Genomic DNA, 115,343 nt, shown 5'->3' on the forward strand with positions numbered 1-115,343 from the left:
ATGGATTGAGGCGAAGGGCCTCGCGCGGCCATCGACCAGGCGCTCGCCGGCCCCTTTCACGACAACAGGACCTCTCAGATTTACAGGGTGACTGAAGCGCTCCAGTCCGATGTGCGCCCAGACCACGTCGGCAGCCGCGCCTGGCTGCCCGATCCGGACGCCGAGAACGGCCGCAAGTCGCGAAGCGTGCCGATCGAAGGCCTTCGTGTCGTTTGTCGCCTTTTGAGAGAAGGTTCGCGCGTCCAGTCCTTGAGCCTCCTGCCGCGAGATGGACGCCAGCAGTGTGAAGAACTCCTTCGAAGCATCGGCTTGGCCGGCCGTCAGGCGATAGGCTGCCTCGCTGCGGGCCCACCTGGCCGTCATCTCGTCCAACAGGGTGGCAACCCATGGCTCTCCGGTCGCCGCGACCTGGAGCAATTCCTCCCTGACGCGCTGCGCGATCGCCGGCGCCGTCGGACGTCCGAGATGTCTGGCGAGCAATTCCGGGTCTCGAACGCGGACCCTCTCAATCAGATGTCCCCGGTCTCTCTTGCCCCGCTGCACCTCGACCGCGCCGAACCGTTCCGCCGCCGCCATCTGGTCATGAAAGCGGCCCATCTGCTGCGCGGTCGAAAGTCTGTCGTACTCCGGAGCCGCGGACGCCGGCCGGGTGCGATCCGGATTGCGTTCGCTCCGCTCTAGCAGGCGCTCGAGGAATTGGACCCCCGCATCCGTCGTACGAACGTCGGTCATTCCGCGGCCTGGTCCTGCGGGACGGCGCCGGCCTTCTCGGCAGCAATCAACTCGGCTTTGAAGACGTCAAAGCCCTTGCGATACGGATCCGCGTCAGCAATCGCCTGGCGAGCCATCTCCGTCGGGTATTCGGTGTCGATCATGACCTGGTTGCCCAAGCGGTTCACGTTGACGACCGTTTCGACGACCTCCATGAACACGTGCCGCTTCTCGTCCGGCGTGGCCAGCATGACCTGGAGACCCAAGTCCCGCATGAATTCAGAGCACTGGCCAATTGCCTTGGTATCCAAGCGATTGAAGGCCTCGTCGAAGATGGCGAGCGACAGTCCGCTCTCGCCGGTGCGCCGGTTCTGGTACGTCGCGGCCAATGAGGCGCCGATGGCGATATAGAACGGCAACTGGCCCTCGCCGCCGGATCCCGTGCCGGCGCGGCTCGTCAACGACGAGCGGATCTTACCATCGGCATCCTGGATGTAGAGCTCGAAGTTGAAATACTTGCGCGGATCCTCGATTTCCTCGGTCCGCGCGTCCGGCTTCGACAGGATCTCCTCGATCTGACGCACGGCGCGCATCATCGGAGAACTCGCATCCTCGCTACGATCCCCGAAAAGCGGCAGATTGAATTCAGGCTTTCTTGATTCCTCGACGAGCTCGATCATGTCGACGTGGGTCGGGGCCTCGAGCGCCTTGAACGAGTAGTAGTCGCGCCCGTGGAACTGGCGGTCCTTCAGGTGGCGGTTGAGCTCGTTCAGGGTGGACTTGATGCCGGTGAAGGCATCGTCGAGCCGATGGAGAAGGTCGTCCCGGAATGCCGAGGTCATCTCCGTCTCAGCGTTCCGACACTGCTCCGCGTACTGGACCAATTCATGCCCATCCAATCGGTCCTTTTCGGCGACCGCCCACTGCTCGACGGCCGACGGCGTCGCCTCCTCGGCGGTGAACGGCGGCACGAGATAGAAGTCCTGCCCGTGCTTGTTCACGGCGCCCGTCATTTCCCTCATCAGGGTGGAGCGCCGGTTGGTAGAACGGTTTTCACGGTCCGCCGTCAGCCCAGCGATGCGGTCCGACAAGGACTGAGCCGCCATTTCGGCCACCTTCGACCGGTAGTCGCTCATCTCCCTCGATTGCGGGAATCCGTCCAGCAGCTGGCGCGCGCGGGCGCGACGTGCCACCGCCAGGACTTCACGATTGTTCTTCATGTAGTCTTCATACGCGCCCTCGGCCCTGTCTTTCGCGCTGTGTGCCCGGGTCGACGCATCCTGTGTCTCGGTCTTGAGCCGGTTTGCCGTCTTGACCTCCGCGGCTAGGCGCTCCAGATCGGCAACGAGCTTGGGATCGCGATTCCGCTTGGCGTCTTCGATATTTTTGCCGATTTCCGCCAGCTTGCGATCGAAAGCAGCCAATTCCTCGCCGCATCCAAAGCAGGTCAGGCCAGAGTCGCGGATGGCCTGGAATTGCGCGAACATGGCTTCGAACAGCCGTGCCTCATCCTCCGCGCGCCGGACATCTCCCGCCGATCCAGCAAGTTGCTGGAGCAATTGCTGCCGTTCGGCCTGAAGCTGTTGGCGCATCTGCTCCTTCCGACCGTCGACTTGCGCGATTTCGAGCAATCTCTCGTCGAGATTCCCGACGAAGAAGCCTTCGACTTCGTGGTTGGTCTCGTTCACCCTGACCCTAGCCGTAAGCAGGCTGCGCGCAAGCTTCTCCCCGCGGAGTACCATGACCTCTCGAATTCCGCGCTGTTCGACGCCATCGTCGCAATGGCGTTCTGCCTTGCAGATCGCGACGCGCGGTTCAGGGTCAGCGTGAAGTACCTCGCAGGGCTAACACCGGACATGCTCAGCACGACAGGCAGGGCGATCATAGGCGGACAAGCCGGCTTCGATACACTGTGCGAACGGTTGAGACATGTAAACGGCACCCGAGCCGGCCATCACGGCCGCATCAAAGAGCTGGGACATTTGGCTGGGCTTTCGACGTCGGAGTCGCCCCTCGATCCTCAGATCAGGTCGATCTTGCTAGAGAAGATCGAAACGAACATCGCAAATGCCGTCGAGGCGGAGTCTCTTGAAACTCGCTGCCCGTGTGGTCGAGACCACGAGCCGCATTCGCCTTGCGTTCGCCGCGGCATGTCCCGAAGCCGACCTGATCCGCGGCTTGCCCGGCGCGCTGCTGCCGCTCAGTCCTTGACCGGCGGGGCGTCCGCCCCCCGTTCGCCCAACTTATCCCTCAAGCGCGTTGCAAAGTACGGGTCGTCAGGCGGTGAAAAGCCGAAGGCAATCCTGTGCGCCTCGTCAGAGCAGATGTGCGGCCACATCAATCGGACTAGAAAAACGCACTCTCACGAATAGGACGGGCTAAACTGTCACATGTTGTGTCACTCAGCACTCGATTCACGCCCCTTGCTTGACTCGGTTATGAGGGGCCTTCAGTCTGGTTATCGGTAGCGCCGAAAGGCGTATCAAGGGAATACGGTGCGTCCTCACGGACAAGGCCGAAGCTGCCCCCGCAACTGTAAGCGGCGAGCCGACGACAGTTGGGCCATTGGGTTCGTTCGTTCGAACCTGGGAAGGTGGTCGGAGGCGTCAACCCGCGAGCCAGGAAACCTTGCTGCCGGTCGTGGTCATGGACTGACGCAGGGGCGGGGTGCTCCAAGACGTTGCAAAGCCGATCGAGATCTGCCGCATTCGGGGCGAACGGCTGCCGCTCACGGCGAATGTGCGTGACGGCTTTTTGTTTCGCCCGTGGTCATCACCGTTTTCATTTCAAACGTAGTAGCCGTGCCGGCGCGAGTTTCGGCGTCAACTTCAATCCTGCTCAAACAGCGCTGGCTGTCCGGGTCAGCATTGACGCTAGGAATCGTGCTGGCCTCGATCGCCGCAGCGGGATCGGCGTCCGCACAGCCTCCGCAACTGCTCAATCCGTGATTGTCTCCTCGGCCAATCCGTGGGGCAACACCGTCACCGCGGCAGCAGCAGCGGCGCGAGCGCGTACGCCTCTGGTACGTGGCCGCGACCCGGGCGCGCGACCTGCTGATCCTGCCTAGGCACTCCGCCGACCTGTCGGACAAGTGCTGGGCAAAGCTCGTCGATTTGGGCCTGGCTGGTCTCCCGGCGATCAACCCGAACGACGTCGGCACCGCGAAGGAAAGGAACGTCACGCCGCTAGAGAACGGGCAGACCCGCGAGACCTTCGCCGCCGAGGCGACCGCTATCTTCGATGTGCGCAAGACCGTGATCTGGCGTCGCCCGAGCCGGAGCGAACTTGATCAGGTGGACGAGCCAGAAGCGAAGATCGAAAGCGGGGAAATTCCGGAAACCGGCGCTGCGGAGCCTGCTGCCGTTCTCAGAAGTTCGACGCGTGGCACCATCCTTCACAAGCTAATCGAGGAGGTGCTGACCGGAGAAGCCTGCGACGCCAGGGCGGACTTGAAACGCGGGCTGCGGAACTGATCCGGCAGATGGGGCACGAACCGGCGGAGGATCCGAAGATGGGCATCAGCGCCGTCGAACTGACCGCCACGGTGCTGCGGACGCTCGCTCTTCCGGACGTCGTGACGCCGCGACCGCGTCTCGCCCCCGAGCTCCCGTTGTTCGGAAGCCAGACTCACGAAGGCGGCAAGGTCCTGCTCTCCGGACAGGTTGACGCGATCGCGTTCGACGAGGCCGGCGCCATCGACGCGGTCGTCGATTGGAAGAGCGACGTGGCTCCGGATGCGCCGAGCATCGGCCACTACAGACAGCAGATCGCCGACTATCGGAAGCAGACGAACCTAAGCGGGACAGGTCGTCGATGTGACTTGAGCCCCCGCGGCTGCTGCTCAGGATCCAAGCGCCGTCTCTGCCGGCCTGGTCTACCTTGCCGAGCTGCGGTTGCTCACGCTTGGCTGAGATCGAATCTGAAAGTTCTCCGCAGTCACGGATTTCGAAATTGATCGGTCCAGGTCGCCCGTCCGGAGTTCGGGCCCACAGGTATGCGGAGCCTTCATCCAGCACGATCGACTCGACCGAGAAGCCTGCACGCTTAACCAATCCGGCGAGATCGTCCGGCGGGATGAGGCCGTAGAAGGAATGGCCCCTAAGCGAGTCCATGAGGAAGCCGTTGCCGTATGGTTGACAATTCGGGAGATTCTGCATCCTTGTAAAATCAGAATTGCGATAGAGCGTCACAAACAAGCAAGTGCCGTTTGGCTTTAGCTTAGCTCTCATCAGTTGAACGATGCCAAGTCTCACGCTTGCCGATGGGATCACAGAAAGAACGTTTATGCAGAAGCCGCGGTCGTATCTCCGGTCATGGGAGGCAAACTGACCCACGGTGAGGGCGTGGACGTGATTTGATTTGCCGACGTAATCGCGGATGGTGGTCGAACGACCGCGGATCATTTGACCCCTTGAAAGCTGCACTTCCGAATCCACCAACGCAAGTTCGCCGGTGGTTTTGGCTATTGCCCGTTCGTAACGCAGTTTGCCGCAGCCAAAGTCGAAGCTGGAATGAATTGGCTCGAGACGCGAGATCAGCTTCTTAAGATAGGCCCAACTCTGTGTTTCCGGCTTGGCTGCGTTTTCGCTCCGGACGATGATATCCTTCCCGATCTTGTACCACATCAGATGGCCGCCTCTGTGAATGCTTGGCGGTTGCCTGCACTTGCCTCGGCATTCCCGGCTATCTGTTGGATCTGGGGATCCGCCCTTCGTTCCAGCAATCCATACCGAAGATGCATAAATAGAAGCGCGGCCATCGAGGCGGTCCAAAAAATGATCAGAAACCAAGCTGCCCTGGCGAAGGCGGATAAGACCGCGAAGCCTGTGAGTATGAAGAGCCACTCCAAGGCAACCCAATATGTGCCAAGCCTCCAATGCGCTTTCGATGTCGTGCTTGTCGACGAGCGGATGTTCGCTTCGGCTGGACGCGTATTTGTAGAACGTCGCTCTCACGAGGGGATGGCGGTCGCGTTTGAGATTTGCCACCTGACGGGCCGACATCTGCGCACCCGACATGACAGCCAGAGGGAGAAGGATGTTAGCGCGGTCGAACCTCGCCCTGATCTTAAATATGTCCGAAATCCGATCATGGAATCGGGTGACCCTGCTGAAGATGAGCACCAGCAAAGCAAGCGCGAAGCCGCCCACGTTCACCTCAGGAGCTTTAATAGCCGTGGCGAATTCCTTGACGCCGGGCAGATGCTCAACTCGCAAGAAAAGACCGTTAATCCAAGGATCGTACCTCACCAGGAACGAGCAGGCTAAGGTCAGCCAGAAATCCGCCAAAGCGTTCTTCTAGAGCATCTCAGAATAGTTCTTCGGCCCGAAGAAGGGCATCAGAACGCGAAGGATCGAATCCATGCAGCCCCCGAGGTTGTTAAGACCGGTCCATAAACGGCTTGATTGAGTCAGAAAAGTAGCCGACGGTCAACGGATAAGGTGATGGCCGAAGGGAGGAAACACCCTCCCTCGGACGCTTCCCGAGTCGAGTAGCGATCCCATATTCAAGGCAAAAAGCGCGCATCTGATTTATGAGGCACGTCCGTTGCGAAATCATCCTATCGCGAACACGATGCAGCGCTTGCAGGTCAATGTGTTCGGGCGACCGTATTTCGACGAAGCGCATTGTTGGTCGCGTCACTGCTTCCGCGATCGCTGCGGCATCGATGATGTCACTTTTGTTGGACTTTACATAAGGCTTGACGAATTGAGCCGGAATAATGCGGACGGTATGCCCCATCGCGGCGATCTTGCGTGCCAACCATTGCGAGCTGGCCTTCCAATTGTAGATCGTCGCTTCGGAGACCCCGTGCTTGCGAGCTAGGTCGGCCGTCTTCGCCCCGGCCTCATGCGCCTTCGACACTGCGATAATCTGCTCTTCCGTGAACCTTGCTCGCTTCATCTGTCCGTCCTTCTTCGGGGCGGACTCTGAATCCTTCTGGAGGAAATGCTCAGTGGCAGGTCACGCCAACGAAAAGAAGCGTTGGTTGCGCAGCCGCGCCAAAATCCATCGCTGCGCGACTTGCACCGCAACTTCGACCTTTGCCTTATCTTTTGGGCGCCGCGGCCGGGCTGCGAGATGGCCGTGCCGTAATGGCTTGCCATCTCGGCATAGGTTCGGTTGAGGCCGGGATCGTGGCGGTCGGGATGTGAGCGGCAAGCCAAGGCCGTCAGTCAGCGTGGCTCATTGGCATAGCGCAGCTCACCTTACCGCCCGCGCGGACTTCACTTCGAAGTCACGGACCAGTTGTTGAAATTGAAGTTCTTTCCCCCCGGGGACGAGGTAATCTCGACGCCGTATTGGACGCTACCGACGTTTATGTCGCCAAAGTACCCCTTCGACTTGATCCACTGCAGGATACTCTTGATGTCCACTGTCCCGCTGTTGGTCTTCGAAGTGCGCAGCAATGAGATGACCTTGTGACCATCGGAGCCTTCGCCTTCAAACACGTTCCAAGTCGCCCCGCCTACATTGACATTGCTGTAGACCGGAATCGCCGCACCGGAAGGGGCATAATGATATGAAATGGGCTTAACGTTGCCGCTCCCGTCCGAGTTTCCGGTGTAGTTTGTCCAGAGCATTATCTCATGTCGGTCTGAGCTGTCCCAGATATCGTAGGCGACATCCCAGGCGCCGCCAGTGGGAACTTCCTGATTGAAGCTCGAGCTCAGAGTGTTGATTGAGCTGAGCGGTTTCCCGATATTGAAAGCCACGTGCGGATAGCTCTTGATGCCAGGAGTATTGGGCTGGTTCGACCACACGCTCCACCGGTTGGCTGCACTCACCGAAATCGTCTGAGGCCCAGGGTGCGGGCCCCATACGTCGTTGTTCCAAGAGTAGCCATCGCGTGAAAAGCTTCCGTATGGAGCGCTCGAACGCCAAATCGGCGTCTGTGCCGACACAGGCCCGGCAGATGATAATGACCGGGCTTCATTCGCGGCCTGCCTAAATAGATCATGATCCTCCTGTGTCCGGACGTAACCCGTTGGAGACCCTTGCGCGCCGGCACCGCTTATCCGATTGGAATCCATAAAGCTCTCCTTTCTGATAACAAAATCTCCTGCAGATCCACTAGCGGGCCCCCTAGTTCAGCATGGGCGGCATCGGCATCTAGAGACCGGGCTTGAATGCTAGGAAGGTTGGCTTTCGAGAAGCTGACGAGCTCGGGAAGAAGGGTGGACCCGCGCCCGGATTTGCCGTCTTTCGGATGACAGCAGCCTGGCTGAGACAGTGGCAACGATTGTCCGTCGTCAGACAATTTGAGACTGATCAGGCTTTTCGAGAAGGGAGGCTCTGGCTCATCAGGGGGCATCGTCAACTTAATCGACCGCCGAGCCGAAGGAGGCGATTCTCAGAGGTCGAGAGTCGGCGATAGCGCTTGTCATGGAGATCTCGCGCCAAGTCGCAAAGGCTCGCTCGCGCGAAGCACGACGGAAGTCGGCGGTGGCGGCGCCGGGATAGGGGATGTGGAAAAGGTTCGCGACCTGATCGTGAACGGACAGAAACCGTTGAGCCTGACGGGACGATTTGAAGCGCGTCATGATCCGCTCGCGTCGCCGCGTCGGCTGATGAGAATTCTCGGCCCGATTGTTGAGAGCTTTGTGCTGGCGATGTTCGACGTGTAAGCCCATCTTCGCCCTCGCAGCGCCGTACGAACGCAGCTTATCCGTGATCATAACGCGCGGCGGCGTGCCGGCGGATTTCAAGAGCTTCTTCATGAGCCGCTGCGCAACGCGCGAGTTTCTTCGGCGCTGGATCAAGACGTCAGGAACGAAGCCATTCTGGTCGACAGCGCGCCAGAGCCAATGTTGTTCGCCCGCGATCGAGATAACGACTTCGTCCAGATGCCATTTGTCACCGCGAGGGGGAGTGCGCTGGCGGATCCGATCGGAGAACGGCTTGCCGAATTTCCGTCCCCACTGGCGCACGGTTTCATAGGTCACGCCAATGCCACGCGCCGCCAGCATTTCCTCGACCATCCGCAAGCTTAAGGGAAGCCGGAAATATAACCAAACGGGATAACTGATCACTTCCGGTGCGATGGCGGCGATAAAGAGGGTCCCGGGCGGTCTGCCGGTCGTCTACCCCTCCGCCGCTCCAATTCGTTAATTTGACGGTACCATTCAATGGACTGTCCCTGTCGAAGGTTGCGGCCGATCTTGCGGCGCACGCCGTCAACGGCTGGCCGCCGGAGGTCATCAACGATTTCGGCAATCTCGGCTTTGTCCGACCTGCTGGCATCGTGTTTCTCAGCAACTTATTCGCATGGATGAGCGCTCATCAAACCAAAATCACGCTCACCAACCTCAGGGGCAAACGCCGTCAGGTTTCTGGACGACTCCCTGTTCTTCGAGCAGCATTGCGGCGCAAAGTTTCGCCCGGATGCCTCACCACGGTCGACAACGCGACCACTGATGAGGATCGCTCATCAGCGATTGCCATGGCTGGCTGGAACACAACCTTGCTCCTTGGCTGGCTGCGCGCCTGTCGATCTCTCCCGCGAGCGGCGTGTACAACCGGCCGGTAGCCGCCATGCCCATCTGATCGCGGGCATCTGGACCGGGTTCAAGGGCGACCGGGGCACCAAGTCCAAGCCGGCCCCCGGCCCTCACCTCGTTTATGGCTTCCTGACGACCGATGAGGAGCGCGACGTATGGATGCGCGCGCCGCGGGATGAAGCAAAGGCATTGCAGCGGCCGTTGCCGGATGATGCGCTGAAGATCGTGATGCGCGGCGCGGATAAGGAAGATCAGCCAACAGCAGGGTAGCGATGCTTTAGCGCCGCAATCGGTATGGTGTTATGGGGACAAGAGGTCTGATGTTGTTCAAATCGCCAACAACGGCCGTGCTCATCATCAGCGCACGCCGATGGCCGAAGCGTTGCATTTCTGCAGGGCGCGGCGTTCGGCATTGCTGCGAACTGCCCGAAACTTCATCTGTATACGAAAGCAATCGCTCAATCGAAAAACGGTATCCGAGGAGTTCGCCAAGGCAACGCAAAGGAATTTGCAGAGGGCGCGTTTCTGTTCCACGAATTGCTAACTGGCGGAAAAGGAGACGAATGTGATGGCGGCTCGTGCACCTGCGATAACGTATGCGGCCTTCGCCCCGGTACATGCTACTTCGTGATTGAACCGTCGGAGGTAAAGCCCTGAGTCCGCAATGCTTTAAGGCAGCACCTTGACGAGATTGGCCCGCTTGCGTGCAGCCAGCTCGACAGCAGCATCGCGCGCCGCTTTGAATGTCATCACTTCCGCTGGCGCGTGCTCATGATCCTTCTCGATCATGGATGAAGCCGCCAAGGAAGCTCGATCTTAGTCAGCTTTTCGCAAGCTGCTCCTGCTAGCATGAAGAGGATAGGTCATCTAGGCGACGCCGCTATCCGGGTGTTACGACATGAACGCAGACGCAGCCGATATCAATGCAACAGCGTCGCAGGTTGGCGCCCCCTCCGACACCGCCGAGAACGGCGGCGATGACACGCGTGCAGCGCTACTGCGCCGAGCATTCGAAAAGGCTCTCGTTTCCGTCGCGACGCAAGTCATAAGCGATTCGCAGTCGGATATGGATGAGGCCATGAGCGAGCTTGATGATGGATGAGCCGATGGTCGGCGCCAGATAGCGATACGGCCGCCTGGTGATTGAATCGAAGACGTGCCAAGTGAGACTTGGCACACGCCAGCAGTTAGATGCGCATTCTATGATCTTTCAGGTCCGCTGCGAACTGCTCCGCGAATCCGAATGCACCTGGATCTTTTTGGCAGCGGGCTGCTGCGACGTCCCTTTGGCGTCCCCAACAGCAGACTTTGACGGAAATGGTGATGCTCAAAGCCATGGCGCCTCCGGCTTCGTGAGAGGATGATGGATGTTCTGGGAGCGCAAGGGTTCACGCCCGGCTTGGTAGGCTAAAGACAGGCAGGGCTCAACGCGAAACAGTGGCTTATGCTTTTGAGCCGAGGGTAGATCGCGCCGCCGAGGCCGTCCCCAATCCAATCTACGATCTTGGCCGGGATTTTCGCTGCGACGCCTGCATCTGCAGGACGTTGACGTGCAGACAGACCTGAGAGCACCGTTCCCGTGCAGCGCCTCCATCGCCGGCAACGCGCCGCAGCAATTCTAGCCGGGTAGCCGGGTCTGGAGGCCCTCCGCCCGTTTGTCGGCGCCAAGGCTGCGATTGCCAAGACAATCTGGCTGTTACCGTCGATCCTAAATCGATAGATCGCCAAGCTGCCCTTCTCGCGGCCGTTTGGCGAAAATGAAAGGCGGGCGCTAGCGCCCGCTTCCACGAGTTTCCGACATCCCCGGGATCAGGCCTCATGCCGGCTGTGCATCGCGACCGAAAATGCGCCGGAACATGGCCTCGCGCATCATCGTCTTGAAATCCGGCGGCGCATCCGGGTTCTCATTGTGGTTGATCACCGACTGCGTCACCTTGCGTCCGGAGTTGTCAACCCACCCCTGATTTGTCTCATGGATTGTCTGAGCTCCATCGGACGTCAGCTGATCAAGCGTTCGCCCAGCATTAGACTGCGTGACCTTCAGATTGTTTTTCCCATCCTTGTCGTCGCCGAGTCCCTCCACAACCATGGCATTGTCGCCGTTGGTGATGGTGAGCTTCGAGGAGATGGTTTTTCCCTTGCCATAATCGACCGTGTCCACCGTAATCTTCGTGCCGTCGTCGAGCTGGAAGGTCATACCTTTCTTGAAGTCGAAATCGTCCTTGCCGTCGCCATTAGCATCGACGTGAGGATCGCCGTGGATCCTCGAGACATGGCCGGTCTGGTTGTTCCTAACGGTCCAGGTGCCGTCCTTCTCATCGGCTGTGATCGTATACTTATCACCAAGGTTGATCGTCGCCTTGCCGTCCTTGACCTCGTGCGACCACACTGGCGCTGGCTGAGATGACGGCGCTGGCGTCTGAGCGACGGCAAACGGAACCATCGCAAGAGGCGGCGGTGGAGGAGGAACGAAGAACACGGGTGTTGCACTGGCAGGCGTTGCGCTTGCAGACTGGTAGTTGCCCGGCGCGCGACCCTGTTCGCCGGCATCGATACTCGCCTGATTCACCACGCCGCCGGCGCCATCGACCCAGCCTTGGCCGCTCTCATGGATCGTCTGGGCACCATCGGGTGTCAGCTCATCAAGAGTCATGCCAGCGTTGGACTGAGTCACCCTCAGATTGTTTTTGCCATCCTTGTCGTCGCCGAGCCCCTCCACAACCATCGCGTTGTGGCCGTTCGTAATGGTCAGCCTTGAGGAGATGGTCTCACCATTACCGTAGTCGACATTATTGACGGTAATCTTGGTCCCATCGTCGAGCTGGAAGGTCATATCTTTCTTGAAGTCGAAGTCATCCTTGCCGTCCCCGTTAGCGTCAACATGGGGATCGCCATGGATCTTCGTGACATGGCCGGTCTGGTTGTTGCGGACGGTCCAGGTGCCATCCTTCTCATTGGCTGTGATCGTATATTTGTCGCCGAGGTTGATCGTGGCCTTGCCATCCTTGACCTCATGCGTCCATACCGGATCGACGGAAGGCTCCGAACCCGAACTTTGCTGGCTCAACAGCATGAAAGGAGGAGGCGGAGCCATCATGTACACGGGAGCAGCCACGACTGGAGTGACGACCGCCGGAGCCACGACAGCGGTTGTGACGCCACCTGCAGGAACGACCACCGGAGCGACAACGACGGCAGCGCCTGCCGGCAGGTACTGGTAGGCACCCGGCGTGACATACTGTCCCAACAGTGTGCTGAAAGCTGGGCTGGCAACCACCCCCTCTGACCCCACCCCATTCACCGTCGAATCGAGTGCGCCGACCACGGGGAGACCGGCCACGGGAAGATACGCCATTTAGTTCACTCCTGATTGCATCGAAGAAAGCGGTAAAACTGCGAGCGTTATGCGCACATCAACAGGAAGCATTTCAGGCCGCACCCTTGGCCCGATGGTGAGCGAATGAATGCCTCTCGCCACCAGCCCCGGCAGCCTCGATGAGCCCCCTCTCTCATCACCTTCGCAGCGGCTCGGCGCGAGCATATCGCGCCCATCGAACTCGCAGGGACTCTACCTGCAGCACCTGTCGAAAAGCTGACGACAATGAACCACCGACTGAGCATCGCAACCCTCGTAGCATCCGAGGGGTGCGGATCGCATGGTTGCTCGCGGCGGCCGGCCGTCACGACGGACCATCTCAGGCAACTATCGACGCCCGCCGATCACATGTGATACGTCGCTTCGTTAACATCGATCGACTGTCCGATGTCGGCTGCGCCGATCGGTCCTGTTGCATGCGAGATTCACGCCGCTTGCTCTTGATGCAACAATCATCGGGACCGAGAGGCATATCATTCTGTCGATAAGTGACGCGGTCGCCGCAATTCCGCCAGTCACTCCAGCGGATCTGGGAAGCAGCATTCCAACCGCTCCGGCCACGCCGCTATTGCCGCCAGCGGCGATCCGAAGATTCCGGACGCGATCTGTGGGGATACCGGCGATCACACCAACAGCCTCTACAGCATCAGCGCGCGGCCCTAACCAGGCTACCGCCCCACGCCATGAGTCTCCAAAGACTTCAGATTGGATGACTCAGCGCTGATCGACAAACGCCACAGCCAACCTGTTGGCCGATCGATCCAAGTGCGCGCCTGACCGCGCACGTAGGTCAGAATTTCGCTGCTAGCCTCACTAGCACTACTTTGGCAGATTGTTGATTTTGCCGCGTTTTATAGGATTCCCGAATCAATTTTTCAATGATTCATGGGTGGTCGGCTCTTGGAGGGCTGACCATGCCGGGATGGGAAGACGAACTCGAACGCTGGCTGATGCCGTTCTTGGACCGGCTGGGTCATAAGACCCGGCAGCGGATGTGTCCTCTGTATGTTGCGGGATTGATCGGTCCTGGCGATCGCAAGAGCGTTCAGCCGATGGCGGAACGCCTTGTCACGAGCAACTACGACCAGTTGCACCATTTCATTGCCGACGGTGTCTGGGACGCGACGCCGCTGGAGACAGAGCTGCTCAACCAGGCGGACCGACTCGTCGGCGGCAGGGATGCGGTGCTGGTTATTGATGACACCTCACTGCCGAAGAAGGGTGAGCGATCGGTCGGTGTTGCGGCGCAATACGCATCGGCTCTCGGTAAAACTGCAAATTGCCAAACGCTGGTGTCTTTAACGCTTGCGCGCGGCGAAGTGCCAGTGATGGTCGCGTTACGTCTCTTTCTGCCTGACAGCTGGACAAGCGACATGCCCCGTTTGAAGCGCGCTCGCGTGCCAATCGAACACCGAACGCCACGGTCCAAGCCGGAGATCGCTTTGGCCGAGATTGACCGCGCGATGGCAGCCAACATGCGCTTTGGATGTGTGCTGGCGGATGCAGGATACGGCCTCAGCGCACCGTTTCGACAAGGGCTAACAGAGCGCGGGCTGGCCTGGGCGGTCGGTATCCCTCGGCACCAGAAAGTGTATCCCGTCGATGTGAAGCTCATTTGGCCGATCACCAAAGTCCGTGGCAAACCACGAAAGCACCACGTGCCCGATATCTTATCGATTGCGGCAGAACAAATGCTGGCCAGCGCCAAATGGAAAACCGTGAGTTGGCGTAGCGGGACGAAAGGTCGGCTCAAAGCCCGATTTGCTGCCCTCCGTGTCCGCACCGCCGACGGCCCTCCGCAGCGGATATGGGATAAAGGTCAGCAGCATCTCCCAGGCGACGAAGTCTGGCTCATTGGCGAGCAACGTGCCTCCGGGGAGAGCAAATACTATCTCGCCAATCTTCCGGCGACGACGGATCTGCGCACGCTGGCCGCCACCATCAAGGCACGGTGGATTTGTGAGCAGGCGCATCAACAGTTGAAGGAGGAGCTTGGACTTGATCACTTCGAAGGGCGATCATGGCAAGGTCTTCATCGCCACGCCCTTATGACAATGATTGCCTACGCCTTCCTGCAACATCGTCGCCTCGCATACGCGGGGCGGAAAAAAAGAATCAACGGGCCTCCGCCTCAACCAACCATGCCCGCCGTACGCCATGCCATCGTCGATCTCATCCTTCGGCCGCCGCCTCAGCAATGCCCATATTGCCGAAAGCAAATCCTTGAAAAACAGCGGCCAAAACACATTCTGCCAAAGTAGTGCTAGGGTCCAGACTCAATTGAGCCAATATGCGACGAGAGCGGCGAGATGAACAGCGGCCAAAAAATTACGGGCGAGCTTGTCATATCGCGTGGCGATGCGCCGGAAGTCCTTGAGCCTGCCAAAGCAGCGTTCGATGACATTTCGTCCTTTGTAGGCGCGTTTGTTGAAGCGATGGATGACGACACGGTTAGATTTATTGGGGATTACGGGCTTGGCGCCACGACGAATGATTTCGCCGCGAAGCTTGTCGCCATCATACCCTTTGTCGGCGAGGAGCACGCTCATGGGTGGCGCGAGCGCCAGGACATCGGGAGCCGCAGCGATATCGGCATCCTGGCCTGGAGTCAGATGCAGGACGACCGGCCGGCAGAGCGGATCGCTCAGCGCATGGATTTTTGTCGTGCGGCCTCCGCGCGAGCGGCCGATTGCTTGATTGTGCTCCCCCCTTTTCCGCCGGAGGCACACCGGTGAGCTTTAATCGAGGTCGAGTCGAGCGACAGTACGACGCCGTCTTCGCCAGGCTTGGCCAGCGCTTCGAAGATTGCGCACCATCGTCCTCGCTTGGCCCAGCGATTGAAGCGATTGTAGATCGTCGTGTAAGGGCCGTATTCACGTGGACAATCACGCCATCGTGCACCCGATTGCAGCATGTGAATGATGCCGCTGACGATGCGTCGGTCGTCGTCCCGATCCGGCCCCGTCAGTCCCCTCGGCAGATGCGGTTCGATACGCGCCCATTGCCTGTCGTTCAGCCAAAACAAACCAGCGCGCATTCTCTCGCCCCCGAATCAACACGTAGGCAAGAGAATCACGTGGCGCTATTTAGGTACAGACCCTAGGTGAGGTTGCAGCTGCCGGCAGGTGATGGGCTGCTGCAAAGGATCGACCTAATCACCCCGACCGAGACTCGTCAGCTTCTCGAAAGGTAGCGCGCCTAGCGTGAGGCTGCTGAACTCTAGGCGAGCACGTCTATTGAGACGTAACAAGACGAGCATAGGAGAAAGCGATGGCCGCCGAAAACAAGAACGCCGGCAAAACGGACAACGTACAGCCCAAGACCGTTGGTCTCGGCAAGAGCGCCGAACTGAGCCTGAGAAGTCTGGGGGGCGAGCACCGTCTTTCTTTCTATTCCTGCCCCTCGTATCGTCGGCCCGCCCGACGTAGCAGGCCACAACTAACGACTATCATAAAGAAAGGTGAATAGACATGGCGGTTAATAGTGTTGGCGGTAACGGCGCCGCTCCTGCTACCCAGCAGACCCAGGATGCCGGTTTCCAGAACCAGATGGCTGAGTTCGAGCGTGTTAGCCAAAAAGTTCAGGCCCAGGCCGTGGCAATGCGCAGAATTACGACCGAGCTCTCTTCTGAGAAGAAGGTCGCCGACGAGCGCGTCCAATAAGTCTGCCAAGACGGCGGCTCAGCGCGTCGCTACCGGATCCGCGCAGTGAATGACGAACTCCGGAAGAGCCGTGCGGCAACTGCCGTACGGCTTATCTCGTTATTCAGGACATTATCCTGAACGAATCGATCTCTCGAGTTTGAAGTGCATAGCAAAGCCGAGGGGAAGACGACCGCCGTCAGCATGTGAGTTGGCGCGGGGCCCGGCGCCGATCGGCACGTTAAGCCGTTGACATCATTAATCTGGGCAGGGTCATTCCATCCGCCGATTCACACAAAGCGCCTGATCGCCCGCGGCGAAGCGCTGCGCGCGATCGATGGCGACACTCGCGCCTGACTAGGCGCCATGCGTCAGGACGATCGGCTCTTTCTCCGAGAAGTGCGTGCGCGAGCGGGCGAACTTCTTGACGCCCATCGGCTTGCCGAACAGGTAACCCTGGACCTGATCGAAATCCATCTCATGTGCGGCAAGAAAGTCCGCGCGCGTCTCGCCCCCCTGCGCAATAACCTGCGCGCCGGAGTCGTGTGCGAGCTCGACGATACGCCGGCACACCGTCTGCTTGAGGCGCTGATCCGCGCAACCGGTGACGTATTGATGGTCGACCTTCAGCTGGACGAACGGAAAGTTCGGCAATCCCAGCAAGGATGGCCACTTCGCGCCGACATTGTCGATCGAGATGCCGATATTGTGCAGGCGAACGCGCCGGGCGACATCGATCGCCAGGTCGAGATTGTCGATCACCTCGGCGCTGTCGATCTCGATCAGCAGGCCGGCGAACGCCGCATGATCCGGAATCCGGTAGCAAAGCTCGCGCACCGCAGCATCGTCGGCCAGAAACGAGATCGGCAGGTTGATCGAGAGATCGACCGGTCCGATCTGCCCGAGCAGATAGCGCCAGTCCTCGATCGCGCGCGCGATCACGAACTCGGACAGCGCATGAAAATGCGGATCGCTTTCGTCGGGGATGAAGTAGGCAGGCGGCACGACGCCCCATGCGGGATGGCGCATCCGGATCAGCGCCTCGGCGCCGCTCGGAACCAATGTCCGGAGATGAAGTTTCTGCTGATACCACAGCTCGAGCGAGCTGGCTTTCAGCGCTTCGGGCACATCCACTGCCGGGCTCGGTGCGGGCTCGAGCGGCATCAATGACGCAAGAATCGTCGACAATTTGTGGAAGGGCTCGCAACCGGAGACGGTTGAGATGTATTTGGCGAGCGACTTTGAACACGGCGCCTTGCCGTCTCCTCAATCCCAGCGATGCCGCCCTTCACCTTCTCGAAGGCGGCCGTGAAACAATCACCCCACTGGTGACGAGCGCCTTCATCGCGGTCGATACTGCGGTGAGCGCGGTCCCCAGGAAGCCGCGGCTGCATCGACGGACAAGGCATCGAAGACTCAGAAGGATTTCAACTTTTCGGTGATGGGCGGAAAAAACGTGGTCGATCAGTTCATTGCATCGCAAAGCAAGTCGCCGGAGGGAATGAAGGCCGAGGTGGCAACCTATGGACTGCTTCCCGGCGCAATGGAGGCGATGAAGCTGCAATTGCAAACGGAGTCGATCGCGCGGGCGAACAACACCGCGATCACCGCCGCGCAGCAGGTGCAGCTCGACCTGCTGAAGCAGAAGACTTCGGAATACGCCATGACGCTGGCCGGGCTCCAGACGATCCAAGCGAACTTGACTCCCTCTGAGAGTTACCTACAGGAGCCTAAGATCCAAGCGCAATTCAACGCCAATACGATCAGTGCGCAGCAATTCCTGGATGCGCAACAAAGGCTAGCGGAGAACGCCCAATCGACGTGGAACACCGCCGGCGCCTCCATGGCGGGCGAATTTGCACAACTCTCGCAGGAATTCGGCAAGCACAGCATGGCTATGGCGACGGCGGCTAAAGCGTTCGGCATTGTCGAGGCAAGGATCAACACTTACACCGCCTTCACGAAGGCGTTGGCATCGGCCGTGCCGCCATTCAATGATGCGTTGGCTGCGGGCGTGCTCGCTGCCGGTATGGCCAAGGTCGCCGCGATCAGCTCTATGTCGATACCTAGCTTTAGCACCGGCGGCTTCGTCTCCGGCGCTGGGACAAGCGTCTCGGACAGCATTCCCGCAATGCTTTCCAATGGCGAATTCGTTGTGAATGCCGAAGCTACGCAACGCAACAGGCGGGAAATCGCCCAGCAAAGCGGTTCTCGTCAGTTTCATGCGCGTTTCGCGGGATCGTGAGCGCGGATTTCAGGGGATCGTGAGCAACGATTTCGCAGGATCGTGAGCAAGGCTTTCGGAGCCTTGCAGCGCTTCGGCCGACAACTCAACCGGCTTAGGGATGACCTCGTGGTTAACGAGGAAGTCCAATGCCTACCCAGAGATTGTCGATGCGCCGGATCAAGGAAGTCCTTCGGTTAAAACATTTTCAAGGCCTGCCAGAGCGGGCCATCGCGCGGAGCGTGGGCGTCAGCAACGGCGTTGTGCACAGCTACCTGAGCCGCGCCCGCTCTGCTGGGTTGAGCTGGCCGCTTCCGGAGGGAATGACCGATGAAGACCTGGAGCTTTTGCTTTTCCCGGCCCCACGACCAGCGTCTCAGAGCCCGCAGCGGCCGGTGCCCGACTGGAGCTACATCGATAAAGAGCTCCGCCGGCGCAACGTAACCCGTCGCCTGCTCTGGGAGGAGTATCGCGCCGTTAATCCCGACGGTTTCGGGTACACGTGGTTCTGCACTACCTACGAGGCCTGGAAGGGGCGGGTCCGACCTTCGATGCGGCAGATTCATCTGGGCGGCGAGAAGGTGTTCGTGGATTTCGCCGGCGACACCATCGACATCGTCGATCCCCTGACCGGGGAAGTGCAGCCGATGAAGCTGTTCGTCGCGGCGATGGGCGCTTCGAACTACACCTACGCCGAGGCCTGCCCCAGCGAGAGCTTGGCCGACTGGATCCGGGCCCACGTCAACTTGTTCACGTTTTTGAGCGGAACGCCGACGTTCGTGGTCTGCGACAACCTCAAAGCCGCCGTCAGCAACCCCGACCGCTACGATCCCGGCCTCAATCGCACTTATGCCGAGATGGCGAGCCATTACGGCACGGCCATTCTCGCCGCACGGCCGCGGCGCCCAAAAGACAAGGCGAAGGTCGAGGTCGCGGTGCAAATCGCCCAGCGCTGGATTCTGGCCCGGCTGCGCAATCAGCGCTTCTTTTCCCGGGCCGAGCTCAACGCCGCCATCAAGACACTCGTCGACGAACTCAATGCTCGTCAAATGCGTGGCTTCGGCTCAAGCCGCGCCGAACTGTTTGCCGAACTCGACAAACCCAAGCTAACCCCGCTGCCAGATCAGCCTTATGCCTTCGCACGCTGGAAGCGCTGCCGCCTCGCTCCCGATTATCATGTCGAGGTCGACGGCCATTGGTACTCCGCGCCGTATCGTCTGATTGGCGAGCTGGTCGATGCCCGTATCGACGATCGGACGGTCGAGATCTTCCACAAGGGCCAGCGGATCGCCAGCCATGCCCGCGCGCCCAACCGACGCGGACACACCACCATCGCCGACCACATGCCCAGCGCCCATCGCCGCTACGGCAAATGGACCCCCGCCGCGGTGATCGCCGCCGGCGAGCGGATCGGTCCTTCGACAGCAGCGTTTTTCCAGGCCGTGATCGACGCCCGGCCCCATCCAGAACAAGGCTTTCGAACCTGCCTTGGCATTCTGGCGCTCGTCAAAAGCTACGGCGCCGACTGACCGGAATGGCCAAGGCCTTCGAGGAGCAGCGCCGATCGCCCGATCTCGAAGCCCTGCCGTTCGAAGATCGCATCGGCCTGTTGGTCGACCGCGAAGCCGCCGAACGCGACACCAGGCGGCTCACCACGCGCCTCAAGATCGCCGCACTGCGCCAGACTGCTTGCGTCGAGGACGTCGATCTGCGCACCCCGCGGGGCATCGACCGCGCCGTTTTCGCCAAACTCGTCGAAGGTCGCTGGATCGATCGCCACGAGAATTTGCTCGTCACCGGGGCAACCGGCCTGGGCAAAAGTTGGTTAGCCTGCGCGCTCGGCCACAAGGCCTGCCGCGACAACCGATCAGTCCTCTATCATCGCGTTCCAAGGCTGTTCGAGGCGCTCGCGCTCGCGCGCGGAGACGGACGCTACGCCCGGCTCCTCAAAAGCCTCGGCCGCGCTCAGCTTCTGATTTTGGATGATTGGGGACTATCGGTGCTCACCGCCGCGGAACGCCGCGATCTGCTCGAAATCCTCGAGGACCGACATGGCCGCGCATCCACCATCGTCACAAGTCAGCTCCCCGTGGACACCTGGCATGGAGCCATTGGGGACCCCACGGTCGCCGACGCCATTCTCGATCGCCTCGTCCACAACGCCCACCGCCTCCAGCTCACCGGAGAAAGCATGCGAAAACGCAGCGCCAAAACCATCACCCTTGACGGCCAACCAGAACACTGACTCTATCTCCCATCGGCCGTAGCGGGCTGCTCACGATCGTCTGAATTCAGTGCTCACGATCGCGCGAAATCGATGCTCACGATCCGTGAAATCCGCAGTCTGCAGCAGTGTTGCGATGGTCGCCCAGGTTCGTCCGCCGCCGTCGCTGCCCGCGAACAGGCTATTCTTTCTTGTAATTGTCTGCGGTCTGATGGCGCGCTCGACGATGTTGGAGTCGAGCTCGATGCGGCCGTCGAGCAGGAAGCGTTCGAAGATGGCACGGCGCGAGACAGCATAGCGGATCGCCTCGGCCAGTTTGATTTGCCGGAGATCCGCCGCAAGGTCTGCTGCCAGAGATCGAAGAGATCTGCGACGACAGCCGCGGAGGCTTGCTGGCGCGCGGCAACGCGGGCGTCGGGGCTTTGACCGCGCACGGTCTTCTCGACCTGCCAGAGCTTCGCCATCCGCTCGAGCGTCGCCGTTGCCACTTCCGAGCTCCCTGCAACATGCAGCTCATAGAACTTGCGCCGGCTGTGTGACCAGCAGCCGGCCAACGTGATGCCATCATCGCCGCGATCGGATCGCGCGAGCTTGTTATAGGCGGCGTAGCCATCCACTTGGAGGATGCCGCGATAGCCATTGAGATGCCGGACGGCGCATTCGCCGGCGCGGCTAGGTGAACTCGCCTTGCTGGTCCTAGGCGCTACAGCGAAATCTGGCCATCTTAGCGCTCCTGCTGCGGCGAGGGCGGCGGCACCTCGGTCAAAGTGTCGGCGTCGCGGTCGTAAGCGCGTAGTAAACGCTGGCCTGGCCTCGCCGGCGGCGCAGCCGGCGGACGTTGTCGAAGCCCTGCCCCAAGTGGGGCGGCACTGGATCGCCGGCCGCGTGCTCTGCGCAGCGGGTTTCGAGCCACCCTTTGTTGGCATGCAGCCGGCCTTCCGCGCCGCAAATCTCGCAGGTGCAGGCGGAGCGGGCGACGGCCAGGTCAACTGGATGGCCGATCGCGGACTCGGTGGACTTCGAGGCTTCGGTGTCCCAGTCGACGAGCAGGATGCCCATCTTCTGCTTGATGCGGACGAATTCGAAGGTCTCGCCGTCGCGGAGCGCGACTTCGATCCTGCGACAGAGCCGGACCAGGATATCCTGCCACCCTCGCTCGCAGTGCGGGTAGCCGAACGAGCGACTAGGCTCCTCGGCCGTCGTGAGGAACAGACGCGGGTGCCACAGCATGAGGTCGCGGCGCCAATCCATGTCATTACTTCCCCATCTCATTACTCCCGACCTCCAGGCTGGAGGGGCGATATCGACAAGAACATCGTTCGCGCGATCGTACCGCCTGCAGGTGACCTTATGACCGACGACGCGCTGCAGAATGCAGATGTTCTCCAGCCCCGGACACCTCTCGACGGCCGTGCCCTGGGCATGAGTCTCGCAGCGGATGCCATCCCCCTCCGAGCTCGATCTCGATGGTGAGGTCCGCAGCAGGTGAGCGCGCGCGGAGAATCGCGATGCACATGGCGCAGATGGGCGCGGGCCGCGCCGATACGCCGGTGGAGGGGGCGCCGCTCGATCGAGTTCGACCCGCGTGACCTCGGGATACTCGAGCCCATCACGGAGGCGGCCGCCAGCTACTAACTCGAGCTCTCGGCTCTGGAATAACATCGGCCTGCCCGCACTTCGTGCTCCCGGTGCCGCTGTCCCGATGGTCGCACCATACTCCACGATGTAGAACACCGCAGCGGGAACGTTGGCACCGAGACATCTCACCAATTTGCTCGATCGCCTCAACGAGGAGATCAGGCGGCGAACCTATGTCGTGCGAATCCTCCCCAATGCCGAGAGCTGTTTAAGGCTGGTACGGGCGCTGACCGTCGAGCGCCATGAGGCCTGGCTCGAGGACCATCGCCATCTAAACATGGATCTGCCGAAGGAGCACAAGGAGGCGCTACGCCGGCGGCCTGACGATGCTCAGGCCCACCAAGGGGGTGCACGCCCCCCTCTCCGCCGCCGTCGCTCGCCAGGGCTACGCTTTTGCGCAAGCGAGCGACGGCGGCTCCGAGGGGATGGCTCGGCCGGATCCCATAATCGATTTTGCTGAACTTGACGCACAGAACTGCCGATCCGGGCCGTCGTCGTGGTGCGGCTGCCGCTGATCGTAAGCGAGCCGAACGCCTTTCGTCTGCGGCCTGAACGTCTTTATTGTCTCCACGGCAAGCGGCCCCGTGGGCCGCTTTTCGTTTTGTGAATGGGCGCGCAGTCTCGTCAGCTTTCAGTAAGCTAGTCCCAATAATTGGTTGTTGGGTTTAGCGGGGGTGGCACGGACATTGCTGGGGTTTCCAGAGCAGTGGGGTGGAGTGTCACCTTCCGCTAAACTCACCAGCAGTGCGGATGCGGCAGGTGCTTCAACTCAGCCCCCCTGGTCGGTCGGCACCGTGTCGCGCCCACTGCTTCTAAATCACGGGCCATTCCCGGTTCTGTAAGTTACGCTCGTTCTGCGAGCGATGACCTCCCGGTCAGCTTCTTCCGCTGCTTTGAGGCTGGCCGTGTGGGGGTTAGCGGCGCGTGGCAGGGACAGCGCTTCCCCTGTGTATGCGTGGGGGTTACTTGAGCGCCGAGTCACGTGACCGCTAACTATCGGCAGTGCGGGCGGGGCAGGGACAGCGTCCGCTCCGGCGCAACCGAACGGCGCCGAGTCTCACCCGCACTGCCTGCGATCTGAGGCTGATCCCCGAGCCCCGCGAGGCTGCAACCCCGGTTCTGGTAGTTGTGCCACGGCTTTTTGCGATGAATGTATCCCACCGTCAGCTTCTTCCGCTGTTTGAGGCTGGCGCGTGGTAGGGAGAGCGCTTTTTCTCCAAGCGGGCGCCGAGCCACGTGGCCGCTAACGTTCCCGCTGTTTAGGTCGCGGCTACCACCTTGTGCGGCCTGTCGACCCGGGACCGGTATGATCCTTTAGGCCATCGATCACCTTGAGCGCCACTTCGAGTTCATCTCGAAGATGCTTCGTAATCCGCAGTCCGCTCGCAAGCTCCTCGCGGCTGATTTCCGCGCCGTGGGCGACTTTTTGTTCTAGGTCGCGTATAGCGTGGTCGATCTTGTGCAGCGAGAACGTGCCAAGCATCATTTGGCTCCGTCCACGATTAAGGGTCGGTCATCCGGCCGCGCGGGTAGGACCCACAACGTAAAAATGCGTCCACTACATGGTTGAGTAAAGCGGGTGGCGTTGGGGGAAAATCTTTTCCCATCTCGCGTCTGAGCGCCTCGAATTCGGCTAAGGTCGAAAGAGGGCACTCCGCCACCGCGTCCATTTTTGAGCAGATAACTTCAACCCGGAATCGCCGAGCGGCCAGCTGCTCTTCAGTTCGCTGTGGCCCGTAGGTGTCTTCTGCCGGGGTATGGCTTGGCCTACGGGCGTAGTCCGTGGTGCTTGGATTGCCGCCCCCACATCGGTCCTAGGCACGGCGGTTACTCCTATGAGCGGAGCCAGCTCGAACAGTTGCGGGCCGAGCGCTTCAATATGACATGCACGCGGGGCGCGGCACCCCACCGGTACTGGTAGGTGCTCTCCAGTTCTTCTCCACCATACAATGGTAGCACCTTGGGGAATTTGAACCTCTCGGGCGTAAAGGTGGCCAGCCCCTGTCTTCGAGGACGGGCTGGCTACCATCGCTTGCGACACCGTTTGGGCGACCCCGCACCCGGACTCGTCGCCCTAAGCCGGTTCCAGCATCTTGATCTCGCTGACATCAACTTCGCGTCGGCGTGCCACGCATCGGGGGCTGCCTGCAAACGAAGCTAGATGGCCGGGCCGTTGCCGACCGGCTTTCCAATCCGGGCGGCCACGTTCGGACTGACCGGCTTCTTCTCCGCGAGGATGTCGTGCAGATGCTGCCTGGAATCCCAGCGCTTCTGCAATCTCGGTCTTAGACTTCCTGATGTACTGTAGAATTTCATCAAGGACGGCGCCCGGATGAGACGGGCAGCGGTTAGGATCGCGCTTAGCCTTCTGCTCTGCCATTGATGCTCTCCAGCATGTCGGAGCCCTCATGGCTTATTCGGTATTCTGCGTTCAGTGGTACTGTTCAAAGTCAACCTTGAATGCATCGCCTCCTTCAAACTCGAATGTGATGCACCACGGGCCATTGATGTGAATCGTGTAGCGCACGGACTTTCCGGCCAGCTTGTGGAAATCGTTGCCTGTCAGCTTCAGTTCGGAACTGTTGACGGCTTCGTTGAGCGTATCGAGACGAACTCCTATAGCGCGACAATCAGGATGAGAGCGCGATGCGCTTGTGCATTCTCTTGTCGACGCAGCCGGTTCGCCGCTAGTGGCGCGGCCATACTGCCTAAGATCACAACTGATCGCCAAGCGCTGGCTACGACCAATCCTGGTAGTTGTGATAGGGGCGTTCGCCGAATATGCATCCCGGTTAGCTTCTTCCGCTGCTTGGGCTGACCATGGTGAAGTTAGCGGTGAGTGGTAGGGACAGCGCTTCCTCGGTCCACGTCAAAGCGCCGAGTCACGTGCAGCTATCTACTGTGGGTCCGAATGGGCGGTGACAATCAACACTCGAAATCTTCGGCAGATCACAGCCCTGCGGTCGCAAGCGCTTGAGTTGCTTGCAGCCAATCAGGCCCGGGCCGCCGATCAGTCTTTGAGCCCGGCAGATCGCCAAGTCGCGACGTTTGATGCCGAGGAGGCTCAGGCAGTGTTGGGCATACTCGATAGCGTGAAACTCAACCTGGGCCGAAGGAGGCAGGCAAGATCGCTGCACGCATACGCGCTCTTCTAGAGGGCGTCTCGTGGGCGCTGGCGTGTTTGGTGCCTGATCATGATTCGGTTCCCCGTCAAACCAAAACTCAGATACTACAGTGGCGTGAACCGAAAGTTGCAGCGCAAAAAAAGCGGGTTTATAACGCGGTTGCGCATCGCGCCGCCAATCACCTTAATACCCAGATCGCGAACAATGAGAGCGACACCCAGCAATATATGTTCGCTAACATCGCTTACGATATCGGCGCTTCGACGGATGACGTGCGATCTGCCCTTTCAAACGGCGGGTACAACGGCGTAACATTCATGGGCATTAGCGCAGAGGAGCGGACAGCACTGGCTCGATACAGACGAGAGGGGAGCTGAAGTGTCGCAGAAGTTTGCTAACCGGTGATTGTGATTAAATGCTTTTCAATCCGCTGGAATCGCTTCTCGCTTCTCTTCGAACATATGCCATCGCGCATAGACGCATGAACGATGGTCGCGGCTGTACGCCTGAGGTCATGGGGCGTAAAGGCTACCAGCTCATTGTCTTCCAACAAGCGCCGCACAGCCTGGCTCATACAGTGGCTCGCAAGCACCCCAACGCTTTCGAAGCGACTGGCAACGACGGGTCTGTTGCCTTGGTCCTCTCCCTTCTCTGGCTTGCCGATCTCCAAGGCCGCCTCGATCAACTTGACGGCAGTCGGGAAGAGCGGGACTGTGTGCTCCGCCTTCTTGTTCTTCGTCCGTACAGCGGGAATGATCCAGTGGGGCTTTTCCCCGTGTAGGCCGTGAAGCTCGGAACGCATCATGCTCGCGACTTCGCCCCGGCGCTGGGCTGTCAGCAATACGGACTTTCAGCGCCAAGCGCGTTCCATCCGTGATGCCCGCTTCCTCATCGTTGAGGATCGCAAAGAAGGCTTCAGTTCGTCGAGTGTTAGAACGCGGTCCTTCTCGACTTCCTTGCCACCAACTTTCTTCATGCCGTGCAGGAAATTCTCAGTCAAATCTCGCGGTCGTTCGCATACCCCGCAAATGGTGCGGATATCCGCTTAAGCAATCCCGATGAGCAAGTGCTACCAAATGAGATAGGTTCGACATGTTGCCGGTTGTGGTACTTTCCGAAGCTCTTGGTCGGATCTAGACCACGCAGCGAGCTGCGATCCTGTTTAGACGGAGAGACGTTGAATGACCGCGAGAGGTCCCGAATACGAGAAACGCGAACGGAAGACCCATCCAGAGCCCGAACGGGCCGCCCAGGCTTCAGCCTCTGAAGCGGGAGGCACCACGCACGATGTTGGAGAATCAGCGAGGGCTGCATCAAGCCATTCATTTGCGTCTCCGGAATGGAAAAAATCCCTCGAAGAGACAACAGACCTGTTCGCTGCGGCGTTGAAGGACGGGTCAAAGCTGGCTGCTTCCTCTCTGCACGCTCAGGTCAATCTTCTGAAGAATCTTGCCAATTCCAAAACTCCCTCGGACGTGATGAAGTGCCATCTGGATTTCGCGGAGCAGTTCTGGTCGAAATCGTTCAGCAAAGGCTGAGAGATAAGATCATTTAGAGCGGGCCGTCATCTGCGGCTAGCTGAGCAATTCGCCAAGCGTGAAATAGGGTCGATGGCGCTCTATTACCTCCGAGGTGAACGCACCTTTGGCAAGCCTGACAATCACCCCAGTCCAGCTTCGCTACTTGCTCGACTACCCATGCGAATGCTCCTCCTCGTGAGGCTCAGTGATTCTGAGATGGAGATGGTCGAGCTCGTGATTGCGTAGTTTTCGAGCCTCAATCGCGCACAGCGTGTTGGAGAACGGGTGCGCGTCCGAAGGGAGACGATCGATTAAAAGGCCCGCTTGCCTGCTGTTCAATACGCCAGCGAAATTTCTGTGTGCTTAGCAGGTCGGATGAATGCCGCCATCGCGTACAGGCCGGGCGTGCAAGAGAATGCGCTGGGCCGTGATGGGCAGCACGTTGTCGGGGCAATTTGGCGGCGCGAGCGTGAGCCTGCAGTCCGAAGTTCGGCGGGACCAACTGGGACGGACAGTGCCCCCGTCGGCCATCAGTTTTCAGACCAAAGCGAACACCTTGACCCTGTAGCCCGCCACGAAGCGCCTGCAGAATCTCCGATTCTCGATTCGGCACGACCCTTGCTCGGTCCTGGGCAGCATCACCGAGTCTCCAGATGCGGTAATGTTAGGGGCGGGCTCGTCGCTTCTAGCGCCTGGTCCGCCCCGCCGGTTTGCTGTGAGGCGAGGTGAGTCAGGATGTTCAAGTGGTGGCGCTCATCTTCGCTCGCGCTCGTCGCCGCCGAGTTAGGAACGGAAAGTGCACCCGCAGCTCCGGAGTAGTAGGCGGCGATATCGAGCCGCAAGACCGTGGAACAAACATGCGCACCGGAACAGTAGTGTCGTACAGCGTTGAAAAGGGCTGGGGGTTCATTCGGCCTGACTATGGCGACGGCAAGGATTTGTTCGTGCACATATCGGACCTTCGCGGCTGCGCAGGGGCTGATCTGGTGTCCGGCACGCGCGTGACTTTCGGTATTCGTTTCAATAAACAGCGCTCGAAGTACAGAGCCGTCGAAGTCAGGCTGCGCGCTCCGGGGCACGGCGACCAGTGAATCCGATTGATGGCGACCACCATTTCCGATCGATGACGACCACCTGTTCCGGTCGATGGCGACCAGGGCAACAGGGCTGTGGACGGGCGTGATGAACGCCGTCCCAGTCGTGCAACATCCCGGATCGCCCCTAGGCTAGTCGATTCTGCTATACGAGGCTGATGGCAGCATCAGCTAAGTTCACCAAAACCGCACGACAGCTACGAGCGACCCGGATTGGGAACTTGTCGGATTCCGTCCCCGCAGAACCTAGGCCACCAAACCCGCGCCGAATGGCTCGAGGCCGAGACCTCAATGCTTTGATACTAACTTCTCCAGCCTCATTCCACCGTGACCGATTTTGCAAGATTACGCGGCTGATCCACGTCCGCCCCCCTTGCGACCGCGGTATGGTAAGCCAAGAGCTGGACCGGAATGGCATAGACCAGCGGCGTAAAGCTTGCGACCATTGCCGGCAGCACGATGGTCAGGAGCGTGTCTACCATCGCTTCAGACGCACCCTTCGCATCGGTGATCAGGATGATCTTGCCGCCCCGAGCGGCCACCTCTTGCATGTTAGAGACGGTCTTCTCGAAGACCTCGTCGTAAGGCGCGATCACCACCACAGGCACAGCCTCATCGATCAGTGCGATCGGGCCGTGCTTGAGCTCGCCGGCGGCGTAGCCCTCTGAGTGGATATAGGAAATTTCCTTCAACTTGAGCGCGCCCTCCAAGGCCAAGGGGGCCGATGTGCCACGACCGAGATAGAGTACTGTCCTCGCGCCGGCGATATAACGCGCGAGCTTCTCAATCTGGGGCTCGACCAACAGGGCCGCAGCAATCAATCGCGGCACCTCAATGAGCTCGCGCACGAGCTGCGATTCATCGATTTCAGACAGCTTACCCCGCTCCTTAGCTGCTCTGACGGCAAGCACCCCCAATACCATCAGCTGGCAGATAAATGCCTTGGTGGAAGCGACGCCGATTTCTGGCCCTGCCAGGGTAGGCAAAACGGATTCGCTCTCGCGCGCAATCGTCGACGTCGGTACATTAACCACAGATATCGTATGCAAGCCCTTGCCCTTGGCGTATCGCAAGGCAGCTAATGTGTCAGCGGTTTCGCCCGATTGCGAGATGACTATTGCGAGATCGCCTCGGCGCAAAGGCGCCTCCCTGTAGCGGAATTCAGAGGCTACATCGACGTCGCAAGGCAAACGCGCGAGCCTCTCGAACCAGTATTTGGCGATGTGCCCAGCGTAGCTAGCCGTGCCGCACGCAGTAATTGAAATGCGCTGAATGCAATTAAAGTCGAAGGGCAACGCGAGCGGCAGGGCGACGCGTTTGGCCGCAACATCGAGATAATGCGCCAATGTCTTGCCGGCCACTGTCGGCTGCTCGTGAATTTCTTTGGCCATGAAGTGGCGGTAATTCGCTTTGTCCACAAGGAGCGCTGATACGCCAGATTTTGATGTTTCCCGCTGGACGATAGAGCCGTCTGCACCATAAATCACGCACGTTGCGCGCGTAAGCACGGCCCAGTCGCCGTCTTCAAGGTAGGTGACGGTGTCGGTCAAAGGTGCGAGCGCAATTGCGTCCGAGCCTAGATACACTTCGCCGCGACCATGTCCGATCGCGAGCGGCGAGCCCTTGCAAGCACCGATCAAAAGATCGTCGTTCGCTTTGAAAAGGAATGCCAACGCGAAGGCACCACGCAGTCGCGGCAGTGACGCCTGTACCGCATCCTGCGGCGAGTAGCCATTCTTGAGATAGGAATCGACGAGATGCGCCACTACCTCGGTGTCCGTCTCCGAGTTAAAGCCGGCTCCATTCCGCTCCAACTCGGCTCGCAGCTCGCGGAAATTCTCAATGATCCCGTTATGAACGACCGCGACATTCTCCGTCGCATGCGGATGAGCATTGCTTTCGGTCGGCTTTCCATGAGTCGCCCAGCGGGTGTGACCGATGCCAGCATGCCCCGACGGCGGACAATAGCGCAGCTGCTCCTCAAGGTTCCTCAGCTTACCTTCGGCGCGGCGGCGCTCGATCCGGACTCCTTCGAGAGTTGCGAGGCCCGCGGAATCGTAGCCACGATATTCCAATCGCCTGAGCGACGCGACCAACTTATCAACGACCGGACCACGGCCCAAAATGCCAACAATTCCACACATATCAATCCATGCAGCCCAGCTTCAAGAAGTCTGACGTTCCTCCAACAGGAGCACCGTCGCAAACTTCGTTTGCCCAAAGGTAACAGGTTTAGGTTCGGGATTTTCAGCGGGCGCCTTTATCACCGCCGCATTCTCTGGCCTCATTTAGATCTCCCGGCCATCATCGCTTCGCCCAGCTAGATTCCGCTTTTGGCTGGCCGATCGAAGAAACACTGCGATGCCATCGCCATTGGCGTGACTGCCTGAAGCAGAATCAGATGCGCTAGTGCGCCTGCACGGCGCATCCAAGTCCGCCCAAACAGGCTCGCTCGACGGCCTCACTAACTGTCGCCGGCGCAACAAGCCGCTGCCAAGATGTATCAACTAGTCTCGCTCCATAGATTGAGGGCATTCGAACAGAACGGAAAGCCAATTATCCTACGGTGAAGCAGGTTATCTTGCTTGGCTCACTCTCACCGAGGAGCCATTTCAGGACGCAGTTTGTGTTCTCAGAAGAAGCGAGAAGCGATGCCAGCTTGCCGGGCACGGTCAATATGGCAACAACTGAGTCCTCGCGTCTCACTAATCATTCTCCCGGGCGAGTGACGCTTCGTCTGGGCTTCGCTCCATTTCAGACAGAAAGATGAGATCTGCCCACGTTCCGCATAGTCCCTGCTCATCTCTTTGCGCAGCTGCTCCCGACTTGCTGGAAACACACTTGCGATGAGGGTTTAAGAGACTTTTCATGATTGGACAGAGGCAACTTATTGCCCGGTCAAGTTAGAGGACTGGCATCAAAGCTCCATTGTACGAACGTAAGATTTCGATATCGAAACGTTACAAAGTCTATACCAACGTTTGCCTTTCTTTCTCATTCTGTTTTGCATCAGGCCGTCCATTGCCTACCCGCAATTAGCAAAGCGGCGCTGATTATGAGCCGCGAAGGCTACGTCTTCTAGTCGGAAGTCTCACCACGTCACTCTTCCGCGCCATGAGGGACCAAACGGAAAACATACCTGCGCGCGTGGAAAGATAAGGACCCCAGAAATATCGCGAGGAGGCAAAGCGCCCCCGAGCGCGTCTAACAGGGCCTACCATCCATCCCGCCTGCTTGGGATCGTCGCCGTTGCGAGGGTTCGCTCGACTTTCATCTTTGAAGCTCATGCGCCGGCATCATTCAGTCCACCTAAATCAATGTATATGGTGTGTTTTCCTGAGTCCGGTGTATGACTTGGCTTGCCGAGCGTATCCTTTAATTGCGATGGAGCGCGCATCCGCATATCGATCTTTTCGAGAAGCGGCTTCGCAATGATTTCTCAGAGTGCAGCTCTTTCCGGTGCAACTAAGGAAGACCATGACGGTTCGCAACTCAAAGGGGCGTGTCGCTCTCATCACCGGCGTGACCGGTCAGGACGGCGCCTATCTCGCCGAATATTTGCTGTCGCTCGGCTATGTCGTGCACGGCATCAAGCGGCGCTCGTCCTCGTTCAACACCGCGCGCGTCGATCACCTCTATCAGGACCCGCATGTCGGCAACGTTCCGTTCCTGATGCACTATGGCGACATGACGGATTCGACCAATCTGATCCGCCTGGTGCAGCAGATCCGGCCGACCGAGATCTACAATCTCGCAGCTCAAAGCCACGTCGCCGTCAGCTTCGAGAGCCCGGAATACACCGCCAATGCCGACGCCATCGGCGTGCTGCGCCTGTTGGAAGCGATCCGCATCCTCGGCATGGAGAAGGAGACGCGGTTCTACCAGGCCTCGACCTCCGAGCTCTACGGCCTGGTGCAGGAGATCCCGCAGAAGGAGACGACGCCGTTCTATCCGCGCTCGCCCTACGGCGTTGCCAAGCTCTACGGCTACTGGATCACGGTGAACTACCGCGAAGCCTACGGCATGTTCGCGTCGAACGGCATCCTGTTCAACCATGAGAGCCCGATCCGCGGCGAGACCTTCGTGACCCGCAAGATCACCCGCGGCGTCGCGCGTATCGAGGTCGGGCTGGAACAGACGCTCTATCTCGGCAATCTCGAAGCCAAGCGCGACTGGGGCCATGCCAGGGACTATGTCGAGGGCATGCACAAGATCCTGCAGGCCGACAAACCCGACGACTTCGTGCTCGCCACCGGCGAGATGCGCTCGGTGCGCGAGATGGTCGAGCTGTCCTTTGCCCATGTCGGCCGTCGCATCGCCTGGCGCGGCAAGGGCGTCGAGGAGACCGGCGTCGACGAGACGAGCGGCAAGATTGTGGTGAAGATCGATCCGACCTATTTCCGTCCGACCGAGGTCGATCTTCTCGTCGGCGACGCCAGCAAGGCGCGCGAGGTGCTCGGCTGGACGCCGAAGCGCAGCTTTGCCCAGCTCGTCGAGGAGATGATGACGAGCGATCTGGCGGAGACAAAACGGGATGCGGCCAGTGGCAAACGCACCGTTTGAGCTGAGGGGCAAGAGCGTCTACGTCGCCGGCCATCGCGGCATGGTCGGAGCCGCGCTGGTGCGCCGGCTGGCACGGGAGGAGGTGCGGCTCGTCACGGTCGACCGGCGCGAGGTCGATCTCTGCAACCAGGCCGCCGTGTTCGACTGGTTCGCCAGGACGCGGCCGCAAGTGATCTTCCTCGCCGCGGCCAAGGTCGGCGGCATCGTCGCCAACAACACGCTGCGCGCCGAGTTCATCTACGACAACATCGCGATTGCGGCGAACGTGATCCAGGCCGCGCATCAGAACGGCGCCGAGAAGCTAATGTTTCTGGGCTCGTCCTGCATCTATCCGAAGCTGGCGCCGCAGCCGCTGCGCGAGGATTCCGTGCTCACCGGTCCGCTGGAGCCGACCAACGAGCCCTATGCGATCGCCAAGATCGCCGGCATCAAGATGGCGGAGGCCTATCGCAGCCAGTATGGCAGCGACTTCATCAGCGTGATGCCGACCAATCTGTACGGCCCCGGCGACAATTATCACCCCGAGCTGAGCCACGTCGTCGCCGCGCTGATCCGCCGCTTCCACGAGGCGAAGGTTTCGGGAGCGAAGCGCGTCATCGTGTGGGGCACCGGCACGCCCCGGCGCGAGTTCCTCTATGTCGACGACATGGCGGATGCCTGCGTGCACCTGATGAAGACCTATTCGTCGCCGGAACCGGTCAATATCGGCACCGGCGAGGACATCACCATCGCCGATTTAGCACTGATGGTCGCGGCCGCCGTCGGCTTTCGCGGTGAAATCAGCTTGGATACGTCGCGCCCGGACGGAACGCCGCGCAAGCTGCTGGATGTTAGTCGGCTGTCCAGACTCGGCTGGCGAGCCACCACCTCGCTCACGGAAGGCATTCAGCTGGCATACCGGGTGTTTTGCGCTGAGAGAGACGGACGGCTCCAGAGTGATCTGCTCGTTCTCGACAAGGCAGCCTGCATCACCGGCTAGATCATATCGAGCAATGTTCCGAAGGGGCTGAGCCTTGCGATGATCTGTCAGCCCTCCTTTTTGATCAAGAGAGCACCGATTCTCCTTTGGTCGAGCTTGGGCGTCAGGTCTCCGTGAATACCCGGCGCCGCTTAAACCTGGGGCGGCAGCAGCGGATCTCCGACTGTTAACCGCCGAAAAGATGCGCCCAGTTTGGCACCAAGCACGCGAAGTTCTCGATGTGTAAAGAACCGTGAAGTGGTCCTAAGCTCCTTCGCGCGTCACACTAGCAAACCTAGATGATTTGATGGTCATGCTTTGTTACCTCGGCATCAGCAGCGCTGGTGAAGTCGCGCTCGGCGAGGTTCGCGCGGACGACACCCCCATTACCACGGTGATCGGACGCGATCGCGACATAGACCGCCGGGAGCACGAATAGCGTGATCAGCGTGCCCGCAGACATGCCAGCGGCGAGAACGAGTCCGATCGAGAACCGGCTCGCGGCGCCAGCTCCGGTTGCCGTCAACAAGGGTATGAAGCCCGTGACCATTGCCGCCGTGGTCATCAAGATTGGGCGCAGTCGGACACGCGCCGCCATCTCTATAGCCGAGCGACGGTCAAATCTCTCCTTGAACTGCAGCTCATTGGCGAACTCAACCATTAGGATGCCGTGCTTTGAAATCAACCCGACCAGTGTCAACAGTCCAACCTGGGTGTAGATGTTCATGGTCGCCCAGCCGAGGAACGGCGGAATCAAGGCGCCGACCATTGCCATCGGCACGCTGATCATGATGATGAGCGGATCGCGCAGACTTTCGAACTGCGCCGAAAGCACTAAGAATATGATGATGAGGGCAAATGCGAAGGTAATCGCCAATTGATTACCCTCGTGCACGTACTGGCGGGCGTCGGCCAGGAAGTCGTAACTGAAGCCCGGGGGCAGTTTCTTCGCCTCGGCTTCTAGGAAATCCACGGCCTGTTCGATCGTGACGCCGGGCATCGGCACGGCCTGAAAGGTCGCGCAGTTGAGCTGGTTGTAGTGGGTGAGCGCATTCGGATCGGTCGCAGTCTCGGTGGAGACTACGGTAGACAGCGGAAGCATCGATCCCGTCGCAGTCTTCACATAATAGCTTCCGATTGATTGCGGCACTAGCCGTTCCTCTCGCGGCACCTGCGGGATCACCTCGTAGGAGCGGCCCTGCAGATTGAAGCGGTTGACGTAATTTCCCCCAAGTAAGGTGGCGAGCGCGTTACCGACGATCTGCATGGTGATGCCAAGCTCGTTAGCCTTCGATCGATCAACCTTGATTCGTACCACCGGCTGGTTGAACTCGAGGTCGGAGTCGCTCACCATGAAGAGGCCGCTCTTCTGCGCGGCATCCTTCAACGTTGACATCTGCTCGTGGATGGATTGAAAGCCTAGAGTCGAATTGATCACCATCTGGACTGGTAGGCCACCAGAACCGCCCGGCAGCGGAGGCAAGCTAAAGGCAAACGCGTTGATGCCTTCGATTTTGGATAGCTCGGCCTGAACAAGCGACTTTAGTACAATCGATGATCGCTTGCGTTCGTCCCAAGGCTTGAGCAACATGCCGGCCATGCCACTCTGCTGGCCGCCAATGCCATTGAACACGAAGCTCAAGTCAGTCTCTGGAACTTTTTTCAACGCGCTTTCAAGCTTGGTGCCATAATAGTCGAGGTAGTCGATATTGGCGTATTTCGGCGCCTTAGTTAGCGCGAATATGATACCTTGATCCTCCTCCGGCGCTAGTTCCTTGGAAATATGCATATAGAGAAAGCCGACAAGTCCCAACATGGTCAGCGCAAATAGGCCGGTAATTGGGCGATAGTCGAGCGAACGGTCGAGCTTGCGGCCGTACCATCGTGTTACGGCACTGAACCCGCGGTTCACAAGCCTTGCAAATCGTCCCCCCTTGGCGCGCCTCAGGAAGAGAGAGCACATCATGGGCGACAGCGTCAAAGCGACCACACCGGACACGATCACCGCTCCTGCCAGCGTGAACGCGAATTCGCGGAACAGGCCACCGGTGAGGCCGCCAAGGAATCCGATCGGGGCATATACCGCAGCCAAGGTAATCGTCATGGAGATAACCGGACCGACGATCTCGCGCGCGCCCCTTGTAGCAGCCTGTAGCGGAGCCGCTCCTTCTTCTAAATGGCGATGAATATTCTCCACCACCACGATTGCGTCGTCGACCACGAGGCCGATCGCGAGAACCATCGCAAGGAGCGTCAGGAGGTTGAATGAGAACCCCAGCGCCAGCATCATGCTGCAGACACCAACGAGAGACAACGGAATAGTAACCACAGGAATGATGACGGACCGCAGCGAGGCCAGGAAAAGAAAGATCACGACGACCACAACCACGACGGCCTCAATGAGCGTCTTCTTCACTTCGTCGATCGATGATTGAATAAACTTGGATGAGTCGTAGGCCACTTTCATCTTCAGCGGCGGCGGCAGGTTACGCTCCATTTCAGGAAACAGCGCCCGAACGCCTCGCACTATGTTTAGCGGATTGCCTTCCGGGCTCGCTTGCACGCCGACAAAGACCGCGTGGTCGCCGTTCATCGTGACGGTAGTGTCCGTCATCTGCGCGGCAAGTTCGACTACCGCAATGTCTTCCATGCGCACAAAGCCACCGTCATTCGCCTTGACAATCATACGCTTGAAATCGTCAACACTCCGCAAATCCGTATTTGCTGTGACATCGGAGATAGTGAAATAGCCCTTGGTCTGGCCTGCCGCAGCCTGGAAGTTGTTAGCTGCGATTGCAGCCGAAACTTCAGCCGGCGATATGCCATGCCCAGCCATTTTCGCAGGGTCTAGCCATAGCCGCATCGCAAAACTCTGGCCGCCTAGGATGTCAGCCGCTGAAACGCCGTCGACGGTTGAGATAACCGGTTGCACGACGCGCGCGAGGTAGTCGGTGATCGCACTGGCCGCTAGCTCATCGCTGGAGAAAGCGATATACATGACAGCATTCGTCTGACCGCTCGACTTCGTGACGACTGGATCGTTTGATTCCTTCGGGATCAGGTATTTGACTGAGTTGACCTTGGAGAGCACCTCCGTGAGCGCTTCGTTTGGATTGAAGTTCAGCTTGATGTAAACTAGAATAGTCGAGACACCAAGCATAGACGAGGAACTGATGTAGTCGACGCCTTCGGCGGACGCGACTGCTTGCTCCAGGGGAGTGGTGATGAACCCCTGGATCATGTCGGCCGAGGCGCCAGGATAGGCAGTCGTGATATTGATGACCGTATTGGTTAGCTTCGGATATTGCCGGATCGGCAGTAGGACCGCGGCGCGCAAGCCGATCAGCAAGATCAGGAAACTCACGACGATTGACAATACCGGACGTTTGATGAAAAGCGCGGTAAATGTCATGTCAACTCGTATTCGGGATTGGGATGTAAATCTGCCACCAACTTTAAGGCAATGGTCAGCAATGCGGCGACTGTGCTAGAGCCCCCGCTGTAGAGCTCGTGCCCTTTTTGCGTTTATCGGCGAAAGGCCCGACAAGAATAGTTGATTAGAACGCAACGACTTCTAGCCGGGCATTAGTTCAGGCTTCGCACTTCGACATCGGAATTACAAACGACCTGACCGGTACTCAACTCTACAAAGGTAAGTGAGTGATATAGCATCGGCTGCAAAGCACTATACCAAGGTTTATCGAGTTCGCCGCTGATCACCGTCGCAAGACTTGCGGAGTTGCTAAACACAAATTTTTAGCCCCGCATATTCAGTGCGCGCCCGCTATCGCTTCGCTAACTCGCCGAACAAAGCCGTCTCGGGGCTTGCCCTCTGCTGCCAGTTCGATATGCCTCTCGGAACAGTGCTTTGAGCGTTTCTGTCAGCTCAATAAGCTGCGCTCTGGCTTGTCCACGCCTTGCGCTACCGAGTTGGCAACGCCAATACCACTTTGTCGATCCGACGCGTTGAGCCAACGTAGGCGGCCGTACATAGCGCCGCGGGGAGTCGCAGTGGACTATCGGCGGTTTTGGGCGTGTCACCGTCGATAAGTCAAGATACTGCAATGTGTCAACCGCCTCCAAATGCCTTGGCAGCCGCAATCAGCTTTTGTACGTTGCACTCTCCAGACCGAAAATCATCGAGCGCCGCGGGCAGCCCCTGGTTGATTGCAAGGGCCTGCTGCGCGCTTCCTAGCTGAGATAGCGATTGCGACTACTCATGGCGGGCCCATCCTTTTCACGAACCGTCGGTACGGTGACGATCTCGATCGGGACATTGAGATCAACCACCATGCGACGCACGACTACGCATTGCTGAACATCCTTCTGGCCAAAAAAGCGACGTGGGGCTGCACCATGTTGAACAACTTGCAGACGACAGTCGCCACACCGCGAAAATGTCCGGGCCTGAAAGCGCCGCATAGAGGTTTCGCGAGGTCGCCAGGTCCAACAAAGGTTTCGAAATTGCTCGGATAGACTTCCTGTGCATCGGGCGCGAAGAGGATCGCAACACCAGATCCCGGCACAGTTCTTCATCGCGCAAGAAGTCGCGCAGATAGGTGCTGAGATCTTCATTTGCTCCGAACTGAGTGGGGTTAACGAAGATGCTGACGACGGTCACATCGCATTTTGCTTGGCTCGCTGCGATCAGCGCCAGGTGGCCATCGTGGAGATAGCCCACCGTCGGCACAATCCGGCCCTTTGATTGGCACTGCGGGATTTTGCGAGAGTGCGGCGAAGTTCAGCGACGCTCGTGATAATTTGAGGTGGATGGCGCCCAGTTGGCAATTGCCTCCCCAACGCCTTCGGGAAGCCGATAGGACTCTTGCGGGCCGGGGAACGCGCCACGGCGGACATCCGCTGCCCCGCGCGAAAGCGCATCATGGAACTGCTGAAAGCCTTCCGTATAGGCGGGAACGAATTTGGGGCGATGACCTTCGGTTTGGCCCAGCACGTCATGAAACAGAGCACCTGCTCTGAACAGTCTGGGCCCGAGCCGATTCCGATCGTCGGTATTGTCAAGGAATCGCTTACTCGAGCAGTAAGCTCAGCCGGAGTGCCCTCCAATACCAAAGCGAAACAGCTGGCCTCCTGCAGACGATGAGCATCATCGAGCAAACGCAGCGCTTCATCCACTTTGCGGCCCTGCACTTTGAAGCCGCCCATGACATTAACGCTCTGCGGAACAAGACCGAGATGACCCATCACGGGAATCTCGCAATCGACAATGGCACGCACCATCTCGATTCTTTTGCCACCGCCCTCGAGTCTCGCCGCAGCTGCTCCTCGCTGCAGAAATCCGCCAGCATTTCGTATGGTCTCCTCAACGCTGACGTGGAAGCTAAGAAAGGACATATCGGCGACGAGCAAGGCACGCGGTTTGCTGCGTACGGCGGCTTCGAGGTGATGGTTCATCATCGCAACACTTACTGGAGGCGTGTTTTCGAATCCAAGGCAGACGTTACCCCCGCTGTCACCGACGAGACTGATATCGATGGAAGGATCCGGGATAGGCGCCGCAACCGCGTCGTAGGCAGTCGTCATGACTAGACGCCGGCCGTCCTGCTTCCACCGCTGCAGGAGGGGAATTGTGATGCGGTCGACCGGTTGCTCCGAAACGCGACTCATTTGAACTCAGTTCGATTTTTAGCTGCGAACTGACAAAGCTTTGAACTTCAACCAACTCGCCGCCTATTGCAAAGTTATAGCGATCCCCAGCGCTCGAGTTGATCGAGTATCCCACGCGATCAGCAGTCTGGTTGCTACAATTCTTCAGCGTCAATCCGCTCTTCGTCGCTGTCCAAGAAGGACAAAGGGCAAAAAGTGAGTTGCGTATGGGCTTGGTGGATCCGCGCACCAGCGCCGTTGAGAACACACCATCGCGAGGCACGTGCGCGAGAATGACATAGGTCGAAGTCGCCCATAGGAGTTCTTGTTCCATATCTCCACAAGCCCATCGGTGGAATGGCCACTTCGAAATAAGGATGTGGATCGAGGGTGGCGGAACCGCGACAATGAAGATTGGCCTCCAGCACATCCTTCGCAGCGACTACTTTTCTCGCCAAGTGTTTTGCGCACCCGCGACTTCCCTGTGAGAGCGGAAGAAATCTGTCGACCCGCCAAGAAGAAAGGAAAGACCCTCTCGGAAATCACCCGCAGATGGTGAAAATTCCTTTTGGTTGCGTCATCAACGCCAGAAGGCTTCCTTCGCTTGCTGTAGGTCTTGCGGGCGTGTTCGGCTTCGGCCGATTCGCGGGCCGGCTGTCGCGTCGGACCGATCGGGTTTACTTCTACAGCGCACTTTTGATGCATCGATTTTTCCAGTGTTAAATCCACCGAGGTGAGCATAAGGCGGCATGCAACAGATTGTATTTCTGAGCCGATTGATCGGTAAAGAGCTCCTATAGAGTTTTGTACCGATGTGCTTGAGACCGAGGCGTCCGTCTCGGCAGTCCTCCCCGCAGGCTGCTCTGTCCTGTCCGGTCCATTAACCGCTGGCCTATATGGTCACCTTGCCGAGCTTTTTGATACCGACCCGGATCGGGTCCGCCGGAATGCTCACGTTCATAGCGTCGCTCCGGCTCAGCCGGGCCCAGGTTGCGCAATCGGTTTAATCCCAGCCGGCGCCGGATAGGGCTGAAGGTCGCCGGCGACACTACCGGCCTCGATTGAGATCTGTTTGACCTGTGGCGCTGTCGTCCCAACGTTCCGGCTTCTGCGCATGGGAAGGCAGGATTTGGCTTGGATAAAAGAGGTCTTGTGGAGCGATCACGGTCCATCCACTCCTTCCTCGCCGAACGCTTAAACTTGGCGACCGTCCTCGCCGAAAACGGCGAGTTGCAGCGCACTGCAGCCTTCGTTAGGCCAGCCTCGATCAAGATTGGCGCCATGGCCTTTCGGCGTCAATGGCGCATTCTTGGGGGCGTTCATCCGATCCTTAAGGGGTAGGCTAAAGCTTCGGCAGGTTGCTTCCTCGTTCAGGACCGGATGGACAACCTACTGAAAGCTCACACCTCATGGTCTCACAGACATCCTACCCGAACTGGTTGCCCCCCCATGCGGCCCCTCTAGAGGCGCGCGTATGCGCGCAGCGATCTGTCGCGCTTTTCGGCCGCAGGTTGGGTTCCACGCAATCGAGTATGGCCAGCATCGCCAGAACTTCGTCGACGTTAAATGTGGCCGCCCTGCGATCTGATAGTCCCAGAGACCGATGGGGGGCGCGGACCCGATTGGCTGCAAGCACCGCAAGCGCTTGCGGCCGCAAGGACGTAATATGCCGCTCGAATATATGCATTCGTTGGCCTGTAGCTGCCCTGTGGGCATGATGTCGCGAGCGCTGGTGGCCAACCCGGTCGCAAAGCCTGGGGCTGGCCACCTTTGCTCCCAAGAGGCTCCAATTCTAAAGGGCTACAAAGTTGTATCTTCGAGAAGTACCAAGGGGCACCTACCAAAATCGGTGGCTCCCCTCCTCGTCGGCGACTCTCTAAGCTAGTTTTTGCCTTGAATTGGAGACACCAGCACGACCAGACACATGCACGTTGCATGAACAAGAAAACATGCCAATCGCACATGAGCGACGCAAGTATGTGGGCAGAGTCAATCGAGGCGGAGCACGATAGAAAGCCGCTGGAAAGTTATCCGAGACCCTCGTAGACCGCGATGAGGAGTACCTCGTTGAAAAATGGGCGACGCTGCCGGCGTCGCTCGTCGGCACGCCTGGCGGAGAGAATGGCACGAAGATAAGGGTGGAGGGGATTCAGCCACGCAGTCTTCTTCCCTTCCAAAGTATTGCTGATGATTGATCGGAAGCAGTGCGGGCGCGACCCGGTGCCGTTTGGTTGCGCTGGAGCAGGCGCTGTCCCTACCCGCCCGCCAGTTGAACTTAGCAGAACTTGGCTCGGCGCTTATCTCCCCGCGGACACACAGGGGCAGCGCTCTGTCCCTGCAGCTAACCTGCTCCAAACTCAGCTTCAAGCGGCGGCAAGAAGCTGATCGGGAGCTTATCGCCAGCGGACCGAGTGAAACCGCCAAAAAACGAGAACTAACTCGTGAGTTGGAAGCAGTGCGAACGCGGTTCGGCGCCTGACGGCCTGGGGCATCATGAGGCACTAACCCTGCCGCATCCGCACTGCAATGAGCTTAACGGAAGCGTAACTCAGCACATGGTGGTCCTTCAGCTCATGCGCTGTCCCTGCCACGCTCCCGTTAAACCCAACGATTCTTTATCGAGCCTGGCTTACCGAAAGCTGACAGACCTGCGCAGCAATTTACAACGAAAGGCGGCCTATGTGGCCGCTGGCAGTTGAGAGCAATTACGACGTTTACGCCTCAGACAATAGCCATTCGGCGCGCTTGCGATCAGCGGCAACCGCTCCGCGCTAAACGCCCGTGGCGTTCAGTTGGTCAAGCTCCACGTTGGTTTGTCGTATTGAAGACGATTGTGCCCGTTTCTCAAAATGCGTTACCAAGCTCCATCAGGCCCATCAGCGAGGCGCAAAGCGAACGGAAAGCAGCGGATGCGGCTCGGCGCCCATATCCATCCGGGGAGGGTGGACAAATGCGCTATCTCTGCCGCATCCGCTTCGCCGGCGAGCCAGGAGCGACATGACTCGGCACCTCCCATGGAGGAAGGAAGGCGCTGTCCCTATCAAGCGCCGCTGGCACAGTAGTCAGCCTCGGGGAGCACAAGGCTAGCCACCCGGCTTTCCCGTGAGGCCCGTCGCCTCAGGGTACAGCGGGACTTTAGCGACAAGGCGGCCTCGGGAGACCTACCAGCATTGGTGGTCATACACACTTAATCGAGAAACTGTTGGTCAAACTTGAAGACCAAGCGAGTTCAGTGCCTAGTGCTCCAGAACGATCAGGCGGCGCCAGGGGCGCCGCTTTCTCCCCATATTTCTGTTTCAGCTGCCGCAAGGAAAAAAGACCGAGCGCACCCTACAGCGTTGGCCAGCCGCAGCATTTCGTCACAACGCGGATGGCGAGCAGGGATGTCCTGCCGTCATGAAGCCGCCCGAGTTAAGAACGGCAACAAGACTTTGGGCAGCTCGCCGATCAAGCGGAGGGCGTTAGCCGCAAGGCTGACTCTTGGATCATCGCTGAACGGTGCGATTGTTTCCAGCGTCGTGAAACGGGCGTGCTGGACGGCGCATTCCTCGTTCTGTTCGAGCATGATCCGCAGTTGAGGTGCACGATGGCGTCTTCATTGGGAAAGATGGCGTCCCCCCTCGGTCCGACGAAGTGCATCTCTACCCCTTCGCGGGTCTCGAACTTCTTGCAGCGGCGGGTCCTTCCGGGCCCCCCTACGCGGGTGACCCGCGACCACTCGACTTTGCTAGATATAAAATTTCAAAAGGCACTTTCTGTTCTCGGATCGGCGTGGAACCCAGGGGTGGGCCTGCTCAGGAAAAAAATCCGGTCGGCTATTTTTGAGCCTGAAATTGATGTCTTCGTCCGTTCGTCATCGGGCGGCGCCAAGTGCGACCGAAACACGCTCGAAAGCATCTATACCAATTGAGACCGTATGGCTCCCAATCGGAGCCTCTATCCATGATCGTTATCGGCCTCAAGGGCCTTATCGGGGCGGCAAGACCACCGTGACCCGCATCGAAAGCCACGGGTTTGTACGCGGCCGGTTCGCTGGCGCGCTGAAGCGACATGCTGCGCGCCTACCCACATTACCGGCGCTGCGACGAAGCCACCATCGAACGCATGATCGACGGCGACCTGAAGGAACAGCCGTTGCCCTAGCTCAGCGGCAAGTCGCCCCGGCCGGCTGCCCGCTGACGGCCCAAGAGCTGCGAAGCTACGCAAATACGCCAACGCACGTCGTCGAGATAGCGCTGGCAAAAAAGCTGACTGAGGCGCCGTGGGCAACGCAGTCGACGAGGATGTCGGCGAGACGCTCCAATCGCTTATCGACTTCGTCGGCGCCGATGCGCCGTACCAGACCTTGTTGCGGGTGGCCAGTCTAAGATCCGAGCTGTTACAGCGGCGTTGGCGATTAAGCTACGCGTTTCGTCTTTCATCTGATCCAACGAATATGACCGTTTTTGTGCCATGAATGATAGAGCCGCGACGAAGAGGGCCCGACTACCGCCAGTCGCCTGAAGCTCATTTTTCAACACTGGCCATACGATGATGCGACCGGGACCATGACGTCATCTAGCGAAGCTCTATCCGTTCTCTACGAGCCGCCGAGTCTGCCGCCGCGACTTCAGGAAGCCGCGGTCGGTTGCCATGAACTTGAAGAGCATGGGCGAGATAAGCTTCGCTGGGTCAACCATCTGTCCACTTTGGGCGGATAGTAAATCCGCATAAGCAAGCAGATCGCGATGTACGCTTGCGGGTAGCTCCGCAGTGATCTTTACCGGTTTGTCATCTGGAACGGCAGCAATTTTCAACTTCGACACAACATCTACCTCGCGTAAGGCTGAAGGATCAGATCGCGATTCACGATCACGCGGATCGGGAAGCCAGGACGTACCGTCAGCGTGGGCTGGATATTGAGACCGCGCCGAACTACCTGCTGTCCAGTTTGGTTTAGAGAGTCCGAGGCGCCGTGACGCAACGCCTGGATAATTGCGCTGTCGTTGCTGTTAGTGTCCGAGCCGGCACCCAGTTCCGTTCCGACGGCGAGAAACGTCGATAGTGCCGCAGCCTTGAAGAGTTCGCCCCAGTGATTGTCCACCTGGTCTTCTAGGCCAGCATAGCCAGCGGTGTCAGCGCCAGGCTGCCGCTCGAGAACTATAGAACGTCCATTCGGCATGATTAGCCGGGTCCAGACGAGCAGAACGCGAGACTGGCCGAAAGTGACCTGGCTGTCGTAGATGCCGATTAGACGCGCTCCCTGAGGCACGAGCAGAAAGCGACCGGTCGGCGTGTCAAAAACATTCTCGGTTACCTGCGCGGTAATTTGGCCTGGCAGGTCCGATCGGATCCCGGTGATCAGCGCCCCTGGAATCACCGTCCCGGCCTGCACGATGTATGGTGAAGCGGGCCTGATGACACGGTCAGGGCTTACCATGCGACGGTCCACGGAGGCATTCACGAAGGCAAGCTTGCGGTCCTGGCCGTTTTGCGCAGATCTATCCTCGCCAGTGCTCGTTGCGCTTGGTGATGCGAGGCGGTCGCCTCCAACCGCCGCAGCGGTGGGCGGACGCGCTCCTTCATTGGTCGCAGCGAACAAATGGCTGATGCGGGCTGCCTCAGTCTCTTGATCCCGGCGCTGCTGGTCTGGATCAGTGCCGATCGTCGGCGACTGGCCTTGAGCAGCAAGTATTGGTCGACCGAGGTCGCCGGGAAGCGGCGGACCAAGCTGCGGGATTGGCTGGCGCGGAACGCCAGCATAGTCCTTCGGCAGCGTCGTAATACCGTCGGCAACATTGTGGTGGTCGGTACTGTAAAGCTCATCGGCCGCTTGATTGCGGGAGCGATTGTTCTGCAGCGACCACAGCACCGCTCCGCCGATGACAAGCAGGGCAACCGCGCTCCCGCCGGCCAAGACCTTCCGCGACAACCGCGTCACGCGCGTGTGCTCTGCTCTCAAGCGGAAGCTCTCGGATGGCTCCACTTGTGTCTCCGGCGGAATAGCTTGCTCGTTTACATTCCGAGAGTTCATGACGACGGCCTCCCGCCGGTTCTGACAATCCTGACCTTCTTCTGGTGCTCACCACCAAGCCGCAGTTCGGCGGCAGCAAACAGCCGATCGACGATCAATACATTGCCGTCAGCGCGATAGTTGACGAGTTCGGTCTTGCCGTCTGGACCGATGACAAAGAGCGGAGGCATCTCGCCCTGCACGATGCCTTGCGGGAATTCGACATAGACCTTGCGGCCATCGTCATATGCGGCGAGCGGTCGCCAGGGAGGACTGTCCCCTTCGATGGCATAGCGGGAGATGCGCTGCGCCGGGTTCGGAAGAGCGGGTTTCAGAGCGACCGAACGCCATCGTTCCCGTGCGGTTTCAGGATAGTACCAGGCAACAGACGGCATGTATGGCCGTTCGCGGGATCGGAGTTCGATCAGGTAGGTGCGCCGGTCAGTGTTGACCACTAGGTTGGTTTCGATCGAAGCTCGGGTCGGCTTGACCAAGACATGGACGCGCCGTGTATCGCCGCTGCCGCTCTCGGTATCGCCCACGACCCAGCGTACAGTATCTCCGGCCGCGATCGGCCCTGATCCCGTCAACTGTTCTCCCTCCTCGAGCGCGATATCTGTGATCTGCCCCGGCGCGGCGTAAATCTGATAGAGAGCCCCGGGACTGTAGGCGTAGATTTGCGCCGCATTGAAATACCCCCGCTTGCGCGGTTCGACCCTGGCCGCATTGTTTGCCGTCTCAACCCGGCTCACCGGTTCGACCTCTTCCTTCCCGGCCGACTTGCCTCCGAGAGCCGGCTTCCAGAGCGGCGGAACGTGAAGCGGTCGCAATCTGTCGTCGAGAGCCACGGGCGTCGCCGGCAGCGGAGGAACTTCAGTGTCATAGCTGATCTCCGGCGGAATGTATGTCGCGCACCCACCGAGCACGGACGAGCAAAGCATAAGAGCGGACAGAAGTGCACGCTTCGCGCTCACGAACCCGCGCCAAGTCGAATTGAGTCCGTTTTGCTGAATGGAACATTTCGAATGAACGTCAGACGGCGTCTTGGTCACTGACCCAACTCCTTTGACCAGTTGATGGCGCGGACATAGACGCCAAGAGGATTCTTGCGTAGGCGCTCGGCTTCGCGCGGCGTCTCGATCACGATTGTAAGAATTGCAGTCCAGCGCTCGGTCGAGTTCAAGGCGCCATTGTCGTAGATGCGCTGGGTCCATGCGACCCGAAAGCTTTCCGACGACGCACGAATGACGCTCGAGACCTCGACAGAGATTTGCGCCTTACCCAGCTTGGCAAAGGGGTCGTTGCTGCGCGCGTAGTCGTTGAGCGCAGCGGCGCCGCGATCAGTCGTAAAATCATAGGCCCGCAGCCAGTTTTGGCGCAGAACGATCCCGTCGGCCGGTAGGCCTCTGACATCCTCGATAAAGCGTGCCAGATGATAAGCGATCTGCGCATCAGTGGGCTGATATTCAATGTTAGCCGGCGCAATCCGCTGAGCCTGACCGAGATGATCGACTTCGACCACCCACGGCGTGATCGAGCCCTGACTCGATTGCCAGACAAGGCCACCTGCGAGACCGGCTGACAGCATCAGGCAGCCAAAAGCCATCAGGCGCCAGCTCTTGGCTTGCACGCGCGCTGATCCAATGCGTTCGTCCCAAACCTGCGCGGCCTTTTGATAAGGCGTAATCGGCTCGGGCATGCGCCCGTAGTGAACTGATGGCCGTTTGAACATCGATGGTTGCCCCTGATATCGAGTGATCGGTTTCAAGTCGTGCGATGGAAGGGTTTGAGGCGCTGGTGTGCGGCAGAGATGCGGGGTGCGTCTCAACGTTCTCCCTCGGACAAATCGACGGAGGAACCGCTACCACCATGATCGCCCGAGCGGACGGCGTGGCCAGCGGCCGAGGCACCATGCCGGATGGTCTGAGCACGCTTCATGCGGCGAGCCCAATCGGGCTGCCCTTCGGCCGGTGCGCTCGCGCCCTGCTCGCCCGCTTGACTACCTCCGAAGGCGGCCGCTGCTCGACGCAAAGGACTCGTCGCAGCCGAAGCGCCAGCCTCCGCGACGCCGGCAAGGCCGCCGCTTCGATAGGCGGCTGTTGCTCCGCTGATGACAGCGCCGCCACCGCGCGCGCCGCCAGCAATCGCACCACCAGCGAGACCGGCACCGCCAGCGGCAAGTCCCGCGCCAGCCGCAACAATGCCGCCAGCAGCAAGGCCTGTTCCAATCGTGGCGCCGGCGCCGAGTTGGGGGCCGCCCGACACCAGGCCGTTTGCGATACCCGGACCGAAGATACCGAGGCCCAGCAAGGAAAGCGCCGCGAGCACCAGCGTCATCGCGTTTTCGATGGTTGGCTGTGCACCGCCGAAACCTGCGGTGAACTGCGAGAACAGGGTGGAGCCGATGCCGACGATGACGGCCAGGACCAGGATCTTAATGCCGGAAGATATGACGTTGCCCAGAACGCGCTCCGCCGCGAAGGTGGTCTTGCCAAACAAGCCAAAGGGAATGAGCACGAACCCGGCCAGTGTCGTGAGCTTGAACTCGATCAGGGTGACGAAGAGCTGGATCGCCAAAATGAAGAAGGCGAGCAGCACCACGACCCACGCGAACAGAAGAACCACGATCTGGACGAAATTTTCGAAAAAGCTGATGTAGCCCATCAGGTTGGAGATCGAATCGAGGAGCGGTCGGCCGGCATCAAGTCCGACTTGAGCGATCTTTCCAGGTCTCAGGAAATCCGATGCGGAGAGGCTTGCGCCTGATGCTTTCAGGCCAAGACCGGCAAAGCTCTCGAAGACGATGCGCGCCAGACTGTTCCAGTTACCGATGAGGTCGCCATCGCCGCCGACTGCACGAGCTTGGTCGGATGTGCACACGATCCGGGAATACGGATCGACTGCAATCCGAACTCCTCATAGAGCGCATCGGTGAGGCGGGCGCTTTCCGGCGGCGACCATTCGACGATCTTGTACGCAAGCTCCACACCTTCTGGCGCGCTCCCCGAAGTGGATGAGGGGCTGGGTGCAATGGCGCCGGCCGATCGGGAGATTGCAGGGCGCCTAATGACGTCGGCTACGACCGGCGCAGTGACGGGCAACCTCGGGGGCGCATGCTGGGTGACCCACTCGAGCAAGGCGGGGACATCGCCGGCCATGCCTTGCGAGGTGGGAAATGCCTTCGGATCGGCAGCGGGTAACTTGTCGATGACGAGCAGCCTCGTGTCCGTCTGAGTGCCGTGCTTGGCGTAGACGGCGCCGTCGATCGCGGCAGAAAACACGACCCGTCCGCGCTCCTGGAGGCGAACAAAGGCCTCTAGCCACGCCGGGTTATCCGGCGCAAGGCCCGCGCCAGCGATGGCGACGAGGCGTCCGCCATCGCGAAGACGCGCGAGCGCCGAAGCGATGTGCCGGAAGGCGGCGTCCGCCATTCGTCGATCGACATTCGCCACCGCGGAGAACGGCGGGTTCATCAGAACGACGCTCGGCACAACGCTCGCGTCGAGGTGGTCATCGATCTGAGCAGCATCGAACCGCGTGACGTTAACATCCGCGAATAGATGCTCGAGCAATCCCGCCCGGCTCTCGGCCAACTCGTTCAACACCAAGTCGCCGCCGGCGAGCTCGGCAAAGATGGCGAGCAAACCGGTCCCGGCAGAAGGCTCCAGAACGCGATCGGCGGATGTAATGGCGGCTGCGGTGCATGCAATCAGCCCAAGCGGGATCGGCGTCGAGAATTGCTGAAGCGCCTGACTGTCCTCGGAACGCCGCGTGTGGGTCGGCAGACGGTTCGCGACTTTCGCCAGCATCGGCAGCATGGCGGCCGTCGAGCCAGCCCTGGCCCGTATGGCCGGTCCGAACTTACGAAGGAACAGAACGGTTGCCGCCTCGCAGACGTCATAGGCGGTCTTCCAGTTCCAGGCGCCGGCCGCGTCGGAGGCGCCGAACGCAGCCTCCATGGCGCTACGCAGAACAGCGGCATCGATGCCCCTACCGCGTTCGAACTCGGTCAGGAGCTGTCGCGCTGCCCTGACGGCGGCGGAGGTGAAAGTTGCAGCGGCGCGCAACGAAAGCGGCGCGGCGGCAGCGCCGCCGACGAGAGATTCGGTCATGGCAGGAATTCTTTCGGAGAGCAGGAAGGGGTCGAACCGCCAGGCGCTCTCCTCTGACCTGGACGGCTCAAACCCTTCCCGGCCCGCTCTCCCTCTCAGACCTCGGGCATAAAAATAGGGACCGGCGCCGCACGCCGGTCCCCCGCGCTACTGCGGGACGGCCGTGCCATCCCGCTCCTTAATTTCATTCAGCCGCGTCGAGCTGTGCGGATCATCGTCGCTGGCGTTTTCCTGATCCTCATCGTCGGCGAGGAATTCGGGCAGCCGGCCCGCTTCGCCCTCCTGCCCCACTGGCGCTGCATCGGGATCGACGAGACGCAGCGGCTCCGGCAACCAGCCTGAGCCATCCAGAAGGCGCTCGGCCTCCTTGGCCATGTCGGCCTTCTTAAGATGGTCGATCAGTTGAGCCGACGACTCGCCCTTAGCCTCCCGTACGGCCTCCAGAATGCGCGGCTTGGTGACCCGGCCGAGATAGTTGTCGACGGAGGGCTTCCACCCTGCCTGCACCATGTCTAGCCCGACCGCCCGCGCCAGCACATCAGCGCGGTCGAGACGCGTGCGGACGCCGTGTGCTGAGACGCGAGCCTGATTGTAGCGATTGGCCGGCTCATAGACGGCATTGACCGCAAAAGATGCACAGTGGGCGAACAGCGATGCTTGTGCACCACCATCGAGAGCCGTTAGCGCATCCCAAAGATCGTTCTCCCTCTTCGGCAACCGCGCCTTCCAGGCCTCGTGCCGCGCCTCGACAGCCTTGGCGGAGGCGCTTTCCCTCAGCCCCGGAGCTTGGGCAGGAAAGTTCGGCGTGCGAAGGCCGATCTCTAGACAGCTTCCGGATGACGCGAACCGGTAAAAGGCCGTCAGCACGAAGTTGTGCAGCACCGCTGGAACGCGATCGCAGGATTTTCTGCCAGCGCGTCGCGCAATGCCAACGTGCGATGCGCCGTCAGCTCGGTGATCAACCGATCCGGCAGAGGCCTGGCCGCGTCGTCATCTTCTTCTTCGGCATCAGGCGCACTACCCGCGACTGCGATGACCGTGCGCTGGACTGAAGTGCTGGGCTCCTTCCCTTCGTTCGACGACGGATCGGCGGCCTGCGCGATATCAGGATCGGTTGCCGGCACTTCGTCCTCAGGCCGGACGTAACCACGATACACGCAGAGCCGTCCTTCGGAATCGATGCTGATGAAGACACCAGCCCGGGCGATCTCCGCCGGATCGTAAAGCATCGGCCGGTTCTCGAACGCCGCCAGCGCCGACTCGATTTCGCCGAGGCGCTGATCGACTTCTTCGGGCAATTCGTCGGCATCCTGGTATTCGGTTTCAAGCTTGGCTTGCTCGGTGTTCAGGGCATCGATGGTGGCCCGCTCCCCAGGCGAGAGATCGACAGATTTTCCTTCGATTTTCCGGAGGCCTTGTGTGTGACCGTAGGAGAACTCTACGGCGACTGAGATCCACTTCCAGCCCTCGGCAGCAATCGTCTCAGCTTCGGCTTTGAGTTTTCGATCACGAGGCGGTCGAGCAACACGATATCCTGAAGCCAACCGCCGTCGTCGTGCTCGAACAGATCCCGCAGAACGCCGCCACCCGCCTGCTGATAGGCGTCGAGGCCCACGAATTGCGCCCGGCGATCGGACCCGCGCACTGTGTTCTCGGTGAGCATGCGGCGGATCTGGTATGGCTCGTCATAACCGGAACGGCTGAGGTTCTCCCAGACTTGCTCCTGGCGGGCGTGATCCGCAGTAACTGAGAACGCCATGAGCTGCTCGAGCGTCATGCCGTCTTCGGCATAGACGTCATGCAACTTCGGCGAGACCGACGCCAGGCGCAGGCGCTGCTTGACGATCGCAGGGTTCACGAAATGGCGCGCGGCAATGTCTTCCTCGCTCATGCCGAGATCGCGGAGCGTCTGGAAGGCCCGAAACTGATCAAGCGGATGCAGGCCGACCCGCTCATCGTTCTCCGCCATCGAATCGTCCTCGGCAAGGCCCCCTTCGCGAACGACGCACGGCACCGCCTGCGTCCTCGACATCCGCTTTTGTTTCACCAGGAGCTCGAGAGCGCGATAGCGCCTGCCTCCCGCTGGTACCTCGAACATGCCGGTCTCGTTGCCATCAGGATCAACGACGGCCCGGACACTTAGACTTTGCAGAAGCGTACGCTGCGCGATGCTCTCGGCTAGCTGCTCGATCGAAACGCCGGCCTTGACGCGGCGAACGTTCGATTGGCTGAGCACGAGCTTGTTGAAGGGGATGTCCCTTGAAGGCGACAGCGTGATCTTTTGTACGGCTTTCGTCATTTTGGCTCTCCACGACGGGCGGCCGTGAGACTCTCTCTCGGCTTCCAACCCGTCGCGAATAGCGCCCCCTCCTCTCACTCTTGCGCGGCGACAGGAGGCCAAGCATCAAGCCGTCTCGTGATCGGCAACAGCCGAATCCAGCGACGCGTGCTCAATGGGCTCGGGAATGAAGCCGAGCAAATAGTCCGCGGCCTTGCTCGCCTGTGAGGCGGCACGCACGATAGCCCGATTGTCTTCGCGCAGGACTTCGAGCCAGGAGCCAATATAGTCGGCATGGCGCACGGTCGGGACGATCCCGAGCGACGCGCAGCTGAACGCGGAGCTCAACTCGGCGACCAGTTCTTCGAAGGCATATTTCTTGGTGCCATAGGATCCGCTAAGATCGCGGTTGAGGCGCGAGCGATGTCCGGTCGCGTGGCCGAGTTCATGCAGCGCGGTGCGGTGCCAATTGATCGGCTCGAAATAGGCCTGCGGCGGCGGGACCTGCACGAAGTCTTCGGCCGGCGCGTAGAATGCGCGATCGCCACCAATCCGAAATGTGATCCCGGTGGCCCTGATCAAAGTTTCCACGGTAGGCTCGATCAGACCTGGCGGCGGTGGCGGAGCCGCGGTCGCGATCTCGCCGGGGAGTCCGTCGCATTGGTCCGTGTTGAAAACGGTAAATCGCTTGAGAAATGGAATGGCCTGCGCTTCGTCGCCGGTCTCGGCGGCGCGCTGTTTCTCATCGCGCGGCACGAAACGGTCGGCGTAGACCACCGCGGTGCCACGCTCCCCCTTGCGCACATAGCCTCCAAGCGACAGCGCCTGCCGAAACGTGAGCCAGCTTTGACCGCTGTAACCATGCTCGATCGTGCTTCCCCAGAGCAGAAGGACGTTGATCCCGCTGTAGGACCGATCGGTCGAAGCATTTTTCGGGATGGCCAACGGCGCTTTCGCCGCGGCCGTACCCCACGGCTGAACCCAGGGGACGCGTCCGGCCTCAAGCTCGACAATGATCTTGTCGGTAATTTCGTTATAGAGGTTCGCCCGGTCCTGGCCGGCGCGCGCGCGAACAGTAGGATTTGACATCGCGGTTCTCCGCGACGGGCGCCGCGAGCCTCTCTCGCAGCTTCTAACCCGTCACGAAAACCCAGCCTGCACTCTTACTCTCAGACTCTTCGCAATCTGCCAGGCTGCAGGCCTGATCAGGCGTGCGCCAGGGGCGCATCGCCTTCGAGAGATGGCACCCGCAGGAGCGTGAGCATAGCGACGCCGAAGGCGGCACGCGAGACCGAGTGCGGCGACGAGACCGGTTCAATAGCGGCACCCGGGAACGGGGCAGTGATAGCGATCGCCGCAGGCGAGCCCCTTTCCCGAGTGCCCCCGGCGAGGAGCTCCAAAGCCTAGCGCGAGATGCTCGGTCAGCTCAACCACACAATGCAGGGCTGCATCGTTTATCCGAAGAAACGCAGGCATGAGCCGGAGCCCCTGCAACTCTCGCATCGCTGATGGACTTTAGTCGTTCATTTCGGAAGTCCACCGCAGCTTCCTGCAGTTAAGCAACTGGTTGCTGTGTGCATGGCACGCAATGCGCTCCGTTCGGGCTTGTCTCGCATTCTGCAGGAGCCGCCAACAGCCGGCGCAGCCACTTCTGGTCTGCCTCCCGCCGGGCGTTGAAGCGATCGACGCATTTCCTGGAGCAAAGGGCCGTTCGCCACCAGTAATGGCGGATCAGCCCGAACCTTCCACCACACACCGCACAGCACCCTCGGTTTTCGGAGCTATGAGAGCTATTCTGCATTTTCGCCTCCTTTGGCGGACGCTCGTGCGGCAACATCGTGCCCGCACGTAAAGAGCGGCACCGTTTCTGCTAAATGTGGCTGCATTTTCGGGCACCGGGCGCACGAGCTCGGCTCTTTGTGCGCCCTCGTGGCGAAGCGATACGCTCGATCGCGTTGCGTCGCCCGATTAATCGGCGACTGTAGCCAGGTTTTGATCTCGAATGATGCAATGAGCAGCGCTGGAGAGACAAAATCCTGCGCAGATGCATACAATGCCGGCGTTTTTCGCCGGATACCTCCTCGGGGTAGCAGCATCCCACTGTACCCGCGAGTCCAGTTCCGGCGCGGTCGACTCAGGAGGGGCGACGTGTGATCGCCCTATTGACGTTCGCGATCCGCTCCCATCTCGACCATAGTCACGAAGGTGTGCGGCTGCTCTCCGGCGCCGCCAATCTGCAGCCGTCGCGCACAGATCACACGCCGTCCGCGAACGGGGCTGTCGATAGTATCGACAATGGGTTCGAACTGTTGCTTCTGGGCAAGCAACTGCCGGTCGCGCCGTTCGATCAAGTCGGCCGCCTCCGGGGAGAACAATTCGCGCGCGGTCCTGCCGACGATTTCGGCCCGCGACATGCCGATCATCTTCTCCGCCGCCTTGTTGACGAAGAGGTAACGCAAGGTGCGCGCGTCCTTGGCGATGATGCCTTCGTGAACGTTCTCGACAATGGTGGCCAGCAGACGCTCAGTCCTCTCCAACATCCGCTGGCCATGTCGCAGGTCGGTGACGTCCTCATGCACGGACACCCACCCGCCGCCATCCATCGGACGCTCGTAGATATTGATGGTGCGGCCGTCATTTAGCGCGATCTCATAGGCGGTCGGCTCGCGCCGGGCGATTCGATCGACAATCGCCGCGAGATGTTTCGCGATGTCGTCGCTGAAGAGCCCGCTCTTGATACGATGCTGCAGGATTTTCTCCAGCGTAGAGCCAGCCCTGATCGTCTCTGGCAGATTGTAGATCCGCCGATAGTTATTGTTCATCGCGACGACATTGGCCCTGCCGTCAAGCATGATGAGGCCTTGCGGCATGCTGTTGATCGCCGCCGATAACTGCCACTTCTTGGCCTGGTACTTGTCGTTGAACTGGTCGCGCTGGGTTATAGCGGCGTCGCGTTGCTGCGCCGTGTTGAACTCGAGCTGCTCCAGCTCTAGAATCTTTTGCATGGCATCACGGAAGTGCTGCATGTTGGGCCAGATGCCCGATCTCGTCGTGCCGCATCAGATGCGGCACCTCGCTCTTGATGTCTCCTGCGGCGATCCGGTCGGTTGCTTGCGCGATATCGGAGAGCCGCCCGACCACGGAGTCGCGCATGACGAGGACGTTGATCGCGGCAAGGACCAGCGCCGCGAGTCCAAGCATGAACAGGTACCAGGCCGCATAGCGGTTCTCGTCAGCAAGCTGGTCGGCTTCGCGGGCTCGCTTATCGTAGGATCGCTGCAGTGCCTCGAGGTCAGCATTGAGCTTGCTGCGCACGGTGCGATTGGCCTGGTTATCGTCCCATTCACGAGCCGCGGCCGGACTGATCTCGAGCCCCCGCCGCACCAGTTCCAGCCGAAAGTCGATGAACTGCATCACTCGCTGTTTGAACGCCTCGAATTGCTCGAGATCGTCGGGATGGACAGTCTGCCCCCAGCGCATCATCACCGCCGTGAGCTCGCCGCTGCACTTGACCAACTCGTCCGCGAATTGCTTTACTTTCGCCGGTTCGGTGGACATGTAGATCCCGCGCGACTCCATCACGATCGCGTAGATCAGGGCGTTGACGCGCCCGATATTGACGGCAGCCGACGCCGAATCGATCTGCATGTGCCGATAGTTCGTCTGCAGGCGCACGCATTGGACCGACATCACCAACAGAAACATTGTGACGATCGTCAAAAATCCGGCGATGGAATAGACTTTGTCGGCCACGCTCAGGCTACCGGAGCCGCGCACAAAGCGGACAAACCTTTGCAGCGTCGTGGTCGCGGTCTGCGCCCCAAAGCCCACCGTCACTGCGTTCATGATGCACCTATCCGGTCTAGAATGGCAGAGAATTGGTCCCGCAGGGCTAGCGGAGACTTCACGGCCTCGCCTCGGTTTATCTTTCGAAGGTCCCACGCGCCAGAGCATCTCTTCGCGAAACGGTCTGAGGAGGCTGCGCTGCGGCTGCACCGGTTGATATGTCGCCCCCGCGATCAAAGTCTAAGGGCAGCCGGCGTAGGCAGGGATGATGGCCTGAACGCACAAGGCACTCCAACGGCGCGCGATAACGGCTGCTGGTCCGCTTGCAAGTGGCCGGCCTGCTGAGGCGCGCAAGTGGGCGACGTCACCTGAAAGAGCAGCCGCGATGGCGCGGGACAGGCAACGACTGAGAGATAAGGTGGTGAACTATCAGACAATCACGCTGGAAAAACGCGTTCTTTCCGAGGATTTGCATGAATAGCGCGTAGGATTCCCTGGTCGACGCAAGGCAACGCTCGGCGAGCTCTTTGCGCGGCACTGAGGGCGCCAATCGCGACCTTGTCTCTCTCGGGTAGTTCCGACCAGGAGGCAATTTCACCTCGCGTCGACGGTGTGCTCGTTCCTTCGAATGTGAAGGCGAAGGCAAACTGGGGCTCCATAGCCCCTGTCAACAGGTCTGCGCTCCGCGCGGGCCCGTTGGCCACCGCTCATCTTGACGCTTGCTCAGCTTGAGCTTTCCGAATCAACGCCAGGGGTTTCCCGGGCCCGACCGGCTCTGCGTTGACCACTTCGTACTCGCACCGACCGTTTTCGACTGCGCCAGCCAGCATGTGCGGTATCAATGCCGCGGTTCCGATGGGTTCGAACAGTCTGCTGTGTTCAGAATAGCCTGCTGCATCCTTGCCGGGCTGCCGCTCCAAGACGATTGAACGTCCGTTCGGCATGATCAGCCTCGTCCAGTCCAGCAGAACGCGCGACTGGCCAAAAGCGACCTGGCTGTGGTACCCGCCGATGAGCCTTGCTCCCTGAGGCCGCTATGTTGACGGCCAGTCGTGGCGCTTCTCGGCATGGCCAAGCACGCCGTCGCCTCTGGGCTCCCCCAAGACTGCACCCACGGCACGTGGCCGGCTTCAAGCTCGCCGATAATTTTGTGGTGATTTTGCCTTAAAGGCTTGTCTGGTCCTCGCCAGTGCACGCCCGAAGATAGTGTCTGGGCATCGCGGATCTCCGCGGCGGGCGCCGCGAGCCTCTCTCGCGGCCTGTGACCCGTCACGGCAAACCCGGCCAAAACTCTTATTCTCAGCCTCTTCGGACGGAAGCGACGCCACTTGACCAAGCGGCCGCGTGGTTCGGTTAGCGAGCGCGCTGCACGCACACAGATGACAGAATGCAAAATCTGCGACGCGCTCGGCCTTCTATTTCATTCTTCGGGACTTGGCCTTTAGGTGCCTTGGGGCCCAAACCTACCAGGCGTGCGCCAAGGGCGCATCGCCTCAAGGCAAAATGGCACCCGGAGAGCGTGAGCATAGCGACCCGAAGGGGCACGCGGGTCCGAGTGCAGCGACGAGACCGGTTCAATAGCGGCACCCGGGAACGGGGCAGTGATAGCGATCGCCGAGAGGCGAGCCCCTTTCCCGAGTGCCCCCGGCGGGGAGCTCCGCATCTCCTAGCGCGAGGGATCGACGCCGCACGGCGGCCGAGACGCAAGGCAGCTCGGTCCACGAGAGCCCGGTGCGGCGGAAGCCGCACACGCGAATCGGAAAAATCCGCCAGTCCGCGGATCTAGATGTCCTCGCGCGCTTGCGTCTGCGCGTCATAGATCCTGATCTGAAGCATGGGAAAGCGCTTCTTGAGTTCTTCTCCGCCTGCCCTGGCGCCGTCTCTGGTTGCAAATTCGGCCTTGAGTCGGCCATCCACTTCAAGTGCGTAACCAGAGGCCGGCAGTTCACGGGTTGCTGCAAACATTTCATTCCCATTGTGCAGTGATGTGGTCGGGAATGATGGGTAACGTGAGTCGCCCAAACGACGCCAGACCCACCTGACCCGGTGCGCTGATCGGTCGTCGCATCTTGTGGATTGACGTCTCGCAGTGGAGCCCTTCGAGGACGGGCATTTGCATGGTCCGAACAGGGGGACGGGGTTTCAGCCAGCGCGGATGCTGCATGGACACGGCCCGACATTCCTGCCTTCCACAGCACTGGCCCGCGCAGTCACCCTCCCGCTGAGCCGACATGTGCGGCTGGCCTCTGAAATTTATGCCGCCTGGAAGTGCAATTGTGGAACGGCCGCGACCAGCTTCCTCGTATAGGGTTGCCAAGGCCGTAAAAATACGTCGTCCGCTCCACCGGCTTCGACGGCCACGCCATGGTGCATGACAAGAACGCGGTCGCTGAGGTGGTGCACGACGCCGAGATCATGCGAGATGAATAGATAGCTGACACGCAAATGCGACTTGAGATCTCCAAGCAGATCGAGAATTTGCGCCTGAATGGATACGTCAAGTGCCGCGACCGGCTCGTCACACACGATGATCTTGGGGCGCGGAGCAATTGCGCGCGCGATCGCAACCCGTTGGCGTTGACCGCCCGACAGTTCCAGTGGACGCCCGGTCCTGAAGTTTGGTGACAGACCCACGAGATCAAGCAGCTCGCTGACCTCCGATTGTCGACTGGCTCTGTCGAGGGGATTTCCGCTACGTCTGGCCAAGGCATCATCAATGACACGCTCGATGGTCCAACGCGGATCGAATGAACTTAGTGGGTCCTGGTAGATGACCGAGATATCCGATCGCCGCTGGCGGCGCTCTTTCTCAGTCGCTGCAGTCCACGGCGAACCCTCGAGTGTCACCTCTCCTTGGTCCGGCCTTTCGAGCGCGAGCGCCATGCGTGCCACGGTCGTCTTCCCAGACCCTGACTCGCCGACGATGCCTAGCGTCTCTCCATGGCCGAGGCGAAACGAGACGTCATTGACGACGGTACGCAGCTTGCCATCCGGTCCGCGAAAGCGCTTGACGAGCCGTTCCGCCTCAAGCAGGGGACTACAACGCTGTGCCATATTCGACTGGGTCAGCGCTCTGGTCTCTCCTTCAGCCGAGATGAAGCGCGGCGCCGTCGAGGACGAAAGACGGCTCCCGCGTGACCGGACGGATGGGATCGCCTTGAGGAGGCCCCGCGTGTAATCATGTCTCGGGTCACCAAAAATCTGTTCTGATGAGCCATGCTCGACGATTTCGCCGTGTCGCATCACAATAACCTCGTCGGCCATCTGCGATACCACGGCAAGATTGTGGCTGATGAGAATCATGGCCTTGCCGCGTTGGCGGGTTTCGCTGAGCAGATCCAGGATTTGCGCCTGGATCGTAACGTCCAGCGCCGTCGTGGGCTCATCTGCGATCAAAAGAGCTGGATCGAGTGCGATTGCCGTCGCAATCAAGGCTCTTTGCCGTTGCCCGCCTGAAAGCTCATGTGGAAGCTGCCGCGCCTTGACCGCCGGCTCGGGCACGCCCACGAGATTCAGAAGCTCAACTACCCGTTCCGTCAAGTCTGCGCGTGTCCTGATTGCACGGTGAACACTTAGTGCTTCACCGATCTCCTTGCCAACCGGTCTCAGCGGATCGAGCGACACCAGCGCGTCCTGTAACACAAAGCCAATGCGCTTGCCGCGCAAGGCTCTCCATTCCCTGTCACCGAGTCGATCGATATTCTTCCCCTGAAAAGTCAGGCGGTCAGCTTGGACATGAGATCGCGCCCCGGTCAGACCAACCAGCGTCCGGGCCGTAACGCTTTTGCCTGATCCCGATTCACCGACGATCGCGACGCACCGGCCTTCCTCAACCCTGAAAGAGACCCCCTTGACCACAGCTCGCCGCGAATGCGCCGGCCCGAAGGAAACGTTGAGGTTTTGTACGGTGAGCAACGGGTCGCTAGCCGGGGGCTTTGTGGCATTTTGCCGGAAGGAAGCTGCGGGATAGGTCACGTTCATGGAAGCTCGATCCTTCCTTCCAGGCGTTGCTGCACGTACTGGCCGATGACAGTCACTGAGAGCGCGAAGGTAGCGATGGCGATCCCGGGCATGACCTCGAGCCACCATGCATAGATTACGTAGTTGCGCCCGGCATTGAGCAGTGCGCCCCATTCCGATGACGGGGGCGCAACTCCCAAGCCGAGAAACGAAAGGCCGGATGCCCAAATGATGGCTTGCCCGATACCGAGCGTGAACATTGTCGCAAGCGGGCTGATTGCGTTGGGGAGGATATGCTTGAACAGGATGCCCCTGGGCGAGTGGCCTAACGCCTTTGCCGCCTCAACATAACCAGTAGCTTTGACCCTCAGAACCTGCACCCTCACCATGCGTGCATATCCTGGCGATGTTCCAAGGCCGACCGCGATAATCAGTGTCGAGACCGAGGTGCCCAACAACGAAACGAAGAGAAGCGCAAGGAACAGAGTGGGGAGAGCGAACAGGGCGTCGAAGAGCCGGCTGAGCACGTTGTCGATCCAGCCGCCAGACAGGCCCGCCGTCACGCCGAGTATGAGCGCGATGGCAAGGCTGAGCGCAGTCGCACCCAGCCCAATGGAGAGAGACTGACCTGTCCCCGCCACGATGCGGGAATAGAGATCCCGTCCGGACTGGTCCGTCCCCAGCCAATGCGTCAATGAAGGGGCCCTGAGAGGTGACATCAAGCTCAGCGCCAACGGATCATGCGTCTGAAGCAGTTTCGGCGCAATCGCCGCGATGAGGAAGAAGGCCGTGAAGACAGTCGCGATATAGACCGGAACCGGAAACATACGGGCGCCCGTCAGCACTCTTGCAGTGATGAACGCTTTTGTATGTCCCGGGGAGCCATTGGCGAAACTCATGCCTCTTTCATCCTCGAGTCGACGAGTTGTATCGTGAGATCCACGATCAAGCTGGCGGCGACAAACAGCGCAGCTGAAACCAGGATCACCCCTGACACGACCGGGACATCGCGTGTGGACGATGCTGCGACAAGGACGCCGCCGAGCCCCTGACGGCCGAAGACCGCTTCAATCAATACGGCGCCCGACAGCAGCTTGCCTATGATCCAGCCGGAAAGGGTGATCCCCGGCAAGGCCGCATGGCGCAAAGCGTGACGTAGACGGAGGCTGAGATCACCTGTGCCGCGCATTCTCGATGAGGTGATGAAAGGCTGATCAAGAACCCGCGTGAATCCGCTCAAGACCGCTTGACCAAGGAAGCCGTAGATTTCCAAGGCCAGGGCCATCGTAGGCAGAACGAGGCCCATGAGGGTGTTGCCGCCCACGACAGGAAACAAGCGAAGCTGGATCGCGAAAACGACCAGCAGGATTGTCGCCAGCCAATAGGGCGGCAGGGTTGCCAGGAAGACCTGAAACCCGCCTAGCGCCTTGGACCATATGTTGTTACGCCCGGCGAAAAGAACCGTGGTCGTGATGGTGATGATCCAGGCGGTCAACATGGCGGCAAAAGCGAGCGCAATCGTTGGTCCGATCTGGCGCGCAATCAGGTCTGTGACAGGTTGATATTGGACGTAGGACTGCCCAAGGTCTCCGTGCATCACATCCCTTACATACTTTCCGTATTGCACGAAGACGGGTTGATCGAAGCCATATTTGGCATTGATGGCGAGTAGCTGGTCCCGAGGAATCTCTCCCACGTTTCCGCTATTTGCATTGAAGATGATCTGGGCGCGTTCCCCGGGCATCAGAAACTGCACAAAGAAGGTGAATGTCGCCGCGGCCCAAACCACGATCAGGCCGGACAAGAGCCGGCGCGCTAGCCAAAGGCTTTGATGGCCTATCGTCTTCACCGCATTCATTTCTTGTCGGTGAAATATGCGTCCGAGAAAACGGGCTCGCCCACCGACCCGCTGTCGAGCCAGATGTCTTTCACATTATCGGCTAAAGCGAGGGTGACGTCCAAAACCGTGTAGCTCAGGGACGGCGCGTTCTCGATAATCCGCCGTTCCGCCTGCTGATAAAGCGCGGTGCGTTGCGCCTTGTCACCAGCCTGTTCAGCCTTCTGAATGATGTCCCACAGGGGCAGATCCTGATAGCGGGATGGATTGAAGGGATTGCGGACACCATTCAGGTCAGGCTTGTACGAAATACGATAGATCTCGGCGCCAGGCGCAACCCAATACAGTGGAACGACCTCATAGTCATTTGGACCAAGATTCTTTCCTGCCCAGAAATCAGCCTGGTTGGTCGGCTGGAGCCGCACGTCGAACCCTGCGGCCTTCGCTTGCTGCTGGATGATCTGCAGGACCTGATCGCCGTCGGGAGGCGAAAAGGCATTGGTGTAGGTGATGCGTATGATCAGCGCTTTGCCGTTCTTGCTGCGAATGCCGTTTGCATCGCGCTCCGCCCAGCCAGCCTCATCGAGCAGCTTGTTCGCCTTCTCGATGTCATAGGAATAGGATTTTGAGAGCTCGCTGACATATTCCGGCGAGCTTTGGCTCAAAGCGAAATTGCCCTCATAGGGCAGTGAGCCAAGAAACGCCGCTTGCACGGCAGCACGTCGGTCCGAGGCGTAAGCAAAAGCCTGCCGGACACGCACGTCGTCGAACGGCGGTCTCTCGGAGAACAACGCAAGCCGAAGCGGCGTTCCACCCGTGAGGTGGCGCACGATCTTGAACCGGGAATTGGCATCCTGCCAGTTGACGGCAGGGATATGATAGACAACGTCGGATTCGCCGGTCAGAAGTGAGCCGTAGCGTATCGTGGGGTCAGCGAGAAAACGCCACTCAATTCCTTCGACATAGGCTGGGCCTTGATGCTTGGCAGTGGCCGGCGCCGAATTATAGTTTGGGTTTCGACGGAATATGACGTTCCTGCCGCGGTTCCATTTCTCTACGATGAACGGACCCGAACCAACTGGGCTTTCGCAGTTCACGGCCTTGCCACGCTTAAGCGCCGTCGGCGACAAGATGCCTTGCGAGGACTGCGCAAAGACATTCAGCAGCGGCTCGAACGGCGTCTTCAACGTGATTTTGAACGTCAGCGGGTCGGCAACCGCCGCGGACTCGAAGATGCCCCTGAGATAAGGACCGGCTGTGGGGTTCTCGAGCTCCGGACTGTCGCTCAGCCATCCATTGATATTATCGACGACCGCCTGGGCGTCCAGAGACGTCCCGTCCGTGAATTTGACATCGGGCTTGATCTGGAAGGTGTAAGTTTTGCGGTCATCCGAGATGGTCCAGGCGGTCGCAAGCCAAGGCAGGATCCTTCCGTCTTCAGCCCTGGCGACCAGATTGTCGCTGAATTGACGCTGAAGGTACCACTGCTGCACCCAACCACCATAGAGGCACGGCGGCTCCTGGAAGTGTCCGTACCGGATAGTCCCACCCGATTGCGGCTTGCCAGCCGAAGCGCCCTCCGCGTGCACCGGATCCGCAATCGAAAGGCCAGACATCGCGATGGCGATGACTGCGGCGCGAGACTTCACACGACGATTCAGACTTTTGAGAAGAAACGCCGCATGAGCGGCAGCCGGCTTGGACATGATAAGCTCCGAATGTGATAAAGGAGAAGCACTCAGGCGGCGGAGACCTGGTCGGTGCGCTCGCCCTGCAGTGGGATGCCGAGGTGCTCGCGCAGCGTTTCGCCGCGATAATCCGAGCGGAACAAGCCGCGCCGCTGAAGAACGGGAACAACGTGATCGACGAACGCAGGCGTACCGTCGGACAGAACATCAGGTATGACGTTGAACCCGTCGATTGCGCCAGCCCGGAACCACTCTTCGAAGCATGCGGCAATCTGTTCCGGCGATCCGACCAGCACTCGGTGCCCGTAAGCAGGCGCCTCTACGATGATCTGGCGGACTGTTTTGCCGGAGCGCACGAGAGCTTCCACAGTGCGATGCTGGCCAATGGAAAAAGCAGCGTCCGCATGTCCCGGCAGTAAGCTGAGGTCGATTGGCTCGTTGATCTTCAGCCTTTCGGCAGGAAAGCCGAAACGACTGGCCAGCGCATCAAGGGCAACGTCAAAGTTGATTAGATCGTCAAGCTCCGCCTTGCGCTTGATTGCTTCCTCTTCGGTTCCGCCGACGAACGTGACGATACCCGGCAGCACAAGGGGCGCCCGTCGTCCATGTTGAGAAGCAAACGACCTGAGGCGATCGGCCTCGCGCAGGGCGATTTCCAAATCGCCTGTCGATGAGAACACGGCATCGGCGCTTCGGGCCGCGAACTGAAGCCCTTGATCCGATCCGCCGGCCTGGAAAATAACCGGCTGCCCCTGTCTTGAGCCGGGATGTGTCAGTGGCCCGCTGATGTCGAAGAACTCGCCGGCATGCCTCGTCGTCCGCAGCCTGCTCGGATCACCAAACCGCCCCGCGGCCTGATCCAGGATAATAGCGCCTTCTCCCCAGCCATGCCAAAGGGTTCGCACCGCCTCCACAAATTCTTCGGCGCGGCGATAGCGGTCATCACGTGACAGCTCGTCGCCGCCAAAGCTCCTGGCCGTATAGACATTGGACGTCGTAACTGCGTTCCAGGCCGCACGGCCGCCACTGACAACGTCAAGCGACTGGAATCGGCGCGCGAGGTTATATGGCTCGTTGTAGGTGGTGGATGCCGAGCCGATCAGGCCGACAAATTTTGTTTCTCGGGCAATGCTGGCAAGTGTAATCGTCGGCTCGATGCCGTTGAGCGGCGGGTGTTTGTCGATTGCTGGATCGAGCGCTGGCGTGTCGGCGAGGAAAACCGCGTCGAGCTTTCCACGCTCGGCGTGCTTCGCGGCTCGTACGTAATGCTCAATATCGTAAAATGCGCCGGGAGAATTTCCGGGCCACCGCCACGCTGCGGTATGTCCCCCAGCGCCATGCAGGTTCAAGCCAAGGTGAAGCTCACGTTCAAGCACTGACGTCATCACGCGGCACATGCGGTTCGTGTAGAGGTGCACCGGAAGGTCAAAAACGGCATCGCACTCTTCTCAATTTTCGGTAGCCATGAACGCGTCATGGCACTCCAACATTGTAGAGTAGCCGACCAGCGTCAACCGCGGAGGAAAAATAAGAATGCCTGTTTCAATTCGTGCCGCCAGATAATTAATTTCTGTTGGGAATGCCTCATGGCGCGGAACGATAAACTCCGTGACTGAGAAGCCCCATCTATCTGGTTTGCATCACATCGACGGACCGACGCAGCGACCAACTCAGAGTCGCGTGGACACGAATGCGCTACAAAAACGAGCTCCCGGACGCCGAATTCAAGCGCCATCGCAGGGTTGCACCTCGTGTGTTGCCGCCTACGAGCGCCTGTTCCCTGACCGATTGAGCGCGCGCTACTGTTTCGGCTCGCCGCGGTAGAGCCAAAGTCGAAGTTCTTTGTTTTCGGGCTTTCGATTCAGGAATTCTGCGTCCGACGGCGACAATACGCAACGCGGGATCAGGATCCTCGACCGGTCGGCGGCTCGCGAGCTTTGACCTGCAAAGCTGAATGCCGACTGCGAGCTAGTCCCTATTTCGCTTGAAGCGATATGGGATTGCCGGAATGCCGGCCAACCTGTAGACGATCCCGGCGCCGCCGCGCGGTCGCCTTTCAGCGGCGGGGCCTGTAGCTCAATGGTTAGAGCCGGCCGCTCATAACGGTCTGGTTGCAGGTTCGAGTCCTGCCGGGCCCACCAATGGTATCAATCACTTATGCTTATGGCGAAAAATAACGTGGACCGCTTGGTGGACCGGGTGGATTCTTTCGGGCCAACCATGAAGAGACTATCGCGCTCGCGGCACACGACGTCAGCTTGTGTCTAAATGCTCTTCGATGGCTGCTGCGATGGTGCCGTTCTTCACTGGGTCAATGCGATCCGCTTCCCGTTGCGCCCAGTTCGCCCATTTCTCGAATTCCGATTGTCCCGTTGCTGTTTCAGCGACCCGCAATCGTGCCGATTCCACATAGGTTCGAATCTGATTGGCGCGGTCGAGCGCCTTCGCCTGAGAAAGCAAACGTCCGATCCGTTGCCTTTCCGACTTCTGCTGAAGCTCGCGTGCCTTGCGCTCGGCCTCCTCCAGCCGCCGCTTGATTTCAGCTTCGGCTTCAGCTTTTCGCTCAATGATCCATTCTCTATGTCGGGCGAGACCGTGGCGGTAAGACGCCTCCGCACTGAGCAGCATCTGCACCAAGATCTCGGTCAGTTGATTTTCGAGTTGGCTTCCTTCCCGATCTTCCCAGGATTTATCGGTGTTCGAGCGATCACGCTCTCTGCCGAAAATTAGACATAAGCGCTCGCTCTGGCCTCCTTTCTTCGATTTGGTGGGCTCGATGGTAAACCAGACGTGGGCTTTGCCAATCGTGATCCATAGATCTCTCTTGCCGCCGGGCTCTTCTACGTATTTCGACGTATTCATCAAAGGTCGGCACCCGATGCGAGCGGCTGTCAAAAAGAGAGCGTTTATGATCAGCAGGCGCCGCCGCGCCATTCCTGCGTCGTATTTTGGCGCGTACAAGCTGTGGCGCTGCTTGGCAAATTCCTTACGTCGTTCTTCATCATGTGCCAGGAGCTTCGCTACGAGCGGATGTGCAGGCTCGAATTTGCGCCCGCAGCGGACCTGCCCCACCAACTTTCTGGAACGCTCTTCGACTGAACACATGTCCTCATCGAAGGTCGGAACAGAAGGGATCGTAACGTCCTTGAATCTTTCCGGCCAATCCGCGCCCCAATAATCGTTGCGTGGCGGTCCACCAACCCTATCGGAAGCACCGGGGAAGCGAGGCGGCAACGCGATTTGGGCCGGCTTTCCGGCTTGTTTGCGCGCCCAATATCCCCGGGTCGGCACAGGGATACCCGCTTTTTTGCATTGCTTAGCGAGCGCAACGTCCGAGATACCGATAGTCGCTGCCACCGTCCTCATCGGTTGAGACCACACCAAGTCGTACAGCTCCTTCCGGGTAAATTCGGTGTCCATGACTGCCGTGTGTTTGCCTATCGAGAGCTTCGCGGGAGAGATTGAAAACTCTAAGCCCGAGACGCTTGCCCTGACGATAAAAAATCGCGACTAAGGGGCGGTATGATGTGGATACTAAAACGAGGAGCAGAGTGCGGGGGGCGAAGGGGCTCTGGCTTCAGCGCGATGCAGCACAGTGAAGCGTTGAAAAAAGTGGAACCACAAACAGGAGACGAAGGATGGGTCACAACAATCCAGGCCGAGCACGTAGAGAGATCGCCCGCGACAACGAGCGCCTCTCCAAAATGACCGAGGAAGAGAGGCAGAGGGAGCGAGATGCGGAGGATCTGTCACGGGCCAAGGATCTAGCAAGGGAGGAAACCTACCAGTCCTTCTCGGCCGAGGAGAAAGCCATCTATGCGAAGGTAAAGCATGCGCTCGCAGTCGCAGAAAGCCGCGCCTCGGATGCATGGCATTGGGATAAACAGTTCGGCGGCCCGGGTAGGCAAAACCCCTGGAGGAAAGACTAATGAGGATTTGGCAGGCTTAATCATGGGCCAGCAGTTGAGTTGGAGGGAATGTTGAACGGATGAAGAAGTTGATCCTGCTGGCGCTGATCTGTTGCGCCGTTCCAAATGTCGCAGTGGCAGAGAAGACGCCAACCCTCGACAAGGAGACAGATGCGATCAAGGAATATCTCTGGAAGAAGGGCATGAGCACAGCGCCGACCCAGATGTACCTTGCAGCCCGCACTGAACTTCGGACAGAGATGTGTGGCAGCATAAAGATGGACGACGAGGTGAAGATGTACCTGAGGACCGCTACCGTTGAAGCCCCTGCCGAGGTGGTCGTGAACTGGTACATGATCTTCAAAAAGAAGATGCGGGAGGTATTGATCGCCAACCCAGACGAAGCCCGCGAGTTCTGCAAGTGAAAGGACGTAAGATGAAGAAACTGCTGTTGATCACTCTCGCCCTCGGCATCAACCAGGCGCACGCATCGACCTTCAACTACGTTTGCAAGGACCGCGGGAAGACGTATCCGCTGACGGTCGACGACGCGAAGAACACCCTGACCTGGAAGGGGACCGTCTACAACATCAAGGAGACCGACTGCGGCAAAGCCGGTTGGCACGCCGAGAAGGACGGTGTTGGGTTCGACTTCTGCACTGCCACCAAGGGAGTCGCTGACTTCGAGCTTAGTGGCCAGACGGTCATGTGCGACATGAAGCGATGACCAGGTACGTCAGATGCACAAAGCCGACTCGTTCTGGCCCGGTAAGGAGGCTTGGGACGCAATGTTCGCAGCAGATTGCTCTCGCTCTGCCTCGGTTGAACTCCGGCCCATCTGCATCGCTCGCCAAAGTTCGTCGAGAGCATCCCTGATTTCGAGATTTTCCACGCCAGCTGCCTCAAGATTGACGCCGCTGCAGTAGGTCTCGGCGGGGGACCGAGGCGTCACTTCCCATCCGTGAGCCGACCATAACACTGACCCAGCTCGTTGCATGGTGCTTCGGCCGGCGCGTCCCGGATGAACACGGTCCCATTGCTGCATGATCATCGAAAGCTTCTTCATCGCCTTTGCCAGCCCTGCCGCGCGCTCGTTTATCGCGAATCCGGCGTCTCGGATGATGAGTTTCTGCGTCAGTGTGGACCGTTGATCGGGATGAGACACAGCGAGAAGGTCAGGGCATTCTAACACGTGGAAGATTGCATCTGCCTGCTGGATAAGCGCGCCGAGTGATTGCGCCTCTGGCTTGGCGAGCGCGGCAAGCAAGATGGTATACAAGGCACCGTCGCCGATCGCCTTGAGAAACTCGGGCCGCTTGCCCTCCGCCGCGTAACGGGCCTGCACCTGCCGGAACAATCCTTTTGGCTTCTCGCGGCCATAGGGCTTGACCAATACAATCTGAACGACGCGGCACGCGACGGACGCGAGTGCGTCGTCCGAAAACCATCCTTCTTCGTTTCCTTTGATGCAGAGCAGAATAGGAAAAACGATCGCCTGTGCGAGGGTGGCAGGCGGACACGCCTCGGCAAAACGAGGCTTAGCAAGCCCGGATAAGAAGCTGTCAATTTGGTTGCGCAAAGTTGCAAGCGCCTCTGCATCGCTCCTCCGAGTTGCGGGCGGAGGCGGCGGCGGTGTCTTTCCGGGATTGTTTTTCGTTTCGCCGTTGGCCTCATATTTCTCGGGTTCGTCAGCACTCCATCTCTCCTGGGATAGATCTATTTCCGGCTCGTCATCTGAAGTGAAGAGAAACTTCATGATACCGCTGAGCGAAACGCCGTGCATGTCGTTCTGGCCAGGCGGATGCGCTTCGCTCTTCCTGGCCTCGTCGCTCAACCGATAGGTCAACTTCGACGGATCGACCGATCCGGCCGGTTCGCTCTCGTCATCCGCGCCGGTATCCGGCTTGGTGGGTCCCTGTCGTTCCAACGGCAAGCTCGACAAGTCGGGCGTCTCGAAGTTGAGGAGACTCGTGGAGACAGCATAGATCGCCTCCATGATGCGCTGCTCGCTTGCACCCGCGAAGCCTCGCCCGGAGAACACTTGATGATTGGGATCGACCTGGCGGCCACGCGCGGCATTTTCAATGGCTCGCTCGTTGTCGATCCAGCGCGGCAGCGTCGCCGCGACCGTCGAGCCTGACCGGATTTGCATCGTTGCAAAGACGGGCTCTGGGCCCAATGACGTCTCATCCGGAAGACGCCCCGAGTATCGCGTACCGGACCGCTTCATCGCAACGCGAACCACTTGCCGATTTAACTCGAAGGTCAATATCGCGTCATCGCCATCCGGGACAGGCTCAACGAGAGCCTCAATCGCGCGTCCGGAAGCCCTGAGCCTCAGGCTCGTCAGGCGATAAGCTGGACCGGCTCCTGTATTGCCAGGCACTTCCTCCGGTTTGACGGGGGCGGTGAGAACATCCTTGGGCAAGCGCTCTTCACCATCGAAGTCGGTGAGGATCGGCGCGAACGCGGCACGTTCCGCCGCATCATACACCGTGACGAGTTCGATGTTCCCGTTGGCGTGGTTCGCAAGCCATGCCGCAGCAGAGCAGTTCGCCGAGCCCATAACCGCGGCATTGCCGTCGGGTCCCGAGAACCAGCAGAATTTTGCGTGCACCCGGCGCTTGGGATCACGCTCGACGAACCGAATTTGCAGGGGAAGCTTTGCCAACTGCTTTACATCGAACGAAGCGAAAGATGGGCTTAGGCAGATCACCGCCTTCCTTACGCCAAACGTATCGTGTGCCCACCGAAGGAATGCGCCGTCGACGTCCGTCGAGCCAGTGTACATCTTAAGCGTCGTGAAGCGACGGCCTTCCCAGCGACGCGCCAATTGAGGCGCGAGGGGGCGGCCGGGCATGCCGAGAAGAACGGGGCCTAACGTTGGGTCATCCTCCATCCTGTTCAGCCATGGAGCCGACGCATGAACGGTCTCTATTTGCGAGCGGAAGGATTCCGAGCCGGTCACGGTGCCGACCGATCGCAGAATGGCGGAGACCCACGTCCCGTTGTCTTCCGTGCCGGGGCCGATCCGCCATGCTGTGGCAAGTTCGTGGTTTCCACCCCAACCCGTATAAGTAAGATTGCCGGAGCCGATCCATACTTTGCCGCCCTCCGCTGAGAGGCGAGCGATCAGCTTCGGATGGAAGAGGTTTGAAGGCTTCGCCTCGGCCAGCGTGTACCTTCGTCCGAGATGGAATATCTGGCCTGCGCAGCGTTTGATAGCGTCACCGATCTGGCCCGCATCGCCCAGGATCAGAATGCGACGGGAGCCGCCTACGGCAAGGTCGTCGAGCGGAATGCGCTCGAAGAAGAGAGGATCGAATGCATAGGTAAGAAATATGGCGATGGGATACCCGGGCTCTTGGCAGAATTCGCGCGCGCTGATCATGGCCGCCCAAGCGTATCGAGGGAGCGTTTTAACATGCGCGCTCCGGACTTCGTCAAGCCGCGCTTGTCGGTGAGATCGAGTTGCTTGAGCCAATCGATTGCCATCGGGAGGCGAGAACCCGTGCGGCCAGGATTAAAGCCGTTGTTGCGCGACCATGCCTCGGTGTCCGCTATAAGCACCGACACGTCTTTCCCACGCGGCACCGAAAAGCGTTTCCAGGCGACGCGAAGATGTTGCTGAACGGTCCGCATGACGAGTTCGGCCATCACGTCTCGGTAGCTGCGATCGTCTTCGAGAAATTCATCGATCTTCGGGCGAATGACCGCGTTGATTCCGATTTGAAAAGGCCCCCCGCTGTCCAAGAGCACGCTCCGACGCGCTACAGCAGCGTCCTCCAGCGGAGCTCGTGCGGACGCGAGACACCAGGCAACCGGCAATAGGGCGACAGCAGCATCACCCGAAGATTGGGCGTGCTTGTAAAGCGCAGTTTCGGACAGACCGCCCGCCCAACGTGCTACCCCACCTGCCTCCACCCGGCCCTTGCGACAATATTCTTGAACGCGTTCATAGACGGTACGAAACGACAATCCCTCTGCGGTCTCGCCTTTGCCTAGGATACGAAAATGACCTAACGCCTCGTCTTTCTCCGGGGCGGCCGCGCTGAGACTGGCGACGACTTCGCTGGATAGCGCTGGTGCGGAGCGCGCGCGCCAAACGGCGTCGACCGCACGCATAACGGCCGCGAACACGTATTCGTGACAGATCGCGAGGCAGTCCCGCGCGACGTAAGCGAGGAAGCCGTCCGTGCTCGATTCAAGGCAAGCGGGGAGCCCCTCAGGCGGTTGTTGTGCCGCCTCGAAGATATCCGCCTCCTCGATCGGACGCTCGTTCGCTTCGGTAAGCCAGAGCATTAGCGTGTAATGCCGCAACCGTCGCCGTTCCGCAGCGTCCGTAGGATTTCGCGGCATAAGAACGTCGATCAGGACCTCACGCTCCCCGCGAGGTATCGATACGATCGACATGGGCTCAGCAAGTTCTTCGAGTTCCCCGCGCGAAATCCGATCGGTGCTCGGCTTCTTCGCGAGACGCGCGCCGTAAACGGTATCGTGCAGTACCTTGTCGAATTCTTTTGCGAGCACAGCCCCACGTTCTTCACTAAGTTTGTTGAGCCCATGCGCCGCTTGGCCCGTAAGCTTCAATTGCCGGCTCGATGCGATGTAGGCGTTGAGTGCGATGTTCTGCGTGAGCTTTCTCAAAGGCAGTGTCTTTTTTCCCGAGTCCAGCGCCTCGTCGGCCGCCTCGACGCCGACCAGGTTATTTACGTCCCGTCGGATCATTCGGTTCGCCATCACAAAGGCTGCTTCTTGCGCTGCAGCAAATTCGACGAACGACGATCTCTTTTCGGGAAGTCGCGCCTGGGCGTAGCGCCAGATCATCCAAGAAATTAAGGACATGTATCGTAGTTTGGGGGTCACAGTTGTGACACCGTCGAACAAATCGTTGCCGATCGCTTGTACCGGGGCGCGAAGCCCGAGCAAGTCGAGGCCTGCCGTTTGGACAGCATCGAACGAAACCCAGTCAGGTATCGGCACGCTCATTAGCTGTTCGCCCCCGCAACGGCAGCGTACCGCGCGGCCGTGCCAAGGCGAAGCCCTACAGCCAGCGGCAATTCGCTCACGAGCGTTGCCGGGCTAACGCAGACGCTCGGCCGTCGACAATTCGAAATCATATTCCCAAAGCTCTACACTTGCCGGCACGAGATGCCCGTGCGTTTTAAGGTAATAGGCCGCAAGGCTCTGCTCCTTGCGGTAATGCTTCAACACGAAAAGGACCTTTCGATAAGAGCTCGGCGCAACGTGGAAGTAATACATGGCCTCATTCCACACCGTCATCTTCGCGCTCGGCATATTTCCACCTTGCGTCCAGGTATGGGACTTGCATTCGACAAGTACGGGCGGGTTCTCGCTGCCGAGGTCGAAGCGGTGCAACTTTTTGGTCTCGCCGACGCCCACGGGCACCGCAAAATTTTTCGTCAGGGCAACTCCCTGCATTGCGAAAAACACGCGTGCTGCGGCCTCGAAATCGTTGCCAGCGTGAGCGTTGCTAAGCGAGCCCGGCCTCTGGAAATTGTTGTTGTCCATGCAGGTTCGATCGAATCATCTTAAAGTAGTATTATTGGACCAAAATACGCTCAATTGGGAGCCTGCCTGATGAAGGCTGTCCAGAGCCGCGCTGCGGTCATTCGATGTCGCCGCATCGCTTTTTGGACTTGAGCCACGATTCTACCCGTTTCGCCAGGCCGTCCAGCGACCTCGCCGTTCTACCGCGCAAGGCGCATTCCCAGACTGTCAGCACACGCCAGCCTCGTTCAGAGAGCTCGGCCCGATTGCGGGCGTCACGTGCTCTGTTCGCCGCGAACTTGGCTGTCCAAAACGCTTTGCGGGATTTGGGCATTGTCGAGCGATAACAACCATGTGAGTGCCAATAGCATCCGTGCACAAATACGACGGCCTCGAAGCGAGGAAACACCAAATCCGGACTGCCGGGGAGCGCTCTGTCGTGAAGCTTGTAGCGAAGGCCACGACGGTGAAGCGCCTTTCGGAGCAGTACCTCGGGACCAGTATCCTTTTGTCCGACGCTCGCCATGATCATTGAGCGCACAGCTGGCTTGACGGTATCCATCAGACTCTCGCAATGACGTTCGACGTTTCGAGAGCCTCTAGGTGCCGGTGTAGATCGCGAGGAACGGAGCCCCCGCGGATCAGGACCCCAGCTTCCATGTTTCTTTCCATCGCATGGCCGGTAAGGTTGGCACTGGAGACGAAGCAAACCGTCTCGTCGGCGACTGCGATCTTCGCATGAACTTTGCCGCCTGCAAATTTTTCACCTTGGTTTGTCCAAGAGCAGATATGCGCAGTTGGCAGCGCCGCTTTCATCTTTCCGATCACATCGAATGTGATGCCCCCGCCGTCCTGCTCGCTGAGTTCGAGCAACATTGACAAGCGAACACCGCGTGCGATCGCGCGCTCGAAGGCCTTCATGACACTGGGGACGGAATAAGCGACGAAGCTGGTAACGAACAAGCGGTTCGCGGCGGCGTCGATCACTTCGAGCAGCGCCTGTTCGGTGCGACGGGTCGCGATGGTCGGCCCGGGTGGTCCGGTCCAAACCAATTCCAGTTCCTGCTCGGCTTTCGCGTGGCGGTAACCCACACTGGCTCCCACCAGCAAGGCCGCGAGGCCTGCAGGTTCGACGGGGTTTGCTTTCCAAGCGGTAACCAAGGAGGTCAAGAGGACCCGAGCGCTCGGCGTCAAAGGCCACTCGTCAAGACCGGGAGCCGTCGAGGGACTTACTGATTTGGCGATGACGCGCGCTAGTTGATCGACGCGGGCTGGCGGGGTCTCGGCGACCAAGCGCAGGACGGCATTGAGCAGTGGGGTCATGCGATCGCTCGCGCGAAGAAAGCTGCGTCGTCGGCCTCCAAAGTCGGTATCAGAAGCGCTCGATCGATGTAGCGGTTGCCCTTCTCACAGGATGTCTCGGATACGAAAGAACACGCGTGACAGGCGGCGGCATGAAGCGACCGGTCTTTGCCGGGATCGTGCTCGGAACAAAGGGGATCGGAGGAACAGATACCCGCTCGTCCTAGAGCTTGTGCGAGCAAGCGTCCGAGGTTGTTGGGGCGACCCAATTCGACCAAGCCGCCCAACGTACCGTCTGAATCCGCGGCGGCGGTATAAATGAGGATGCCGGCTTGTGGTTCGGCTACTTCCACGTCGGCATAGATGCGCTCGCGAATGCTCGCGGCGTTGTAGCCGCATTCCAATGCGAGTTCTCGGATGAGAAGATGCGAAAGCGTATGCAGCATAGCATAGCGCACGCCAGGGAATTCGCCGCCGTCCATTTTTCGCGCCGCCCGCCAGCCGCGGTGCCCTTCGAGCAACAGCCGTGCCCGTCGCTGGACGCCCGGGGTAGCTTCCCAGCGCTGCAACGCAGTTTCGTCGAAGGTGAGAAAGACACCCTCCCCGTGTACTTCGGTCGCGGGAACCCATGTCGGCGGCGTCGGGGCAAGAGGGGCGCGTGGCGAGCGATCTTCCGGCACAGCCGTCTCTTCCGGCGCATCAACCCGCGTGAACCCCAAGAGTGCGTTCACTTCGCGCAGACGTTCGAGAAGCAACACGCCCGCGATTTCCTGCGCGAATGCCGCCGGGACGGCGACATTCTTTCCCAAGAAATGCGGCCAGTCCGTCGGAGGATTTGGCGAGGTGAGCACCTTCCACTCGGGGCCCTTGATGTCGGCGACGGAGACGGCGGCGGTTGCAGCGCCGTCTTTCACTGCTTGCACCGCATTCCAAATCGCTTCGGCCGAATGCTGGTCTATTCCGGGCAGTACGCCCGTGCGCTTCAACGTCCGCACGGTGATGGCTATCTCGGCCTCGGACTCCACGTCCACGAAGTAGTCCCAGCCATCTTGTACGAGTTGCGCGACGGTATCGCGGGCCACGGGAATAGCCAAAGCCGACAAAGTTATTGGAAACCAGCTATTGGTGGCACCCAACAAGACCGGCCGGGCTTCTTCCTCGCAATTCGCGTCGAAGCGATCCATGTGAGGGTGCCGGCCGCGACAAGCCGGGAGGGACTCCCGGCCGGACTTCCCGAAAGCGTGGGCCATGTTGCGCGAGGCCCCGCAGCTATCGCATTTGACCCAGAGGTTTTCGGTTTGCAGCGAAGCGCCGCTCTCGAAGAAGCGAAGCGTTCCGGCACAGGCGGATGGACCGTTATGGACGAAGTAATGCCAGGGAAAATCATCGATGTGTCCGTTTCGGCAGGCCAGGAGGAAGCGCGCCGGAACCGCATCGGCGTCTCGCGCCGGCTGATCATTTCTCGATCCCCGGCATTGGCGGTGCACGAATTTGGTGTCTTCGAGACGAAAGCGGCTCTCTTTGCATTCGAAGAGCGCACTGTCGTAGGGAGACAGTAAGCCGCATTTGACGCAGCGGAGCCAGCGCGGGAACGGCTTCACCGGGACACCCAAACTCGCTTCCGGCGAGAATGGGTTCGGACTGTCGGTGGTTTGTATGGGCGGAAGGCGTAGCGAGTCGACCTGCTGTCCCAGTTCACGCCGAACGGCCGCCAGCAGGCGAGCTTCGCGGATCGGGCGGCAGAGATTGACGTCCCACCGGTCGATGCCGAGCGTCACGACCGAGAGGTTGGGTAGATCGACGAGCGCTCCCGGCCCGTATGTCCACAGGAGCTGGCTGGGGCGCACTTCGCCTACGGGGGTGCTCATGTGTCGTCTCCTGCGCCCGCGGCTGGCGGTCGTGGCGTCCAAGGAGGATCTCCCCCAGTGAACCGAGCCGTGTTCATCACGAGACGAACGCCGGGCTCCACTTCACGCATGGACATCGGCACCGTGAAGTCGTCCCAGGGTTGAGCGCCGGGTCGCCTGAGAAGAGCGACGGTCGTCGCGCGAGCAGGCCCCTTCTTTTCATAAGCGAGCGTTCGCCCGGGAATATTGGCTTCTGCGGCCCAAGCGTCGAGGCGAGATTTCAGCTCATTGGTGGCGAGAACTCGGGAGGCATCCTCGTGCGAGACCGACCAGGCTCGCGCCACGACGAGGTCGCGTGCTTCGGCGGCTTCGGCCCTGTCCGGCTTGTCGAGAGCGCCCGCACCCGGATTCGGATTGAAGGCTGCATTGTCGAGGCGCATCACGCTGAGTAGCGTGCCAGTCAAGCCCCGATCCATGGCTCTCGGAGAGAAGGGCGTTACGGATTGGGCCTCGACGTGTTTGTAGAACGTCGCGTGATACTGTTCGAAGGTCTCGTAGTGCGAAAGGTCTCGTGGTCTCGCCCAGGTGAGTACGGTGCAAACGAGGCCGGGCGATGCGCGCCCGACGCGGCTTGTAGCTTGAATGTACTCGGCCGTGCCCTTCGGTTGACCGTTCACGACCATAAGACCCAAGCGGTTCACGTCTACGCCAACCGAAAGCATGTTGGTCGCGAGCACGACGTCGATCGCGCGCGCTTCGCCGTCGGCCCACCGGGTCACGAAGGCGCCCTCCGCCGGGTCGTAGGTTGCGTTGAACTTGACTTCGAGTTGATCGAGATATTTCGGAATGTCGCGGCTCGAGACCCGCGAGGTAAGTTCTCGCACGTTGTTGACGCTGCGCTGCGCCAACCCCGGTCGGTTTACCTCGCTCATCTCTACACGATAGGAACGCGTTTGCACGTCGTCTTCGCACAGACGCTTCATGCCGCCTAACTCGCGCAGAGAATTGAAATATCCGACTGTCGTCATGTAGGGATCGGCGGCTTGGCCGAACCGATCGAACAAAGCTTGAGACGCGGTCAAAAACGCGACATAGACCCGAATCAGCATCGCGGGGCGCGAACTTCCTGGCGAACAAACGCCAAGATACCTCCGACCGGGGAGCTGCTCAATCGGCCGTTGCAGCGAAAAGAAATTGTCGGCGACGTCAAGGCCGTGCGGCGGGAATACGGCCACGCGGCGCATGAAGACGTTGTTGACCTGCTCGGCTGCCTTGCGAACCGTCGCGGTGGAAGCGACGATCTTCGGACGAACGGTCTTTCCGTCGAGCGACCAACTGCACAGCTCGTCGATGGCAGTTTCGTAGAGACCGACCATGGTTCCGAGCGGCCCGCTGATGAGATGAAACTCGTCCTGGATGATCAAATCGGGCGGCCGGATCGGCGCGATGGTCTTGGCCGAAGTGCGAGGGAGCCCGGCGCGTGCGTTGTGCGTTCCGGTACAGTCGGCGTCGGGCCAAAGCAATCCATGGCGTGGGCACTCAGCGGTAGCGCGTCCGAACAACGTGCGCGTTTCGCCGCGCCAGGCCATCATCGCGAACTTGTCGACCGTCGCGATCATCATTGAGGGTGGACGACGATAGATCTCCTCGTCCACGACCGTTACGGGAATGCCGGGATGTGGTCTTCCGCTCGACCTTCCCTTGGAAAACTCGCAACCGCCCACGCTGTCACTGCAATAGAGTGTCGTACGGCCTAGACTGGTATTCACTTCGACGTCCCGACGAGCGGAAACTTCCGAGCCGCACCAAGGGCAGCTCGTGAGCTGCGCTGGTGAGGTACGGCCCGCATCGTAGGTCTCGGGATTGCGGATATCTTGGATCGCCTTGTGGCTGTCCGCAGTGGTGCCAGGGGTAACCTTGTTTCCTACCCACAAACCGATGGTAAAAGGCGTTTCACCCCACTTCGAATCGCCCTTTGCGATCGCCTCTTGGCGCAGAAGCTCCATGGCACAGATAAGTGTCGAGGCGCGCTGAAATTGTTGCAGTGTCAAAAGGCGCAACGTGTAGCGCATGATGACGGTCAAGCCGCGGCTGCTGTCGAGGCCGCCCAGGCCCGTTTGAAGACGACGGATCGCCATGGCATAGGCCGCGACGCCTAGATAAGCCTCGGTCTTACCGCCACCGGTCGGAAACCACAGGAGATCGGCGTAGGAATCGACGGGAATCGTGCGGTCCTTGTGCAGAGGATCGGTCAGAGCGGGCAAAGCGAGCAAGATGAAAGCGAGCTGGAACGGGCGCCAGGATCGGTTTTTGCGCAGGTCGAAATCGGAGAGCGGCTTATTCTCGCCGCGGCGGCGCGAGAGCGCGTAGATTCCCCGGACGCGCTGGCCGGCCATAGCGCGATTCATGAAACGGAAGGCGTCGAGCGCCTTCTCGTTTCGCCCATCGGTCAGCACCGCGATGCCTTCCCGCAAGCGTTCTTCGATATCGTCGCAGCGTTGAAGGGCCGCGTTGGCGGCGCCGCCGAACCCCGTGACTTCACCGCCGATCCGCGCTTTTTGCTGATCGATCCAGGCGCGGTAATCCTTGGCGAGATTGTCGAGCGCGCCGACGAGATCCGTTCGGCCCATCTTGGCGAGTTCTTCCATGTCGAGATGGCCGAGTTCGACCATGCTTTTCATGGCAGCGCGGTCTTCCGGCCGAAGCCCCGGAGTTTCGGTGACGGGTACCTCGTAGCTCGGAAGAACGGTGGTGCGTATTTCGGTCGCGTGCTCCGGATCACCGGCGGCCGTGGTGGCATGGACCGCAACGCCGTGCCCTACGGCAAACTCGATCTGCCGGCGGTATATCATCTCCAACGACTCTCTCTCGGGATCGTCATTGTCGATCTCGAAAGAGGCGCGCCGCAAGAAGATGGCTTGGCCGGTGCCGCCCGCGGCACGCACGATGATTTCCGGCTGGAATACCCAACCGGAATCCTTGTTCTCTTCCGGCTCTTGCTGGGCGTTGACGAGGAAGAGCGTAATCAGGCGGTGACCCGCTGCGCTCTTCTTGCGGATGGTGCCTTGCAGCCGCACCTCTTCGTTGCGATCGTCCGCCGGTCTATGGGTGATCGCGCCTTCGCGGATATCGATGGCTTTCACGCCGCCGCACGGTATACGTTCCCATACTTTCAACGGCACTTCGGCTTGTTCGGTACCCGTGACGCGGCCTTCGGCGTCCTTCAGCTTCCGATTCACCTTCTTTCGGAGTTCGTGCTCGTAGACACGTTCGTATCGGCCCCAGCGTGTTTCGACTTCGATCTTGTCGACTTGGCCATCAATGCAGAACGTGAAGCCGACGCTTGATGGGACGAGCGATTGATTGCTCGCAGCCTCGATTTCGTCCGCGGCGTCGTCTTCGGGATCGACCCGCCCGGAGGCGCTTTCGAATTCGCCGCCGGGATCGTGGCGGCGCCGATCCGTCTCCAAATCGTCCGGCTCCTCGTCGTCTTCCGCGGCCAAGGGTCCGGCGAGGCCTTCGATCCCGCCGCGCTCTTCTTCGCGAGGCGCGAGCTTGCCCACCAGATAGCGATCGCGCACACCCATATCGAGAATGCGCTCGTGCGGGCCGCCTGCGGGGCCGAGCAAATCGTCGATGACGGCGAGTTGCAGCAACTCGCGGATATATGGTGCGTCCTCGATCGGCGGAACGTCGTCGGGCGCCGTGCCAAAGGCCTTTGTCATGACTTCGGTGAAGTCATTCCAGGGCGTGCGGACCGGAAGAGCCCCCCTTGGCACTGCGAGCCCTGCCGAGCCGGTGAACCCGTCGCGCGCCGTGACCATACGGTCGAAATAGACGATCGTCCGATCGAGTTCGGAGCGGACCCTCAACACGCGTCCCGCCCGCGTGATCCGCCCCTCGCCATCGAGCAAGACGAACCAATCGTCTTCGTCGACATCGGCGAGCGACGCGGGAGGTGCCGCAAAAACCGCACCGTATTTGTCGATCAGAGAACGGCTGCCCGTCACGGCGGGCTCGCGGGCGGTCCAAGCGTTCGAGGTGTTGGGAGCGATCGTGGCGTCCGTCATGTTTCACTCGCCCGCAAAGGATATTCCTTCGATAAAAAGTCGGCGACGAGCGCCGGTGTGTTGAAACCATTGTCGACGAGGATGTTCGCGATATCCCCGCCGCAGAAAAAAGGATCGGGTGCCGGTCTTCCCGAACTTCTTCATAAGCTTGCCGGGCGACGAGGGAGGTTGTCACCAATATCCCGAATTGGCGATGACGAATTCGCGATATGAGCCTGGAAACGTCCTCGACTCCGACGGTCACAGGTTTCACGCCGTCAATTCCCGGTCGGTAGCACTTCGCTTCCAAGGAAAATTCGGCATAGACCGGGTCGTTCGGCAGTCCCAGCAGGTATCGACCATACGCGTCCCGGCCGCCGTCCACGACGCCGCGTGTGATGGCATCGACGATCACGCGCGGATCGTGCATCTGGAATATCCGCGCCGCGAAACCTTCGAAACCAATCGGCGCTTCCTTGAAGTGATCGTATATGGCCTGAAGTATCGCCTTTTTGACTGGATTATCGGGCATCTGCGCGTCGGCACTCCGAATAACGGTCGTGCTTTCCGATGCGAGCGGACGATAGCGCCCGGTCTTCACCCATTCTGTCCAACCCGGTGGCGCGGATTCCTGGGGCCGCCCCTCGTTAAGTTCGTTCAGCCATGCACGCGGGACCATCGGGACATCGAGAACCGTGAACACCGAGCGATAGTTCTGAAACCGCTGGCCATCGGTCGTTCTCCAAACGGCGACCAAATCGGCGGTGGAAGGCAGCCCAGGAAATCCGGGCACCGCCAGGCCCTTGAACTGCACCGATCGAGCGCTCACTGGGGTCGGATACTTTCTGAAGAGGAAGAAAGGCGGAATGAGCGTCCGCTCGGACGAATGTAGGAGTTCGAAGACACGACGAAGAATGGCGTTTCCGCCGCGCTTGGTGTTGTGCAGTTCGTGGCCGGGCGACTTGTTGTCGCCGTAATAGACGAACTGGCCCGTATTCAGGTCAAGCGTATCGGGCCAGTCTTTGTCTTCGCCGCTTGTGTAAAGGACGACGAACTTCTTGTCCTGTCCTGTTCCAGAGGGTCGAAACCCGCCTTGGTTGCCGACGCCCGGCAGCAATTTGCCGAGCGACTCATCCGAGAGACCTCCGCGCCCGCCAGAGCCAGCGCCCTCGTAGATTGCGTCGACGATCAGGTCGGAAGAGCCGAGCCGCTGATGTTCGATGAGACGAGACATCAGGCCGCCCGTTCTTGCGAAAGATTGAGTGCCAAAAGTCTATCCAGGCAGACTGCTTTCGCATCTCGCGAGATGTCGTATTTCGTCGGGACGCTAGTGGTAGGGTCGTCCGAAGGAAAAAAGGTTTTTGTCAGATCTATATCTGTCCACTCGAAGGCTTCGGCGACGGCATTGTCGATGGTCGAAAGAAGCTCTCGTAGGCGCCCTATTTGCTCGTCGACGCAATCCTCCGAATGCAAGGCACCTATGGCAGCGGTGAGCCCGACCCCATTTCGCTTCGCCCAATCAACGAGCAATTCATTGAATTTCTCGGCGGCATCGACTGCGGTCTTAGACACTCGGTGAATCGGTAGCGGAAACTTCGCTATTGATTCATTGATCGAGATGGTCAGCCAGCCTCTGAGGCGTCCACCGGAATAAGCCTCCAGCCAAGAGCGGAAGAAGGAACTGAGACAAATGGCAAGCTCATCGCCGCGCTCAAGACCGATCAATACTACCTTGTTGGTGTAAATCCACCTGGTTGGCGCAAGCATGCAAAAAGGAAATGTCGTGTTCTTTGAAAACACGACACAACGCTCTGTCTTTCTTATACGTCGCATAAGGTCGGCCCGTGTGTTCCAAAACTGCCACCACCGATCCAGTAAACCCTTGTAGCTCTTCAGAAGAGTGGCCGTTCGCGTCGGCTTGACGACTTGCATCAAAAACGAGAAGGCCTTGGGAAACTCGGCTTCGATTTCTTCCAATGATCTATCTTCTAGATCTAAGGCCCAGCGCTGCGTCGATTGCAACGCCATTGTCGTAATGTCTTCGCCAGAAATATACGGAACCAGCCGCGAGCCATTCTCGTCGTCGAGTTCGACAAACCAGTCGCTGGCTTTGTCTATGAGGAATGCCAGGCCCTTGCTGTTGTCAATGCCTGCAAAACTAAACAGTGCCTCATCAAGCGCTCGCGGCTCCTTATTGTTCTCCTCTACAGGATGAAGGCGTGGTCCGATCAAATCGCAAGAGATGCCATTGGCTAACTTCTGTGAACGAAACGCCCCCTTAAAAAAGCAGATTATGGAGACAGATACCGCGGCTGTTCCTGGCCACGCCATTCCCTTTCGTGAGAAGAAGATGTCTCCCGCTTTGACGATTGCACTCAATCCCACAGTCAGCGCAGAGCCTTCTGCGATATTGTCGGTGGCGATCAGGCCATATGTTCCTCGTTCCCGCACGCAATCGACAGCTCGGCGGTGGAAGAGCACACACAAGTCAACTTTCCCGGGTCGGGTCCCAAGGACTAGTTCAGCGTGGGTCTGGAATCCCTCTCCTAGCTTCTCCTTCCAGAACTTGTTGCCCATAAACGGCGGGTTTCCGACCATTGCATCGAAGCCAGGGTTGTCGCGAGCGAACACCTCAGGAAATTCTAAGAGCCAGTGAAATGGTCGAAATTTTCGAGACTGGTTCGGGATCATCTTGGCGAATGACTTCCGAATCCTCTTAAGAAGTCCGTCCGAAAGGTCGGAGTCCTGGTGCGTCAGGTAGGCGTCCGCCGCTATCGCCAGGGATGCCAGGTTAGGGCGACCACGTGTTTCAAGGTATTCACATAGCAAGGCGTCCGCGATAACGCTTGACGAGCGTAGTAGCTCTTGCGACTCCTTATTCAGTCCCTCCATTACCAATATGTCTGTGATGTCTCGTATCGGCTGGCTTCTCAGGTGAAGTCTGATCTGAATGGCGGCGTCAATCGCTGCGTCCAGTCGGTGTGCGAATAGCTGCTTAGTAGTCGTCGTAGTTGTGTCCAACGCAAGGTATTCCAGCTGCTCCCTTCCGAAGACACCGAATAAGCTATCGCCGACCCGAAGATTATGATCGAGAAAACCGAAAGGTCGGCCCTTTGCCAAAGTGACAAGCCAAATCGACAATTTGGCGAGTTCGACGGCAAGAGGGTTCATGTCGACACCGTATAGGCATCGTTCTGCGATGAGTCTTTTGGCAACTAACGACCGTTCATCGACGCCTTTCGAGAGAGGCTCAAGAGCCTCTATGTCGTCTTTCACCTCACCGTCAGCTGTAATCGCATTCCCGACTTTTTCGACTTCGGCCCACGCTTCGACGACGCGGTCGGCGAGATAGCGACATACTTGAACGAGAAAGGCTCCGGAACCCATCGCAGGGTCACATACCTTCAGATCCAGCAACTCGTCAGGAGGCTTTAGCCGCCATTCGTTCCGAGGTACACCATCGGAGGGCCCGACATAAACAAGCGGCTCCAGCGTCGACCGCACGATCGCCTCGGTGAAGGATTTCGGGGTATAGTGCGTTCCCGTTTCCCTGCGATCCGAGCCGCTGGCCACCATGAAGGTACCGCTCGGATAGACGAGCGGGTAACCCCAACTGTCCGTGCGCAGTAGATGGAAGTAAGGCTTTATTCGATCGCGTAAGCTGACGTCACCGTCGCAGGCAGCCAACAGTTTTCCGGCCTCGGTTTCGTTAGCCTTTCTCGCGAGGTCGTTGCGAATACGACTGGCCGAGCTGCCCGTTCTTTCTTTCAACAACGTCTCGACCGCACCGGGTTTCTTCGCCGCAGCGTCGTCCAATTCGGAGAGAGCAACCCAGGGCGCCTTCGCATTCTTGGTCGCGCTCAGGTCGAGGGTGGTTTCCTTCGCGCGAACGACCGTGCGCTCCAGCAAGCCTTCATACACGTAGCCGATCTGTTCGACATTGAGCGCCAGATAGGACAGCGTCCGCCCCTGAAAGAGCTGAACGGCATCGAGCAAAAGCAAAACCGTGCGGTTGTCTATGGGCAGCGGTACCGCCGCATCGGTCTTCCAATTCGATCCTTTGGAGCGTCCTTCCAAGAACGGAAACCGATCGGGATCGAACAAAGATCCGCCGAGTGCTGGCATTCGCATCGATCCATGATCGACACCTGCGAACACCGCTCGAAACAACGACAACAAGCGCGACCATGCATCCCAGCGGCGCTCCTGAACCTCGTCCGGCTCCAACCTCAGTTGTGCACGAAGCGTGGAGACGGCGTAATTGTCCTCGTATTGACGGTCACCGAGCAAGAGAAGACCGCGTTCCTCGGCCGAAAGAAGGAACACGATCCGCATCATGATCGTCAGACCAGCCTCGTACAGCTCTTCCGGGGAAACGTCCTTCAAAAGCTCCCGGTTGCGATCTTGATCGGCGCGGTCGAGAGATTGCACGAGAACCTCGACCGCGCGACGGACCTGCTCGCCCAGCGCGTCCGTAACTTCGTCTTGGAGGGTCAAAGATTTGTCGAGCAAGGTCGTGAGTTCGGCGTCCGCTCCGCTGAAAAACCGCCTTATGCCGAGTAACTCAGCGAACGCCTGCAAGGTCAGGGGCTCCTGCGACCATAGCCGCGCGTACCAGCTCGCGATTGAGGTAACGGCGCCGACGGGAGCGTCGATCAAGCTCCACTGTTCGCCATTCGTGACGAGGCCAAGCCGTATGCCGGTGCCGCGGCACAGCTCGATCATGCGTTCGGCGGGACCGGCGGCCCAGCCGTCGGACGAAGCGACCTCGTTCAGCGATGTTTGCGCATCGTACTTCCTTACCAATAGGAGAGATTTGCCCCTGCCGTCAGTGACCGAGAGGTCGGGGGTGAGAGCAATCCCGTTCTCCGGAACGAGGTATCGGTACGCCTCGCCGAGCTTTTCACCCGATACGAGAAATTCCGCTCCGAATCCCAGCACGCGCTCCAAGACGAAGGAAATCCACGCGCCGTGAAGCTTCGAGAAGTCCGCGTCCTCGAAATCGAGGGCCTCGCGCCATTCGTCGTAAGCTTGCCGGACTTCTTTTTTGAGCGTGGGATCGAGGCCCTGTAGGCCTTGCGGAAGCGCTAGCTCCAGGACCGGCTCCGCTAGAAACGGGCCCGAGACGTCCAACAAGGACAGCCATTCGCCGTGGTGTCCAAGGTCGCTCACGCGTCCGTCCTCCACGTATGCGCTTCCGGAACGAGGAAGATCACCGCGACCGGGAAAGTACGGACGTCGTACGCGTCGAACCGCGCCTCGATGGCCTTGATTTCCTCCGCGCGCTCCGACGGGATGCGAGCCAAACGCGCGCGCAACGCTTCGGCATCGCGACGAACCTGCAAACGCTCGTCTTCCGAAAACAAAGCGAGCTGTTCCGGCTCTTCCTCCTTCTTCAATTCGGCTTCGATCGCTTTGGCCAACTCGTCGAGAACTGCTCCGATATTCGATATCTCCTGTTGTTTCCTGAGCTCCAGGGTATTTTCGAGATTTCTGAGACGATCGCGCGATCGCGCTTCGACCGCCTGCAAAACGGCCTCGCGATGTTTCTCGAAGCGCCGCTTCAAGCCATCGAACAAGCGTTGGCTGGCGGCATCCGAGACGGCCTCATCCAACCAGTCGGCAACGCGGGTCACACGGGTTTCGCGGGCGAACGAAGCGTCTCGCAGATAGCCACCCGACAGGGTCAGCTCCTCGTGCAACCGATGGTGATTTCCGCCTGTCACGACTAAACGAGAAACGACCACGACCGCGAGATCGTCGATCTTGTCGGCGGGCAAGTATCGAATGTCGACGCGATGAAGTTTCTTTACGTCGCTCTGCGCCCAAACCTCGGCTCTCAGCAAGCGCAGACTCATCTGCACCAGGACGTGGTTGAGATGCAGCAAGACAACGTCGTCGCGGCCCTTCGCGACATCGTGATCGAACGTCACCGGGCGTATTCTGCCTGTGTGGGGATGGGCCAATCCTTCGAGGCACCGTGCCCAAGTCCCGCTGAATGCGGGCATTATGAACACGGTACCGTGCGGGGCGCCTTTCAGCTCGACGATTTCGAGCGGAGGTTTGTTCTCGAGCGCAAGGGCTGTCTTGACCGCCGCGTAGATGCGGCTCGCCGAGAGATGGAATTCCTTTTCCGTCTCCTGCAAACGTTCGTGTAGACGCGCAATGCGATCTTTGAGCTGCGTCTCCGTGCGGACGAAGCGTCGCGTCCTGGCCGCGCGCGCTTCGGCTTCACGGGTATCGAGTTCGCGCCGCGACCCTTCGATCAGGCCCGCCATTTGTGGAGCGATTACGGGGTTTACGCTTCCCATGTCCTGCCGCATCGCTTCCAATTTCGTCAAAGCGCGGATGATGTCGTCACTATGCCCGCCGAGGGTGTCTCCGACGGCCGCTCCGCCATCGACCGGATGCCAAATCAGCACTTCGGGCGATTTTTGACCATGGCGGTCGATACGGCCGTTCCGCTGCTCCATGACGTTAGGATTGTAGGGAATCTCCACATGAATTAGGCTGTCGCAATAATTCTGCAAGTCGATGCCTTCCGACGCGGCATCGGTCGCGAGAAGGATTCGGATCGCCGAATCCGCGGGATTGGTTTGGAAAGCGGCTTTGACCTTTTCTCGCTCGTCGTGGTCCATGCCACCGTGGATGATGCCCAATCGGTCGCCGCCATAGCCCCGTGCCGCAAGTATTTCTTGCAGCCAACGATGCGTCGTCCTGTATTCCGTGAACAAGATCACGCGGCGGTCGTTCCACTGACCGTCGGTCTTCAGGTTCGCTTCTATCCATGCGACGATGGCAGTCGCTTTGGAATCCGGCTTGTGCGAAGCATCCTGCGCCCAGACACGCAGTCGTTCGAGCATCTTGCGCTGCTCGTCGGATAGCGGCGGGGCATAACGCGATAATTCATCTATAGCCTCGGTGTGGGCCGCTTCGACTTCGGCATCGTCGGCATAGTCTTCTTCGGCCTTCAATACCGCTTTTCGAAGGATGCGATCCGCCATTGCATCCGGCGCGACTTCCGTTCGCTTTCCTTCGAGCGTCGCGAAATGCGTTTCAAGCGTCGACGAAAACGCAGCCGGCGACGAAAACAAGCGTTTCTTGAGGAGGCCGTTGACGAAATCGGTTCCGGCGTTTCCGGCCTGGCGGCCATCCTTCTCGCGGCTTTTGGCATATCGATCTAAGAGACGGTGTATCTCACGTTCATCTGCCGTGAAAGGAACGGACAAGGCTTGGAGCTTTCGCTTGGGGTAAAGAGCCTTCCCGTCCTTATCCACCAAGTCGGCCTTCAGCCGGCGGACCATGACTTGAGTGAGTTGCTTATCGTCCGGGAGAATGTTCCGCGAAAAGCGCTGGTCATCCAAAAGTTCGAGCAGGGAAGTGAACGATTGCGTGTAGCCGTTGTGGGGCGTCGCGGTGAGAAACAGCCGATGCTGGAAATGCGGTGCGATCTTCCGGATCAGAAGCGTTCGCTGGCTTTCCAGAGCGTAGTGGGCCGACCCCGCTGGCGCGACGTTGTGCGCTTCGTCGACGATCAAGACGTCGAACTTTCTCGGGTATCCCGCGCGAACCGGGAGAATGTCCCGCATCGTCCGCAGGGGATCGCCGCTTTTCAGCCAATCGACGGAAGCGATCAATCGTGGAAACGACGTCCACGGATTGGCGTGAATTCCACGCGCGCGGCGCAATTCTTTGACGTATTCCGTATCGACGATCCTGAATTCGAGACCGAATTTTTCGATCATCTCGACACGCCACTTCTCCTGAAGCGACGCTGGACAGACCACCAGCACGGTCCGCGCGCGGTGCCTCAAAAGCAACTCTTGAACGACGAGACCCGCTTCGATGGTCTTACCGAGACCGACGTCGTCCGCGATCAGAAGATTGACGCGCGCCATATCGATGGCGCGGACCAAAGGATCGAGCTGGAAATCCTCGATGCTGACGCCGCTGCGGAACGGCGCTTGCAGGAAACCGCGGTCTGCGTTGGTCGCGGCGCCCCAGAGAACGGCATCCAAAAACGCGTCGAGCGTTTCCGTATCGTCGCGCCCCACGATGGCGGGCAGACCAGCCTTTTCGATGATGTGCGCGCCCGGTTCCAGCTCCCAGACGACTTCGAGCGTCTCGCCGAGACTGTCCTCGTCGATCGATGCCAGCGTCACCCAATGCTGAGGAGCGGCAATGCCTGTCGACGGTTTCGAAGCGTCGATGTCGGCGACGATCCACTGACGCCGTCTGACCTCGACGAGCTGACCCGCTTCTGGCGCGCTCCGGACGTGCGCTGGTTCGATCGTTTCGACGGACGTCGCCATCACGCCGCTTTCTTCGGATCTCGCCGAGATCGGACGTGCGCGATAATGGACCTTCCGATTGCCTCGCCGAGCTTCACGGGCACGGCGTTGCCGATCAGGCGGCCAACGGTCTTGCGGAAGATCGGTTGCCCTTTTTTCACGAATTTGTAGTCGCGCGGAAAACTCTGAAGAAGCGCGCCTTCCCTGAGCGAAATACCGCGAGCTTGGCTCGGGTGACCGAACCGCCCGCTGCCGAAGGCGTAATACTGCGTTGTCATTGTCGGTGCGGGTTCGTCCCAGACCATCCGGCCATAAACTCCTGGGTACGTTTTTCCCGTCTTGCGTCGGTGACAAGCGGCGACGAGTTCCCGGTCCCAGTCGCGCCAGGTACCGCCGGGCTTTGACGCGCGAATACGCTTAAGATTGAGTTCCGACAGCTCGCAGGATTGGTGCAAGGGATCTTTCAGGTGGACGCCACCGGCTTCGATCCGGGGCAGCCGGCCGATCGCCTGGCGCACCGTCCTGGCCTTCTTGGATTTCGGTCGCACAAGCTCAATGGGGCCAAGTTTCGAGGCCAGCAGGACGAGGCGGCGCCGTTGTTGCGGCACCCCGAACTCCGAACAATCAACGACTTCGTAGGAGACGTGATATTCCATTTTCTTAAGCGCAGCGACGAAATCACGGAAGATCGATTGTTTTTCGAGATTCGGTACATTCTCCATCGTGATGAGATCTGGCTTTGTTTCCCGCGCCAACCTGCCGAAATGGTCGAGCAGCTTCCAGCGGTCGTCCGCGGCGCCCGTCTTCTGACGATAGGTGGAGAAGGGTTGGCAAGGTGCGCAGCCGGCCAGCAGCTTGTAGCCCGTTTGAATCTTGCCCTGATCGAGGTCTTTGGCCGTCAATTCGGTAACGGATTTCAGAAGAAACTTGGCGCCGTTGTTCGCCGTATACGGATATTCACAGTTTGGGTCGATGTCGACGCCGAGACGAACAGCAATCCCTGACTTTTCCAATCCCCGCGTCAATCCGCCAACGCCGCAAAACAAATCGACCGCAGTTACCTCGCTCGACTTATGACCATTTGCGGCCCCCGACCGCCTGCCCGATGCGCTCCGCCCCATATTCACCCCGTCGCGATGGACGCCCCGCGTTCATGGCGTCCCATGCCCTGATTCGTTGAAGGTTCAGCGGACAAGAAACAAGGCCGGCGGGCCCGTCAAGGCCATAGACTGCGAACCATTGTCCGCTCGCCCGCATGACTACCCCGGCGGGCGGTCTTTAACTTTACTCAACCGAGTTGAACGCGCCAAGCGAAATTGGAATGGTGTTCGGCCGAGCGGTTGATAGATCGGCCGGCACAGGCCGAAGCAGACGGTCGTCGTTCGCAGCTGGGCGATTGAACCCCCATTGAGGCGAAAGCCCTACAAAGCAGCTGGAACCGCGGCAGCGGCAGACTCGAGCATGAACTGACGCGGGACTGGGTCCGACCTTAGTTTCAAGGGCCTGAGCAGGGCCAGTGATAGCAACAGCGGCTGATGGCGCACGCGAGATAAGTGGATCGAGTCAGCGCCCGCTACATTGGGTGCGTCGCACCGCCGTCCGGTCGGACTCCTCATCGCCTGCAACCTCAGAGACGAATCGCGCGTCATCGTGAGGCGCTAAAAGATCGGCCTTCAAGTCTTCGAAATATCTCGCTCTGACAATGAAAGGAGGGAAACGAACGCCGATGGTGAACCGGCAGGACGACGCCAACCCAGGCCACCTCCTTGAGGTCGTACCGCCTCATGGTAGAGAATTGCCCTCATGGCGGCAATTATCGCTCCCCGACGAATGAGCAAGCTCGATGGCGAAAGGATGCATATGTCCAAGCCCCCCTTCACCAATGATGAGGCTGCAAGCGCGGGATACTGCAATATAAGGGATGCCAAGGACGGTCCGCTATATTCGGCCCGTCTCCGCTGCGAATACTATTGGAGGTTCTTCGAACCGTACGCCGACAAGGAATTCCTCAAGGAGCTGCCTAGAAACTTCGACGCACGCTATTGGGAAATGCACCTCACGACGTCTTTGATACTGAATGGTTACGAGGTCACGTGCCCAAAACCAGGACCGGATGTCGGCATTATGTATCGGGGGCAACGTATCTGGTTCGAAGCCGTGTCGCCTAGCGCCGGCGATCCCGGCAAGCCCGATTATGTCGCGGCACCAAAAGAAGGTGAAGTCGCCGACGTTCCAACCGAGAAAATGGTGTTGCGATATCTCAACAGCATCTCGGAGAAGTATGAACGTCAATTCGCAAACTGGGTCGAGAAGGGGCATGTTTCGAAGACCGATGCGTTCGTCATCGCACTAAATCCTCGACGAATTCCGTTCGAGATTGCCGATACGAGCCCGCCTCGCATTCTCCAGGCGGCCTATACGCTGGGTCCCCGATATCTCACGTTAGACCACACGACTGCGCAGGTTGTCGGCTCTGGCTATCATTTTCGCGGGAGCATCAAGAAGACATCCAACGTGCAGGACGCAGGTCGATCGGTCGCAACTGGCGCCACAGTTTCGACTGGTGTGTTTCAAGACGGGTTGCACAATGGGCTCAGCGCGTTGCTTTGCTCGCGTACGGAGGTCGCCAATCACCGCGGCGAACTGGACGGCGACTACCAGCTCGCACCAAACCCGCATGCCGACGTGCCCTTGCCTGTTACATTTCGGCTCCGCGGCACCTACTACGCGGTCGAGCGAAGCGGTGACGGATACAAAATCACGCCACAGAACAACGAGCTGCCAGCCTGAAAGATACAGCGCAGGAAGTTACTCGCCTCATCAAACGTTATCTGTTCTGCGGACCCCCGGGAAACACGTCCCACATCTTGTCGAGCGCAAAGACGAGAAACACTTCGCCGCGGGAGACTGACGAGACCATGATTGTCGCTGGCTCACCGTCAAACTGTCCCCTGTAAATCTCATCGGCTGAGGCACCGAGACCGTAATACTTGAACTTCAGCGAAGGGCCTATCACCGCGGCCACGACCTCCTCCTTGCCGCCCGGTCCGAAGATTCCACAGAACGTGTTCGCCCAATGGAACGATGTTAAATAGGTGGTGCCGTTGACGGCAAGGCTCCATTCTTCTTTACTATTAGGAGGGATCGACAGCTTTCGCTTGTCCTTGGGTACGGCTGTCGCTCCCAGTTGGGGCAGCTTCTGGCGATACTGTTCGTTCGAATGTCCGTTGCGGAAGCAAAGCTCGATGCCAATCGAAAGCATTGGCGGCATTCCCTGCTCTTGAGCAATTGATGTCGACATTGAGCTGATGAGGAGGAAGAAAGCAACTGATGAACGTGACATGTTCGGCCTCTGCAAAAATGACATCGGAGCGAAAGGTTGCCCCACTGAGTGGAATACTGGCAGTAACCGCCAGCTTGCTTGAACGGAGCGAGGATTAGGCCTTGGAACGGGACTGATTTATGCTAATCTGAGGTTGCACTCCATAGCTATCGGGCATTCGGGGCATGGCAATGCGTAGTCCTCTCCGGCAAGCTTTCGTCTTTATATTGTTGTTGCTCGGGAGTATCGGTCAATCGACTGGAGTCCGCGCAACCGAAATGGAGCAGGACTGCGCAGCCAAGGCGTCGGCGCTACCACCCGTTCAACCGACAGTTCTACGGGTCGCCTTATATCCATTCGTTCCAGATCGCCTCGCGTTGTTCGAAAAGATCGAAGCCATCTTTGAGTGCGAAAACCCTGGAGTGAACGTCGTCCTAATTTCGACCCCCAACGCGACCGACAACTATTACGATGACGATGATGAAAAGAAGAAGGGCATTCAGTTTGTCGATGCCGATGTATATGAAATCGATACCATTTTGTTATCCGATTTCGTGAATCTGGGAAAAATCGCGCCAATCGAGCTGCCGTTCGATGATTTAGCTCCAGAAACAGTCAAGGCAGTCACACGCAATTCAAATATCTACGGCGTCCCGCATTGGCTGTGCGGCAACTTTCTGTTTTATCGCAAGTCAGACACGGCAACAGCGAACGTCGTCACGTGGGAGGATTTGGTCGATACTCTTGGCAAGCATCATGGAACACTGTTGATCGATTTCAAGGGTCACTCGACGCTGGGCGAATGGTACATTACGGCACTATCGGCCATGATCGGAATGGACGCTGCCCAGCGCCAAATCCTCAACAAGCAGCCGGTCGATCCGAGTGCGATTGCCCACCTGCAAAAGATCCTCTCGGCCTGCGCCGTCGGGTATTGTCGCAGCCAGGCACTCCACAACAATACAGGCTTCTACGCGCGCGCATTTGTCCGCGGGCAGGCCCGCGCCTACATCGGCTATTCGGAAACGATCTATTATGGGTTGCGTGACGCAGCTGACAATTGCCTCCCGACTTCCGGCTGCATGGCGGAGGACGATATTGCGGTGCGAGCGCTACCTCGGTTTGGCGCCAACAAGGCCGAGACGGGAGTGGGCTGGGTCGATGCGTTGGCAATCGACGCTAAGCTGAACGGCGCGAAGAAAGATCTGGCTCAACAATTCATTCGCCGGGTCGTCTCCGAGGATATTTACATCGCGATGTTGGGGCCGGAGTGGCCCTATCGGTCGCGCTACCTCCTTCCGGCACGAACGAGTGTTCGAATCCCTGACGCTCCGCTCTACGCGCAATTGTTTAAAGCCCATGCAGACCGTGGCACTGGGACTGCGCCGCGCCTCAATAGAGCGTTGCGTGATATCGCCCAAACCGTCAATTGCGCGCTTACGATGGACCGCAACGACCAGGATAACGCTGCTTGCAGCAAAAATTAGGACCATGCTTGAGAGTGAAATTTTGAAGGCAAAGCGCATCTTGATTTGCTCGGACATCGCGGCAGCTAGATTGAGCGAACGAGGCCGCGCCAACCGCTGGAACTGGATTCTCGGGGCGGCAGACGCGCACAATGTGCAGTCTAAGCTGCCGACAACCTCGGCAGCAAAACGCAGGAGGCACTTGATGTCGGCGCACGCGAGCGGGCGAGTAGCCACGGCGCTGCGATTTGACCGCTTGTCTGAGTTGCAAGATTGCGCGTTTCTCTCCAGCGACTTCGGCAACTGCATGCGGCGCATAGTCAAGATGCGTGGTGCCCTGGCACTTCTCTTGCCACTCAATTTGTCGTTTCTTTTAGGTGTCGCTGCCGCAGCGCCGGGATCTCCGCCTAGCTATTGCGACCGGATTCGGTTCGCATCAGCCGAAGCAGCGCGACAAGGCCCTAACAATAGAAACGATCCTTCGATTCCGCTGAGATACAACGTTCGCACCGCTTCTTACTGTGAAGGCTATGATCGTGAATCTGTCAGTAACCCTGTAGCAGAGCCGATTGAAATCATTAGTGTGATTGCAGGAAAAGTGGACTTCGAGAAGGGCGGCAAAGACTCCCTCAAGGTTTCGCCAGCATTCCCAGCGGCCAATGAGGTGACCGTGCGCTTCCGTTCCGCGAGGGATTTCGATACCTATCGACTGGATGGAAAGATCGGCGTCGACTCAGCGATCGCGTGGACGCCGGCAACTGTGTTCGGCAAGACTCCATTCGAGCCACACGATCTCGCCATGTTGGCGAAAGCCACAAGTAAGGATGGCAGCAGGTTCGTCCCACTTTCCGTCATTCCCGCGAACGACGTCTCGGAGCTTCGCGTGACCATCAAACCGCGCGTCGATCTTCGAAAGTTGGCTTGGCAGTGGAGTCCATTTGTGGATGGCGCGTGTCAAGAAAGCCCGGGAGAGCAGGCGCAGATTCCCAAAACGGCGACCCTAAGTCGGGCGCCCGTAACGTTTCTTGCGCCTATTAAAGAGCGACCAATCGCCTGTCTTCAGGTGACAGGGCTTGACGGAGCAGGCCAACCCACGAGCAGCGTGCCATTTGTCATTGAAACAGGACCACTACCGAAGCCCTAGAGGAAAGAGTGCCCCCCGTCGATTCCGCACATCTGGAGAAGTTGGCTGAAGCACAGGCAGATCTGGCGCAATCCGATGAGGCGCTGCACGCGGCGCTTTCGGAGGGCGACCTCAAGGATCTTGTGCGCGCTGGGCTGAGGTGGGAAAGAGCAAGGGCAATTGCCGCAGTTGCCGAAGCCGCAGCGGCCAAGGTTGACGCTGCCCGTTCCGATCGCAACCGGATCTACCTCACGGCTTTCATCATTGCACTGTTTGCCGTGGTTGTGGCGGCTTCACTCTCGATGCGCGTCCCCGCCACGACCGTCATTGCGCAGGTCAACGCCACATCCGCAGCGCTACATCTCGATGGCGACTGGGAAGCGAAGAACCTTTTTGACGCACGCAGTGTGCAGTTTACCCAAGCCTCATTGCTGAGCAGCACCGTGGCTCCTGCCACAACCTATCCTGATGGGGCCAGCATCGAAATCTCTGGACCTGTACGGATTACGCAGCTTTTGATTTATCATCATACCCAAACACTGCTGTTGAAGACAAACTCGGGTCTGTCTTTCCGTCTCCAATATCCTCGCGGTTGGATGGGAGAGCAAAGTCGAAGAAAATCGCGCCTAGCCAGCGTTATTGTCACCGTGGGGACGAAGCCGGCGACCTTGAAAGTCGTCTCTGATGTAGAGCAAAAGCCTGTAGAGTTGCCCGCCGGGGCGCGAGTGGCCGTGATGATCGGCGGTACGACGCAAGATGGAGCAACAGTCGATCTGTCGCACCCATCTGCCTGGGACGCTTTCGTTCCGACCCGGGATGTAAAGTTTGTCGACGAGGGGCTACAGACCAGCATTGTGGGCGGTACGCTGAAGATTCCTAGCGTCGATCGATCGATTAACCTGCGTCGGCGAGATCGTGTAGCCATCGGTAACGATACGGCCATCGCCGATTGCCTCGAGCCCTATCGGCCCCTGCCGCACTGCGCTCTCATAAACTATGGTGATGGCGCCCTGTCGCTTTCCCTGAAATATGTCGGATCCCACATAGCACTCGGTGCGGGCGGAGGCGACACCAACGTTGTCCCGACGCTGTTCGAGTGGGCTATAAAGAATGCTCCCGTTGCTACCACCGTCACCGCGCTCTTCGGTATCCTACTTGGCGCAGTACTTTGGGTTCGTGCCAGCCGATTCTTGCTCGGGAAATAGTCATGAGGTCAATCTCGATACGCCTTGCGATATCGCTCATCGGCTCCTGTTTCGCAGCTGCCAGCGCCTCTGGCGCGCCCTTTCCGATCAGTGGCCCAGGAGATCCAGCCGAAGCTAATCTTCTGCCACTGCTCGTCGACGTCAGCAATCCTGTGCAGAGCGGACGAGGGGTCGTCGTCGGGAGGATTGCAGGCAAATTGATCCTCGCAACGGCAGGACACGTGGTTGCAGGAGGATCTCAAGTTTCGATAAAGCTCTATCGCAAGGCGACTGTAGTGCCGGGAGCTGTCGTTCATGCGACTGACCCCAATGAAGACGATCTCGCGTTAATCGAAATCCCAGATAACCCACAACTGCGCTTTGACTCGATATGTGCTGCACCCGAAGGCAGCAACCAAGATCGCATGAAGGTCTGGTATTACGGACAAAATTGGAGCACCGGATCGGCAGGGGCATTTGTAAAGGTTGCGCAGGCAGCTCTATTACTCGAAGCCAACGGACTCGACGGAGTGTCCGAAGGAGACTCAGGCGGCGCTGTCCTCGGTCAACTGGGTCTCATCGGAATATTAAGCAACTACATTCCCGCGTTGGACATCGCCCAAAAGCAGCAAATAAGCTTTACGTCGATCGATCGCGTAAAGGCGGCAGTGAAGAACAAATTTGGCGAGGCTGCGTGGCAAATCCCGGTCTGCGCATCGAGGCCCATTTTTCGTATTAAGCCGTCGACTTGCGAGCGCCCGGGTGCATCAGGCTGCTGGGTCGGCGCAGCGCTAGACGCTTTTCGATCAGCGCCCATGGACTTTGGTGTTCGCAATCAGCTGGCGCGCGGAATCGGTCAATTCCTCGGCGAAGCAGAATTGAACGAGTTGCTTGCCACTGCGTCACCTGCACAGCGGCTCGATATCTTGCTGAACGCCGCACTGGTGAGCAGTAGCGATAGCGCGAGACGATGGTTGGACAGTGCCCTGAACGGAATAGACCAAGAACACGATCGTGGTTCTCGCTTGCGGCACAATGCACAGGCTATTGGTGTCCTGCTCCGCCGCGGCGACCGCAACCGAGCATCAAGTCTTGCTCGGCGCATGGTCGATTTCTCGAAGGATTGGCCTTTCGAGCAGCGCGCGGGGGCACTTGTGCAGCTGGCTTACTATTCGACGGATCTTCAGGATCCGACGCTGCGCGAGGAGCTTGCCTCAAAGCTCGGAGAACTTGTAGCGACTGTGCCGCCAGAAAAGCTGTTCGACACCGAAAACCGAATTGCACAATGGTTCAAAACCACAGCCGCCGCCGAAGCGGCCTTCACTCCGTCCACGTTAGCACTTCGCCGTTTGCGTGTTCTCGGTGCCCTTCCACCTTTAGGAGCTGGGGGGCGCTCGCGAAAGTTCTACGACCTGGTGCGCTTTGCACTGTCTGACTTGGTCTTTGTTTATAGCACGCTCGGCGATGGTGGGGTCGCCGCACATTATATGGCCTCAGAAGCCAATTGGTGGGAAGAAGGCCGCGAGTACTGGCAGGTCGCGGCACACCAATACGCTCTAAAAGCCTTGACCGATGCGCATCGCTTCGACGAGGCGCGGGCCCTGCTACTTACCGGCTTAACTTACAGCGAAAAGCCCGATTTCGATCGCAAAGATATTCGCTATGCCGGGCAAGCTATCGACTCCTTCTACGACCTCGCCAAGACGGCAATGAATGACAGTGCTCGCAGGCGTCGCGCTGACGAAGATTTCGCCTTTGCGCGTCAGTTCGCCGCAAAAAATGTCTTTCCATTCTCGCGCGATCAATTACTCGAGTTCGCAACAAGGGGCGCGGAGTACCTTTGCGCGGAGACTCGCGCCGCAGAAGCCACGCGGTGGTACGTAGAAGCGATTAAGTGGATCGCAACGACGATCGCCATCCAGTCCGCCGGATTCCAACTGTTCACCAGCAGAGACAATGTGTTTGACCTCGAAGCACAGATGAAGGGAAGCCAGTTTGCGCTACCTGCGTCGACAGCGCAAAAGCTGGGGGTTGACCTACCCCTTTGCATCGCCGAGGCTTACGACCGCACCCACAACGATAGTGCTGCGCGAACCATGCAGCGAATCGCCTACAATAATCTGTACGCGGGGCGCACGATGTTTGACGCTGCAGACTACAACAAGCGCAAGACGAGTTTCGATACCTTGCCCCCCGAACTTCAGGCCGAATTCCTTGTGGCACACCTGCTTGGGTTGGCGAGCAATATTTTCAAGGCAATCGATAGCGAAATTGGAAAGGCGACGTACGGGAGGACGCTCGTTAACTTGGGCGGGATCGAGACGGCGAAATCGGCGTTGGGGGATAAGGAATGGGGGCGGCTCCTCAACTCAGAGGAAGGAAGGCACGCTCTCTTCCGGGCTTATCTTCGTACTGGACGAACCCTGGAGGCAAAAGCGCTATTTGATGCACAAAGCGGCTTACGAGCCCGCTATCGCGGGGCTTACTCCGATGGTTCCCTCTTTTCAATCGCGAGCGCTGTGGAGTACGTCAAACTCGGAAACAACGCCGGTGCGGTTGCCGCGGTCAGTCAGCTTTCGTCCTCAGCGGACCGTTACAACGTACAACAGATGCTGGTGAACGAGCTTTTCAACAAAAGTCTTACGGCCGATGATTTCGAGCGGCAAATCAGCAGTTTTGCCGCGCTCACTTGGGAGAGCGCCGAATACATAAATCGCATCATCGCCTGGGACTACGTAAAGATCGGAGACCCGGACCGCGCATCTTGGACGATAGAAAAGGTCTTTGCCAAAAAGTCTGATCTCGATGCGGTCGACTATCTGATTCTTCCCCCGATCATTGAGCTGCGGCGAACAAAGAGCGCCTATAAGAACGCTTCATCTTTGATCGAATATGCGCAGTCGGCCAACATGCAAGCGACTTCCTTCCTGCAGCTTGCGGGCGTCTGGTAGCTTGGGCGGCCCGGAACGCGGCGAGCGATCCCGCCGCTGATGGTGCAGCTCGTCGTTCTTCGGCGCTTCGCCCGACCTCAATCCAATTGATGAGCTTGAAGACCATTTCGATGGAGTTCAAACATCTGTGCGGCCAAGGTTTCTTAGATCGTAGACAAGTGCTGCAGGGACTTTCGCGTCCTAGTGGGCCAACGCCGAAAGGTTCGCCCGCCTTCTCGAACGCACGCCGCGCGACCTGCTCTCGGCCAGGACAAATCGCCCTCCCGCTCACGGCTGGGAAGCGCGGCGCTATCTCGCGGGGTCGAGGAGACCGCCTTAGTGGATCTCTCTGTATAAAGTCGGCCAACTAAACGGCACTGTGGCCGGCACTTGCTTCACCGAGATGGGAAGCAATGCGTCATTCTTAGCGATATCGTGTCCTAGATAACTCTCCTGACTTCTCGAACGTCCGGCGTATTCGCCGCCACGTTCACGGTAGCCCTTGATTGCACGCCTGGAAGGGGAGGATCTCCGGCGCCGCGCGTTAGGCGCGAAGTGCTCTCGCGAACAACGATCCCCCTTCCTCTTCAAGTAAATTGCGAAGCAAGGCTTCGATCTGATCACAAAGCGCTACGGCCCGCGTTCTGTTAGCTTCTCCATTTGTAGAGGAGCAAGGTCGTTTGCTACTACGCCAACTGGAGTTCAGCCAGGATCCTCCCTTCAGGTGTACTCCGAGGGCGTGTCGTGCACGCGCCAGTTCATGGACTCGTCGACGCGACGCTGCACCAGCGTTGCCAGCGCTTCCGGATCGTGGCTGTTGCCGTTGATGTGGATCTGCGTCGGACCGAAGCCGCCGCGCATCATGCCACCACCAATGCCCGGAGACGGAGGCGGAACGTTCGGCACAGTCTGGATCATGCTCGACGGAGGCACCTGGCTGGTGACGCCGGCCGGCACGTTGCCCGTGAGGGGGTTGTTGCCGCGGCGGACCATCAGGTTCTTGTCCGCATCGATCCAGTGCTCGCGCACCGAGTCGTTGTCGTTGCCGGCACGCATCTTCAGCTGAAGCTTGCCGTTTTGCATCCGCGTCTCGCCGGTCGCCAGACCGACGTGGCCACCAGGCTGGTTGTAGCCGAGCCCCTTCGTCTGGAGCAGGACGTCGTTACGGGAGACCTTGGACGGGTCAACCGCGGAGCCCCAACGCTGGAAGCTGTTCGCGACCGCGCTGCCGGTGCCATTCCCGCCAGCAGACTCGAGAGCCTTGTTGACGAACCTGGCGCACCAGGCATTGGACTTGCCCCGAACGTCACCGCCGAGCGCTGCTGCCAGCACCTTCGTGTCGGAGTACTCGTTCATGCCCATGAACTTGTCGGTCCACGAGAGAGCGTCTCCGCTCCCGGCTGATCCAGTTGACGAGCCCGACAGCTGATCCATGTTCTTCCGAACACCAGCCGGCCATCCGCCGTTCAGTCCGTTCGGGTCGTTGGCTGCGCCCCTCGGTGCATAGAAGCCGCCCATCTTATCGAGATCGCCACCAGCCCGCCGGTAGTTCTTCGCCACCGTCTGCGCGGTCTTGCTGATGCCGTCGTCGAGGCCAGCAAATTTCATCTTCTTAGCGAAGCCCGTTGCCGGATCCATGATGCCACCCGGGTTATTACCGGACAGCACGACACCGTTTCCGGTCTCATGCGCGATGACTCCGGCAAGCAACGAAGGCGAGATGTTGTTCGCCTTGGCTGCGGCGATGATCTGATCGTACTTGCCCGCCAGCGGAGTGTTGGCGAACTTGCGTTCGAAAGCCGAGCGGCTGAGGCCGTCAGCCATGCTGCCACCAGTACCGCTGAAATTCGGAATGCTGGACCGCTTGATGATGCCGCCGCTGCCGAGGATCGAACCGGGAAGCGCAGTCCCCGGCTTGTTGGTGAGCAGGCCGGGGACGCCACCCATGAAGCTACGCGCTCCACGGCCACGGGCACCCGCGCTCATCAGGCTGTAGCTTCCACCTGTGTAGAGCGCTCTCGTTACGTGGTTACCTCCGTTGATGAAGGCCGCGCGCTCGACCTTTCCCGTGAACTTTTTCAGGTTGTCGGCAAGGTCTTGACCGGCGGTGTATCCGGTCGGTTGGAACATCGGATCACCGGACGGCTTGTAGTTTTTCAAGCGCCTGAGCTTCTGCCTCGTTTCGCGATCAAGACCAAGCGCCTTATTCTTCTCCCGCTCCTCTCTATAGGCATCCTGCAGCCCCTTCAGATCTTCAAAGTGGTTATCGGGGCGGCCGTCTCCCATCGCTGCTGCTGCAACCGCAGGATTGGTGAACCTTGCGAGGAACGCGAGGACCCGCATCGCAACTGCGCTGCGGCCGATTAGACCGAGCGCGGCGCCAAGCCCGGTTAGGCCAAGCGTGATCGCCGACAGAACGGACAGAAGCGGCGACAGGACCGCCAGAGCGACGGTGAGGCCGGTCAGCTTCGCAACCAGGTTGCCCATCTCCTTCGCATCTGCCGGATTTTTCCCAGCAAGGAATCCGAGCGCTGAGAAGGCGGTCTTGAGTCCGCTCGCAAATTCGCGAATACCCTCCGCGAAGCCCTTGCCGAACTCCCGCCACTTCGCGATGGTGCTGGCGCTGAAATTCCTGGCAAGCGAGGTGATCGCCTCGCCCCATTCCTTCAAGCCGAAGCCCTCGCGTAGTCCATCGACCAGCGCATCAACGTGCTGCTTGATCGAGTCGAAGTTGAAGGAGTCGGCGAGGCCAATGAAGGCATCAGAAATCTGGTCAAACCATTTTTCGAAACCGGCGCCGACCTTTTCCCAGACAAGGCCGAACGCAGCGGCGATTGACGCCCATCTGCCCTGCATCGATCGGATTTTTTGCAGAGCCGTCTTGTCCAAAAAGCCGGGCTTGCCTTCGATGTCCTTCAGAACGTCCTTCAGCTTGTCGCGGCCGAGAACGAGAGTCAGCAATTCGTCCATCCACTCGCGGCCGCCGATTTGCTTGGCTACCTTGGTTCTCAGCGCCTCCGGCATCTTCGCGAGGTTGTCGAGAATTTTGGAAATCGCTTCCATCGGCCGGGCTCGCATGGCTTCCGACATGGCGCGCCGACCACCAAATCCGAGTGCATTGGCAGCAGATGAAAGGTCGTTCGCTTGCTGACCACGCGCGGAACTTGCGCCCGCAATCTGAGAAGTCAGGAACGAAACGAACGTGCCCATCTTGAAGGGTTGGACGCCCAGGCTGATGCCGGTAGCATCGAGTGCTGCAAGTTGCTCCGGCGTCATCTTCGTGGTCGCGAGCGCCGATAGACTGCGCCGCATTGCTTCGATGATCTCATCGCCGTCCGCTGCGGTGGCATTGTTCGAAACGGCGACCGCGTTCAAGATTTTGCTGAAGCGATCTTTCGACCATGGCATCTGAGTTGCGAGGCGGCCAAGCAACTTTCCGACGCCCTGCGTGTCAACGTCGAGACCGGCCTGCGCCTTCAGCGCAAGGTCAGCAAACTCACCGGCCACGTCCTTGGCAATACCGGCCTTGAGCCCTTCGACTGCCACGTCGATAACCTTGGTGGTGCCGACGCCGAATTTGATGCCGGCCTTGTCAGCGAAGCCCTTTCGCAGGGACGCAACGTCCGCGGCCGTGAGATCGCCGAACATCTGCGCCCGGACTTCCGCGGCTTGAACTTCCATCCGCTTTTTAAGGGCGCTGCCAACGCCAGCACCTGCAATGCCGGCACCGATGGCCATGCTGCGGATGCTTGGTGCAGGCACTCGGCCAGCACCTCTGGACGCTGACGCACTGGCGATGGATGCACGGCGTTCTGCGGCCATACGGCGTTCAAGCTGGCTCTGATATCCGGCCTCCATCTTCTCAAGACTCTGGTACATGCGCCGCGCATCACTCAGGCGCTTGCTGGTTGCGCGATCCCAATCGGCTGCATAGTCTCGGGCGCTGGACTTGCTGACGTTGCTGAGACCTCGCATCTGTGCTGCGGCGGCTTTGATCGTTCGGTCGAAACCGTCCATCGACGCCATGCCGGCGCGGCCGACGTTGGCGAAGGATGTGCTGAAACCCTTGGCGGCAGATTTTAGTTTTTCAATATCTGCGATGACCCGCCGGATCGCCGGAGACATTTCGTTGGTCGCGACCAGTGTGGCGCGGACGTTGAGATTTTCAGACATTTGCTTTTCCTTGATGGTGGAGCGCGCTGCCAAAGCGCGGTGATCGTGTGCCGGCGCTTGAGAAAAGGCCTCTTTTCAGAGCGCGCGGCGATGGACGAATGAAAACGCTGACGCCGAATCCGAAGCCGTATGGGATTTTGGCGCGCATGCGCATGACCACCCGTAAGGCGGGGGTACATCGAAGGGGCCGGAGGGGGCCGAAAAGGGTTTTGCTTCCGGCGGTCGAAAAATTGGATGACTTGGCCGGTACTGCCACCGGTAGTTCAATAAAAAACTCGCCTCCAACGTGCACCATCGATTTCACTGCTGGGAAACCTCTGCGGCCCGTGCGAGTGCGAGGACGACGATGGCGATGGTGATGATGCTCCCGCCAGCCAACTATTTGACCGGCCGTGATCGGGGCGAGTACAATGCCGACAAGTCGATCAATCGACCCGTGCGCTCCGCATCTGCGGGACCGTGCTCAACGCAACGATCTTCAACGCACAAGCATGCACAACGCCATGGCCATCCCCGGCATGGCGAACGAAGGATCATTGTCATGAGCACGAACCACCATGTGACGTTCACGGCCGCACCGCGCCGCTTCGGGTGTGCCCAGGCGCACCGCCGCATCAGCAAGCTGCGCCAAGCCGAGAGGCAAGGCATGGGCTCTCCCTTCGCCCTGGTCGAAGGCGACACCATCTTGGACGCGGGCGAAGCCAATGCAGTTGAGCGTTGGTGCCGTGACGCTGTCGTGTTGAGCACGGGCGAGACGATCGTCACCGGTTAGCAAGGTGCACGGAAGGGCTGGCTGCTGATGCCAGCCCGACCGGTCGAAGATTCCGCTTGCAGCCGCTCTCGGTTGGCCTGTATAAGATCAATACGTTCGATCTGAACTTATATTTTGGGTACTCGGATGACCGAAGCCACCGCAAAAGCGCCCATGATTGGTTACGTCCGCGTCAGCACCGGTAAGCAGGCCAAGAGCGGTCTCGGCAAGGCCGCACAGGTCGCGGCCATCCAGCGCTTCGCCGATGCGGAAGGATTCGAGATTGTCGGCTGGCGCGAGGAGACCGAGACCGGCAAGGGTCACGACGCTCTGGAGCGCCGGCCTCAGCTCGCGGCTGCCCTTCGGGATGCACATCGAGCGAAGGCGATGGTCTGCGTCGCGAAGCTGTGCCGGCTGTCGCGCGACGTTGCTTTTGTGAGCGGCTTGATGGCTCAGCGGGTCTCGTTCGTGGTCGCTGAGCTGGGGAAGGACGTGGACCCGTTCATGTTGCACGTCTACGCGGCCCTCGCGGAGAAAGAGCGCAGCATGATCGCAATGCGGACCCGTGAGGCCTTGCAGGCGAAGAAGGCTGGTGGAGCCAAGCTTGGCGGCCCCAAGCTGGCAGAGGCCCGCGTGGCTGCCAAGGCGGCAAAGAAGGCGGACGCGGACCGGTTCGCCTCGAACATCCTCCCGAACATCGAGGCGGTGCGGAAGGCGGGCGCTAAGACCTTGCGAGAGATCGCGGACGCGCTCAACGCAAGAGGCATTCACACCGCGAACGGTGGCAACTGGTATCCGACGACGGTCAAGAACATCTTGGACAGGTCGCTCACCGTAGGCTGACGCAATAGCTGGTGGCGCTGGTGAATGTTCCGGTCGGACAAGCGCGGCCGGGAAGCTTGGCAAATGCCCGGGGCGAGTCGGCATGGAGCGCGATGCAGCACTGTCCTGAGGCCCGATACTCAACCGGACATGTGTTGCCGGCTTTGGCGATCTGGTCGCGGCCGTTGGTCGGTTGGCAGTACGGGGCGGAAAGGGCGGGAGGCGCGACCGTGAGAGCCACAGCCGCGAGAGCGTGCAATCTGGCGAGTCTAAAAATCACGTTTCGCGCCTCCCAAAGAACGGCGGCATGCCGAGAGTGAAGCCGCCCGCCGTTCTATCTGGTTTCAGCCTAGCCTGCCATCAAGACGTTGTCGCCTTGCAGCTCGGTCAGCTTCGAGTCGACATCGGCCTGTTCGGCTAGTGCCGCTTCTAGCTCGGCACGTAGCGCGAAGACGTCAACGTTCTCCAGCCGGAGCCGTGCCATCTCCACTCGCTGGTCAACCTCAGCCTTGCGGCGCTTGAGATCGAACATCTTCAGGGCTGCGCTACGGGCCGCCCTGACGCCTTCTCCGACTGCGTATTGTTCCCCCTTCAGCCGTGCGGCGTGCTGCCGTGCAATGATTCCAGGTCGTTTCATTTCCAATTCCTTTCACGTTCGGCCATGTGCTGGGCCGTGATGCCTGTGGCTTTCGAGCGGACGGCCAGCCAATCACTGGGTAACGCTCGCTGGCGACGGCCGGCGGCGACTTCCTGGCGCATCCGTTTGGTCAAGTTGCCCGCCGTCGCTTCTGACGTGCCCTCATCGGTGACGATGGCGAATGCTTCGGGCATCCGGCTGTGCAGGTCGCGAACGAAATCGGCCGGGCTGATGCAGCCACGACCCGGCAGATTGATCAGCCCTTGGCTAGTCAACGAAGCACCAGCAAGGTCTACGCCTGCCTGACGTATGGCGTCCTGGTTGGCTCTACGGCCCTGCCGGTTCGCTTCCTTGACGATCAGGTCTTCCAGATCGGACATCACGCTGACTCCGGCGCTGATGCCAGACCGGCATCCCTGTTGAGTTCAGCCAGAATGACACGGCGCATCCACGCCGACTTGGCCGTCAATTCAAGCTTCGCGCGTTGCTCGATTGCGTGAGCGAGCGACCGAGGCAGCACGACGCCAATGGTTTGGGTAGGCTCAAGCCGAGCCTGATCAAGATCAATCATGTGGAACTTTCCTGAAGACAGCAGTAATCGCCGGCACCGCGAGAGACGCGGTCCGGTGGACCTAGGTTGAAGTGAGGGGTGAGAATCAAAAACGCCGTCAGCGTAATCAGCTTGACGGCGTTTTGGCAGCGTACCGATACTCAAGCATAAAAATTCGATTTTGTCAAGGACTCGCGGGCAGAGATGCAAATGCCGATGGAGTGCAAGCGTATACGAGGGAGTTTCAGGGAATTTGAGAATGGCATCAAATGCCTTGTTTTATAAGGTTTTGGCGCATTTCGTCTGAAACGACAATTAACTCGGTCTTTTATGCTCACGTAAGCGCGAGTCGCCGAACTCATCCGCTTCTCTGTCCTTCAGCCGTTGTAGCGAGCGGCGGAAAGTGCACCGACGAGTCCGCTCTGGCATGTTTGCCCACGTTCACAATGCCTCCCATGCGAACGTGCCTCAAGAACCGTAGCGCGGCTCGTGGTGCGTTCTGAGCGATGGCGGCTGTCGCACAGAGCTACTCTGTCCGGTAGGCCTCTGTACGGCTCGCTACGGTCCATTGGGAATACACGCCAGCCAAACGATACTGGAGACCTGCGTGTCTGGTCGTCATTTCCGGCGGCCGGCGGTGACGCTCATCCCGGCCTTTGGTTTCAGCCGGCCGGCCTGTTAGTAGTCTGCCGTCCTCCTCTTCAACATCGAGCCGGTTACAACGAGCGCAGCGAGTATGAGCGTCTTTTAGGTGGGTCAAGAAGAGGGTCTATAAGAAGAGTCGGGTGCACGGCGTGCACCGTTCCAGGAACGGCGTGCACCGTTTCATGGAACGGCGTGCACCGTTTCTGGAACGGCGTGCACCGTTTTCAGAACGGTACATCCTCTACATGGTCTGAGGATGACCCGCTGGCCCCCTTCGCCCGGGTCCGCATAACGACGTGGGATATTCGTTGGCGAACGCGCTCTTGCTGGCGTGCATGCACCTCCCGCGTCTTGATCCACGCCAGCCAGTCGGGACTCCAATCCAACCTTCGTTCGCCACCATGATGCTTGATGAAGAAATCGATTTCTTCGTCAAGCTCGTTCTCGTCGAAACCGTGCATATCAACCGCCGGCTTGAATTCATCTTTGTTCCATTCCCAGAAGTTAACGAGGACTCCCGACTCGTTTTCGGCCTCGCTATCGTCAACGCCGCTGATCTGCCTATTCATCCACGCGGCTGATATGAGGCCTTCTTTGGTGAATTTGACCGGTTCACCGTTTCCGACGCGGCCATATACTTCCCAGTCGTTTAGGAAATACTCGTTATCATTGTCTCGCCCACCGCCGCCTCCCTTGCCTCTCTTTCCGGACGCACGCTTTCCAGCGGACCGCCTTACTATCAGGAGCCCCTTGTCCTCCATCATGCCTATGTTCTTTTTCGCTGACCGCAAGCAGCAGCCGGCTCTCTCCGCCAGTTGCGGAAAGCCCGGATAAGCGTATCCCCATTTCGAACGATCTTCACCGAAGCCCTCATTCGTCAGGTCGATGAGGGCAAACGTGATGTCCTTCTGGAGCCGCGAATATCGACCGCTCGTGTCGCTCTGCACAGCGTTCCTGAACTTCCATCTGTTCCCAGGAGTGATCAGCAGTTCTTTGCCGTTCGGTGACGTGATGATCTTGGCCGGCGTGGTGTTGTCGTTGCTGTTCTTGTTTTCTGGAAAGTTTGTGACATGGTGTTTTCGTGATTTCTAACCGCTTTTTGAGCCCCTTGGCGTTGCTGCGCCGGGGGCTTTTCCTTGGTGATTACTTCGGCAAGTCGTGAAGCTGTTGCAGCTGCGCCGCGATGGCACGCCGCAAGAACTCCGATCTGGACAAGCGTAGTTCGATACGTGCTCGATCCAGATCAGCCAGTTGCTGGGCTGGCAGTCTGACACCGATGTACGGTCGTTCGGTGTTGGGGTCGTAAAAGAGTCGGTTGCTCATGGTTCCTCCAAAGCAAAACGCCCCGGGGGGATGCCGAGGCGTGGGTGTGGACACGACAAAGCCCCGCTGGGGCGGGGCCTCTGATCAAAAACTGCGATATGTTTTCTCTTACTCCAAATTCAGGGCGGCGTCAAAAATTTGCATAGTCCGTCCTCTGGTGAGGCTGGCGAAGCGCTCTGAAGCTTCCTCTCAAGCTCTGCATTGCGAAATTCTGCTTCGGCCCTGCTGAGTTCCTCTTCTAAGCGCTGATGCCTCAGCCCTTTCACATGCTGCATCATCGCTTCGTGGCTCGCGATCTGAACATCAACATTCTTCGCCGCGACGCAGATTGCCTGCTCCGCGAGGTTTACCGGCACGTCATAGCGGCCGGAGACCAAGCGAGAGTTCAGAAGCTGTGACACCTCGTTGACAACGCGCTTCGCGAATTGGTCGTTTGCGCACCAAGCAATGATGCGAGCAGGCTCTCCGATCTTGCGGGGGTCTCTACCGGTCCAGCCGAGTCGTAGCGCCCGGTCCTTGCCGGCAAAGTAGATTGCGCAATAGCCGTTCTGATCGAAGATTTTCCTCTCGGTCTTGCCGCCATCGTACTTCGATCGGCTGAACCACTGTAAGTCGCCGAAGACTGCGAAGGTCATCATGGCTCCTCAATCCCTGAGAGCTTCCACGATAACAGCGATGTCTGCGATGTCATCGAAAGCGATCTTCTCGTCCTCCTTCTCAGGCATTGTCCTGGAAAGACTCAGTCCCTCCTCACTGATCCCGAGCAGGAGCCGCACTCTTGTCCACCCGCCCTTTTCCGTCACCATCACTAGATCGCCTCGCATCGGATCGCGAGCTTTGGTCGCGAACATTAGCATTCGAGGAGGAAACCAATTTCCGAGCTTGCCGTCCGGGTTCCGAAAGGCGAACACCGTCTCATCCTCTTGCCAGTTCGCGGGGACAATCACGGATTCTGGCTTGCCTGTGTTTGCTGCTGATCGAAGCGACTCCGGAAGAGAGGAAACATTTCGCACGGTGATTACACGAGGCCGATCGTCCGTTGCTTTTTGTCCAAATGCTTGAGCAAGATCGGCAGGAATCGGTTCGCCCGCTGCGTCAGCGATTTTCTTCAGCGTTGCGGCTGAAAACACAAATGGATGGTCAGCATTGTTCAACGCTCTCAAGAGAGTTGAAGGAGCGAGACCGGAGCGGCGCGCGAGTTCGGTGCCCGTCCACCCCTTCCTGCTCAATATCGATCTGACCCAACGCGCAAGACCTTCATTGCTAATATTGGGCTTTGGCCTTCCGCGCGGCATTTTTTGCAGTCCGATTGCATTAATAGTTTGCATGCAAATATCACGATGAGCCAGAACCTGTCAACTTTGAGCCGTTAGACGAGTTTATTAGCAGCCGCTTGCATTACAGGATATTTAATGCTAATAGAAGCAAACATCCACGCAGCAGGAGATCTGAATGTACTCACGTCCGCCAGTATTTTCTCTCGATCCAAGGTGCCTCTCCGAAGATCCTACTGAAAGCAACTTCCATAGAGCGCTGAATGCATTGCTGGCGGAAGTCAAAGTGGCTCCGGGCCTGAACGAAAATGACCTGAGGGTAGCTTTGGTCTTGGTGAACAAGATGCACGATGGACGGGTTGATGTAGCTTCAATGTCTCTTTCCGAAATCTGCAAGAACAGCCACCTTTCCATCGGCGCGGTAAGGCATTCGTTGAAGAAATTGCAGAAGGCAGGATACTTGAAAGTTATCCAGCCGTCGGAATTCGAACTGAGGCAGGGTGGCTGGACCCTCAAGTATCGAGCAGGCTTTTATGGTCCTGTCGGATTCCCAAGGGCGGCTTGATGAATGCTGGTGCCGTGAAGGTTTCACCACCCAGTCCGGTCGACGTCCCCTGCAGCGACGTCGGCCTGATTAGGGCGGACACACCATTGAGACTGGAAGTAGCCGCTCGCCTGGCTTTTCCCGACGGCAGCATCACGGTTTCGGGGCTCCGTCGTGAAATCGCTCGCGGTCGTCTCGCTTATGAGACGATCGCCGGTAAGCAGTTCACTACACTGACCAACATTGCTGAAATGAGAAAACTATGTCGAACGCCGGTAAAGGACCCCGCCTCTGGAAGAAACCTGCTCAAGCAGGACGTCAAGCCCATTGGGTTGTCAAGGACGGGTCGAAGCGTATCGCCACAGGATGCGTTGCGAAATCGTTTGAACATCGTCCTCCAAAAGAAGCCGAAGAGTTCCTAGCGAACTATATTGCGTTAAAGCATGCCCCGGAGCGCAAGCTCCGGGACGTTGACCTTATTCCTATCGCTGATGTGCTTGCGATCTATCACGCGGATCGCAGGGATGGATTTGAGGAGGAAGTACAGCAGCGGCGATTCGATTCTTCGATCAACCGGCTGAATGATTTCTTCGGGCTCTACATGCTGGGCGAGATGCAGGAGTCGCTGACGAAGAAGTTCGTCAAGAAGCGCGGCAACCAGGGTGGCGCACGTCGTGATCTGGAAAACCTGCGAGCCGCCATCAATCATCATGCCGACCAGAACCTGCATCACGCGGTCATCAAGGTTAAGCTTCCCCCCAAAGGTGCGCCACGAGACCGATGGCTCGACCGGAGCGAAGCTGCTCGGCTGCTTTGGGCTTGTTGGCGGCACCGCGAGGTGCAGACAATTCACCGCGGGCGACACAAGGGGGAAAAGGTCCAGACGACGAAGTATACCCTTCGTCACCTTGCCCGGTTCATTCTTATCGGTCTCTACACCGGCACCCGCGCAGCTGCCATTGCAGCAGCCTCGCCGCGCCGCGAACATGGCCGCGCGTTCGTCGATCTGAACGCGGGGATTTTCTACCGACTCAAGATCGGTAAGCGTGCCACGAACAAGCGGCAGCCACCGGCCCCTCTTCCGCCGCGACTGCTTGCACACATGCGGCGCTGGGAGCGGAAGAAGATCATCGCCAACTGCTTCGTCGAGTGGCACGGCCAGCCGGTTAAGTCGGTGAAGAACGCCTTCGCCCGCGCTGTGAACGTTGCCAACCTCGATCTGACAGACGGCAACGTGACGCCGCACACGCTCCGCCACACGGCCGCGACGTGGCTTATGCAGCGCGGTGCCGACCCCTGGGAGGCGGCTGGATTCCTCGGCATGTCGGTGAAGGTTCTGATCGACACCTATGGCCACCATCATCCCGACTACATGCGCGGCGCAGCCTTTGCGATCACACAGAAGAGTCGCGTGGAGTCCGCCGCTAAAGTCGGTACACCTTCTGTTCGAAAAGCCAGCTAGGTGGACCGCCGGTGGACCGGTTGACCGTGAACAAACGCAGATTTTCGTGAATCGACGTTACAAAGAACGACGAAAAATCATCTACTTAGTGTTCGACCCGTGCGCTCATAACGGTCTGGTTGCAGGTTCGAGTCCTGCCGGGCCCACCAAGAATATCAATAATTTGCTTGCTCTCCGCTGCCCTCAGCGCGACGACCGCACCAGAAACCGCACCAGATACGTGCACTTTTCGTTCGCACGCGGGTTCGCACACTGCAATCCACCTGATGGCGCCGGACCGACTTGGTTGATCTTGGATGTATTCGTCGTTCACTCATCGGTTGGATGGTGCTCCGACGGAGAAGCTGATCAAGAAACGTATGAACCTCAGAAATTCAACGCCCATTTTCCCGTACCGAAAGACATACCTATAGACCCGCATCGAATTTGTGCTTGAACCTCATCAGTCAGGACCGCTGCGACGGCCAAAGAGACGCAGTGCCGGGCGGCGGGCGAGTCACCTACGATCGTCCCCCGACCAAATTTGACCAAGTTTTCATTACGACTGCGTGAAATACGAAGGCGGTTCAGGCCCTGCCTCTGCAGTGCTGATGACAATCTAGATACCGACCTGACCGAATCACTTTTCAACATGGAAGCTCGCGTTCAGAGTCTCGAACCAGGCAATCGTCGCTTCCGAACATTAACGAATGCGTCGACGTCTGACGCTTCTCTGAATAGCAGCACAATTTTGGAAGATATTGACGATTGTTCGGCGGAGTAAATGTTCTCAGATCGATCCGCTTTTATCGTCCGCGCTGCTCGGGCACTGGCTGGTTTGGTTCGAAGGTCTCGATGAATCGTCGGCCGTTACAAGGAGCCAATTCCGGATCAGTTTCAAAGGACAAAAAGGTTTGCTAACAAGGAGGTAAGTTGCCAAGCTGATGCGGTAGTCGAATGAACGAAGCAGGCACGGGAGGGAGAGATCTAGCGGTGATGATGGAATGCGCGTTTGCTCGACCACGAGACATGGATATCTGACCGTGCCGACGGCCCTGGATATAACGATCGTCGAAACCCTTGCTCTGTTGGATGGTGATTTCGCTGAGTTTGCGGCCGGGATCGCGCATGATCAATACGCGATTTGGCTCGGTGCGGGCGTCTCGCTTGGAAAGCTTCCCGGTCTTGAGGGCGTCGCTGGTGAAGTGCTCGAGCATTTGCGCATTCGGATTGATTCTACGAACGCCGCCTGCAAGTTTCGCCGGAGCCTAGACCGCATTCTTAACTTGATCCTTTCGCCCGAGGATTGGAAGGAGATTGACTACGCCAAGTCGGCAACAGACTGGAAGATCTTCGGCCGGATCAAGAAGAATTTGACCGGCGCTTATTCGCGAATGCTAGACCAGCATCCGCAGGGAGAATTGCCAGACTATCTTGTCTGGGACGCGGTAAAGGTCGTTGAACGCTACGGCGACCCTTCAATTACGCCTGGCCCGGAACATTTCGGTTTGGCAGCCTTAATTGCAGAGGGCGTCGCATCTGATGTTGCTAGCGCCAATTGGGACGCGCTCATCGAAAAAGCAATTGTCGCAATCGCAGGCTCTCCGGTGGGGTTGCTTCAGGTCCGGATTTTACCCGAGGACGTCAGGGACAGTAGCGCAAGGGCCAGGTTCTACAAATTTCATGGCTGCGCCGTCCTCGGAGGCGAGGACGAGGCGCGATACCGAGAGCGCATCGTTGGTCGCGCCTCGCAGATCCACGGCTGGGCTGACAAGGCAGAAAACAAGGTCATAGCCGGCAAACTCCTGGATCTTGCGATTTCAAAATCAACATTGATGCTGGGGCTGTCCGCGCAGGACACGAATATTCAAAACATCTTTGTCGTCGCGCAGCAGAGTCTGCCGGCATCGTTCCCAACTCATCCTCCCGCGGTTGTTCTTTCAGAAAATTCCGTCGGGGCTGATCAGCTCAGTCTTCTGCAGAATTTCTATAAGACAGACTATGTTGCGAAGTCCGAGGAAATCGAAAAGTCGGCCTTGCTCCGGGCCTACAGTCGATCATTGCTGCCAGCCCTCTGGCTACATGTCGTCTGCTCGAAGCTCGAAACATTCCTTGAAGGATCAGCATCCGGGTTGACGGCCGCGGAGAAGTCTCGGTTGCGATCGGCGTTGAGAACCTTGCGTAATGGGGTTGCGGCAACTGCCTTGCCGGACCAGTACGAGCAGTTCATGGTGACTGCGCTCTCGCTCGCGGGACGCGCTATGAACTTTTTTCGGGATGGCCGGCGAATCAATGCGGCCGCTGGGCTGTATAGTCCGCTCTCGATGTCGAGCGTCCCGAAATCGCTACACGAGCCCGGATTTTCCAGTTCGGGGATTCAAGAGCTTGCACTGGGGATTGCCCTCGTGGCACTCGCAGCGACGGAGGGATTCTGGGAATGCAGGGTGAGCGGCCTGAGCGATCCCGGGGGTGGGGCGCTGCGGCTCGCCGGCGCGGTGCGCTCTGCAGAAGTCTTCTTCGCAGCAAACAATCAATCGGCGAGCCGACTGATTGCCGGTGGATACGCGGCAGAGGATAGTGATACTATTATCTTGCATAGCCATGAGGCGCCTGCGCGTGCTGCCCGACACCCGACCTCACCACCTGGTCGGACTTTGCGAAGGAGGCGGCGGGAGATCAGCTTGTCCAGATTGTCTGGCGCTTCCAACAGTCTTGACGAGATTTTGAAGAATCTTCGAGCGGAGATCGCTGTATGACTACGACGATTCCCGTCGAGCGCGTCGCAAGCGTGCTTGAAGCGGCGCACTTCAAGCGCGTCCCTACGCCCTTGAAAATTGGTGGAATTGAGATAGACGCGGCTGCGGCCTTCGTGGGTGAACCGCCGATCCCGGATCTTATCGTGGTCGGAGATTCACTCGCCCAAACACCCGCGCGATTGCAGCAGGTCGTCGAGGGAGCTGGCCGCGCCCTCGATATGATGGGCTCGCGTCGGCCGTTGACGCTTATTGTCGTTGGGCCGCGGCCGGAATCGTCGACGCTGTCCGCACTGGCTCGCCATGCGCGCGTGCTAGCGGTGGGAGAGACAGCCGGCGAACAGGACTTGTTCAATTGGCTGGCTGTACTGCTGCCGTTGACCTTGCCAAAGGCGAGCGAAGATAGGGCAATCGCGATCCGCGCGAAACTTCTAGAAGGCTTTGACGATCCGCTTGCGCTCGAGCTCGTCGAAATTGCGTCTGCGGGCGTGCTGAGGGTGGCGTCGCATTTGGCAGACGCGATCGACGCTCCCTTCCTCGAAGATCTCTTGTCTGAAAAGGAGCCATAGGTGGCGCCGCGCTTGAAATTTCTAAAGGTCGAGGATTTTCGCAGCATCCGCGGGCCAGCCGGGGTCTCGCTTGATGCGCCGGCAGTGCTTATTCATGGGCCGAACGGTACCGGCAAGACGAGCCTGCTTTCGTCAATCGAACTGGCATTAACCGGCAGTGTGCCATCGCTCGCACGCCTCGATCGCGACTACATGGCATACTTGCCGCACAAGCTGGCCAAGAATGGATTGGGACGCGTATCGATCCAGGCTGAAGGCGTTGGATCAAAGACAGAGGCGTCTCTGGAGATCAACGGACAAGCGATCGTCGGATCCGCGCTTTTGGATGGAGACCAATCGCGATTCTACCTTGAAAGATGCTATCTCGCGCAGGTCACTCTAGGGCGCCTGTTGGAGATCTACGAACACCAAGACAACCGAGACACGGCATCGCCTCTCACTCGGTTTGTCAAGGAAATGCTCGGATTGGACGCGTTGGATTCCCTCATTGACGGGTTGCATGCCGCTGGTGACGTGCGGCGTTTCAGGGAAAGCGCGCCGCATTTTTGGGCGGCTCGAGCCGATGCTCCAATGCTGGAGCGGGGCGTCGACGAGGCGACAGAGATCGAACAAGCTTGCCGCGACGAGATGATCAAGACCGAGAATGATCTCCGTGAATTGCTTGGGCCTCAGTTTGTTGCTGACGGTCCAATTGACATCGAAGCGTTACGAGCCGTCGTCAAGAGCGATATCGAGGAGCGTGAGACGAAGCTCGCCGATTTGGCGCGAATTCGACGAGACCTTGCGGCGGCGAAGGCTCAGCTACTTGAGGCCAGCACGTCGGAAGAGGAGGGAGAGCGGATTGCGGCAGAGCAGGTGAGCAGTGCTACGCGAGACGCATTTGCGCGTTGGCGCAGCGTCGCTGGTCAACAACTCGAGGTGCTGCTGCGAAGCATACAGAAGAAGTTCACCGATGTTGTGTCTGTGGACGTCAGCCCAGCAACGGCGCACGCCAAAGCGTTGGCAATTGTCAGCTCTGCTCTAAGTCGCGCTCAAACGGCTTTGACTAACGACGATGAGATCATTCGCTCGTTGTCGGGCGCGCAGGTGTCGGTGCAACAGGGGCAAGGGCGCCTGAAGCTCATCGATGAGCAGCTTGCAGATGCTGGAGGTGCAAATCGTGCGCTCGCGGAAGCGCTCGCGACGATTTCCTCTCATATTGAGAACGAGATATGTCCCGTCTGCTCTCGTAATTTTGCTGAAATCTCCGAAGAACAACTAGCTTCTCATGTATCCGAGGAAGTTGCTCGGTTGGTGGCGGTGGCAGGGCGCGTCGAGGCGTTGGTGAGGGACCGCGCAACGACCGCAGCGGCTGTCGTAGCGACACAGCGGCAAGAAGCGGATCTGTTCGCTCGCCGCCTGCCCAATGATAGGCGCGATGCGATCTTACTTGAATTGGCGGATCTGACGGAGTGGATGAATGCGCTCGATAGTCTTGCAGATGCTGCAAGCAACGGCGGGCGCCTCTGGGAGGAAGCAAAGCAGGCGGCGGAGCGACTTTCCGTTTTAAGAAGCCGGATCTCCTCGATCTCGGGGTTGAGGGCGGAGCTCGTCTCCTATGGGCAACGGTTGTCACTTCAGCCGTTTCCTGCAGATGTTCCATTAGAAGAGATTGTCGATGAGATACTCACGCAGGTTCAATATCGTTCAGCACAAGAAGCGAAGTCGGGCGATCAGGGTGACCGAGCTCTGCGGCTGCTTGACAAGTTGGAAGTAAATCAGCGCGAGCTCGATAACGCCACAATCGACCTGGCGACAGCGTTCGAGGACGAACGGCGCACGACAGCGCTACGGCAGGAGTCGGAGCGCCGAATTGCCGTAGCAAAGGGGCTCTTGGCCCAAGCGCAAGCGGTACGAGCAGACGAGGCGCGGCGCGTATTTAACAAGGAGCTCAATGCTGTGTGGCGCGACCTCTTTATTCGGCTTGCGCCGGACGAGGCGTTCGTTCCGGCTTTCGCGTTGCCGTCCATTCCTGGTCGAGCCGTCGAAGCTGTCCTTGAGACACATTATCGATCGGGCGGAAAAGGTGGAAATCCGCGAGCTATGTTGAGTGC

At 59.2% G+C, this 115,343-nt stretch carries 73 protein-coding genes, 1 tRNA gene, 18 pseudogenes and 1 riboswitch (2 of these 93 cut by a window edge); of the genes and pseudogenes, 33 read left to right on the plus strand and 59 right to left on the minus strand.

What is annotated here, in order from left to right; all coding sequences use genetic code 11:
• Together BJ6T_RS39035 and BJ6T_RS39040 are read right to left on the minus strand one after the other, a co-directional pair.
• On the minus strand, positions 1–732 hold the 5' portion of the coding sequence (locus BJ6T_RS39035) for a Wadjet anti-phage system protein JetD domain-containing protein (protein WP_014498028.1). It extends 474 nt beyond the left edge of the window; 732 of the gene's 1,206 nt are visible here — the first part of the coding sequence; the start codon lies at positions 730–732; its stop codon lies off the left edge, out of view.
• Positions 729–2,399 (minus strand): SbcC/MukB-like Walker B domain-containing protein, encoded by a 1,671-nt coding sequence (locus tag BJ6T_RS39040; protein ID WP_232208741.1) that lies wholly within the window; start codon positions 2,397–2,399, stop codon positions 729–731. Before BJ6T_RS39040 ends, BJ6T_RS39035 begins: the two co-directional genes overlap by 4 nt.
• A 400-nt stretch (positions 2,400–2,799) precedes the next feature.
• Here BJ6T_RS39040 and BJ6T_RS48920 point away from each other — a divergent pair, with 400 nt between their 5' ends.
• From BJ6T_RS48920 to BJ6T_RS47795, 3 genes are all read left to right on the plus strand, one after another.
• Positions 2,800–2,922, plus strand: a complete 123-nt coding sequence (locus BJ6T_RS48920) for a transposase (RefSeq protein WP_038937273.1) — start codon at positions 2,800–2,802, stop codon at positions 2,920–2,922.
• Positions 2,923–3,159: 237 nt separating this feature from the next.
• Positions 3,160–3,361: riboswitch (cobalamin riboswitch) on the plus strand.
• A gap of 376 nt (positions 3,362–3,737) precedes the next feature.
• Entirely contained in the window at positions 3,738–4,184 is a 447-nt protein-coding gene (locus BJ6T_RS39050) for a hypothetical protein (protein ID WP_014498031.1), read from the plus strand.
• 38 nt (positions 4,185–4,222) lie between these two features.
• Positions 4,223–4,666, plus strand: a complete 444-nt coding sequence (locus BJ6T_RS47795) for a hypothetical protein (RefSeq protein WP_161170738.1) — start codon at positions 4,223–4,225, stop codon at positions 4,664–4,666.
• A gap of 669 nt (positions 4,667–5,335) precedes the next feature.
• Here BJ6T_RS47795 and BJ6T_RS49905 read toward each other — a convergent pair.
• The 5 genes and pseudogenes from BJ6T_RS49905 to BJ6T_RS39075 form a co-directional block, all read right to left on the minus strand.
• A pseudogene (locus BJ6T_RS49905) lies at positions 5,336–5,960 on the minus strand (hypothetical protein).
• Positions 5,961–6,192: 232 nt separating this feature from the next.
• A pseudogene (locus tag BJ6T_RS48925) lies at positions 6,193–6,615 on the minus strand (transposase); the annotation flags it as partial.
• A 63-nt stretch (positions 6,616–6,678) separates the two neighbouring features.
• A pseudogene (locus BJ6T_RS46595) lies at positions 6,679–6,857 on the minus strand (IS21 family transposase); the annotation flags it as partial.
• A gap of 81 nt (positions 6,858–6,938) precedes the next feature.
• Positions 6,939–7,745 (minus strand): glycoside hydrolase family 12 protein, encoded by an 807-nt coding sequence (locus tag BJ6T_RS39070; protein WP_011084471.1) that lies wholly within the window; start codon positions 7,743–7,745, stop codon positions 6,939–6,941.
• Between the two features lie 288 nt (positions 7,746–8,033).
• Positions 8,034–8,841: pseudogene (locus BJ6T_RS39075) on the minus strand (IS6 family transposase).
• Positions 8,842–9,239: 398 nt separating this feature from the next.
• Here BJ6T_RS39075 and BJ6T_RS39080 point away from each other — a divergent pair.
• A pseudogene (locus BJ6T_RS39080) lies at positions 9,240–9,482 on the plus strand (hypothetical protein); the annotation flags it as partial.
• A gap of 628 nt (positions 9,483–10,110) precedes the next feature.
• Positions 10,111–10,314, plus strand: coding sequence for a hypothetical protein (locus BJ6T_RS39085; protein WP_011084467.1), 204 nt, complete (start codon positions 10,111–10,113; stop codon positions 10,312–10,314).
• Between the two features lie 714 nt (positions 10,315–11,028).
• Here the strand turns inward: BJ6T_RS39085 and BJ6T_RS39090 are convergent.
• On the minus strand, positions 11,029–12,567 hold the full coding sequence (locus tag BJ6T_RS39090; protein WP_014498039.1) for a DUF1521 domain-containing protein: 1,539 nt from the start codon (positions 12,565–12,567) through the stop codon (positions 11,029–11,031).
• An 899-nt stretch (positions 12,568–13,466) separates the two neighbouring features.
• Here BJ6T_RS39090 and BJ6T_RS39095 point away from each other — a divergent pair.
• Positions 13,467–14,815, plus strand: a pseudogene (locus BJ6T_RS39095) (IS701-like element ISBj6 family transposase).
• A 49-nt stretch (positions 14,816–14,864) separates the two neighbouring features.
• On the opposite strand, the gene BJ6T_RS44780 reads toward BJ6T_RS39095, so the two are convergent.
• A protein-coding gene (locus tag BJ6T_RS44780) for an IS5 family transposase (protein WP_224517492.1) occupies positions 14,865–15,625 on the minus strand; the annotation gives its coding sequence in 2 pieces (ribosomal slippage) (positions 14,865–15,286 and positions 15,286–15,625; 762 coding nt in all).
• A gap of 433 nt (positions 15,626–16,058) precedes the next feature.
• Here BJ6T_RS44780 and BJ6T_RS39105 point away from each other — a divergent pair.
• On the plus strand, positions 16,059–16,250 hold the full coding sequence (locus tag BJ6T_RS39105) for a hypothetical protein (protein ID WP_014498042.1): 192 nt from the start codon (positions 16,059–16,061) through the stop codon (positions 16,248–16,250).
• 336 nt (positions 16,251–16,586) lie between these two features.
• On the opposite strand, the gene BJ6T_RS39110 is transcribed toward BJ6T_RS39105, so the two are convergent.
• Positions 16,587–17,363 carry an EAL domain-containing protein gene (locus tag BJ6T_RS39110; RefSeq protein ID WP_014498043.1) on the minus strand — a complete coding sequence of 259 codons (777 nt, stop codon included), beginning with the start codon at positions 17,361–17,363 and terminating at the stop codon, positions 16,587–16,589.
• 322 nt (positions 17,364–17,685) lie between these two features.
• On the opposite strand from BJ6T_RS39110, the gene BJ6T_RS39115 reads away from it, so the two are divergent.
• The 3 genes and pseudogenes from BJ6T_RS39115 to istB all read left to right on the plus strand — a co-directional run bounded on the left by BJ6T_RS39115 (position 17,686) and on the right by istB (position 20,698).
• Positions 17,686–18,474, plus strand: a complete 789-nt coding sequence (locus BJ6T_RS39115; RefSeq protein WP_231166594.1) for a hypothetical protein — start codon at positions 17,686–17,688, stop codon at positions 18,472–18,474.
• A gap of 128 nt (positions 18,475–18,602) precedes the next feature.
• Positions 18,603–19,979, plus strand: a pseudogene (gene istA / locus BJ6T_RS39120) (IS21-like element ISFK1 family transposase); the annotation flags it as partial.
• An 8-nt stretch (positions 19,980–19,987) separates the two neighbouring features.
• A complete protein-coding gene (istB, locus tag BJ6T_RS39125) occupies positions 19,988–20,698 on the plus strand; it encodes an IS21-like element ISFK1 family helper ATPase IstB (protein ID WP_014497929.1) in 711 nt (236 codons plus the stop codon).
• Positions 20,699–20,791: 93 nt separating this feature from the next.
• On the opposite strand, the pseudogene tnpC reads toward istB, so the two are convergent.
• Positions 20,792–21,354: pseudogene (tnpC, locus tag BJ6T_RS44785) on the minus strand (IS66 family transposase); the annotation flags it as partial.
• Between the two features lie 85 nt (positions 21,355–21,439).
• On the minus strand, positions 21,440–21,928 hold the full coding sequence (locus BJ6T_RS47805) for a hypothetical protein (RefSeq protein WP_014498044.1): 489 nt from the start codon (positions 21,926–21,928) through the stop codon (positions 21,440–21,442).
• Positions 21,929–22,433: 505 nt separating this feature from the next.
• Between BJ6T_RS47805 and BJ6T_RS44795 the strand changes: the two are divergent.
• Positions 22,434–22,631 (plus strand): annotated as a pseudogene (locus tag BJ6T_RS44795) (transposase); the annotation flags it as partial.
• 954 nt (positions 22,632–23,585) lie between these two features.
• Here the strand turns inward: BJ6T_RS44795 and BJ6T_RS39140 are convergent.
• From BJ6T_RS39140 to BJ6T_RS48935, 3 genes and pseudogenes are all read right to left on the minus strand, one after another.
• On the minus strand, positions 23,586–23,798 hold the full coding sequence (locus BJ6T_RS39140) for a hypothetical protein (protein ID WP_014498047.1): 213 nt from the start codon (positions 23,796–23,798) through the stop codon (positions 23,586–23,588).
• A gap of 591 nt (positions 23,799–24,389) precedes the next feature.
• A pseudogene (locus tag BJ6T_RS39145) lies at positions 24,390–24,695 on the minus strand (HigA family addiction module antitoxin).
• 51 nt (positions 24,696–24,746) lie between these two features.
• A complete protein-coding gene (locus BJ6T_RS48935) occupies positions 24,747–25,046 on the minus strand; it encodes a type II toxin-antitoxin system RelE/ParE family toxin (protein ID WP_014498049.1) in 300 nt (99 codons plus the stop codon).
• Positions 25,047–25,499: 453 nt separating this feature from the next.
• Between BJ6T_RS48935 and BJ6T_RS44805 the strand changes: the two genes are divergently transcribed.
• Positions 25,500–25,817, plus strand: coding sequence for a hypothetical protein (locus tag BJ6T_RS44805; protein ID WP_011084451.1), 318 nt, complete (start codon positions 25,500–25,502; stop codon positions 25,815–25,817).
• A gap of 17 nt (positions 25,818–25,834) precedes the next feature.
• Here the strand turns inward: BJ6T_RS44805 and BJ6T_RS39155 are convergent, their stop codons facing one another.
• A complete protein-coding gene (locus BJ6T_RS39155) occupies positions 25,835–26,281 on the minus strand; it encodes a tyrosine-type recombinase/integrase (protein WP_018647864.1) in 447 nt (148 codons plus the stop codon).
• A gap of 340 nt (positions 26,282–26,621) precedes the next feature.
• Between BJ6T_RS39155 and BJ6T_RS39160 the strand changes: the two genes are divergently transcribed.
• Both BJ6T_RS39160 and BJ6T_RS39165 read left to right on the plus strand, forming a co-directional pair.
• A complete protein-coding gene (locus BJ6T_RS39160) occupies positions 26,622–26,978 on the plus strand; it encodes a hypothetical protein (protein ID WP_014498051.1) in 357 nt (118 codons plus the stop codon).
• A gap of 839 nt (positions 26,979–27,817) precedes the next feature.
• Complete coding sequence (locus BJ6T_RS39165; protein WP_018647867.1) at positions 27,818–28,051, plus strand: cold-shock protein; 234 nt, start codon at positions 27,818–27,820, stop codon at positions 28,049–28,051.
• Positions 28,052–28,371: 320 nt separating this feature from the next.
• Here the strand turns inward: BJ6T_RS39165 and glmS are convergent, their stop codons facing one another.
• Entirely contained in the window at positions 28,372–30,198 is a 1,827-nt protein-coding gene (gene glmS, locus BJ6T_RS39170) for a glutamine--fructose-6-phosphate transaminase (isomerizing) (RefSeq protein WP_011084447.1), read from the minus strand.
• 1,333 nt (positions 30,199–31,531) lie between these two features.
• Here glmS and gmd point away from each other — a divergent pair.
• Both gmd and fcl read left to right on the plus strand, forming a co-directional pair.
• Complete coding sequence (gmd, locus tag BJ6T_RS39175) at positions 31,532–32,617, plus strand: GDP-mannose 4,6-dehydratase (RefSeq protein ID WP_014498053.1); 1,086 nt, start codon at positions 31,532–31,534, stop codon at positions 32,615–32,617.
• Positions 32,589–33,596 carry a GDP-L-fucose synthase gene (gene fcl, locus BJ6T_RS39180; RefSeq protein ID WP_011084445.1) on the plus strand — a complete coding sequence of 336 codons (1,008 nt, stop codon included), beginning with the start codon at positions 32,589–32,591 and terminating at the stop codon, positions 33,594–33,596. The genes gmd and fcl overlap by 29 nt, the downstream gene beginning before the upstream one ends.
• 274 nt (positions 33,597–33,870) lie before the next feature.
• On the opposite strand, the gene BJ6T_RS39185 is transcribed toward fcl, so the two are convergent.
• From BJ6T_RS39185 to BJ6T_RS39290, 21 genes and pseudogenes are all read right to left on the minus strand, one after another.
• Positions 33,871–36,987, minus strand: a complete 3,117-nt coding sequence (locus BJ6T_RS39185; protein WP_014498054.1) for an efflux RND transporter permease subunit — start codon at positions 36,985–36,987, stop codon at positions 33,871–33,873.
• Positions 36,988–37,497: 510 nt separating this feature from the next.
• A pseudogene (gene panC / locus BJ6T_RS49480) lies at positions 37,498–38,363 on the minus strand (pantoate--beta-alanine ligase).
• Positions 38,317–39,203, minus strand: a pseudogene (gene panB, locus BJ6T_RS44815) (3-methyl-2-oxobutanoate hydroxymethyltransferase). Before panB ends, panC begins: the two co-directional pseudogenes overlap by 47 nt.
• Positions 39,204–43,750: 4,547 nt before the next feature.
• Entirely contained in the window at positions 43,751–43,987 is a 237-nt protein-coding gene (locus BJ6T_RS39210; RefSeq protein ID WP_011084436.1) for a DUF2274 domain-containing protein, read from the minus strand.
• A 5-nt stretch (positions 43,988–43,992) separates the two neighbouring features.
• The gene (locus tag BJ6T_RS39215; protein WP_011084435.1) at positions 43,993–45,195 is read right to left on the minus strand and encodes a TraB/TrbI/VirB10 family type IV secretion system protein; all 1,203 of its coding nucleotides are present in this window, start codon (positions 45,193–45,195) and stop codon (positions 43,993–43,995) included.
• Positions 45,192–46,226 carry a P-type conjugative transfer protein TrbG gene (gene trbG / locus BJ6T_RS39220; RefSeq protein ID WP_014498060.1) on the minus strand — a complete coding sequence of 345 codons (1,035 nt, stop codon included), beginning with the start codon at positions 46,224–46,226 and terminating at the stop codon, positions 45,192–45,194. The genes BJ6T_RS39215 and trbG overlap by 4 nt, the downstream gene beginning before the upstream one ends.
• Positions 46,223–46,906: a conjugal transfer protein TrbF gene (gene trbF, locus BJ6T_RS39225; protein WP_011084433.1), complete on the minus strand. Its 684-nt coding sequence runs from the start codon at positions 46,904–46,906 to the stop codon at positions 46,223–46,225. The genes trbG and trbF overlap by 4 nt, the downstream gene beginning before the upstream one ends.
• A gap of 92 nt (positions 46,907–46,998) precedes the next feature.
• Positions 46,999–48,027, minus strand: a pseudogene (gene trbL, locus BJ6T_RS39230) (P-type conjugative transfer protein TrbL); the annotation flags it as partial.
• Positions 48,009–49,286, minus strand: a pseudogene (locus BJ6T_RS39235) (SAM-dependent methyltransferase); the annotation flags it as partial. The pseudogenes BJ6T_RS39235 and trbL, both read right to left, overlap by 19 nt.
• Before the next feature lie 184 nt (positions 49,287–49,470).
• A pseudogene (locus BJ6T_RS39240) lies at positions 49,471–51,585 on the minus strand (ParB/RepB/Spo0J family partition protein).
• Positions 51,586–51,690: 105 nt separating this feature from the next.
• Positions 51,691–52,653 carry an ArdC family protein gene (locus tag BJ6T_RS39245; RefSeq protein WP_014498063.1) on the minus strand — a complete coding sequence of 321 codons (963 nt, stop codon included), beginning with the start codon at positions 52,651–52,653 and terminating at the stop codon, positions 51,691–51,693.
• Between the two features lie 1,070 nt (positions 52,654–53,723).
• Positions 53,724–54,590 (minus strand): PAS-domain containing protein, encoded by an 867-nt coding sequence (locus BJ6T_RS39255; protein ID WP_011084426.1) that lies wholly within the window; start codon positions 54,588–54,590, stop codon positions 53,724–53,726.
• Positions 54,574–55,410 (minus strand): HAMP domain-containing protein, encoded by an 837-nt coding sequence (locus tag BJ6T_RS39260; RefSeq protein WP_014498064.1) that lies wholly within the window; start codon positions 55,408–55,410, stop codon positions 54,574–54,576. Before BJ6T_RS39260 ends, BJ6T_RS39255 begins: the two co-directional genes overlap by 17 nt.
• A gap of 821 nt (positions 55,411–56,231) precedes the next feature.
• A pseudogene (locus BJ6T_RS48020) lies at positions 56,232–56,381 on the minus strand (TrbI/VirB10 family protein); the annotation flags it as partial.
• Positions 56,382–56,431: 50 nt separating this feature from the next.
• Positions 56,432–56,725, minus strand: a pseudogene (locus BJ6T_RS49910) (hypothetical protein); the annotation flags it as partial.
• 407 nt (positions 56,726–57,132) lie between these two features.
• On the minus strand, positions 57,133–57,315 hold the full coding sequence (locus BJ6T_RS47815; RefSeq protein ID WP_014498065.1) for a hypothetical protein: 183 nt from the start codon (positions 57,313–57,315) through the stop codon (positions 57,133–57,135).
• Positions 57,316–57,603: 288 nt separating this feature from the next.
• A complete protein-coding gene (locus BJ6T_RS39270; RefSeq protein ID WP_014498066.1) occupies positions 57,604–59,331 on the minus strand; it encodes a dipeptide ABC transporter ATP-binding protein in 1,728 nt (575 codons plus the stop codon).
• Positions 59,328–60,209, minus strand: coding sequence for an ABC transporter permease (locus BJ6T_RS39275; protein ID WP_011084419.1), 882 nt, complete (start codon positions 60,207–60,209; stop codon positions 59,328–59,330). Before BJ6T_RS39275 ends, BJ6T_RS39270 begins: the two co-directional genes overlap by 4 nt.
• Positions 60,206–61,168, minus strand: coding sequence for an ABC transporter permease (locus BJ6T_RS39280; RefSeq protein WP_014498067.1), 963 nt, complete (start codon positions 61,166–61,168; stop codon positions 60,206–60,208). The genes BJ6T_RS39275 and BJ6T_RS39280 overlap by 4 nt, the downstream gene beginning before the upstream one ends.
• A complete protein-coding gene (locus BJ6T_RS39285; protein WP_011084417.1) occupies positions 61,165–62,853 on the minus strand; it encodes an ABC transporter substrate-binding protein in 1,689 nt (562 codons plus the stop codon). Before BJ6T_RS39285 ends, BJ6T_RS39280 begins: the two co-directional genes overlap by 4 nt.
• A 32-nt stretch (positions 62,854–62,885) precedes the next feature.
• On the minus strand, positions 62,886–64,253 hold the full coding sequence (locus BJ6T_RS39290) for an NtaA/DmoA family FMN-dependent monooxygenase (RefSeq protein ID WP_011084416.1): 1,368 nt from the start codon (positions 64,251–64,253) through the stop codon (positions 62,886–62,888).
• A 647-nt stretch (positions 64,254–64,900) separates the two neighbouring features.
• Between BJ6T_RS39290 and BJ6T_RS39295 the strand changes: the two genes are divergently transcribed.
• Positions 64,901–64,976: transfer RNA gene (locus BJ6T_RS39295), tRNA-Ile, on the plus strand.
• A gap of 112 nt (positions 64,977–65,088) precedes the next feature.
• Here BJ6T_RS39295 and BJ6T_RS39300 read toward each other — a convergent pair.
• Positions 65,089–66,255 (minus strand): hypothetical protein, encoded by a 1,167-nt coding sequence (locus tag BJ6T_RS39300; RefSeq protein ID WP_014498068.1) that lies wholly within the window; start codon positions 66,253–66,255, stop codon positions 65,089–65,091.
• 218 nt (positions 66,256–66,473) lie between these two features.
• On the opposite strand from BJ6T_RS39300, the gene BJ6T_RS39305 reads away from it, so the two are divergent.
• Genes BJ6T_RS39305 through BJ6T_RS39315 form a run of 3 tightly spaced genes read left to right on the plus strand, consistent with a single transcriptional unit; the run spans position 66,474 to position 67,470 of the window.
• Positions 66,474–66,764 (plus strand): hypothetical protein, encoded by a 291-nt coding sequence (locus BJ6T_RS39305; RefSeq protein WP_014498069.1) that lies wholly within the window; start codon positions 66,474–66,476, stop codon positions 66,762–66,764.
• 59 nt (positions 66,765–66,823) lie between these two features.
• On the plus strand, positions 66,824–67,168 hold the full coding sequence (locus BJ6T_RS39310; RefSeq protein WP_014498070.1) for a hypothetical protein: 345 nt from the start codon (positions 66,824–66,826) through the stop codon (positions 67,166–67,168).
• An 11-nt stretch (positions 67,169–67,179) separates the two neighbouring features.
• Positions 67,180–67,470, plus strand: a complete 291-nt coding sequence (locus BJ6T_RS39315) for a hypothetical protein (protein ID WP_014498071.1) — start codon at positions 67,180–67,182, stop codon at positions 67,468–67,470.
• A gap of 9 nt (positions 67,471–67,479) precedes the next feature.
• Here BJ6T_RS39315 and BJ6T_RS39320 read toward each other — a convergent pair whose 3' ends face one another.
• From BJ6T_RS39320 to BJ6T_RS39360, 11 genes and pseudogenes are all read right to left on the minus strand, one after another.
• Positions 67,480–70,134: a phospholipase D family protein gene (locus tag BJ6T_RS39320; protein WP_014498072.1), complete on the minus strand. Its 2,655-nt coding sequence runs from the start codon at positions 70,132–70,134 to the stop codon at positions 67,480–67,482.
• Entirely contained in the window at positions 70,131–71,732 is a 1,602-nt protein-coding gene (locus BJ6T_RS39325; protein WP_028170328.1) for a hypothetical protein, read from the minus strand. The genes BJ6T_RS39320 and BJ6T_RS39325 overlap by 4 nt, the downstream gene beginning before the upstream one ends.
• Before the next feature lie 93 nt (positions 71,733–71,825).
• Positions 71,826–72,275 (minus strand): hypothetical protein, encoded by a 450-nt coding sequence (locus tag BJ6T_RS39330; RefSeq protein WP_014498074.1) that lies wholly within the window; start codon positions 72,273–72,275, stop codon positions 71,826–71,828.
• Positions 72,276–72,372: 97 nt separating this feature from the next.
• Positions 72,373–72,816: a very short patch repair endonuclease gene (locus BJ6T_RS44845; RefSeq protein WP_141379054.1), complete on the minus strand. Its 444-nt coding sequence runs from the start codon at positions 72,814–72,816 to the stop codon at positions 72,373–72,375.
• Positions 72,816–73,577 carry a DISARM system phospholipase D-like protein DrmC gene (drmC, locus tag BJ6T_RS39335; RefSeq protein ID WP_014498075.1) on the minus strand — a complete coding sequence of 254 codons (762 nt, stop codon included), beginning with the start codon at positions 73,575–73,577 and terminating at the stop codon, positions 72,816–72,818. The genes BJ6T_RS44845 and drmC overlap by 1 nt, the downstream gene beginning before the upstream one ends.
• The gene (gene drmB, locus BJ6T_RS39340) at positions 73,574–75,424 is read right to left on the minus strand and encodes an MrfA Zn-binding domain-containing protein (RefSeq protein ID WP_014498076.1); all 1,851 of its coding nucleotides are present in this window, start codon (positions 75,422–75,424) and stop codon (positions 73,574–73,576) included. Before drmB ends, drmC begins: the two co-directional genes overlap by 4 nt.
• Positions 75,421–79,473 carry a DISARM system helicase DrmA gene (drmA, locus tag BJ6T_RS48965; protein WP_014498077.1) on the minus strand — a complete coding sequence of 1,351 codons (4,053 nt, stop codon included), beginning with the start codon at positions 79,471–79,473 and terminating at the stop codon, positions 75,421–75,423. Before drmA ends, drmB begins: the two co-directional genes overlap by 4 nt.
• A 121-nt stretch (positions 79,474–79,594) precedes the next feature.
• Positions 79,595–80,686, minus strand: a pseudogene (locus BJ6T_RS44850) (restriction endonuclease); the annotation flags it as partial.
• Positions 80,686–84,624 (minus strand): Eco57I restriction-modification methylase domain-containing protein, encoded by a 3,939-nt coding sequence (locus tag BJ6T_RS39350; protein ID WP_014498078.1) that lies wholly within the window; start codon positions 84,622–84,624, stop codon positions 80,686–80,688. The gene BJ6T_RS39350 and the pseudogene BJ6T_RS44850, both read right to left, overlap by 1 nt.
• Positions 84,621–87,764 (minus strand): DISARM system SNF2-like helicase DrmD, encoded by a 3,144-nt coding sequence (drmD, locus tag BJ6T_RS39355; RefSeq protein ID WP_014498079.1) that lies wholly within the window; start codon positions 87,762–87,764, stop codon positions 84,621–84,623. The genes BJ6T_RS39350 and drmD overlap by 4 nt, the downstream gene beginning before the upstream one ends.
• Positions 87,764–88,864, minus strand: coding sequence for a DNA cytosine methyltransferase (locus BJ6T_RS39360; RefSeq protein ID WP_014498080.1), 1,101 nt, complete (start codon positions 88,862–88,864; stop codon positions 87,764–87,766). Before BJ6T_RS39360 ends, drmD begins: the two co-directional genes overlap by 1 nt.
• A gap of 682 nt (positions 88,865–89,546) precedes the next feature.
• Here BJ6T_RS39360 and BJ6T_RS39365 point away from each other — a divergent pair.
• On the plus strand, positions 89,547–90,533 hold the full coding sequence (locus BJ6T_RS39365; protein ID WP_141379051.1) for a hypothetical protein: 987 nt from the start codon (positions 89,547–89,549) through the stop codon (positions 90,531–90,533).
• Between the two features lie 37 nt (positions 90,534–90,570).
• Here BJ6T_RS39365 and BJ6T_RS39370 read toward each other — a convergent pair whose 3' ends face one another.
• Complete coding sequence (locus BJ6T_RS39370; protein ID WP_141379049.1) at positions 90,571–91,086, minus strand: hypothetical protein; 516 nt, start codon at positions 91,084–91,086, stop codon at positions 90,571–90,573.
• Positions 91,087–91,442: 356 nt separating this feature from the next.
• On the opposite strand from BJ6T_RS39370, the gene BJ6T_RS39375 reads away from it, so the two are divergent.
• Genes BJ6T_RS39375 through BJ6T_RS39390 form a run of 4 tightly spaced genes read left to right on the plus strand, consistent with a single transcriptional unit; the run spans position 91,443 to position 97,789 of the window.
• A complete protein-coding gene (locus BJ6T_RS39375) occupies positions 91,443–92,552 on the plus strand; it encodes an extracellular solute-binding protein (protein WP_014498083.1) in 1,110 nt (369 codons plus the stop codon).
• A gap of 4 nt (positions 92,553–92,556) precedes the next feature.
• Entirely contained in the window at positions 92,557–93,675 is a 1,119-nt protein-coding gene (locus BJ6T_RS46645; protein WP_141379047.1) for a hypothetical protein, read from the plus strand.
• 8 nt (positions 93,676–93,683) lie between these two features.
• Complete coding sequence (locus tag BJ6T_RS39385) at positions 93,684–94,859, plus strand: hypothetical protein (RefSeq protein ID WP_014498085.1); 1,176 nt, start codon at positions 93,684–93,686, stop codon at positions 94,857–94,859.
• A gap of 2 nt (positions 94,860–94,861) precedes the next feature.
• Positions 94,862–97,789 (plus strand): S1 family serine peptidase, encoded by a 2,928-nt coding sequence (locus tag BJ6T_RS39390; protein ID WP_141379045.1) that lies wholly within the window; start codon positions 94,862–94,864, stop codon positions 97,787–97,789.
• Positions 97,790–98,488: 699 nt separating this feature from the next.
• Here the strand turns inward: BJ6T_RS39390 and BJ6T_RS42770 are convergent.
• A complete protein-coding gene (locus BJ6T_RS42770) occupies positions 98,489–101,941 on the minus strand; it encodes a phage tail tape measure protein (RefSeq protein WP_014498087.1) in 3,453 nt (1,150 codons plus the stop codon).
• 346 nt (positions 101,942–102,287) lie between these two features.
• Between BJ6T_RS42770 and BJ6T_RS46650 the strand changes: the two genes are divergently transcribed.
• Together BJ6T_RS46650 and BJ6T_RS39405 are read left to right on the plus strand one after the other, a co-directional pair.
• Positions 102,288–102,713: a hypothetical protein gene (locus BJ6T_RS46650; protein ID WP_141379043.1), complete on the plus strand. Its 426-nt coding sequence runs from the start codon at positions 102,288–102,290 to the stop codon at positions 102,711–102,713.
• Between the two features lie 126 nt (positions 102,714–102,839).
• Positions 102,840–103,535, plus strand: coding sequence for a recombinase family protein (locus BJ6T_RS39405; protein ID WP_014498089.1), 696 nt, complete (start codon positions 102,840–102,842; stop codon positions 103,533–103,535).
• A gap of 328 nt (positions 103,536–103,863) precedes the next feature.
• On the opposite strand, the gene BJ6T_RS39410 is transcribed toward BJ6T_RS39405, so the two are convergent.
• The 4 genes from BJ6T_RS39410 to BJ6T_RS39425 all read right to left on the minus strand — a co-directional run bounded on the left by BJ6T_RS39410 (position 103,864) and on the right by BJ6T_RS39425 (position 106,110).
• The gene (locus tag BJ6T_RS39410) at positions 103,864–104,151 is read right to left on the minus strand and encodes a hypothetical protein (protein ID WP_014498091.1); all 288 of its coding nucleotides are present in this window, start codon (positions 104,149–104,151) and stop codon (positions 103,864–103,866) included.
• Positions 104,148–104,531, minus strand: coding sequence for a hypothetical protein (locus tag BJ6T_RS39415; RefSeq protein ID WP_014498092.1), 384 nt, complete (start codon positions 104,529–104,531; stop codon positions 104,148–104,150). The genes BJ6T_RS39410 and BJ6T_RS39415 overlap by 4 nt, the downstream gene beginning before the upstream one ends.
• Positions 104,531–104,722 (minus strand): hypothetical protein, encoded by a 192-nt coding sequence (locus BJ6T_RS39420; RefSeq protein WP_014498093.1) that lies wholly within the window; start codon positions 104,720–104,722, stop codon positions 104,531–104,533. The genes BJ6T_RS39415 and BJ6T_RS39420 overlap by 1 nt, the downstream gene beginning before the upstream one ends.
• 848 nt (positions 104,723–105,570) lie before the next feature.
• On the minus strand, positions 105,571–106,110 hold the full coding sequence (locus BJ6T_RS39425) for a hypothetical protein (RefSeq protein WP_144038030.1): 540 nt from the start codon (positions 106,108–106,110) through the stop codon (positions 105,571–105,573).
• Between the two features lie 133 nt (positions 106,111–106,243).
• Between BJ6T_RS39425 and BJ6T_RS46655 the strand changes: the two genes are divergently transcribed.
• Positions 106,244–106,438: a hypothetical protein gene (locus tag BJ6T_RS46655; protein WP_144038031.1), complete on the plus strand. Its 195-nt coding sequence runs from the start codon at positions 106,244–106,246 to the stop codon at positions 106,436–106,438.
• A 51-nt stretch (positions 106,439–106,489) separates the two neighbouring features.
• Here BJ6T_RS46655 and BJ6T_RS49785 read toward each other — a convergent pair whose 3' ends face one another.
• The 3 genes from BJ6T_RS49785 to BJ6T_RS46660 form a co-directional block, all read right to left on the minus strand.
• Entirely contained in the window at positions 106,490–106,669 is a 180-nt protein-coding gene (locus BJ6T_RS49785) for a ribbon-helix-helix protein, CopG family (RefSeq protein ID WP_028170336.1), read from the minus strand.
• Positions 106,670–106,788: 119 nt separating this feature from the next.
• Positions 106,789–107,307 (minus strand): hypothetical protein, encoded by a 519-nt coding sequence (locus BJ6T_RS39435; protein ID WP_014498095.1) that lies wholly within the window; start codon positions 107,305–107,307, stop codon positions 106,789–106,791.
• Between the two features lie 6 nt (positions 107,308–107,313).
• Positions 107,314–107,997, minus strand: coding sequence for a helix-turn-helix domain-containing protein (locus tag BJ6T_RS46660; protein ID WP_141379041.1), 684 nt, complete (start codon positions 107,995–107,997; stop codon positions 107,314–107,316).
• 124 nt (positions 107,998–108,121) lie between these two features.
• Between BJ6T_RS46660 and BJ6T_RS39445 the strand changes: the two genes are divergently transcribed.
• The 5 genes from BJ6T_RS39445 to BJ6T_RS39465 all read left to right on the plus strand — a co-directional run.
• On the plus strand, positions 108,122–108,508 hold the full coding sequence (locus tag BJ6T_RS39445) for a winged helix-turn-helix domain-containing protein (protein WP_014498097.1): 387 nt from the start codon (positions 108,122–108,124) through the stop codon (positions 108,506–108,508).
• A gap of 241 nt (positions 108,509–108,749) precedes the next feature.
• Positions 108,750–109,949 carry a tyrosine-type recombinase/integrase gene (locus tag BJ6T_RS39450; protein ID WP_014498098.1) on the plus strand — a complete coding sequence of 400 codons (1,200 nt, stop codon included), beginning with the start codon at positions 108,750–108,752 and terminating at the stop codon, positions 109,947–109,949.
• A 1,022-nt stretch (positions 109,950–110,971) separates the two neighbouring features.
• The gene (locus BJ6T_RS39455) at positions 110,972–112,684 is read left to right on the plus strand and encodes an SIR2 family protein (RefSeq protein ID WP_014498099.1); all 1,713 of its coding nucleotides are present in this window, start codon (positions 110,972–110,974) and stop codon (positions 112,682–112,684) included.
• Positions 112,681–113,250: a hypothetical protein gene (locus BJ6T_RS39460; RefSeq protein ID WP_011084410.1), complete on the plus strand. Its 570-nt coding sequence runs from the start codon at positions 112,681–112,683 to the stop codon at positions 113,248–113,250. The genes BJ6T_RS39455 and BJ6T_RS39460 overlap by 4 nt, the downstream gene beginning before the upstream one ends.
• A gap of 12 nt (positions 113,251–113,262) precedes the next feature.
• On the plus strand, positions 113,263–115,343 hold the 5' portion of the coding sequence (locus tag BJ6T_RS39465; RefSeq protein ID WP_202557266.1) for an AAA family ATPase. The gene runs 340 nt beyond the window's last position; the window shows 2,081 of its 2,421 coding nt (coding positions 1–2,081); the start codon lies at positions 113,263–113,265; its stop codon lies off the right edge, out of view.

The sequence above is a fragment of the Bradyrhizobium japonicum USDA 6 genome (genome assembly GCF_000284375.1).
Classification (GTDB): Bacteria; Pseudomonadota; Alphaproteobacteria; order Rhizobiales; family Xanthobacteraceae; genus Bradyrhizobium; species Bradyrhizobium japonicum.

Excerpts from the sequence above, each read along its gene's own strand:
- BJ6T_RS39070 (WP_011084471.1), bottom strand. The coding sequence starts at position 7,745 with ATGGATTCCAATCGGATAAGCGGTGCCGGCGCGCAAGGGTCTCCAACG.
- BJ6T_RS39305 (WP_014498069.1), top strand. The coding sequence starts at position 66,474 with ATGGGTCACAACAATCCAGGCCGAGCACGTAGAGAGATCGCCCGCGAC.
- BJ6T_RS47795 (WP_161170738.1), top strand. The coding sequence starts at position 4,223 with ATGGGCATCAGCGCCGTCGAACTGACCGCCACGGTGCTGCGGACGCTC.
- BJ6T_RS39285 (WP_011084417.1), bottom strand. The coding sequence starts at position 62,853 with ATGTCCAAGCCGGCTGCCGCTCATGCGGCGTTTCTTCTCAAAAGTCTG.
- BJ6T_RS39105 (WP_014498042.1), top strand. The coding sequence starts at position 16,059 with ATGGCGGTTAATAGTGTTGGCGGTAACGGCGCCGCTCCTGCTACCCAG.
- BJ6T_RS39405 (WP_014498089.1), top strand. The coding sequence starts at position 102,840 with ATGACCGAAGCCACCGCAAAAGCGCCCATGATTGGTTACGTCCGCGTC.
- BJ6T_RS46645 (WP_141379047.1), top strand. The coding sequence starts at position 92,557 with ATGCTTGAGAGTGAAATTTTGAAGGCAAAGCGCATCTTGATTTGCTCG.
- BJ6T_RS47815 (WP_014498065.1), bottom strand. The coding sequence starts at position 57,315 with ATGTTTGCAGCAACCCGTGAACTGCCGGCCTCTGGTTACGCACTTGAA.
- BJ6T_RS49785 (WP_028170336.1), bottom strand. The coding sequence starts at position 106,669 with ATGAGCAACCGACTCTTTTACGACCCCAACACCGAACGACCGTACATC.
- fcl (WP_011084445.1), top strand. The coding sequence starts at position 32,589 with ATGCGGCCAGTGGCAAACGCACCGTTTGAGCTGAGGGGCAAGAGCGTC.
- BJ6T_RS39325 (WP_028170328.1), bottom strand. The coding sequence starts at position 71,732 with ATGAGCGTGCCGATACCTGACTGGGTTTCGTTCGATGCTGTCCAAACG.
- BJ6T_RS39320 (WP_014498072.1), bottom strand. The coding sequence starts at position 70,134 with ATGATCAGCGCGCGCGAATTCTGCCAAGAGCCCGGGTATCCCATCGCC.
- BJ6T_RS39255 (WP_011084426.1), bottom strand. The coding sequence starts at position 54,590 with ATGCAGCACTTCCGTGATGCCATGCAAAAGATTCTAGAGCTGGAGCAG.
- BJ6T_RS39280 (WP_014498067.1), bottom strand. The coding sequence starts at position 61,168 with ATGAATGCGGTGAAGACGATAGGCCATCAAAGCCTTTGGCTAGCGCGC.
- BJ6T_RS39275 (WP_011084419.1), bottom strand. The coding sequence starts at position 60,209 with ATGAGTTTCGCCAATGGCTCCCCGGGACATACAAAAGCGTTCATCACT.
- BJ6T_RS39165 (WP_018647867.1), top strand. The coding sequence starts at position 27,818 with ATGCGCACCGGAACAGTAGTGTCGTACAGCGTTGAAAAGGGCTGGGGG.
- BJ6T_RS39435 (WP_014498095.1), bottom strand. The coding sequence starts at position 107,307 with ATGATGACCTTCGCAGTCTTCGGCGACTTACAGTGGTTCAGCCGATCG.
- BJ6T_RS39415 (WP_014498092.1), bottom strand. The coding sequence starts at position 104,531 with ATGTCCGATCTGGAAGACCTGATCGTCAAGGAAGCGAACCGGCAGGGC.
- BJ6T_RS39445 (WP_014498097.1), top strand. The coding sequence starts at position 108,122 with ATGTACTCACGTCCGCCAGTATTTTCTCTCGATCCAAGGTGCCTCTCC.
- BJ6T_RS39215 (WP_011084435.1), bottom strand. The coding sequence starts at position 45,195 with ATGAACTCTCGGAATGTAAACGAGCAAGCTATTCCGCCGGAGACACAA.
- BJ6T_RS39160 (WP_014498051.1), top strand. The coding sequence starts at position 26,622 with ATGACCGCGAGAGGTCCCGAATACGAGAAACGCGAACGGAAGACCCAT.
- drmB (WP_014498076.1), bottom strand. The coding sequence starts at position 75,424 with ATGAGCACCCCCGTAGGCGAAGTGCGCCCCAGCCAGCTCCTGTGGACA.
- BJ6T_RS39260 (WP_014498064.1), bottom strand. The coding sequence starts at position 55,410 with ATGAACGCAGTGACGGTGGGCTTTGGGGCGCAGACCGCGACCACGACG.
- glmS (WP_011084447.1), bottom strand. The coding sequence starts at position 30,198 with ATGTGTGGAATTGTTGGCATTTTGGGCCGTGGTCCGGTCGTTGATAAG.
- drmD (WP_014498079.1), bottom strand. The coding sequence starts at position 87,764 with ATGGCGACGTCCGTCGAAACGATCGAACCAGCGCACGTCCGGAGCGCG.
- BJ6T_RS39315 (WP_014498071.1), top strand. The coding sequence starts at position 67,180 with ATGAAGAAACTGCTGTTGATCACTCTCGCCCTCGGCATCAACCAGGCG.
- BJ6T_RS39390 (WP_141379045.1), top strand. The coding sequence starts at position 94,862 with ATGAGGTCAATCTCGATACGCCTTGCGATATCGCTCATCGGCTCCTGT.
- BJ6T_RS39450 (WP_014498098.1), top strand. The coding sequence starts at position 108,750 with ATGTCGAACGCCGGTAAAGGACCCCGCCTCTGGAAGAAACCTGCTCAA.
- BJ6T_RS39140 (WP_014498047.1), bottom strand. The coding sequence starts at position 23,798 with ATGCTTGGCACGTTCTCGCTGCACAAGATCGACCACGCTATACGCGAC.
- BJ6T_RS39310 (WP_014498070.1), top strand. The coding sequence starts at position 66,824 with ATGAAGAAGTTGATCCTGCTGGCGCTGATCTGTTGCGCCGTTCCAAAT.
- BJ6T_RS47805 (WP_014498044.1), bottom strand. The coding sequence starts at position 21,928 with ATGGATTGGCGCCGCGACCTCATGCTGTGGCACCCGCGTCTGTTCCTC.
- BJ6T_RS39410 (WP_014498091.1), bottom strand. The coding sequence starts at position 104,151 with ATGAAACGACCTGGAATCATTGCACGGCAGCACGCCGCACGGCTGAAG.
- BJ6T_RS39185 (WP_014498054.1), bottom strand. The coding sequence starts at position 36,987 with ATGACATTTACCGCGCTTTTCATCAAACGTCCGGTATTGTCAATCGTC.
- BJ6T_RS39245 (WP_014498063.1), bottom strand. The coding sequence starts at position 52,653 with ATGTCAAATCCTACTGTTCGCGCGCGCGCCGGCCAGGACCGGGCGAAC.
- BJ6T_RS39330 (WP_014498074.1), bottom strand. The coding sequence starts at position 72,275 with ATGGACAACAACAATTTCCAGAGGCCGGGCTCGCTTAGCAACGCTCAC.
- BJ6T_RS39370 (WP_141379049.1), bottom strand. The coding sequence starts at position 91,086 with ATGTCACGTTCATCAGTTGCTTTCTTCCTCCTCATCAGCTCAATGTCG.
- drmC (WP_014498075.1), bottom strand. The coding sequence starts at position 73,577 with ATGACCCCACTGCTCAATGCCGTCCTGCGCTTGGTCGCCGAGACCCCG.
- BJ6T_RS39300 (WP_014498068.1), bottom strand. The coding sequence starts at position 66,255 with ATGGACACCGAATTTACCCGGAAGGAGCTGTACGACTTGGTGTGGTCT.
- BJ6T_RS39270 (WP_014498066.1), bottom strand. The coding sequence starts at position 59,331 with ATGAACGTGACCTATCCCGCAGCTTCCTTCCGGCAAAATGCCACAAAG.
- BJ6T_RS39085 (WP_011084467.1), top strand. The coding sequence starts at position 10,111 with ATGAACGCAGACGCAGCCGATATCAATGCAACAGCGTCGCAGGTTGGC.
- BJ6T_RS39460 (WP_011084410.1), top strand. The coding sequence starts at position 112,681 with ATGACTACGACGATTCCCGTCGAGCGCGTCGCAAGCGTGCTTGAAGCG.
- BJ6T_RS39090 (WP_014498039.1), bottom strand. The coding sequence starts at position 12,567 with ATGGCGTATCTTCCCGTGGCCGGTCTCCCCGTGGTCGGCGCACTCGAT.
- gmd (WP_014498053.1), top strand. The coding sequence starts at position 31,532 with ATGACGGTTCGCAACTCAAAGGGGCGTGTCGCTCTCATCACCGGCGTG.
- BJ6T_RS46660 (WP_141379041.1), bottom strand. The coding sequence starts at position 107,997 with ATGCAAACTATTAATGCAATCGGACTGCAAAAAATGCCGCGCGGAAGG.
- BJ6T_RS39365 (WP_141379051.1), top strand. The coding sequence starts at position 89,547 with ATGGCGGCAATTATCGCTCCCCGACGAATGAGCAAGCTCGATGGCGAA.
- BJ6T_RS39360 (WP_014498080.1), bottom strand. The coding sequence starts at position 88,864 with ATGGGGCGGAGCGCATCGGGCAGGCGGTCGGGGGCCGCAAATGGTCAT.
- BJ6T_RS46650 (WP_141379043.1), top strand. The coding sequence starts at position 102,288 with ATGGCGATGGTGATGATGCTCCCGCCAGCCAACTATTTGACCGGCCGT.
- BJ6T_RS39425 (WP_144038030.1), bottom strand. The coding sequence starts at position 106,110 with ATGATGGAGGACAAGGGGCTCCTGATAGTAAGGCGGTCCGCTGGAAAG.
- istB (WP_014497929.1), top strand. The coding sequence starts at position 19,988 with ATGGCCAAGGCCTTCGAGGAGCAGCGCCGATCGCCCGATCTCGAAGCC.
- drmA (WP_014498077.1), bottom strand. The coding sequence starts at position 79,473 with ATGACGGACGCCACGATCGCTCCCAACACCTCGAACGCTTGGACCGCC.
- BJ6T_RS39420 (WP_014498093.1), bottom strand. The coding sequence starts at position 104,722 with ATGATTGATCTTGATCAGGCTCGGCTTGAGCCTACCCAAACCATTGGC.
- BJ6T_RS42770 (WP_014498087.1), bottom strand. The coding sequence starts at position 101,941 with ATGTCTGAAAATCTCAACGTCCGCGCCACACTGGTCGCGACCAACGAA.
- trbF (WP_011084433.1), bottom strand. The coding sequence starts at position 46,906 with ATGTTCAAACGGCCATCAGTTCACTACGGGCGCATGCCCGAGCCGATT.
- BJ6T_RS44845 (WP_141379054.1), bottom strand. The coding sequence starts at position 72,816 with ATGGATACCGTCAAGCCAGCTGTGCGCTCAATGATCATGGCGAGCGTC.